The following is a 115343-nucleotide window of genomic DNA, read 5'->3' on the forward strand; positions in this document are numbered from 1 at the left end:
GGTACCTCGACGAACGTCACCACACCGCACACGGGAACTTCGCGGTCGGGATCCCGATCCACATCCCCTCCGACGCACCACCGGCCGAGGTGACCCGCCGCGTACGCGCGGTGACCGGATCGGGCTGGCCGGTGGCGATCCTCGGACTCGCCGAGGTCCGGTCCCGACTCCGCCCCGGCGCGGAGCAGCCCGACACCCACGTGGTCGAGGTCCCCGACCGCGCACGATTGTCGGTCAGCGATCTCGGGCGACTGACCATGTTCGACCACGTCACCTGGAACGCGGGCCGTCGGCCGCCGAGCATCGTGTCCTATGTCGAACCCGACGGCCCCGACGCGATCACGATGCTCGTCACCGAATTGCGTGGTGTTCGCGCGTTCACCGCATCGTTCTGTTCGGACTTCATCGCGCCGGAAGTGGTCACGGCCGCACTGCACCGCATGTGTTCCGATCCGATGTCGCTGCTGAAGGCATCTCGAGACGTCCTGTGACCATCTCGTCCCGACGCGGTCGACTCAGGTGGCCCGCCGCCGTCGCCTGTGTGCTCACGACCGTTCTCCTGCTGTCGGGCTGCACGCGCGACACCTCCACCCCCGACACCGACAGCGCGCTCGGCGACGCCGCCCCCGGAACAGTTCTGCAGTCCGAGAACGCCTCCGACCGTTACCCGACACTCGCCGCGCTGACCGACGGGATCACGGCGATCCGCTACCGCTCGACGGCCGGTACGAGCGACGCCGCGACAGAGGTCTCCGGGGTCGTCTTCGTACCCCGCGGCACCCCGCCCGTGGGCGGCTGGCCACTGGCGTCGATCGCCCACCCCACCACCGGCGTCACCGGGGACTGCGGGCCGTCGGACTTCCCCGGACTGCTGGGCAGCGCGGGCACGGTGGCGACCTTCCTCACCAACGGTTTCGTGGTCGCCTTCACCGACTACGAGGGGCTGGGCGCACCGGGTGCACATCCCTATCTGGAACCGAAGGCGGCTGCACACAACGTGATCGACGTGGTGCGCGCGGCGCGGAACGTCGAGCCGCGTAGCTCGACGCGGTGGGTGACCTACGGGGTGTCCCAGGGTGGGCAGGCGGCGTGGGCGGCGAACGAGCTCTCCGCCGACTACGGCAGCGGACTGCGCCTGCTGGGATCGCTCAGCATCGTCCCGCCCACCGACCTCAGCCCACTGGTCGACGCGATGGAATCCGGGACACTGACCACCAACCAGAAGATCGAACTGCCGCTGGTCCTGACCGGACTGCAGGTGACCCATCCAGAGCTCCGACTCGACGACTACCTGCGGGGCTCGATGCGCAGCGCGTTGAGCGTCTTCCTCACGTGCGCCGGGGATCAGACGGTACTCAAGCAGACCATCGCGAGCCGGTCACCACGGTCGGACGTCGAACCGGTCGACGACGCTGCCGCGCAACGCCTCCGGGGCTGGCTCCGCGATGCGGCCCTGCCCGGTGAACGTGCACCCGCACCCATGTTCGTCGCCTACGGCACCGCCGACGACGTCGTCCTGCCCGCCTGGACCGTCGCCGCGCTGCGACGCGCGTGCGCCCTCGGCGACGTGGTGCAGGTGGTGCCGGCACCGGGACAAGGACACGGCACCCTCGATCTCGGTGCGGTCCCCGCCGAGTGGATCCTCGATCGGTTGGCCGGCCGCGCCGCACCGGATTCGTGTCCGTGACGTGAACTCGTTCCGTGCCGCGGATCGCCGGGATACCGTTTACCGCATGACATCACCTGTTCCCGGCTTCGACGAGGCTCTGCACGGGTTCGTCGACCGAGCGGCCGTTGCATCCGGAGTGGATGTGGACACCTACGTCGCGCGGGCGGTCGCCGACGCGCTCGTCGCCGACGCAACCCGCACCGACGACCCCGAACTCGCGTCGTTGCTCGAGCACATCGACCGCGCCGGTCTGTCCCGGCCGAGCGGTGCGGCCATCCCGGAGGGCTCGGCGACCGACGACCCGGTTCTCAACGACTCCGCGAGGCTGCGCGCCCTGCTGGACACCGGATTGCTCGACGCCGAGCCGGACAAGGCCTACGACCAGATCGTGAAGCTGGTCGCCGAGGCCCTCGCGGTGCCGACGGCCGCGGTCTCGCTCGTCGACAACCGCAGGCAGTTCATCTGCAACGCCATCGGTCTCGACGACGACCTCGCGGCCGCGCGCGAGGTGCCCCTGGAGCAATCGGTGTGCCAGTACACGGTGTCCAGGGGCAGACCGCTCATCGTCGAGGACGCCCGGACCGATCCCGAACTGCGGACGCACCCGTCAGTGGTCGCCGGCGCACTGGTCTCCTACGCGGGCATCCCGCTCGTCGACCACGGCGGCCACGCCGTCGGGACGCTCTGCGTGTGGGACACCGCGCCCCGCCAGTGGAGCACCGGTCACGTGCAGGTCCTGCAGGATCTCGCGGTCATGGTCGGGGACAAGATGTTCGGTCCCCCCGACCAGGGTGGCGCCCCGCGCGGATGACGTCGGCGCGACCGGCCGGGTGGTCGAGATCCACATCGATACATCTGTCCGAAATTGTGAATCTCTACATTTGAAGTGCGATATGTTGAATTCATGTCCAGGTTGGTGATCTGACCCATGGCGGTCCGGGATGTGGAGACGCGCCAAGGACGTCGAACACCACTGGTGGCGGCGCCGACACCCTCGCCGCGGCGTCGGCTGTACGAACGCCTGCGCACCGATCCGTTGCACACCGTCGTCACCGTGGCCCTCGACGCCGTCGCCGCGGTCGTGGCGGTCGCGGTCGCGGTGATCTGGGCGCATCTCGCCGGTGTCGAGGACGTGGCGACGTGGTTGCCGTGGCTGTTCGTACCGCTGGTCATCGTGATCCTCGCGTCGAGGTCGATGTACCGCCGCAGTCTCCGGCGGAACTTCCTCGACGAGCTCGGCCCCCTCCAGACCACGGTCGCGCTCGCCGCGCTGCTGACGTTGCTGGCGATGCTGCTGTTCGGCGATCAACCCCGTCCTGGCGCGGCACTGGTCCGGATCTGGTTGTGCGCAGCGGTGTTGATGCCGGCGGCCCGACTCGGACGCGCCATGGTGCAGAGGTACCTGCGCAAACGCTACAAGTCGGCGGCGGCCACGCTGATCATCGGCAACGGGCGCATCGCCCACCAACTGATGTCCCGGATGGCCGAACTCCCCGAGTACGGTCTGCGGCCGGTCGGGATCATCGACGTGGCACCGCCGCGGTTCGAGATCGTCGGCGCCGACGATGCGGGTTTCGACGACGTGCCGTACCTGGGCAGGCCGGAGGACCTCGCCGAGATCGCGACGGCGGCCGGCGCGGAGGAACTCATCGTCTCGTTCAGCGAGATGTCCGAGGATTCCCTCACCGCGACCGTCCGGGTGGCGCACGACCTCGGGATGCGGGTGTGGGTCGTGCCGCGCGTGTTCGACGCCGTCGGTGCGCGGGCGCGTATCGAACACCTCGGCGGCGTCCCGCTGCTGGTTCTGCCGCAGGTCAATCCGCGGGGTTGGCAGTTCACCGTGAAGCACGGGATGGACCGCGGCCTCACCGGACTCGGGCTGCTGGTGATCTCACCGATCTTCCTCACCCTCGCGCTGCTGGTGAAGCTCAGCTCGCCGGGACCCATCTTCTTCAAGCAGCAGCGCGTCGGCCGCGACGGTCAGGTGTTCGACTGCCTGAAGTTCCGGTCGATGCGGCCCCCGAAGGCGTCCGACGCACAGTTCGAGCTGAAGGAGGGCGCCGCACCCGGCGGCGTCGAGGGGGTCGACCGGCGTACCCGCATCGGGAAGCTCATGCGCGCGACCTCGCTCGACGAACTCCCGCAGCTGCTCAACGTCCTGCGTGGCGACATGAGCCTCGTCGGGCCCCGGCCCGAACGACCGGAGTTCGTCGCGCTGTTCGACATGCAGATCCGGCGGTACGGGGAGCGGCACCGCGTCAAGGCCGGCGTCACCGGATGGGCCCAGGTCCACGGTCTCCGCGGGCAGACCTCGATCGCCGACCGGGCCGAGTGGGACAACTACTACATCGAGAACTGGTCGTTGCTGCTCGACATCAAGATCCTGGCGCTCACCGCGCTGACGGTCCTGCACCGCGCCGAGTGACGGAGTCGGCGACCGTCCGGATCGGGGCGCTCCCACGGGGCAGTTAGTATTGCCTTACTTGAAAACGTGAGGAGTGACCATGCAGGTTCGTTCAGCCATCGCCGGAGTCGCGATCGCGCTCGCCGCCGTCGCGGGTGTCGCGGCGTGCGGAAGCGACGACTCGTCGAGCAGTTCGGCGTCGACCACCGCGGTCGCGGCGTCCGGTTCGGCCGGGCAGTCCACCGAGCAGTCCGCGCCGTCGGATCTGGACACCGCGCAGGCACAGCAGATCGTGCGCACGGTCATCGATCCCGCCACCACCCCGGAGGCCGCGGCCGCCCTGGTCGACTCCACCGACCCGGCCATCGGACAGAAGCTCAACGGCTTCGCCAAGGGCGCGAGCGCAGGCGGCTACACCCCCGACATCTTCACGGTGAGCTCGGTGGCGGCCGACGGCACCGACAAGGCAAAGGCGGCGATCGCCGTCGTGAGCCCGCACACCCCGGCGCCGGTGACCGTCTCGTACGGCTTCTCCAAGGTCGACGGTTCGTGGAAGCTGTCCTCGGACGCGGTGACGTCCCTGCTGGGCATGGCGAGCGGGCCACGCTGACCCACCGGTTCCGGACGCGACCGCGGTCCGGGACCCAACGCGCGGCGGTGCTGTGCGCGGTGCTCGCGACCGCGCTCGTCGCCGGCGCGTGCTCGACCGCCCCGATCGACGTGGGGACGACCACCACGGCGTCGGTGGCCGACGGCCCACGCACCGCCCGCACGGCGTCGGCCGACCCGGTGCCGGTCACCGGCACACCCGCACCCGTGCTCCCGGCGACGGTCCGGACGCACGACGGGCGATCGGTCACGGTCACCGACGTCAGCCGAATCGTGGCCCTCGACCGGTACGGCAGTTACGGCACCGCGGTGTTCGCACTCGGGCTCGGCCGCAACCTCGTCGGACGCGACATCGCGACGAAGTTCCCGGCCGCGGAACCGATCCCGATCGTCACCCGGGGCGGAACCGACGCCAACGTCGAGTCGATCATCGCGCTGCGCCCGACGGTCGTGCTCACCGACGACTCCCTGCCGAACGCGACGACCCTGCAGACACAACTGTCCGCCGCGGGCATCCCGGTGGTCGTGGGTGACGAGAACCGCACCGTCGACGGCACCGACTCGTTGCTGCGGTCCACCGCGGCGGCCCTGGGTGTGCCGGCCGCGGGCGACGCCCTCGTCACACGCACCGATGCCCAGATCGCGCAGGCCCGCAGCCTCGTGCCGAAGAACGTCGACCGACCGCGCATCGCGTTCGTCTACGCGCGGGGCACCGGACTGTTGATCCTGGGCGGTCCGGGATCGGGCGCGGACTCGATGATCGACCTCATCGGCGGACAGGACGCGGGCACCGCCTCGGGCCTCACCGACGCGTTCACGTCGTTGACGTCGGAGGGGTTGATCAAGGCGAAACCCGATGTGCTGCTGATGATGACCGACGGACTGGCCTCCGTCGGCGGCATCGACGGACTGCTGAAGGTCCCCGGCGTCACCGAGACGCCCGCCGGTCGCGATCGCCGGGTCATCGACATGGACGACGGGGAGCTGCTCTCGTTCGGTGCGCGCACCGGTGATGTCGCGGTGGCGCTCGCACGGGCGTTGTACGGCTCACCGTGACAGGACCCCGACTCCGACGCGTCGGTGCCGCGGTCGTCGTGCCGGTCGGTCTCGTGGTGCTGGCGGTCGTCGTCGTGCTCGCCGCGGGCATCGGACAGAACCATGTCCCCGCGGTCGAGGTGTTCGGGTCGCTCATGCATCACCTGCACATCCCGGTGGGGCCCTTGCCCGATCAGGTCGGCGAGGACACGCTGTGGAACGTGCGGATGCCGCGCGTCGTGCTCGCGCTCCTGGTGGGTGCCGCCCTCGGGTGTGCGGGTGCGGTGCTGCAGGGGGTGTTCGCCAACCCGCTCGCCGAACCCGGGATCATCGGCGTCTCCTCCGGTGCCGCCGCGGGCGCCTCCGGGGTGATCCTTCTCGGCGGGCTCGGTGTCGCCGGGTACGCGGTGGCCGGTGGCGCCTTCGCCGGCGGTCTGGTCACCACCGCGATCGTCTACCTGCTGTCGCGATCGGCCGGCCGCACGGAGGTGATCACCCTGGTGCTGACCGGCATCGCGATCAATGCGTTCGCGGGCGGACTCATCGCCTTCTTCACCTTCCGCGCGAGCCCCACCGCGCGCGATCAGATCGTCTTCTGGCAGCTGGGCAGCCTGAACCGGGCGAGCTGGGATCAGGTGTTCCTCGTCGTGGGCTTCGTCGCGGTCGGCATCGTCGCGTCGATGGTGATCGCCCGTCGCATGGACCTGCTCTCACTCGGCGAGTACTCCGCCCGCCACCTCGGTGTCGACGTCGAGGCGCTGCGTCGGGTCGCGGTGGTCATCGTCGCGATCCTCACCGCCGCGGCCGTCGCGTTCTGCGGGATCATCCTGTTCGTCGGACTGGTCGTCCCCCACCTCATGCGGCTGATCGTCGGGCCTGCGCACCGGGTGCTCATCCCGGCGAGTGTGCTCGCCGGAGCCATCGGTCTCGTCCTCGCCGACCTCGCGGCGCGCACGATCGTCGACTACGCCGACCTGCCGATCGGCATGCTCACGAGCCTGGTCGGCGGTCCGGTGTTCCTGATCCTGCTCCGCCGGACCCGCGCCCGTCAGGGTGGTTGGACGTGACGGGCGAGGTGCGTATCGCTGCCGACGGCGTCACCATCAGCCGCGGCGGCGGTGTCGTCGTGCGCGACATCAGCGTCTCGGTGCACGCCGGGGAGCTGCTGTGCCTGGTGGGCCCCAACGGGGCGGGCAAGTCGACGCTGCTGTCCGCGCTGGCCGGGTCGATCGCCGTCGACTCGGGCTCGATTGTCCTGCAACGCGATCCGATCGACGATCTGTCCACGGTCGAGCAGGCTCGTCGGCGCGCGGTCCTCCCCCAGGAGCACGTGGTCAGCGGGTCGTTCAGCTGCCGCGAGGTGGTCCAGATGGCCCGCTATCCGTGGAACCGGACGCCGGCGAACGCCGACGACGAGGACGCGGTCGTCGAGGCGATGGCGCGGTGCGACGTCGCCGAGTTCGCCGACCGGCCCTTCGCGACGCTGTCCGGCGGAGAACGCGCCCGTGTCGCGTTGGCCCGGGTCCTCGCGCAGCGGACCCCGGTGCTGCTGCTCGACGAACCGACCGCGGCGATGGACCCGCACTTCGGTGAGACGGTGATGTCGCTGGTGTCGCAGCGGGTCGCCGAGGGGGCCGCGGTGATCGCGGTGGTCCACGACCTCACGATGGCCGCGGCCTACAGCGACACCGTCGCGGTGCTGCACGACGGGACCATCGCGGCCGTCGGTCCGCCCGCCGACACCCTGACCGACGAGATCCTCAGCGACACCTACGGTCTCCCGATGATCGCGACGACAGTCGACGGCCAACAGGTGATCATGCCCAGGCGCACCAAGCGCTGATACCGCGCAAACGCTCCACTTCTGTCGAGACGCTCCACTTGCAACCGGAGCGTTTCAACACAACCGGAGCGGATCATCATCAACCGCCCCCCACGGTGCAGACGCACCGTCGGCGGCTTTTCATCCCGGGTGCGTAGGCTCGACACGTGAGTGTGCGCGCAGGAATCGTGGTCACCGGAACCGAAGTACTGACCGGACGGGTGGCCGACCAGAACGGTCCGTGGCTGGCCGACCGACTGCTCGAACTGGGTGTGGAGCTCGCGCACATCACCATCTGCGCCGACCGCGAGGCCGACATCGACGCCCAGCTGCGGTTCCTCGCGTCCAACGGCGTCGACCTCATCGTCACCAGCGGCGGCCTGGGGCCGACCGCCGACGACATGACCGTCGCGACCGTGGCGGCGTTCTGCGGACGCGAGCTGGAACTCGACACCGACCTCGAGTCCACCATCACCGACATCGTCGCGCGGTGGGCCCGCAAGCGCGGCAGCGATCCCGACCTCGAGTCGGTGCGCATCGCCACCCGCAAGCAGGCGATGGTGCCGGTCGGCGCCACCTGGATCACCCCCACCGGCACCGCGCCGGGCGTGGTGGTGACCGCTGAGTCGGGGACCCCGACCGTCCTCGTGCTCCCCGGCCCGCCGCGTGAACTGCAGGCCATGTGGCCCGCCGCGGTCGAGACGGCCGGTGTCCAGAAGGCCATCGCCGGACGGACGGAGTACCGCCAGGAGACGATCCGCATGTTCGGGCTCCCCGAGTCCGAACTGGCCGACTCGCTGCGCATCGGCGAGGACACGATCGCCGGGTTCGACGCCCTCGAGATCACCACGTGCCTGCGCAAGGGCGAGGTCGAGATGGTCACCCGCTTCGAACCCGACGGCGCCTCCACCTACGACGCAATCCTCGCGCTGCTCGACGAGCGCCACGGCTCCCAGATCTTCTCCACCGACGGGGCCACCGTCGACGAGCAGGTGGCCGCACTTCTCGCCGGGCGCCGCATCGCGACGGCCGAATCCTGCACCGCCGGAATGATCGCCGCGCGCCTCACCGACCTCGCCGGGTCGTCGGCCTACGTCGCAGGCGGCGTGGTGGCCTACGAGAACGAGGCCAAGATCGGACTGCTCGACGTGGATCCGGCGCTGATCGACACACACGGCGCCGTGTCCGAGCCGGTCGCCGAGGCCATGGCCCGCGGGGCCCTCGCCCGGCTCGGCACCGACATCGCCATCTCGACCAGCGGCATCGCCGGCCCCGGTGGCGGGACGGCCGACAAGCCGGTCGGCACCGTCTGTTTCGGAATCGCCCTCGCCGACGGGTCCGCGCGCGCAACGACTCTCCGTCTGCCCGGCGACCGCTCCGACGTACGCGAACGCTCGACCACCGTCGCCATGCACCTGCTCCGACGGGCGCTGCGCGAGCGCACCGACTGACCGGTCAGGCTCCGACGCTCGCCGACAATTCTCGTACCGACGACTCGGGCCGGTGCAGGAACTCGTGCAGCAGTCCTCCGAACGCGGCGAGGTGCCCCTCGATCTCCGCACCGGTGTACATCGTCGAATTACCGTGCAGGTCAACGACGATCGGCAGTCCGGCGCCGGCCTGATAGAGGTTGATGCGCAGATCGTCGAGGATGCCCGACGACAGGATGTGGTAGCCGACCGTCGCACCGTCGAGCGCCAACGGCTTGTCGAAGAACACCAGGTTCACGATCGGACCGAACGACGTGGCGGTGTCGGCGAGGCCGGCCCGCTCGGCGATGTCGTCGAAGCGATACCGCTGTCTGCGAAGACATCCGGTGAGCTCGAGGGTCACCGCCGCGACAAGATCGCGGCCGGTGTGCGTGAGGACACCGTTCAGCCGGACCGGCAGCATGTTCGCGACCATCCCACCCGCCCGCTTGATCTTCGCCGTGGCCCGACCGGTCACCGGCAGGCTCAGGACTATGTCGTCACGGCCTGCGGTCACCGCCAGGTACGCGGCGAACGCTGCACCGAGCACCGCCGCGCTGGACGCCCCGAACTCGGTCGCCCGCTCGTCGAGCAGGCGTTGGTCGTCGGCGGGCATGACCATGCTGCGCACCTCGTGGTGCGGCGCTAGTCGGCCCGACGACGGGGTCTGCGCCAGGCTGACGCGCTCGGGCAACCCCGAGACCCGCTCGGTCCAGTACTCGGCGTCGGCCACCCGACGGCTGCTGTCGCGATATTTCTCGTCGTCGGCCACCACCTCGGCGACCGTCGCACGCGGCGCCACCTCGTAGGTCTCACCCCTCGTCGACGCGTTGTACCGGTCGACCGCCTCGTGCAGGCACGTCAACGCGGCGAACCCGTCGAAGGCGATGTGGTGGCCCCGCAGGTACCAGAACGTGCGGTCGTCGGCGACGCGCAGGAACGCCGACACCGCCATCTGATCGGTCGTGACGTCCATCAACGCCTCGTGATCGGCCCGCATCCAATCATGAGCGGCAGCAACCGGATCCGACTCATGTCGGACATCGACGGTGTGGACGTCGAACGGCACGCTCGGGTCGATGTACTGCACGGGATGCCCGTCGACGAGCTCGAAGCGCGAGTACGCGGTCTCCAGCACGCGCGCCCCCGCGATGACGCCGGCCCGGAACAGTTCGCGGTCGAACCGGCGGTCGACGTCGGTGATGTCGAGATAGTGCGCGACCACCACCGAGTAGTCGTCCTGCAGATGTTCGGCGTCGAACATGTTCCGCTGCGACGCCGTCAGGCCGAACGTCTCCCGCATACCGTCTCCCCCACCTCAACATCGGTTGTGAACGCAGCGGCAGTCTAACGGCCGCACCCGGTTCACACGTCAGGACCGGTTCAGCCGGCTCTCGATCTCCGGGCCGATGACCCGCAGCGCCTCGGTGTCGGCCATCCCCAGATGATGGGTGTCGACGTCGATCGCGGTGATCGTGCCCGTGACGTGGGGACGCCAACTCGACTGCACCACAGCGGGATCGTCTTTGTCCGCGGTGGCGACGAACAGCAGCATCTCCCCGTCGAACACAGCCGGCCGGTGCGTCGACCCGATCTGCGCGGCAGTGTCGAAGCTGATCATGATGCGGTCCACCTGCTCCGGCGACAGCAGCCCGAGCGCCGCGATCTGCTCACGCACCACGGCCGCGACCGCCCCGGGGTCCGACGCCTCGATCGCGTCGTCGATGTCGAACAGCGAGCGCCAACCGCCGAGCAGGTCGGCCACACCGGTGGACGGATCGTCGACCGGCGCGGTGACGGCGGGCGTGGCCCCCGGGTCGGCGACCGCGGCGTCCATGACACCAAGAAACGCGACCTCGTCACCGCTGCTCTGGATCTCGGTCGCCATCGTCTGCGCGATGTGCCCGCCGATCGACCACCCCAGCAGGTTGTACGGCCCCTGTGGTTGCACCCGACGGATCTCGGCGACGTAGCGCCGGGCGAGTTCGGTGACCGACTCCGCCGACGCATCACCGTCGACAACCGACGGATCCTGCAGACCGTACAGCGGCCGGTCGGCGATGTACGGTGCCAGTCCGCCGTAGAACCAGGCCAGTCCACCCGCCGGGTGCACACAGAACAGCGGCGGTCGCGACCCGGCGGACCGCAACGCGATGAGAACCTCGTCGGTGAGGCCGCGTTCGGTCCCTGTTTCCGACAACCGGGCGGCCAGGCCGCGCGCCGTCGGGTCGACGAACAGCCACGGCAACTCGACCTTCCGCCCCGATCGCTCCCCGATGCGCGCCGCGAGCCGCACCGCGGACAGCGAGGTGCCGCCGAGGTCGAAGAAGCTCTGGGTGGCACCGACCTGCGCCGTGCCGGTCACCTCCGCCATCGCCTCGGCCACCAGGATCTCGAGCTCCCCTTGCGGCGCGACGAGTTCCGGTGCGGCCGGCCCGGATGTCGGGACGGGGAGTCGTCGCCGGTCGACCTTGCCGGTGGACGTCATCGGCATCGTGTCCAGCACGACGATCACCGCGGGCACCATGTGCCGGGGCAATCGGTCGCGCAGCTCGGCGCGCACCCGTGCGGGGTCGGGCGGATCGCCGGCCGGGTTCGCGGCGACAAAACCGATCAACCGCGCATCGCCCTGCGGGCCGGTGACACCCACGACCGCGGACACCGACACGTCCGACCGCGCGCTGAGCGCCGCCTCGATGTCGCCGAGCTCGATGCGCTGGCCGTTGATCTTGACCTGGAAGTCATCTCGACCGCCGAACTCGAGCGCGGGACCGTCGGGGTCACCGACGTCGACCCAGCGGACCAGGTCGCCGGTGCGGTAGAGCACGGACCCGGGCGGGCCGTACGGGTCGGCGACGAACCGCGTCGCCGTGAGATCGGGACGCCGGTGGTACCCGCGGGCGGTGGCGTCGCCGGCCAGGTAGAGCTCACCGAGCACCCCGCGCGGCACCGGGCGCAGACGGTCGTCGAGGACCAGAGCGCGGAACCCGCGGATGGGGCGGCCGACGACAACCCGCCCACCCGACTCGAGGACGGCCGACGTCGAGGTGATGGTCGTCTCGGCGGGGCCGTACCAGTTCGACATCGTCCGGCCGGGAGCCCAGAGCGCAACCAGTTCCGGCGGGCACGCGTCGCCGGCGACACCCAGGTGGCGCAGGGAACGCGCCTGGTCGGGATCGAGGGTGGCCAGCACCGCGGGCGTGATCATGGCGTGGGTGACGGCATGGTCGGTGATGACCTCGGTGAGGTCGTTGCCCGCGAACGCATCCGGCGGGGCCACCACCATCGTCGCGCCGAGCGCGACGGTGCCGATCACCTCGAACATCGACACGTCGAAGCTGAGCTGCGCCAGGTGCAGCACGCGAGCCCGTTCCGGGTCCCCGATCCAGGACTGCCGTTGGTGGTCGACGAAATCGGCCAGACCCCGATGGGTGACCGCGACGGCCTTGGGCTTGCCGGTCGACCCCGACGTGTACATGAGGTAGGCCAGTCCGTCGGGGGTCAGATCGGCGGCGGGAACGGGGGTGTCGGGCTGGTCGGCGCCCAGCGTGCTCGACACGACCCAGTCGGGTCCGATGCCCGCGACGTCGCCGAACGACTCCAGGGTGGTCAGGCCGAGGACCGCCCCGGACTCGGCGAGCATGTGTGCGACGCGTTCGACCGGCAGCGCCGGGTCGACCGGCATCGGTGCCGCACCCGCCTTCCACACCGCCCACAGGGCGATCACCGCGTCCGCCGACCGCGGCATCCCGACGGCCACGACGTCCTCCGGTCCGATGCCGCGCGCGCGCAGCGCCCGGGCAAGACGATCTGTGGCGGAATCGAACTCGCGCCGCGACCAGGTACGGTCACCGTCGATGAGCGCCGGGTGATCGGGGTCCAGCGCGCCCCGTGCGGCCAGGATCGCAGGCAGGGTCGCCGCGGTGACGGGCGCCGGTCCCACCGCGGGTACCAGCGCACGACGGTCCGCGTCGTCGAGGATGTCGATGTCGCCGATCGGTGCCGTGGGGTCGGCGGCCATGCCGTCGAGGACCGTCAGCACGGTGTCGCGGAACCGTTCGATCGTGGCGGGATCGAACAGGGCTGCCGCGTAGACGATCTCACCGGAGATGGTCGGGAACGTCTCGTCGTCCGCGGCCCACTCGGTGAGTGCGAGCGTGAGATCCACCTTGGCGGGCTGTTCGCCGATGTCCACGGGGGTGATCTCGAGACCCTCGATGCCGATCGCCGGGGCACCGGATCCGGTGAGATAGTTCAGGGCGATCTGATAGATCGGGGCGTGCGCGGTGGAACGCGCGGGAGCCAACCGGTCGACGAGCAGCTCGAACGGGATGTCGGCGTGGGCGAACGCACCGGTGTCGGCGCGACGCACCCGTTCCATCAGCGCCAGCGCGGAGTCGCCGGGCCGATGCGCGGTCCGCAGGGCCAGCGTGTTGACGAACATGCCGACCAGGGGCTCGATCTCGCGGCGGCCGCGTCCGGCGATGGCCGCGCCGATCACCACGTCGTCGACCCGGGCCAGCCGGGCGACGGCGGTGGCGAGCGCGGCGTGCACGACCATGAACGGGGTGCTGTTCGCCTGCCGTGCGAACGCGACGACGGCCGCGCTGCGTCGGTGACCGAGCTCGATCGGGATCTGACCACCGGTGGTGTCCATGACGGCCGGTCGCGGCCGATCGGCGGGCAGCTCGATGGAACCGGGGGCCTCGGCCAACGTCGTGGACCAGTACGCGAGTTGCTGCCCCAGAACCGATTCGGGGTCGTCGACGGCACCGAGCACCTCGTGCTGCCACAGGGCGTGGTCGACGAAGGTGATCTCCGGTGCGGGTAGCACGCCCGGTGCGCCGTCGACCGATCCGCGGCGCGCGGTGTACGCCGTCAGCATCTCCCCCGCGAGGATGCCCAACGAGTGCGCGTCTCCGGCGATGTGGTGCACCACCAGGACCAGCAGGTGCTCGGGGATTCCCGGGACGGGTGACGCCGCGAGCCGTGCGCGGATGGGCAGTTCCCGGGTGACGTCGAACCCGGATCCGATGATCGCCATCGCCGCTGCCGCGTCGTCGCCGACGCGCCAGTCGAGTCGTCGACGGGCCGTCTCGGGGTCGAGGACCCGCTGCCCCGGCTCGCCGCCGGCGAGCGGGAACACGGTCCGCAGCGGCTCGTGTCGCAACATCACGTCGTCCAGCGCGCTTCGCAGGGCCGCCTCGTCGAGGTCGCCGACGATGCGCAGCGCGATCGGGATGTTGTAGGCGGTCGAGGTGACGTCGAACTGGTTGAGGAACCAGATGCGGCCCTGCGCGTGGGACAGCGGTATGCGCTCCGGGCGGTCGCGGCGGATGAGCGGGATCTCCGACACCGTCGACTGCGAGACACGCTGCGACAGTTCGCGAACGGTCGGGTGGTCGAAGAGTTCGCGCACCCCGACCTCCACATCGAGGGCCGCACCGATGCGGGCGACGACCCGCATCGCCGACAGCGAGTTGCCACCCAGTTCGAAGAACCCGGTGGTCGTCGACACCCGGTCGACGCCGAGGACGTCGGCGACGATCCCCGCGACGAGGTCCTCGACAGGGGATCGTGGCGATTCGACGACCCCGCCGCCGAGGTGCGTCGGGCCGGTCTCGGGAGCAGGCAGGGCGCGGCGGTCGATCTTGCCCGCCGAGTTGTGGGGGAACTCGTCGAGAACCACCCACATGGTGGGGCGCATGTAGACCGGGAGTCGCTGTGCGACATGGTCTCGGACCCCGTCGAGAGCGGCCGGGTCGAGGACGGCCGGGTCGTGGGTGATCGGGCCGGACAGGTATCCGACAAGGGAGTCACCGGCGGCGGTCGTGACGACGGTGGCCGCGGCAACGGTCACCCCGGGCGCCGCCATGAGCACCGTCTCGATCTCGCCGAGCTCGATGCGCTGTCCGCGCAGCTTGACCTGGAAGTCACCGCGGCCCAGGTACTCCAGCTCGGAATAACGGTTCCACCGGACCAGGTCGCCGGTGCGGTAGAGGCGGGCGCCGCTGCCGCCGGGGTCGGCGACGAAGCGGTCTGCGGTGAGGTCGGGGCGGGAGGCGTATCCGCGGGCCAGCTGCACGCCACCGAGGTAGAGCTCGCCGACGACCCCGACCGGGACCGGGGCCAGCCGTGCGTCGAGCACGCGGGTGATGGTGCCCGCCATCGGCGCACCGATCGCGATGACCGTGTCGTCGTCGGTGACGGTGTGTGCGGTGACCTCGACCGCGGCCTCGGTGGGGCCGTACAGGTTGCGGATGACGGCTGCGGGCACGATCGCGGCCATGGCGTGTGCGGTAGCCGCGGGCAGCGCCTCACCCGAGGCGAGTACGCGCCGCAGCGAGGCGAGTCCGGCGATCTGCTCCTCGGTGAGGAACTCGACGAACAGCGCCATCATCGACGGCACGAAATGGACGGTGGTCACGCGGTGGTCGCGCACGAGGGACGCGATATGGGCGGGGTCGGCGTGCCGGCCGGGCTCGGCCAGCACGAGTCGTGCGCCGGCGATGAACGGGCCGAACAGCTCCCCCACCGACACGTCGAAGGTGATCGGCGTCTTCTGCAGGACGACGTCGTCGCCGTCCAGCCCGTCGAGGGCCTGCATCCACCGCAACCGGTTCGCGATGGCGCGGTGCGAGACCGTCACGCCCTTGGGGCGACCGGTCGACCCGGACGTGAAGATCGTGTACGCGGCGTCGTCGAGCCCGACCGAGCCGACCAGGACGTCGGCGCGCGGCGGCCCGGCCCCGTCGGCGACGGGCGCCGAACAGTCCACGGTCTGGGTGTCGGTCGCGCCGATCTCGGGCATCGGCCATCCCGCGGGGCCGACGAGAACCAGTCCGACGCGGGCGGTGTCGATCATGTACCGGACGCGTTCGGCCGGTGCGTCGACGTCGATCGGGACGTACTGAGCGCCCGCGCGCACGACGGCGTGGACGGCGACCATCATCTCGATCGAGCGGGGCAGACACACGCCGACCGCGTCGCCCGCACCGACACCGCGGGCGATCAGGGTGCGGGCCAGCGAGTCGGTGTACGCCCCGAACTCGCGGTAGCTCAACGTCCGTCCGGCGACGACCACCGCGGCCGCGTCCGGGGTCCGTGCCCGCTGCGCGTCGAGCAGCTCGAGGAGAGTGCTCGGCGGGGCCGCCTCGGCGCCGGACGACATGGCCTCCAACGCCCGACGTTCCGCGGGGTCCAGGATATCGACGTCGCCGACGACGGCCGACGGCGACGAGACGAGCGCGTCGAGAACGCGCAGCAGTCGCTGAGCGATGACGTGGACCGTCGGTTCGTCGAACAGGTCGGTGGCGTAGACGATCTCGGTGGTCCAGGGATCACCCGCCGGCGCGGTCGCGACGGTGAGGGTCAGGTCCAGTCGCGCGGCCACCTCGTCGGTCGGCATCTGCTCGACCCGCAGGGCCGCCGTCTGATCGCGCGCCGCGTCGCCCACCGACTGCTGGTGCTGCTGCATCGACAGCATCACCTGGCTCAGCGGTGCGAACGACTCGGACCGGGTGGGCGCCAGGCGTTCCACCAGATGTTCGAACGGCAGGTCCGCGTGGCCGAACGCGTCCACGTCGACGTCCCGGACACGGGCGAGGAACTCCGACAGCGACATCGCCGGGTCGACGCGGGTGCGCAGCACGAGGGTGTTGACGAACATGCCGACGAGGTCGTCGAGGGCGGCGTGTCCTCGGCCGGCGACCGGGGTGGACACGACGATGTCGTCGCCGCCCGACACCCGCGCGAGCAGCGCGGCCAGGGCAGCGTGCACGACCATGAACTCGGTCGCGCCCTGAGCCCGTGCGACATCGGCGATCCGTGCGGCCGTCTCCGCCGGGATGTCGAACTGCATCCGCGCACCGTGCTGCGACGCCACCGCGGGCCGGGGGCGGTCGGTGGGCAGGGTGATGACGTCGGGGATGCCGTCCAGTCGCGCCGACCAGTGGGCGGCCTGTGCGCTCAGCGTCGACGCCGGGTCGTCGACCGATCCCAGGACACGTTGTTGCCACAGTGCATAGTCGGCGAACTGCACCGGCAACGGGGCGAACTGCGGTGCGACGCCCCGGGCGCGGGCCTCGTAGGCCGTGACGACATCGCCGACGAGCGGGCCGACCGACTCGCCGTCGACCGCGATGTGGTGCAGCGCCAACGCCAGCACGTGGTCGCCGGCGCCGACGGTGACGACCCGTCCGCGGATGGGCAGGTCCGAGGTCACGTCGAATCCACGACGCAGCAGCTCCGCGACAGCGGACTCGTTCTCGGTGACCGACCAGTCGAGCTGCTGCTCGGCGTCGGCGACGCTGCGCACCCGCTGGTACGGGCGTCCGCCCGTCGACGGGTACACGGTGCGCAGGACCTCGTGGCGGCCGAGCACGTCGCCGATCGCGAGTCCCAGCGCCGCGACGTCGAGGTCGCCGACGAGTCGTAGCACCACCGGGATCGTGTAGGCGATCGAGGACGGCTCGAAGCGGTTGAGGAACCAGATCCGTTGCTGCGCATTGGACAGCGGTATGAGTTCCGGCCGCGGTCCGGCGAGCAGCGGGGTGCTCGCCGTCGGTGCGCCGTCCGGTCGGTGACCCCGGACCCGGGTGACGAGACCGCGGACGGTGGGCGCCTCGAACAGGTCGCGGATCGTCACGCGGGTCCCGAGGGCCTCTATGGCGCGGGCGGTGACCCGGGTGGCCGACAGGGAGTTGCCGCCGAGGTCGAAGAAGTCTGCGGTGACGCCGATCTCGGACCGGTCGGTGCCGAGCACGTCGGCCACGATCGCGGCCAGCGTCCGCTCGTCGTCGTCGGCCGGCGGCTCGACGCTCCGGGTGATGTGGGCGGCCTGATCCGGGTCGGGCAGGGCGGCGCGGTCGAGTTTGCCCACCGCGGTGCGCGGCATGGCGCCGAGCGCGGTGATCGAACTCGGCACCATGTAGGCCGGGACGAGGTCGGCGAGGTGGGTGCGTAGCTGGTCCGGGGTGACCGGGTGGGTCGGCTCGACGTATGCGGCGAGGGCGCGTACCGGGTCACCGACACCGACGACGGCGGCGCTGCGCACCGACGGATGGGTCGCAAGAGCCGACTCGATCTCACCGAGTTCGATGCGCTGGCCACGCATCTTGATCTGGAAGTCCGAGCGCCCGGCGTAGACGAGGTCGCCGGTGGCGGTCCGACGGACCAGGTCACCGGTGCGGTACATCCGGGCACCGACCGCCTCGCCCGCGGTCTCGAACGGGCAGGCGACGAAGCGGTCGGCGGTGAGGTCGGATCGACCGTGGTAGCCGCGGGCCAACGCCGCACCGAGGACGTAGAGCTCACCGATCACGCCGACGGGCACCGGGCGCAGTCGGTCGTCGAGGACGACGACATCGGATCCGGGCTGCGGCAGACCCAGCGGGACGACGTCGTCCGGGGCGATTGGCTCCGATGTCAGACACGCCATCGTGGTCTCGGTGGGACCGTAGGAGTCGTAGAACGCCCGGCTCCCGGCCCAGCGCCGCATCTCCGCGTCCGGGACGCCTTCACCGCCGGCGAGCACATGGGTCAGCGACACCGCTGCCGGGTCGGGCAGGGAGGCGAGCACGCTGGTCACGATCGCGGTGTGGGTGACCGCGTTCTCGGTGATCCAGCGGGCGAGTTCGTCGCCGCCGATGATGTCGGGCGGGGTGACCACCAGGGTGCCGCTGCCGACGAACGCACCGAGCACCTCGAGCATCGACACGTCGAAGCCCGGGGAACTGATGCCGAGCCAGCGCGCCGACCCGTCGCTGTGGTGCCGACTCCGCAGGGTGGCGGCCATGCCGGCGATGCCGGTGTGTGTCACCGACACCCCCTTGGGCACCCCGGTCGATCCGGAGGTGAAGATCAGGTAGGCGGCGTTGTGCGCACGCAGCGGACGGGCGCGGTCGGCGTCGGTGAGCGCGGCATCGGACACCTCGCCGCGGTCGATACGCGCCTGCAGGTCACCCAGGGCGGCGGTGTCGACGGTCAGCCAGTTGATGCCGTGGTCGGTGACGGGTGCGTCCGATCCCGAGATACCGACGCGTGCACCGCTGTCGGCGAGGATCCGGCGGATGCGGTCGCTGGGGTGACGCGGGTCGACGGGTGCGTAGGTCGCGCCGGTCTTCGCGATGGCCCACAGCGAGACCTGGACCAGAGCGGTGCGCGGTAGGGCGCTGACGACCACGTCCTCGGGTCCGACACCGCGCGCGACGAGGTCACGCGCCAGGGCGGAGCTCAACGAGTCGAGCTCGGCGAACGTCAGAGCGTGATGGTCGTCGACCACGGCGATCCCGTCCGGACGGCGCGACGCCGCACGGGCGAGGAGGTCCGCGAGCAGAACCGGTTCGACGGCAACGGCATCCGGGTGCGGGATGAGTGCGTCCCGTTCGTCGTCGCCGACGATGTCGATGTCACCGACCGGGATCTCAGGTCGGGCCGTCGCGGCGGCGAGGACGTCGACGAGTCGACCGGCGAACCGCTCGACCGTCGCGGCGTCGAACAGATCGGTCGCGTAGACCACGCTGCCGCGCCACGGACCCGGACCGCCGGTCGCGATCCCGACGGTCAGATCGACCTTCGCGGTGGTCACCTCGGTCTCGACGGGCTCGACGGTCAACCCGTCCACGGTCACCGCGCCCGAGGCGCCCTCGTCGTTCGACACGGTCAGCACGACCTGGGCCAGCGGCGCGAACGCCTCGGATCGGACGACGTCGAGTCGGTCGACGAGCTCCTCGAACGGGACGTCGGCGTTGCCCAGGGCGTCGATGTCGACGCGACGGACCTCGTCGAGCACGTCGACGAAGCGGTCGTGCCCGGACACCCGGGTGCGCAGGACGAGGGTGTTGACGAACATGCCGACGAGGTCGTCGAGTGCGGCGCGTCCGCGACCGGCCACCGCGGTGGAGACGACCACGTCGTCGGTGGTGGCGAGACGCGCGAGCAAGGCGGCGAGCGCGGCGTGCATCAGCATGAAGTCGGTGACGCCGTGCTCACGGGCGACCAGGGTTGCCGCCCGGGCGATCTCGGACGGGATCGTGAACTCGACGCTCGCGCCGTGCGACGACGCGACCGGCGGACGCGGCCGGTCGGTGGGCAGCTCGAGCAGAGCGGGCGCCCCGGCGAGCTGGGTGTCCCAGTACGCGAGCTGTGCGCGCACGGCGGTGGCCGCCCGCGTGTCGGCCCCGTCCGCACCGAGGTCATGCTCGGCCCCGGTGTCGGCGTCGTGACCCAGCGCCCGGTGCTGCCACAGCGCGTAGTCGGCGTACTGCAGCGGCAGCGGTTCCCAGGTCGGCGCGGCACCCGCGGTCCGTGCCCGGTAGGCCGCGAGGAGGTCGCGGGCGATGACCGGGCCGGATTCGCCGTCCGCGGCGATGTGGTGCACGACCAGCACGAGCAGTGCGGTGTCGGTGTCGGTGACCGCGAGTCGACCGCGCAACGGCAGGTCGGTGGTGACGTCGAAACCGACCTCGGTGATCCGCAACGCCTGCTCGGCGTCGGGCACGACGGCCCAGTCGAGTGCTGCGACAGCGTCATCGGCGTCCCGGATGACCTGCCAGACGTCGCCGTCGGGGGTCTGCGGGTAGACGGTCCGCAACGTCTCGTGTCGGGCGACGAGGTCACCGACCGCGGCGGTGAGCGCCGACGTGTCGAGTGGTCCGCGCAGTCGCAGTGCCACCGGGATGGTGTAGACCGGCAGCGAGGTGTCGAACGAGTTGATGAACCACATGCGTCGCTGCGCGTTCGACAACGGGATGCGCTCCGGGCGGGGCCCGGCGGTCGGTGTGTCGAGCTGTACGCGGGCCGCGCCGTCGACACGTATCGCCAACTCCCGCACCGTCGGTGCGGCGAACAGGTCGCGGACGCCGAGGTCGGTCGTGGTGGCCTCGGCGACGCGCGCGGTGACCCGGGTCGCCGAGAGCGAATTGCCGCCGAGGTCGAAGAAGCTGTCGGTGACCGACACCTCCGCCGCACCGAGGACGTCGGCGAACACCTGCGCGATCACGGTCTCGGTCGCCGACACCGGAGCGACGTGGGTGCCGACGACGGGGTCGGGTGCCGGCAGCGCGCGGCGGTCGATCTTGCCCGCGGGACTCAGCGGCATCGCGTCGAGGACCACCCACGCCGTCGGCCGCATGTAGGCGGGCAACGCGCGTGACACCGCGGCCAGGGCGACGTCCGCATCGGGGTCGGGACCGACCAGGTAGGCGACGAGACGGTCGTCCCCACCGGCGGTCGGGATCACCGCGGCGACCGCCTGACTCACCCCCGACACGGCGGTGAGCACGGATTCCACCTCGCCGAGTTCGATGCGTTGGCCGCGGATCTTGGCCTGGAAGTCGTTGCGGCCGAGGTACTCGAGCTCGCCGTGGCGGTTCCATCGGACCCGGTCACCGGTGCGGTACAGGCGGGCGCCCGGTCCGTCGGTCGACGACGCGCGTGGGTGGGCGATGAACCGCTCGGCCGTCAGGTCGGGTCGCGACGCGTAGCCCCGCGCCAACTGCACCCCACCGAGGTACAACTCCCCCACCACGCCCGGCGGGACCGGTCGGAGCCGCTCGTCGAGCACCCACGTGGTGGTGTTCGCGATCGGCCGACCGATCGGGACCTCGACGGCGTCGGCGACGACCTCGTGGTGGGTGACGTCGACCGCGGCCTCGGTCGGCCCGTACAGGTTGTGCAGCTCGGCGGTCGGGACGAGCGTGGTCATCGCGTTCGCGGCGGCGGCCGAGAGGGCCTCACCGGAGGTGAACACCCTTCGTAGAGTTGCCAGGTCGACCTGACGGCCGCCGCGACGCCGCCCGCCCGCCGCCGTCTCGGTGAACACCGACAGCATCGACGGGACGAAGTGCACGGTGCTGACCCGCTCGGCCGCGATCAGCCCGACGAGGTACGCCGGATCGCGGTGTCCGTCCGGACGGGCGATCGCCATCGAGGCGCCGGTCATCAGCGGCCAGAACAGCTCCCACACCGACACGTCGAAGGTCGCCGGCGTCTTCTGCAGCACCACGTCCGACGCGTCGAGCGGGAACCGGGCCTGCATCCACCGCAGGCGGTTCATGATCGCGGCATGCGACACGGTGACGCCCTTGGGACGACCGGTCGAGCCCGACGTGAAGAGCGTGTACGCCGCGTCGTCGGTCCGCAGCGGCGCGAGCCGGTCGGCGTCGGTCACCGCTGCGGTGTCGCCGGTCGGCGGGTGCGTGCAGTCGACGGTCGCGACGTCGCCGGCGTGCTCTGCGAGCGCCGGGGGTGCGTCCCCCCGGCGTGCGAGAACGACTGTGACATCGGCGGATCCGGTCATGTACGCGACCCGCTCGGCCGGGGCGTCGACGTCGATGGGCACGTACCGGCCGCCGGCGGCGACGACGGCGTGCACGGCGACGAGGAGCTCGACGGAACGGTCCATGCAGATGCCGACACCCACGTCGGGGCCGACACCGCGGGCGATCAGCGAGCGGGCCACCGCGGCGACGTGTGCGCCGAACTCGCGGTAGCTGATCCGACGGTCGCCGAACACCAGCGCGGTCGCGGCGGGGGTCGCGTCGATCTGGTGCGACACCGCGTCGGCGAGCGTCTGGGGTTCGAGGCTGTGGGGTTCGAGGGCCCGGGGTTCGAGGGCCACGACCTCGCCGACCGACCACCGTGCGACCGCGGTCCGTTCGCTGTCGGAGGTCAGGTCGATGTCGGCGATCCGACGGTGCGGCTCGGTGACCCCGGCGCGCAGCAGCGCGACGAAGCGGCGGACGACCGTCGCCGCGGTGTCGGCATCGAAGAGGTCGGTGGCGTACACGAGGTGACCGGCCAGACCGGTGAGGGTCCCGTCGGCGTCGCGGGCCGCTCCGAGCCCCAGGGTGAGGTCGAAACGCGCTGCGGGCGTGCCGGGGTCGGCCGGGGTGATGGTGAGCCCCGGCAGGTCCACCGCGGTGTCGGTGCGCTGGTCGAGGGTCAGCATCACCTGGGTGAGCGGCGCGAACGCCTCGGACCGCACGGGCGCGAGGACGTCGACGAGGTGCTCGAACGGCACGTCCGCGGTGGCGAAGGCGTCGAGGTCGCCTGCGCGGGCGAGGTCGACGAGCGCGGCGAAGTCGGCGTCGGGGTCCACCTGCGTCCGCAGCACCAGCGTGTTGACGAACATGCCGATCAGACCGTCGAGTTCGGTGCGACCACGACCGGCGACCGGGGTGCCGATGGCGATGTCGGTGGTCGCCGACAGTCGCGCCAGGACCGCGGCGAGCGCGGCGTGCAGGACCATGAACAGCGTCGCGTCGTGGCGGCGGGCGAGGTCGTCGGCGGCGCGCAGCACGTCGTCGGGGACGACGATGTCGACCATCGCACCGCGCATCGACGCGACCGGAGGACGTGGACGGTCGGTGGGCAGGTCGAGCACGTCGGGCAGGCCCGCGAGACGGGTTCGCCAGGAGTCGATCTGACGGCCCAGTGCGGATGTGGGGTCGTCGACGCCACCCAGGACCTCGCGCTGCCACAGCGTCACATCGGCGTACTGCACGGGCAGAGCCGCCCACCCGGGCTCGGTGTCCGCGGTGCGGGCGGCGTAGGCGGTGAGGAGGTCGCGCACGAGTGGGGCGATCGATTCGCCGTCGGAGGCGATGTGGTGGAGCACCACCACCAGCAGGTGGTCGTCGCCACCGGTCGCGACGACCCCGGCTCGGATCGGCAGCTCGGTGGTGACGTCGAACGGCCGGGCGGGCAACGCCTCGACGCCGCTCTGGACCCACCAGCGACCGTCGTCGACCGCGCCGGGGGCGAGGATCTGCTGCCGCGCGACGCCGTCACGATCCGAGGGGAAGACCGTCCGCAACGTCTCGTGGCGACCGATGACGTCGCGCAGGGCTGCACGCAACGCGTCGATGTCGAGTGTCCCGTGCAGCCGCAACGCGAACGGGATGTTGTAGGCGGGCGTCGTCGGGTCGTAGACGTTGATGAACCACATACGCTGCTGCGCACTCGACAGCGGGACCACGTCGGGCCGCGGGCGGGCGACGAGAGGCGGGAGCACTGCGGTGTCGGCGGTGTCGGCGGCATCGACGCGGGCCGCGAGGGCACGCACGGTCGGCGCGTCGAACAGGTCCCGCAGGCCGACGGCGGCCCCGGTCGCCTCACCGACGCGGGCGACGACTCGGGTGGCCGACAGGGAGTTGCCGCCGATCTCGAAGAAGTTGTCCGACACCGACACCCGCTCGATTCCGAGTACACCGGCGAACACCGCAGCGATCGCGGTCTCCGTCGCCGACGCCGCGGCCACGAAGTCGCCACCGGCGAAGTCCGGGGCGGGCAGGGCCCGTCGATCGATCTTGCCCGCCGCGTTGCGTGGGAAGTCGTCGAGCACCACCCAGGTCGTGGGGTGCATGTAGGCCGGCAACGACCGCGCGAGGTGTGCGGCGACCGCGTCGGTGTCGACGTCACCGGCCAGGTAGCCGATGAGGTGTTCGTCGCCGCTTCCCGACGTGGCGATGGTCGCCGCCGCGAGCACCACCCCCGGTGCCGCGGAGAGCACGGTCTCGATCTCGCCGAGCTCGATGCGTTGACCGCGTAGCTTCACCTGGAAGTCGGAGCGTCCCAGGTACTCCAGTTCGCCGTGGGTGTTCCAGCGCACGAGATCGCCGGTGCGATACAGTCGCGCACCGCTCGCCGGATCCGCGGTGAACGGGTCGGCCACGAAGCGTTCGGCGGTGAGGTCGGCGCGGTCGGCGTAGCCGCGGGCCACCTGGACCCCACCGAGGTACAGCTCGCCGACCACGCCGGGTGGCACCGGACGCAGTCGGGCGTCGAGCACGCGGGTCGCGGTGTTCCACCCGGGGCGGCCGATCGGGACCGACACCTCGCCGGTGACGACGCGGTGGTGCGTCACGTCGACCGCGGCCTCGGTGGGCCCGTACAGGTTGTGCATCTCCGCGTCCGGTACGAGCGCCCGCATCGCGTGCGCGGTGGCGGCGGGCAGCGCCTCGCCGGAGGCGAACACCCGGCGGACCGACGCCATCGACTCGACGGCGTCGGACGCGGGCAGGCCGGCGACGAACGCCGCCATCATCGACGGGACAAAGTGCAGTGTGGTCACCCCCGCGTGGGCGACGACGTCGGCCAACGCACGGGGGTCACGGTGCGCATCGGGGCGGGCGATGACCATCGTCGCGCCGGTGATCAACGGCCAGAACAACTCCCACACCGACACGTCGAACGTCACCGGGGTCTTGAGCAGGACCACGTCCGAGGCGTCGATACCGAACTCGCTCTGCATCCACTGCAGCCGGTTGGCGATCGCCGCGTGCGAGACCGTGACGCCCTTGGGCCGACCGGTCGATCCGGAGGTGAACAGCGTGTACGCGGCGTCGTGGCGACCCCGCGCCCCGTGACGTTCGGATGCGGCGACGGGCGCCACCGCGGCGTCGACCGGCTCGTCGGCGGTGAACGTCAGGACCTCGGCGCCGACGGCGGCGACCCCGGCGGGTGTCGCGTCCGTCGCACAGACCACGAGGGCCGCGCGCGACGTGCTCAGCATGTACCCCACCCGGTCGGCCGGGGCGTCGACGTCGAGCGGGACGTACTGTCCGCCGGCGGCGGCGACGGCGTGCACGGCCACCACCATCTCGATCGACCGTCCGATGGCGACGGCCACGGCCACGTCGGGTCCGACGCCGCGCGCGATGAGCCGCCGCGCGAGGGTCGCGACCCGGGCACCGAACTCGCGGTAGGTGACCACGCGGTCGTCGTACCGCAGTGCGGGCGCGTCCGGCGTGCGTGCGATCTGGGCCTCGGTCCGGGCGGGCACCGACTCGTCGCGGACGGGACCGTCCTCGGTGAGCAGACCGACCGACCACCGGTCCACCCGCGCGGCGACCGCGGGTGACGACAGCGCGAGGTCGGACAGCCGGGTCGTCGGGTGGTGGGCGATCTGCTCGCACAGAGTGACCAGGGCGTCGACGAACACGTCGATCTGGTCGTCGTCGAAGGCCGCGGGCAGGTACTTGACCGTCAGCGCCATCCGATCGCCGTCCGGCACGACGATGAGGCTCAACGGGTAGTGCGTCGCGTCGGCCGAGGTCACGCCCCGGATGTCGAGTCCGGCGGCCCGGGAACCGTCACCGACCGCGGCGGCGTCCACCGGGTAGGACTCGAAGACCACCAGGGTGTCGAAGAGCGCGGATTCCCCGGCCGCCGCGGCGATCTCGGCCAGACCGAGGTGCTGATGGTCGAGAACACGGGCCTTGTCCTGCTGCAGCTGCGCCAGCAGGTCGGCCGCGGTGTGCGCGGGGTCGAGGGTGACCGCGACGGGCAGGGTGTTGATGAACAAGCCGATCATCTGTTCCACCCCCTCGATCTCGGGTGGTCGACCGGACACGGTCTCGCCGAACACGACGGTGTCGCGGCCGGTGATGCGGGACAGGAGGATTGCCCAGACCGCCTGCAGCACCGTCGACGTGGTCGCGCCCGCGGCCCGGCCCGCCGCGGTCAGCGCGCCGACCAGACGTGGGTCGAGGTGCACGCTGCGCCCGCGCGGTGGGTGCGAGACGTCGGGGCGGGCGCCCGCTGCGACGAGGGTCGGGCCGTCGACCGCGGCCAGCGCGGTGCGCCACGCCGAGGTCGCCGCCGCGCTGTCCCGCCGCGAGAGCCAGTCCAGGAACACCGCGAAGTCGGCGCCGTCGGGCGGGGGCGCCATGGCCGTCCCGCCGCTGTGCGCGGCGAGGAGGTCGGCCAGGACGAGCGGCGCGGACCATCCGTCGAGCAGCAGGTGGTGCGCGGTGATGATCAACGACGCCCCGGCCTGCGGTGCGGCCGCCGGATCGGCGGGGTCGGTGATGCGGTGCCGGACCCAGACGAACCGCATCAGTCCGGGCGTCGCGAGGTCGAACCGGTCACCGAGTTCACCGCGGGCGAGGTCGGCGACCCGGTCCACGGCGTCGGCAGGCGAGTGGTCGGCGAGATCGATCTCGCGCCAGTCGGGTTCGACGACGGGGGCGACGACGGTGACGGCGTGTCCGTCGTCGGTGCGCACGAACGACGACCGCAGGACACGGTGACGCGCGAGCAGGGTGCGCGCGGCCGCGTGCATGCCATCCGCGTCGACGTCACCACCGAAGGTGATGGTCGACTGGGTGACGTAGACGTCCGGATCGGCCTCGGCACCGTCGGTGTCACCGTCGCCGACCGAGTCCCGGTGCAGGCGGACGCCACCGGCGAGTTCTGCCTGGAAGAACAGGCCCTCCTGCAGCGGCGTGAGCGGCCAGAGGATCGACCCGGGATGCTCGGCGGTGAGCCGGTCGATCTCGTCCTGCGTCAGTCCGGTCGAGGCCAGATCGGTCTCGCTCGGCCCGGGATCGCCGACCGCGGCGACGTGCGCGACGATCTCGGTCAGCGCAGCGTCCCAGCGCGCCGCGATGGCCGTGACGCCGTCGGGGTCGAGTAAAGCGCTCGGATAGGCGAACTCGGCGTGCAGCACGCGGCCGTTCGGTCCGGGGACCGCGCTCACGGTGACGGTGAGAGCCGCGGTGGCCACCATCGCCCCGGTGATCGACGGCGGCAGGTCCGGCGCATCGGTCACCGGCAGGAGCGCGCCGGTGCCGTCGGTGACCTCGGGCGCGGGGACCTCGGACGCGGCGGCGACGTTGCCGAAGTAGTTGAAGCTCACCGGCGGTAGGGCGTGGTCGCGCAACGGGGAGTCGTGCCGCGCCCGCAGGGGTCCGAACGCGATGCCCCGGTCCGGCATCCGCGCCATGGCGTCCTTCACCGCTTTCACGGTGGTGGTGATCGGACGTCCGGGGCCGGTCGGCACGGCCAGCGGGACGAAGCTGGTGAACCACCCGACGGTGCCGGACAGGTCGGCGCCGGGAGCGATCTGTTCCTCGCGGCCGTGGTTCTCCAGCAAGATCGACACCCGCTCGTCGGACACGACGTCGCCCGAGAGTGCCTGCGCCAGTGCGGCGATCATCGCGGTGTCGGCGCCGGTGCCGTAGGCCTGCGGGATCGCGGTCAGCACCTGCTCACTGATCGCCGCGTCGATGTCGAATCCGACGGTCGTCACGGTGGACTGCCGGTCGCGGGAACGATCGAGCCGCAGACGGTCGATGGCCGCGCCGGTCGTCCCGGCGAGATGCGACAGCCAGAGCGCGGTCTCGTGCTCGCGCGTAGCGAGATCGGCCACGACATCGGCCCAGCGTCGCATCGACGTGCCCGGCGTCGCCAGGGTGATCGTCTCGCCGGCGGCGCGCTGCCATGCGGCGGTGACGAGTCCGGTGATGATCGTCGGCCACGAGACCGCGTCGACGGCGATGTGGTGGATGGCGACGACCAGGCGACCCGGCGCGCCGGGGGTCGCCGACCGGACACCGACCGCGGCGACGAGCCGACCGACCTGCGGATCGAGGCCGGCCAGCGCCTCGGCGTGGGCGGCGCGGATGTCGGTGGCGGTGTCGGGTCCGGTCGCGTCGGCGATGCGGACGAGGACGTCCTGCGCCGTTCCGTCGCCGGCGACGAGGCGCCACTGCCCGTCGGTGAGACGCAGCGAAGCGGTCAGCATCGCGTGGGTGTCGACGACCGCGGCGACCACGGCCCGCAGGTCGTCGGTGGTGAGGTCGGCGGGCAGGGCGAGCACCGCCGACTGGGAGAAGTCGGCGTGGTCGGACGGGGTGTCACTCAGGTCGAGCATCCACCCGATCGAGGGACCGATCGCCACCGGTCCCCGTGCGCCGCCGGGGTGTTCGGCGAGGACGGGGGTGACCTCGCGGGCGGCGGCGAGCGCCCGGACGGTGCGGTGTTCGAAGATCATCCGGGGGGTCAACACGTATCCGGCGGCGCGCAGCAGCGAGGTGAGTCGGATGGACATGATGGAGTCGCCGCCGAGGGTGAAGAACGACTCGGTGACCGACACCCGGTCGACTCCGAGCACCGCGGCGAACACCTCGGCGATCACCCGCTCGTCGGGGGTGCTCGGCGCGACGTATCCGCTCGCGAGGCGCCCGAAGTCGGGCTGCGGCAGTGTCCGGCGGTCGAGTTTGCCCGCGCTGCTGCGCGCGATGTCGTCGACCGGCATCCACAGCGACGGCCACATGTACTCCGGCAGCGCCGATTCGACGGCCGCCCTGACGGTGTCGGTGTCCGTCGCGGAGGGACCTGCGACGTAGGCGACGAGGTGCTGCGCGCCGCCGGGTGCGGTGACCACCGTGGCGGCGGCGTGCACGACGCCGGGCACCGCGGCCATGACCGACTCGATCTCGCCGAGTTCGATGCGCTGTCCGCGCAGCTTGACCTGGAAATCGGTGCGGCCGAGATACTCCAGCTCGCCCGTGGCGTTCCGGCGGACCAGGTCACCGGTCCGGTAGAGGCGGGTGCCGGGCTCGCCGTCGGGGTCGGGGATGAAGCGCTCGGCGGTGAGGTCGGGGCGGGCGGCGTACCCGCGGGCGACCTGGACACCACCGAGGTAGAGCTCGCCCGCGACGCCGCTCGGGACCGGGCGCAGACGGTCGTCGAGCACCCGCGTGGTGGTGTTCCAGATGGGTCGGCCGATCGGCACCACGTCGGAGACGATGTGCAGGTCGGAGTGCGCGACCTCGACGGCGGCCTCGGTCGGTCCGAACAGGTCGTGCAGGCCCGCCCACGGCAGGGCCGTACGCACACCGCGGGCGACGGCCGCCGGCAACGCCTCTCCGGAGGCGAACACGTACCGCAGCGCGGTCAGTCGAGCCAGGTCCGCCGGTGCGACGACGTCGAGGAACACCGACAGCATCGACGGCACGAAGTGCACCGAGGTCACGCGCTCCGCGGCCAGTACGTCGGCGAGATACGCCGGATCGGTGTGCCCCTCCGGGCGGGCGATGTACATCCGCGCACCGGCGAGCACCGGCGCGAACAGCTCGGGCACCGAGACGTCGAAGGTGTACGGCGTCTTGAGGATCACCGTGTCGGTGGCGCCGATCGGGAACGTCGCCAGGCCCCACCGCAACCGGTTCATGACCGAGCGGTGCGAGACCGTGACGCCCTTCGGCCGTCCGGTCGAACCGGAGGTGAACAGGGTGTACGCCGCGTGGTCGGGACGCAGCGGAGCAGTCCGGTCGGCGTCGGTGATCGGCGTCGGGTCCCCGTCGATGCCCGCGCCGGTGTCCGGGCCCACGCCGACGATCAGGGTGCGCACGTCCGCGGATTGCGGTGTGGACGAGTCGTTCTCGTCGACCAGGACGATGCGCACGCCAGCGGTGTCGAGCATGGAGGCGACCCGGTCGGCGGGGGCCTCGGGGTCGATGGGGACGTATTGCCCACCCGCGGCGAGCACCGCGTGGACCGCGACGACCATCTCCACCGACCTCGCCATGCGGACACCGACCGCGGTCTCCGGGCCGACACCGGCGTCGATCAACCGCCGGGCCAGCACCGCGGTATGCGCCGACAGTTCGGCGTAGGTCAGCGACCGGTCCTGCGAGGTGAGGGCCTGCGCGTCGGGCGTCGACACACTCTGCCGGGCCAGGGCGTCGGCGATCGTCTCCTCGGGGAGTCCGACGTCGCCGCCGCGGGCGAGGGTGCGCAGCGCGTCGCGTTCGGCGGCCGACGTCCACTCGATGTCGCCGACGACCGTCGAGCGCACCGACGTCGCGGCGTCCAGGATCCGGACGAGTCGCTCGGCGAAACCGACGACGGTCGACTCGTCGAACAGGTCGGCGGCATAGACGATCTCGCCGTTCCACGCCGCTCCGCGCGGGGTCGTGGCCACGGTGACCGCGAGGTCGAGTCGGGCCGGGGGTGTCCCGGGGTCGAGCAGGTCGATCCGCAGCCCGTCGGTCGCGAGAGTGCCGGTCGCGAGGGTGTCAGGGTCCGAACCGTCCGACATCCCGATGCCGTGCTCGACCGACAACATGACCTGGCTCAGCGGCGCGAACGCCTCGGAGCGGGTGGGCGCCAACCGCTCCACGAGGTACTCGAACGACACGTCGGGGCGGGCGAACGCGTCGAGGTCGACAGCGCGGATGTCGTCGAGCAGTCGGTCGAACGGTCGCCCGGACTCCACGGTCGCGCGCAGCACCACGGTGTTGACGAACATCCCGACCATGGGGTCGAGCGCGGCCTGTCCCCGACCGGCCATCGGGCTGGCGACGGCGATGTCGGTGCTCGACGACAGGCGGGCGAGCATCACCGCGAGAGCCGCGTGAACGACCATGAACTCGGTGGCCCCACGGTCCTGGGCGGTCGCGGAAATGCGGGCGGCGAGATCGGCCGGGAGTTCGAAGCGGATGCGCCCGCCGGTCTGTGTCGCCGTCGCCGGCCGCGGGCGGTCGGTGGGCAGCGACAGCACGTCGGGCAGATCAGCGAGGTGGTCGAGCCAGTACGCGACCTGCCCGCCGAGCACGGACCCCGGATCGTCGGCGGCACCGAGCGTCTCCTGTTGTGCGAGCGCGACATCGGCGAACTGCATCGGCAGCGGGATGAACTCGGGGGCCCGTCCGGCGGTGCGGGCGTGGTGGGCGGTGATCAGATCGGTGATCAGCGGTCGCAGCGATTGCCCGTCCACGGCGATGTGGTGCATCGACAGGGCGAGGACGTGATGGTCCGAGGCCACCGGGATCAGCTGGGCCCGGATCGGCAGGTCGACCGAAAGGTCGAAGCCGGTGGTGACGAACGCCGTCACGTCGTAGTCGTCGGCAGCACCGGGGACGGCCGAGCCGTCCCGCCACACCAGCAGTGACTGCGCCTCGGCGATGGTGTGGATGCGTTGCGTCGCGCGGCCGTTGACCTCCGGGTAGGTCGTCCGCAACACCTCGTGGCGGGCCACCACGTCGTCGATCGCGTCGCGCAACACGCTCGGGTCGAGCGGACCGCGCAGTCGCAGGATCATGGGGATGTTGTAGGCCGCCGACTCGGGTTCGAACCGGTTGAGGAACCAGATCCGCTGCTGTGCCACCGACAGCGGGATGTGCTCGGGGCGAGCGATGGGCGCGGACGGGACGACCACGTCGGCCACGGGTGCGTTCGATCGGATGCGGTGCACCAGGTCTCGTGCGGTGGGTGCCTCGAACAGGTCGCGGACCCCGACCCGGACCCCGAAGGCGTCGGTGGCCCGGGCGGTGACCCGGGTCGCCGACAGCGAGTTGCCGCCCACGGCGAAGAAGTCGTCAGTGGCGCCGACCGTCTCCGGCGCGACCCCGAGCACCTCGGCGATGATCGCGACCGCGGTGCGCTCGTCGTCGTCGGCCGGTGCGATGACGACGTCGTCGACCGCCGCGATCGGTGCGGGGTCGGGAAGTGCGCTGCGGTCGATCTTGCCGACCGTGGTGAGCGGCATGACCGTCAGCACGGTCAATGACGCGGGCACCATGTGCGCGGGGACGACGGCGGCGACGTGCGCACGCACCTGCGCCACGTCCAGCGAATCCGGGTGCGACACCTCGATGTATCCGGCCAGCGACTCGACGGTGGTGTCCCCCACGCCGACGACCACGGCCCGACGCACCTGCGGGTGGCCCATGAGTGCCGACTCGATCTCGCCCAGCTCGATCCGCTGACCGCGCAGTTTGACCTGGAAGTCCGATCGTCCCGCGTAGAAGATGTCGCCGGTTCGGCTGCGACGGACGAGGTCGCCCGTGCGGTACATCCGCGCTCCGACCGGCCCGAACGGTGCAGCCACGAAACGCTCGGCCGACAAGTCCGGACGCCCGTGGTATCCGCGGGCCAGCGACGGTCCGCACAGGTACAGCTCCCCGAGGACACCGACGGGCACGGGCCGCAGCCGCTCGTCGAGGACCACCGCTCCGGTCCCGGCCATGGCCTGTCCCAACGGCACCGGGTCGTCGGGGTGCAGCGGATCCGACGTGATGCAGATGATGGTCGCCTCGGTGGGGCCGTAGGCGTCGTAGAACGACCGGTCACCCGCCCACCGGCGCATCTCGGCGTCGGTGACGGCCTCACCGCCGGCGAGCAGGTGCGTCAACGACACCGCCCCGGGGTGCGGCAGCGACGCTGCGACCGACGGCACCAGAAACGCATGGGTGGCGTTGTTCGCGGTGATCCACTCGGCCAGTTCCGTGCCACCGACGATGTCGGCGGGGGTGACGACCATCGTCGCGCCGACGACGTAGGTGCCGAGCACCTCGAGCATCGCGGCGTCGAAGGCGGGCGAGCTGATGCCCAGCCACCGCGCGGACGCGTCCGAGTGGTGGTGGTCGCGGAGTGTGTACGCAACGCCCGCGAGCCCGGTGTGGGTGACCAGCACGCCCTTCGGGACACCGGTGGAACCCGAGGTGTAGATCATGTAGGCGCCGTTGTGTGCGCGCAGTGGGCGCACGCGGTCGGTGTCGGTGACCGGTTCGGCCGACACCGCGCCGGAGTCGATGCGCGCCCGCATCGCGTCGAGGGCGGTGTCGTCGAGGACCATCGCGTCTATGCCGACGTCCGCGAGCACGGTGATCTCGGGCCCCGCGAAACCGGCACGGGCACCGCTGTCGGTGATGATCCGGCGGACGCGATCGGCCGGGTAGCGCGGATCGACGGGTGCGTACACGGCACCGGATTTCGCGATGGCCCACAACGCCACCTGGACCAGTGCCGAACGTCGCACCGCGCTGACGACCACGTCGTCGGGACCGACGCCGGCCGCGATGAGGTCGCGGGCGAACGCCGAGCTGAGCGTGTCGAGTTCGCGGTAGGTCAGGCTGCGCGATCCGTCGACGACGGCGACGGCGTCGGGGGTCGTGAGCGCAGCGGCGACGAAGAGATCGGCGAGCAGGAGCGGGGGCGGCGCGTCGACGGTGGTCGGGGGCACCAGCGCCGCGATCTCGCCGGTCCCGAGGATCTCGGCGTCGGCGACCGGGGTGTCGGGGCGCGCCACCACGGCGTCGAGCAGACGCACCCACCGGGCCGCGAGGTCGGTCGCCGACGCGGCGTCGAACAGATCGGAGGCGTAGGTGATGGTGCCCCGCCACGGCCCGGGGTCGGTGTCGGTGACGACGCCGATGGTCAGATCGACCTTGGCCGTGGCGATCTCGGCCTCGACGGCCTCGGCGGTCAGCGACTCGCCCAGGTCGAGGAGTCCGCGCCCGGCGTGCTCGGTTCGCTCGGCCACCGTGAAGAGCACCTGGACGAGCGGGGCGAACGCCTCCGACCGCACGACGTCGAGTCGGTCGACGAGCTCCTCGAAGGGGACGTCGGAATGGACGAGCGCGTCGAGATCGGTGCGGCGGACGGTGTCGAGGACGTCGACGAACCGCTCCCCCGGCCGCACCGGCGTGCGCAGGACGACGGTGTTGACGAACATGCCGACGAGATCGTCGAGTTCGGCGCGACCGCGGCCGGCGACCGCCGTTCCGATCACCACGTCGTCGGTCGCGGCGAGGCGGGCGAACAGGACTGCGAGCGCGGCGTGCAGCACCATGAACGTCGTCGCACCGGATTCGCGCGCCACCTCGGCTGCGGCGGAGGCGATGTGGGTCGGGATCTCGAACTCGACCGTCGCACCGCGCATCGTGGCGACGGCGGGTCGCGGCCGGTCGGTCGGGAGCTCGAGAAGCGCCGGGACCCCGGCGAGGTGGGACCGCCAGTGCTCGAATCCGCTGCGCTCTGCCCCGTGGCCGCTCGACGAGTCCTGTTGCCACAGTGCGTAGTCGGCGTACTGCACCGGCAGCGGCGCCCAGTCGGGTGCCGCACCCGCGGTGCGCGCGCGGTAGGCCCACACGAGGTCGCGGGCGAGCACCGGCACCGATTCGCCATCGGCGGCGATGTGGTGGACGGCCATGACGACCAGCGCCTCGTCGCCCTCGACCGCGAGCCGGGTCCGCATCGGCAGATCGGTGGTCAGATCGAAACCGCGCCGCAGCACGGCCAACGCCTCGTCGGGGGTGTCGCTGACGGCCCAGTCCAGGTCCGTCGGCGCGCGCCCGACGTCCCGGATGTGCTGGTGCACGGCACCGTCACGGTCCTGGGGGTAGACGGTGCGCAGGATCTCGTGTCGGGCGACGACGTCGCCGACGGCCGCGCGCAGGGCGTCGACATCGAGGTCGCCGCGCAGGCGCAGCGCGAACGGGATCGTGTACACCGGCGATGACGTGTCGTAGGAGTTGATGAACCACATGCGGCGTTGCGCGTCGGACAGCGGGATCCGTTCCGGCCGTGCCGCGGCGACGACGGGTCGGGAGTCGAGACGGTCGGCCGAGTCCAGCCGGGCGGCGAGCCCACGGACGGTGGCGGCGTCGAAGACCTCCCGCACCCCGACCTCGCGACCCAGGGCGTCCGCGACGCGCGCGGCCACCCGTGTCGCCGACAGCGAGTTGCCGCCCATGTCGAAGAAGTTGTCGGTGACCGACACCCGGTCGACACCGAGGACCGCGGCGAACACGGCCGCGATGATCTCCTCGACCGCACCACTGGCCGGGACGTGATGCGCCGAGCGGAATTCCGGCGCGGGCAGGGCGCGCCGGTCGACCTTGCCGGTCGCGGTCAGCGGCATCGCGTCGAGGGCGATCCACATCGAGGGCCGCATGTAGGCGGGCAGGGTCTCGGTGGCCGCGGCGACGGCGGCCGGGTCGTCGACGTCGGGTGCGCCGGTGACGTAGGCGATCAGTTGGTCGCTGCCGTCCGGTGCGGAGGCGACGGTGACCGTCACCTCGCGGACGCCGGCCACGGTCGCGATCGCGGCCTCGATCTCGCCGAGCTCGATGCGCTGACCGCGCAGCTTCACCTGGAAGTCACTGCGCCCCAGATACTCCAGCTCACCCGCGTCGTTCCACCGGACGCGGTCGCCGGTCCGGTACAGCCGACGACCGGGCTCGCCGGGAACCTCGGGATCGGGGGCGCACGGATCGGCGACGAACCGTTCGGCCGTGAGGTCGGGGCGGGACTCGTACCCGCGGGCCACCTGCACGCCACCGAGGTACAGCTCGCCGATCACCCCGGGCGGAACCGGACGCAGGCGGTCGTCGAGGACGCGGGTGACGGTGTTGGGCACGGGCCGACCGATGGGCACTGTCGTCTCCCCCCCGACGACCTCGTGGTGGGTCACGTCGACCGCGGCCTCCGTGGGGCCGTAGAGGTTGTGCAGCCGCGCCTGCGGGGTCAGTGCGCGCATCGCGTGCGCGGTGCCCGCGGGTAACGCCTCGCCGGAGGCGAAGACCGCGCGCAGGCCGGTCAGGTCGGCGGTCCCGATGGTGGCGACGACGTCGACGAACGCGGCCAGCATCGACGGCACGAAGTGGGCGACGGTCACCCGCTGCTGCTCGATGACCTGCGCGAGGTGGCCGGGGTCGCCGTGCCGGTCGGGTGCGACGATGACCAGTCGCGATCCGGACAGCAACGGCCAGAACAGTTCCCACACCGACACGTCGAAGGTCACCGGTGTCTTCTGCAGCACGGCATCGTCGGCCGAGATCGCGAAACGCTCCTGCATCCACGCGAGCCGGTTGACGATCGCCCGGTGCGAGACCGTCACGCCCTTGGGGCGTCCGGTGGAGCCGGAGGTGAACAACGTGTAGGCCGCGTCGTCGGGGTGCGCCACGGCGAGGCGGGCGTCGTCGAGGGTCGCCGAACCGTCCACCGGTGTCGAGGCGTCGACGGGCAGCACCGCGTACGTCGCACCGGGGGTGAGCGCGATCGTCGACCCGGTCGGGATCAGCATGAGATGGGCCCGCGCGGTGTCGATCATGGAGGCGGCGCGTTCGGCCGGGGCCTCGGTGTCGATCGGCACGTACCGCCCGCCCGCGGCGACGACGGCGTGGATGGCGACCAGCAGCTCCACCGACCGCGGGATGCGCACGGCCACGGCCACGTCCGGGCCGACCCCGAAGGCGGCCAGGGTCCGCGCGAGCGTGGCGACACGGGAGCCGAACTCGGCGTAGGACACCGTGCGATCGCCGAACACCAGCGCCGTCACCTCCGGGGTGGCGGCGACCCGGCGGGCCACGAGCGCGGCGAGGTTCGTGTTCTCGAGCGGGCGGGTGTCGCCGGTGGACCACCGCGCGATCTCGCGGCGTTCGCGCTCGTCGGCGATGTCGATGTCGCCGACGGGTGTTGTCGGCGACGCGACCCCGGCGACGAGGACGTCGACGAGGCGACGGGCCATCCCGTCCACGGTGTCGGCGTCGAACAGGTCGGTGGCGTAGACGATGGAGCCGGTCAGTCCGACCAGGGTGCCGGTGTCGTCGCGGGCGAGGGTCAGCCCCACGGTGAGATCGAACCGGGCGGCGGGGTCACCGGCGTCGACGGGTGTGATGCGCAGTCCGGGGAGGTCGAGTGCACCGCCCGGGCCGTCCGCGGCGTGCTGCTCGACGGTCAGCAGCACCTGCGTGAGGGGGGCGAAGGCCTCGGAGCGGGTGGGGGCCAGCAGGTCGACGAGGTGCTCGAAGGGGACGTCGGCACCGGCGAAGGCGTCGAGGTCGGTGGTGCGGACGAGGTCGAGCAGCTCGGCGAAGGACGCGGCCGGGTCGACCTCGGTGCGCAGCACGAGAGTGTTGACGAACATGCCGATCAGCGGATCGAGTTCGCTCCGGCCACGTCCGGCGACCGGGGTGCCGATCGCGATGTCGCCCGTGGCCGACAGACGTGCGAGGACGGCCGCGAGGGCGGCGTGCACGACCATGAACACGGTGGCGCCGTGTCGGCTCGCGAACGCGTCGATCTCCGCGACGAGGTCGGCGGGGATGTCGATACCGACTCCGGCACCCCGCATCGAGGCGACCGCGGGACGGCGACGGTCGGTCGGCAGCTCGAGGACGTCGGGTAGTCCGGCCAGTCGGGTCCGCCACTGCTCGACCTGCCCGCCGAGCACCGAGGTGGGGTCGTCGATCGAACCGAGGACCCGCTGCTGCCACAGGGTGACGTCGGCGTACTGCACGGACAGCGGTGTCCACGTCGGTGCCACCCCGGCCACGCGCGCCGTGTAGGCGGTCACCAGGTCGGTGGTCAACGGCGCCAACGACTCCCCGTCGCTCGCGATGTGGTGGAGCACCACGACGAGCAGGTGGTCGTCGGGCCCGGTCGCGACGACGCCGGCGCGGATGGGGATGTCCACGGTGACGTCGAACGGGCGGGCGGGCAGATCGCTCACGCCGGTCGTGGTCCACCAGGCGTCCTGGTCGACCGCGGCGGGAGCCAGGATCTGCTGGGCGACAACGCCGTCGGCACCCTGGGTGAACACGGTCCGCAGCGTCTCGTGGCGCACGATGACGTCGAACAGGGCGTCGCGCAGGGCGACGACGTCGAGGGTTCCACGCAGGGTCAGGGCGAACGGGATGTTGTAGGCCGCCGACGACGGGTCGAACCGGTTGATGAACCACATCCGCCGCTGGGCCGGTGACAGTGGGATCGTCGCCGGCCGCGCCCCGGCGACCAACGCCTCGACCACCGTGACGTCGGCGGCGCGTACCCGCTGGGCCAGGGAGCGCACCGAGGACGCGTCGAACAGGTCGCGGACGCCGACCGCGACCGACAGGGCGTCCGACACCCGGGCGACGACCCGCGTCGCCGACAGCGAGTTACCGCCGATGTCGAAGAAGTCGGCCGTGGCCGACACCCGCTCGACCCCGAGGACCTCGGCCATGACCGCACTGATCCGCTCCTCGACGACGCCGACGGGCTCGACGAACTCGGTCCCCGCGACCGCTCCGTCGAACACCGGCTCGGGCAACGCTCGTCGGTCGACCTTGCCCGCGGAGTTCATCGGCATCGCGTCGAGCACCGACCACACGGTCGGACGCATGAAGGCGGGCAGCGACCGCGCCACCGAGGCGGCGACCGTCGGGAGGTCGATGTCGCCGGTCACGTGGGCGACGAGGTGTTCGCCGCCATCGGGTGCGGTCGCGACCGTGACCGCGGCCAGCACCACGCCCGGCGCACCGGCCAGTACCGCCTCGATCTCCCCGAGTTCGATGCGCTGGCCGCGCAGCTTGACCTGGAAGTCGACACGACCGACGTAGTCGATGTCGCCGGCGGAGGTCCAGCGGACGAGGTCTCCGGTGCGGTACAGCCGCGCGCCCGGATCGCCCAGCGGATCGGCGACGAACCGGTCGGCGGTGAGGTCCGGCCGGGACGCGTATCCGCGGGCGACCTGCACTCCGCCGAGGTAGAGCTCGCCGATCACCCCTGGTGGGACCGGCCGCAGGCGCGCGTCGAGGACGCGGGTCACGGTGGCGGCGATCGGGCGTCCGATGGGCACCGTGCTCGCCCCGGCGACGACCTCGTGCCAGGTGACGTCGACGGCGGCCTCGGTGGGGCCGTACAGGTTGTGCAACCGGGCGTCCGGGAGCGCGCGCGTGGTTGTGGCGGCCAGCGCCGGGGTCAGGGTCTCACCGGAGGTGAAGACCTGTCGGACCGACGCGCAGGCGACGGCGAGGTCGGCTCCGTGCACCTCGGTGAACGCCGAGAGCATCGACGGCACGAAGTGCAGGGTGCTGACCCGCTGCGCCGCGATCAGCTCGGCGAGGTAGGCAGGGTCCCGGTGGCCGTCCGGACGGGCAATCACCATCGACGCACCGGTCATCAACGGCCAGAACAACTCCCACACCGACACGTCGAACGTGACCGGGGTCTTGAGCAGCACCACGTCGGAGGTGTCGAGAGCGAACTCCGACTGCATCCAGCGGAGGCGGTTGACGATCGCGGCGTGCGACACGGTGACGCCCTTGGGACGCCCGGTGGAGCCGGAGGTGAACAGCGTGTAGGCCGCGTCGTCGGCCCGCAGCGGCCCGCGCGATCGAGCGGGTGCGGGGGTCCCGATCGGGGTGATGTCGAGGCCACCGGCGGCCGCGGGATCCGCACGGATGACCGCGCGCACCCGCGCGGTGGTCACCATGTGGTCGGTGCGATCGGCCGGGGCGTCGACGTCGAGCGGGACGTACTGTCCGCCGGCCGCAGTGACGGCGTGGATGGCCACGACCATCTCGACCGATCGCGGGACCGACACCGCCACCGCGACATCCGGCCCGACACCGGCCGCGACGAGGCGCTCGGTCAGCGCCTCGACGCGCGCACCGAACTCGCCATAGGTCAGCGACCCGTCGTCGGAGATGAGTGCGGTGGCGTCGGGTGTGCGGTCGATCTGGGCGGCGACCAGGTCGGGCAGCACCGTCGGTGCGTCGGTGTCCGACGGGAGTGCGGGGCCGACCGACCAGGCGGCGATGCGCTCGGCGACGTCGCCGGACACCAGGTCGACCTCGCCCACCGCCGTGGTCGGACGCTCGACGACGGCGCGCAGGATCGCGATCACCGCGTCGGCGAACACGTCGATCTGCGCGTCGTCGAACGCCGACGGCAGGTACTTGAGGGTGAGCTGCAGTCGGTCGCCGACCGGCGCGGCGATGAGGTTCAGCGGGTAATGCGTTGCGTCGGTGGCCGACACGTCGCGGATGGTCGGTCCGTCGGCGTCGCGGGCGGCGGCCTCGAGCGCGGCCGAGTCGATCGGGTACGACTCGTAGACGGTCAGGGTGTCGAACAGCACCGACGCGCCCACCGCCGCGGTGATGTCCCCCAGCCCGACGTACTGGTGGTCGAGGACCGCCGTCTTGCGGCCATGAAGGTCGGCGACGAGCGCGGCGATCGTCTGATCCGGGTCGACGGCGGCCGCGACCGGCAGCGTGTTGATGAACAGACCGATCATCTGTGCGACGCCGTCGATCTCGGGCGGACGGCCCGACACGGTCTCTCCGAACACCACGGTCTGCTGACCGGTGATGCGCGCCAGCAGGATGGCCCAGGCCGCCTGCACCACGGTGCTGGTGGTCACCTCCAGCGTGCGGACGGTGGCCGCGAGTCCGGCGGTGAGATCGGCGTCGAGGAGCACCACGCGATCGCGCGGCGGCGCCTGCGTGGTCGCGACGTGACCGGGGGCGACCAGCGACGGCCCGTCGATCCCGCCGAGAGCCGTACGCCACACCGACAGCGCCGCAGCCTGATCGCGACTCTCCAGCCACTCCAGGTACGTCCCGAAATCCGGCTCGTCGACCGAACGGACCTCCGGCAGCAGGCCGTGCGCCGGCGCCAGCAGTTCGGTCAGCACGATCGGCGCCGACCACCCGTCGAGGATGAGGTGATGCGCCGAGATGATCAGCGACACCAGCGTTTCGCCGTCGGCACCACGGTGGCGGACGTGGACGAACCGGAGCAGCCCCGCCCGACCGAGGTCGAAGCCCGCGGTGCGTTCGTGGTGGGCGATGTCGGTGACACGCGCCGTCGCCGCGGTCGGTTCCTCGGCGGTGAGATCGATGGTGCGCCAGTCGGGGTCGACGTCTGGGGCGATCGCCACCGCGGCGCGTCCGGAGTCGGTGCGCACGAACGCCGAACGCAGCACGCGGTGTCGGGCCAGCAGGGCTCGTGCGGCGGCGTGCATCGACGACGCCGACGGGTCTCCGGTGAAGGTGATCGTCGACTGCGTGACGTAGACGTCGATCTCGTCGCGCCCGGCCCCCAGGCGGGACCCGGCGGCGAGTTCGGCCTGGAAGAACAGGCCCTGCTGCAGCGGGGTCAGCGGCCACAGACGGGCACCGGGACGCTCACGCAGGATCGTGTCGATCTCCGACTGCACCAGCCCGGTGGACGCGAGGTCGGTCTCGCTCGGGCCGGGGTCGGCGATCGCGGTCTGTCGTACGATCTCGGCGAGGCTCTCGCCCCATCGCCGTGCGATGTCGGTGACGTCGTCTGCGGCGAGAACACCGGCTGGATAGGCGAACTCGGCCCGCAACTCGCGTCCCCCGCCGCCGTCGGCCGGGTCGCCGTCGACTGCGCCCACGGTGACGGTCAGCGCCGAGAGCGCCTGCAGACCACCGTGTGTCGACGCCGGCAACGTGGGGGCGTCGGGTGCGGGGGCGAAGGCGGCGAGCGCGACGTCGTCGGCCGGAGCGACGCCGCCCAGGACGCCCAGGTAGTTCAAGCTCACCGGCGGCAGCGGGCGGTCGCGCAGCGGGGAGTCGGGACGCAGGTACCGCAAGGGCCCGAAGGCCACACCGCGGTCGGGCATGCGGGCCAGGGCGTCCTTGACCGTCTTGACGGTCGCGGCGATCGGCGTTCCCACGGGAGTGGCGACGGTGACCGGGACGAAGGCGGTGAACCAGCCGACGGTCTCCGACAGGTCCGCACCGGGTGCGATGTGCTCCTCGCGACCGTGGTTCTCCACCAGGATCGACACCCGATCGTGCGCGTCGTCGGCCAGCGCCGCGGCCAGCGCGGCCAGCAGGGTGGTGTCCACGCGCGTCCCGAAGGCCGTGGGGACCGTGGTCAACACTGCGTCGGCGATCGCCGTCGGGATCACGGTACGCACCGTCTGCACCGTCGACATGCGGTCGCGGGCAGGATCGAGCGAGAACCGGGGCGGATGGTCGGCGTCCGGCGCGGGCAGGTGCGAATCCCACAGCGGCAGTTCGGTGTCGCGGGCGGACAGTTCGTCCAGCACGCCGGCCCAGCGACGGAACGGCGTGCCGGTCGGCGAGACGGCGATCGGCTCTCCCGAGGTGTGCTGCCACCACGCCGAGGCGATCCCGGTGACGATGGTCTGCCACGACACCGCGTCGACGCCGATGTGGTGGGCGGCGACCACGAGGCGTCCGCCACCGGCCGGGGCGCGTACGCCGACGGCGGCGACCAGGCGGCCCGACGCCGGGTCCAGACTCGCCAGGGCGCTCGCGTGCGCGGCGCGTACCCGGGCGTCGAGATCGTCCGTCACGTCTGTGGCCGTCGGGTCGGTGACCGTGGGCCCCGGGCCGGGCGGGTCGTCGATGCGGACGAGGACATCGTCGGGGTCTCCGGCGCCCGCGGTCACGGTCCATTCGCCGTCGACGACTCGCAGGGACGCGGTCAGCATCGGGTGCGCGTTGACGACCGCGATGATCACCGACCGCACGGTGTCGATGTCGGCCTCGTCCGGGAGCGCGAGGACCGTCGACTGCGAGAAGTCGGCGAAGTCGACCGGACCGTCGGCGAGGTCGAGCATCCACGCGACGGCCGGGGTCATGGTCACCGGTCCGACTGCGCCACCGTCGTATTCGTCGAGCGGGGCGTGGCCGTGGGTGCCCGCCACCCGAGCCAGCGCCCGCACCGTGCGTGCGGTGAAGATGTCTCGTGGGGTCACCGTGTACCCGGCCGCCCGGAGCAACGAGGTGAGTCGGATCGACATGATCGAGTCGCCGCCGAGCGCGAAGAACGAGGCCGTCACCGAGACGCGGTCGGTGCCGAGCACGCCGGCGAACACCTCGGCGATCACCCGCTCGTCGTCGGTGGCCGGCTCGACGACCGCCTCGTCGGCACCGGCACCGCGGCCGAAGTCGGGGGCAGGCAGGCCACGCCGGTCGAGTTTGCCCGCCGCACTGAGCGGCACGTCGTCGAGAACCGTCCACACCGTCGGCCGCATGTACTCCGGCAGCGCGGAATCCACCGCGGCGCGGGCGCGGGCGACGAGGGCGTCGGCACCGGTCGCGGCGAGGTCGCCGCCCGAGCGGCCTGCGAGGTAGGCGACGAGATGATCGGTCCCACCCGGTCCGGGCACCACCGTGGCCGCCGCGTGCACGACGCCGTCCGCGCCGGCGAGCACCGCCTCGATCTCGCCGAGTTCGATGCGCTGACCGCGCAGCTTGACCTGGAAGTCGGACCGGCCGAGGTACTCGAGTTCACCGGAGGCGTTGCGCCGCACCAGGTCACCGGTGCGGTACAAACGTGCGCCGACAGGTCCGGTGCCGGCGAACGGACTGGCGACGAACCGCTCCGCGGACAGATCCGGTCTGCCCGCGTAACCCCGCGCGAGCTGGGGGCCACCGAGGTACAGCTCGCCGACCACCCCGGCCGGCACGATCTGCAGACGGGGGTCGAGGACGAGGGTCTGCGTGTTCCACACCGGCCGACCGATCGGCACGGTCTCCCCCACCACCTCGAGCGACTGATGCGCGACCTCGACGGCGGCCTCGGTCGGCCCGAACAGGTCGTGCAGCGCGGCCCAGGGCAGTACCCGGCGCGCGGCCCTCGCCACCGACACCGACAGCGCCTCACCCGAGCAGAACAGGTAGCGCAGGGACGTGAGGCGGGCGAGGCGGACGGGGTCGACGACGTCGAGGAACACCGACAGCATCGACGGGACGAAGTGGACCGAGGTGACGTGTTCCCGTTCGAGCAGGTCGACGAGGTAGTCCGGGTCGGTGTGACCGTCCGGGCGGGCGATGACGAGTCGCGCGCCTGCCGTCAACGGCGCGAACAGCTCCGGCACCGAGACGTCGAAGGTGTACGGGGTCTTGAGGACGACTGCGTCGGAATCGTCGATCGGGAAGGTCGCCAGCCCCCACCGCAGCCGGTTGAGGACCGCGCGGTGCGACACCGTCACACCCTTCGGTCGGCCCGTCGAACCGGAGGTGAACAGCGTGTAGGCCGGATGGTCGGGCCGCAGCGGCGCGGTCCGGTCGGCGTCGACGAGCGGGGCCCCGCGATGGGATCCGGCGGTGATCTCCGCGGTGGCGTCGACGACGACGCGCCGCAGCCCGGTCGTCGCCACCGCCCGCGGTGCCGGCCCCGGACCGGTCAGCACGAGTTGCGCGGCGGCGGTGACGAGCATGTGCTCGGCCCGGTCGGCGGGTGTCCCGGGGTCGATGGGGACGTACTGGCCACCGGCGGCGAGCACCGCGTGCACCGCGATGAGCATCTCGATCGATCGCGGGATGCAGACCGCGACCGCGACCTCGGGCCCGATCCCGGCGTCGACGAGATCGCGCGCGAGGTGCCCGACCCGCGTCCAGAACTCGCCGTGGGTGACGGTCCGTTCGTCGGTCACGAGCGCCACGTGGTCCGGATGGGCCGAGCCGAACGCGTGCGTGGCGTCCGGGAGGGTCGTGAGGGGCAGGTCGACGAGGGCACCGGTCGCCGCCGCGGTCTGCTCGGCGACCGACTCGGGCGGCAGGATCGCGATGTCCCCGATCGCAGGGACCGGCCCGCCCATCCCGTTCTGGGTGCGGGCGAACGCGGCGAGGATGCGGACGAACGCGTCGACGAAGGCCTGCACGGTCGGACGGTCGAAGAGGTCGGCGGCGTAGATCATCACGCCGGTCATGTCCGCATCCGCGGTGAGGCCGTCGGTGACACCGACGGTCAGGTCGAACTTGGCCGCGTCGTCGCCGGGGGCCTCCAGTTCGATCTCGATCTCGCCGATGCGGGCCGCGAGCGGCGCCGCGGCGTCGTAGACGAACAGGACCTGCGCGAGCGGCTCGAAGGACTCCGAGCGCACCGGGTCGACGGCGTCGACCACCCGCTCGAACGGCGCCTCGGCGTGGGCGAAGGCGTCGAGGTCGACCCGACGGGCCTGCGCCATCAGCTCGTCGATCCCCGCGGATGGATCCACCTCGGTGCGCAGCACGAGGGTGTTGACGAACATGCCGATGAGGGAATCGAGTTCGGCCGCACCGCGTCCGGCAACCGGGGTGGCCACGGCGATGTCGTCGGTCGACGACACCCGCGCCAGCAGTACGGCGAGCGCGGCGTGGGTGACCATGAACAGCGACGCGTCGTGCGCCTGGGCGAGTCGGCGCAGAGCGGCCCGGGTGGCTGCGGGCACGGTGAACTCGACGGACCCGCTGCGCATGGTCGGGACGGCGGGACGTGGGTGGTCGAACGGCAGGCGAAGCATGTCCGGCAGGTGTGCGAGATGCGACGTCCAGTGCGCCAGTGCGCGCGACATCTCCGAGTCGGGGTCGGCGGCGTCACCCAGCAGATCCCGTTGCCACAGTGCGTAATCGGCGTACTGCACCCGCGGCGGGATCCATTCCGGCGCCGCACCCGCGACCCGCGCCGCGTAGGCGGTGGCCAGGTCGCGGGCGAGCACGGGGGCGGACTCACCGTCGAAGGCTATGTGGTGCGCGACGATGACCAGCAGGTGGTCGTCGGCGCCGAGCCGGGCCAGGCGGGCCCGGATGGGGAGCTCGACGCCGACGTCGAAGCCCTGGCTGCGGTGGTCGCGGGCCTCGTCGGCCCGGGCGGTGGCCCAGTCGAGCGCCGCGCGCGCGGTCATCGGGTCGAGGATGCGCTGCGCGGGTTCGGAATCGGGGCTCGTCGAGGTGCTCGACGGCGCGGTGGTCTGGGCCGGGTAGATCGTGCGCAGCACCTCGTGGCGTTCGACGACATCGCCGAGGGCGCGGGCCATCGCGTCGGTGTCGAGCGGTCCGCGCAGGCGCACCGTCACCGGGATGTTGTAGCCGGCCGACGAGGTGTCGAACTGGTTGATGAACCACATGCGCCGTTGCGCGAACGACAGCGGGATCGTCTCGGGGCGCGGACGACGACGGAGTTCGGGACGTTCGGCGCCCCGCTCCCGCGTGTCGAGCCGCGCGGCCAGGGCGCGAACCGACGGAGCGTCGAACAGGTCACGCACGCGGACGGTGACACCCAGCGCAGAGCCGACCCGCGCGGTCACGCGGGTGGCCGACAGCGAGTTGCCGCCCAGCTCGAAGTAGTCCTCGGTGACCGACACGCGATCGACCCCGAGTACGTCGGCGAACACGTCGGCGACGATGCGCTCGACGTCGCCGGCCGGCGGGACGTGGTCGCTCCTCCCGGTCGGCGCCGGCTCGATTGCGATGGCGCGCAACGCGGTGCGGTCGAGTTTGCCCGCCGACGTCAGCGGCACCTCGTCGAGCACGGTGATCGACGCGGGGATCATGTGCGCGGGCAGACGATCGGAGAGTCCGGCGCGCAGCGTGCGGGCGTCGAGGGTGTGCCCGGCACGCGGATACACATAGGAGGCCGTCGTCGTCGTGCCGGAGGCCGGGTCGTCGACGCCGAGGGTGGCGGCGAACTCGACGCCGGGCTGATCGCCGAGCGCGATGTCGATCTCGCCGAGTTCGACGCGGAATCCACGGACCTTCAGCTGGAAGTCGGTACGGCCGGCGAACTCGAGTTCCCACGCGTCGCCGGTCGACCGGTCGACGGCACGACGCCACCGCACGAGGTCACCGGTCCGGTACATCCGCTCCCCCGGCGCACCGGACGGGTCGGCGACGAACCGGACCGCGGTCTGACCCGGCGCGGCGAGATAGCCTCTCGCCAAGGAGGGTCCGGAGATGTAGAGCTCACCGGTGACCCCGGCGGGCACGGGGCGCAGACGGTCGTCGAGGACCGCGACACCCACACCGATGATGGGTGCGCCGATCCGGACCGGCCCGTCAGCCACCATCGGTGGCGTCGAGGTACTCCAGATGGTGGTCTCGGAGGGGCCGTAGAGATTGAACATCCGCCGACCGAGGCTCCACCGGCGCACCAACTCGGGCGCGCAGACATTGCCCGCCACGCACACGACCTGCAGGTCGGGCAGGTCGTCGGAGGGCACGGTGGCCAGGGCGGCCGGGGTCACGAAGGCGTGGGTGACCCGCTGCTCGGCGAGTAGGTACGCGAGTTCGTCGCCGCCGTAGATCGATGGCGGCGCGATCACCTGTGTCGAGGCCGACGCGACGGCGAAGAGCACCTCGAAGACCGACGCGTCGAAGCTCGGCGACGCGAACTGCAGCACCCGCGAGGCGGGGGTCACGTCGAAGCGGTCGATGATCTCCGCGACGACGTCGCCGAGTCCGCGATGGGTGACGGCGACGCCCTTGGGCCGACCGGTCGACCCGGACGTGAAGATGACGTACGCGGTGTCGTCGAGACGCGGTTCCCCCCAACCGGTCTCGCCGCGTCCCGCGGTCTCCGGCAGCGCGTCGAGTTCGAACCAGTCGACCGCGCCCGGCAGACCGCTCCGGTCTGACGCGGTGGTCAGTCCGATGCGCAGGTCGGCGTCGGAGATCATCGACGCGACACGCTCGGACGGGGAGGCGGTGTCGATCGGGACGACCGCGGCTCCCGCCGCCGCGATGCCCCAGAACCCGACCATCGCCTCGACGGATCGGCCCACGGCCAGGCCCACGGGGTCGCCGGCCCGTGTCCCGGACGAATGCAGCACCGCGGCCACCGCGTCGGCGCGTGCGGCGAGCTCGGAGTACGTGAGTTCGACGCCGGCTGCGCTGATCGCGATCCCGTCCGGATTCGACGCGACGGCGGCGGCGAAGATCGCAGGCAGGGTTCGCGGGGTGACCTCGACCGGTCCCGTCGCGGTCGTCAGCGCCAGGGACTCCTCGGGCGAGAGGACGTCGATGTCGCCGACCGGGAGGCTCGGGTCGGCTCCGACCGCGGCGATCACCGCGGTCAGGCGACGGGCCAGTTCGGCGATCGTCGACTCGTCGAACAGTGCGGTGGCGTAGGTGAACACCGCCGACAGCGCGCCGTCGTCGACACCGGCGTCGTGCGGGTGGGCCCCCTCGGAGACGGTGAGCTGGAGGTCGAACTTGGTGGTGGTGACCTCGGTGTCGACGCCGGCGACGGTCAGACCGGGCAGCTCGAACCGGACCTGCTGATCGTCGACGAACGCCAGCGCGACCTGGAACAGCGGCGCGTGTGCCGTGGAGCGTTCGGGGTCGAGGTGGTCGACCAGCCGCTCGAAGGTGACCTCGGTGGCGTCGAGTGCGGCGATGTCGGTGGTGCGTACCCGGTTCAGGAGCTCGACGAAGCCCGCGCCCCGGTCGACGGGGGTCCGCAGCACGAGGGTGTTGACGAACATGCCGATCAGGTCGTCGAGTTCGGCCGAGCCGCGCCCGTGGATCGCGGTGCCGATCACGATGTCGTCGGTCGTCCCCGACCGTGCCAGCACCACCGCCAACACCGCGTGGACGGCCATGAACATCGTTGCGCCGCAGTCGTCGGCGACGCGGCGCAGGCCGGCCACGGTGGTCGCGTCGACGACGAACCGGTACTCGGCGCCGGCACTCGAGGCCACCGCGGGTCGGGGCCGGTCGAGCGGGAGGTCGATCAACTCGGGGATGCCGTCGAGCTGCTCGGTCCAGAAGCGCAACTGCTGCGCCGCGAGGGACGTCGGGTCGGAGTCGTCCCCGAGTACCGCGCGCTGCCACAGCGTGTAGTCGGCGTACTGCACCGGGAGCGGCGCGAAGTCCGGTTCCACCCCGTTCCAGCGCGCCCGGTAGGCGGTCATCAGGTCCCGTGCGAGCGGCCCGAACGACCCGCCGTCGCTGATGACGTGGTGGGCGACGACGACGAACACGAACTCCAGATCGGCGACACGGACGAGCCGTGCCCGCAGCGGCGGCGCGACCGCGAGGTCGAACTCGGCGTCGACGATGGCCCGGATCGCCTCCGTCCGCGACGACATGTCGTTGTGGCGCAGATCGATCGGCGGGTCGATGGCCACGTCGGGGTGATGGTCGCCGACCGGCAGCACCACCTGCTCGGGCACCCCGTCGGTCGTCGCGAACCGGGTCCGCAGCACCGCGTGCCGGTCGATGACGTCGCGCAGCGCTCGATCGAGCGCGGCGACGTCGAGGTCTCCGCGGAACCGCAGCACCAGGGGGATGTTGTAGCCAGAGCTGTGCGGATCGAGCTCGGCGAGGAACCAGATGCGGCGCTGCGCATCCGACAGCGGAACCGGGCCGTCGTGGTCGGTGGCGATCAGCGGCGGCCGCTCGATGCGGGTCCGCTGCGCGAGTCGCCCGGCGAGTTCCCGGACGCTGGGGGCCTCGAAGAGGTCGCGGACGGTGACGGCGATGTCGAGGGCATCGGCACTGCGCGCGGCGATCCGCGCGGCGACGAGGGAGTTGCCCCCGAGGTCGAACAGCGAGGTGGTGACCCCGACCCGGTCGGTCTCGAGGACCTCGGCGAACAGATCGGCCAACGCGCGCTCGGCGTCGGTCGCGGCCGGTTCCGCGTCGTCGTGGGTGACCGCCTGCGGCACCGGGAGCGCGTTGCGATCGAGTTTGCCGTTGACGTTCAACGGGAGTCGGTCGAGGACCATGACGACATCGGGGACCATGTAGTCCGGTACCCGCGTCGCCACCGCCGCGCGCACGGCCGCGACATCGAGATCGGCGCCCGCCGTCGATGCGGCGACGACGTAGCCGACGAGTTGTTCGGGCAGATCGCCGCGCTGCCGGATCGCCGCGGCGGCGGACCCGACGCCGTCGGGGGCCAGCAGCGCCGCCTCGACCTCGCCCAGCTCGATCCGGTAGCCGCGGAGTTTGACCTGATCGTCACTGCGACCGAGGAATTCGTAGGAGTCGCCGCGGACCAGGACGACGTCGCCGGTGCGGTACATCCGCTCGCCGGTGTCGGTGAAGGGGTTGGCCACGAACCGGCCTGCGGTGAGGTCGGTGCGCGCGAGGTACCCGCGGACGACCTGGGGCCCTGCGACGTACACCTCACCGGGTACACCGTCGGGGACCGGCCGCAGCCGCGCGTCGAGGACGTGGACCACGCTGCCCGGGATCGCGGTGCCGATGTCGGATGCGGTTGCCGCCCCGGCGAACTCGGCGGTCATCTCGCGCCGGGTCATGTAGACGGTGGTCTCGGTCGGGCCGTACATGTTGTTCAGCTGCGGTCCGGGCTCGCCGTCGACGGCCAGTCGGTCGGCGTGCCACCGACGGACCTGTTCGATGTCGAGGACCTCACCGGCGAAGATCATCCGTCGCACCGAGCGCGCCAAGCGGCCGGCCGCGGGGAGGCGCAGGGCCGCGGCGAGTTGGTAGAAGGCCGACGGCGTCAGGTTGACGATCGTGACCTGTTCACGCTCCAGCGTGACCAGGAAGTCGTCGGGCGAGCGCGTCGTCACATGGTCGAGGACCACCAGTCGCCCACCGGTGGTCAGGGCCGTCCAGATCTCGCCGACCGAGACGTCGAACGCGTAGGACGCGAACATCGACCACACGTCGTCGGCGGAGGCGTCGTAGATGTCGTCGAGCCCCTCGAGCAGGGTGACGGCGGCGTCGTGGGTGACCACCACGCCCTTCGGGGTGCCGGTGGATCCCGAGGTGTACATCACGTAGGCCGGGTGTCGGCCGTCGATCCCGAGCGGGAGGCCCACGTCGGGATCGGGTGCGGCGCTCAGGTCGTCGACGGTCGTCAGCGGCACGCCCAGTCGGTCCCACGACGCGGTCGTCTCGGTGTCGGTGACGATCAGCAGGGGCCCGGCGTCGGTGACGATGCCGTGCAGTCGCGCCAGCGGATGCGACCGGTCCAGCGGTAGGTACGCGGCGCCCGACTTGAGCACCCCGACGAGGGTGACGATCAACTCGGCCGTACGTGGCAGCGCGACGCCGACGAGGGTCTCCGGGCCTGCTCCGGCCGCGACGAGTCCGGCGGCCACGCGGTCCGAGCGCTGGTCGAGATCGCGGTAGGTCAGCGCTGTGCCGTCGACATCGGTGACCGCGGTCCGACCCGGGTACCGGTGGACCGCCGACCGGAAGCGACCCGCCACCGACTCCCAGTCCGACGTCCCGGCGATCTCGTTCGCCGTCGACCGGATGAGGGCGACGGTGGCGGTGGTCGCGGCGGCGACCTCCGCAGGTGCGAGGCCGGTGCGGGGCAACAGACCGGTGACCGCCACCCCGACCCCCGCCTCGGCGTCGATGCCCCGGGGGGTCAACATCGCGACGGTGGCGTCGATCTTGGCGCGGAGGTCGGCGAAGGTGACGGGCTTGCGGGCCCCGGCGAACGCCACCTGGGTGGGGGCGAGCGACGCCGCGAGCGCGACGAGCCGCTGGGTGGACGGACGAGCGCGGTGCCGTGGTGGCGCCTGAGGTGGTTCGGAACCGATCGCGGTCACGCCCGGTCGGCCGTTTCCGGAGCCGTAGCGGCGCCGGCGATCCGGCACGCATTGACCTGCAGTTGCGCCAGCACGGCATCGAGGACCTCGACACCGTCGTCGGCGATCTCGGGAACCACTGCGGTCAGGGCCATGGTGAGAGCACCATACGTGTCGCCGTCGGGCAGCGTCATCATCAGTGCCGTTGCCATCGAATCGATCTCACCGAAGCTGACCTCGACGCCGCCGTACTCGACGGCGGTCGCGTCGGGATCGATCTCGGTGGCCACGGCCACCAGGTGCGCGAGGTCGGCCGGATCGCTGCCTGTACCCGCCGCCGACTCCTCGATGGCGCCGAGCAGAACCGCGGGATCGGTCGGGTGATCGAGCGCGAGGTCGATGTCGCCGACGATGTGGGTGGGATCCGAGGCCACCGTCCGCAGGATCTGTCCGTAGCGGGCGACGATGCGTTCCACCGTCGTCGCGTCGTACAGGTCGGTCGCGAAGATGACCCGGCCCGCCATCGCGCCGCCGTGGTCGGCGCCGCTCGGATCGACCGGGAACAGCATGAACTCGAGGTCGACCTTGGCCGCGACCGACGCGAGCGGTTCCGGGGTGATCCGCAGACCGTCGAGTTCGACGGTCGGGAACACGATGTTCTGGAACGCGAACATCACCTGGAACACCGGGTTGTGCGAGCCGGTCGTCGAGGAGACCACCCGCGAGACGATCTCGTCGAACGCGACGTCGGCGTGGGACATGTCGGCGAGGTCCTCACCGCGCACCCGGTGCAGCAGCGTCTCGAACCCCTCCCCCGACCGCACGCGGGTACGCAGGGCCAGGGTGTTGACGAACATCCCGACCATGTCGTCGAGGGTCTCGTCGTCCCGACCGGCGTACGGCGTCCCGACGACCACGTCGTCGTGTCCCGACAGCCGCGACATCAGCACCGCGAACGCGGCGTGGACGACCATGAACAGGGTGCTGTTGTGTTCACGGGCAATGGATTCCAGCGCGTCGACCACCGGCGCCGCGATCTCGAAATCCACCACGTCGCCGCGCGAACTCGGGGTCGTCGGACGTGGTCGGTCGGTGGGCAGGGCGATGCGGTCGGGCGCCCCGGCCAGGCGACGGGTCCAGTAGGCCAGCTGACGGTCCGCGTGCGTCGTGCCGTCGTCGGCGACGGTGGCGAGCCGCTCGCGCTGCCACACGACCCAGTCCGCATAGTTCAGCGGGAGCGGTCCCCGCGTGGTCCGGTGGCCGGTGAGGTGCGCGGTGTAGCCGTCGACGAGGTCGCGGGCCAGCGGCATCAGCGACGCACCATCCGCGCTGATGTGGTGCACCACGAACACCAGGAGATGGTCGTCGGGTCCGACCCGCACCACCGCGGCCCGGACCGGGATACCGGTGGTGAGGTCGAATCCGCGGTCGGTGACCGCGGCGATGGCGGCGGGGATCTCCTCGGGCGCGGCGGCCGACCGGCGGGCGGTGAGGTCGACCAGCGGGACCACGAAATCGTCGGCCACGGCAGCGGCCGGGCGGATCACCTGTACGGGTTCGCCCCCCAGCAACGGGTAGGTCGTCCGCAGGGTCTCGCGGCGCATCACCAGGTCGGTGATGGCGGCGCGCAGTGCGGGCACGTCGACCGCGCCACTCAGGCGCAGCGCGAGGGAGACGTTGTACGACGACGAGTCGGGGTCGGCGCGGTTGACCAGCCACATGCTGCGCTGCACACCGGAGACCGGGACGACCTCGGAACGGGGACGCACGGTCAGCGGTGGGGTGACGGCACCACGCGGGTCGGCGGTGGTGACCGCACCCACGAGCGTCGCGACGGTCGGGTTCTCCAGCAGTGTCCGCACCGAGATCCGGCGGTCCAGCAGTGTTTCCAGCCGTGCGACCACCTTGGTGGCCGACAACGAGTTGCCGCCCGCGGCGAAGAAGTTCTCGAACACCCCGACCGAGTCGACACCGAGCACCTGGGCGAAGACGCCGGCGACGACCGACTCCAGCTGGCTGCGCGGGGCCACCGAGTCCGGCGATGCGGTCAGCGTCACCGGGGGCAGCGCCGACCGGTCGATCTTGCCGACAGTGGTCAGCGGGAACTCGTCGAGGACGGCGACGGTGCGCGGGACCAGGTACGCGGGCAGTGCGCGGGCGGCGGCGTCGACGACGTGCTGCGGCACCAGGACTCGGCCCGGCGCCGGGGTCACGTAGGCCACGAGCACGTCCTCCCCGCCCGGGGTGGTGGTGGCGACGGTCAGCGCGGCCTCGACGCCGTCGATCGACGTCAGGACGTCGTCGATCTCACCGGGTTCGACGCGTACGCCGCGGATCTTGATCTGGAAGTCGGTGCGGCCGTGGTACAGCAGATCGCCTGCGGCCGTGCGGGTCACACGGTCACCCGATCGATACATCCGCGTCGCCCCGGCGTCGAACGGGTTGGCCACGAACCGAGTGGCGGTGAGACCGGGACGGTCGTGGTAGCCACGGCCCAGCGCCGGGCCGGCCAGGTACAGCTCACCGGCGACCCCGTCGGGGACCGGACGCAACCAGTCGTCGAGGACCAGCGTGGTCATGCCGTCGATCGCGCGGCCGATCGTGACCGGTGGCCCGACCCGCATCGCCGACGTCGTGGTCGCGGTGATCGTGGCCTCGGTGGGGCCGTAGAAGTTGTGCAGGTCGCGCGACGCGCCCGCCCATCGGCCGACGAGCTCCGGCGGGAGCTGCTCACCTGCGCTCGCCACGATCCGCAGGGTCGGGACCTGCGACGGCGCGATGGTCGCCAACGCCGACGGGGTCATCACCGCGTGCGTCACGCCGCGCTCGGCGATGAGCGCGGCGAGTTCGGGTCCGGCGAACACGTCCGGCGGGCTGATGACCAGTTCCGCGCCCGCGCACAGGCCCATGATCATCTCGAACAGCGACACGTCGAAGCTCGGCGACGCGACGTGCAGCACCCGGCAGGTGCGGTCGCAGCTGAGCACCGCGGCCTGCGTCGCGACGAGATCGGCCAGTCCGGCGTGGGTGACCGCGGCGGCCTTGGGGCGCCCGGTCGAGCCCGACGTGAACAGCAGATAGGCGAGGTCGGCGGTGTGCACCGGCCGACGCAGCTCGGACGGGTGGACACGAGATCCACTGTGTCCGGCGAGCCCGAGTTCGAACGACACCTCGTCGATGGCCAGCCACGTCATCGCCCGCCCGTCCGACGGGGGTGTCCCCAGTTCGAAGATGGTGAGCCCGAGCGTGGCCGTGCTGTCGGCGATCAGGGCGGCGCGTCGGGCGTCCGGCTGACGGGGGTCGATGGTGACGAAGGCCGCTCCGGTCTTCGCGACCGCGACGACCGCCATGACCGAGTGGTGCGATCGTCCGATGGAGATCGCGACGATCTGGCCGGGGCCGACGCCTCGCGAGATGAGTTCGCGGGCCAGCTCGTTGGTCCGGGACTCGAACACCGCCCAGGTGATCGACACCGCGCCCGACACCGCGAGGGCGTCCGGGTCGGCCGCCTCGGCGCCCGCCGCCAACAGCTCCGACAGCGTGCGGTGGGGATGCGACACAACCGACGACGTGGCCACGACCGCGGCCCGGTCGTCGAGGAGACCGATACGGCCCACCGGCGCCGACGGTGCGGCGACGACCGCACCCAACACGCGCCGCAGGTGATCGCCGAGCGTCCGGATCGTCGGGCCGTCGAACAGCGCCGTGGCGTAGTTGATCTCGATGGCGTAGCCGCGGGCAGACGTCCGGTCGGCCGGCTCGGTGACCGTGACGGTCAGGTCGTACTTCGCGGCCGGGACCCGTGCGTCGGGTCCGGCGTCGACGTCCGAGCGGATCGCGAGATCCGCCATCGGATCCGACTGCATCGTCAGCGCGACCTGGAACAGCGGGGCGTGCCCGGACGAGCGCTGGGGTGCCAGTGCGTCCACGACCCGCTCGAAGGGCACCTCCGCGTGGGCCATGGCACCGGCGACACCCCGGTGCGAAGCGGTCACGAGGTCGGCGACGGACTGCGCGGGACGGATCCGGGACCGTAGGACGACGGTGTTGACGAACATGCCGACCATGTCGGCGGTCGCCGGGTCGTCGCGACCGGCGATCGCGCTGCCGATGCTGACGTCGTCGGTGCCCGCGAGCCGGCTGAGCACGACGGCCAGGCCGGTGTGCAGGATCGCGAAGGGGGTGACCGCGAGATCGGTGGCCAGACGCCGGATCCCGGCGGACAGATCGGCGTCGAGCGTGGTGTCGAGGTACGCGCCGCGACCGTCGGCGACCTGGGGTCGGGGTCGGTCGGTGGGCAGGGTCAACAGTCCCGGGGCGCCGTCGAGCTCGCGCCGCCAGAACTCGAGCCCGCCGGTCAGCACCGGGGTGGGGTCCGCCAGACCGCCGAGGCGGGCCTGCTGCCGCAACGCCACCTCGGCGAAATCGATGGGCAGTGGGGCGAACTCGGGTGCGAGCCCGGCCCGACGCCGGTCGTAGGCGTGGCGCAGGTCGCCGATCAGCGGGCGTAGCGACTGGCCGTCGGCGGCGATGTGGTGGACGACCAGGACCGCGATCGACTCGGCCGATGTCGCGTCGGAGCCGGACGAGGGCAGCAGGTACGCGCGGAACCCGATCTCGTGTTCGAGGTCGAACCCGGTCCCGACCAGGTCGGCGATGGTCGCCTCGGCGTCTACGGCCGACGCGGACCGCTCGCCGCGCCCCTGGGCGTCGAGAACCCGGGCGTCGAGACCAGGTGCGACGGTGGCCATGTCGAGGACCTGCTGGACCGGTTCACCGTCGACCGACGGGAACACGGTGCGCAGGATCGCGTGCCGTTCGACGACGTCGCGCACCGCCGCGGCGAACGCAATGACGTCGACGTCGATACCGAGGCGGACCGCGCCGGACATGTTGTAGGTCGGTGCGGACGGGTCCATCCGGTTGATGAACCAGAGCCGGGTCTGCGCGTGCGACAACGGGATCGCCGCAGGGCGCGCACGCTGCGGTGTCGCCGCGGCGACCTCGTCCAGCGGGTGGGTACGGGTGGCCAGCTCCCCGATCGACGGACTGTCGAAGACATCGGCCAGGTCGACGGCGAGCCGGTGTTCGGTGCGCGCCACCGACACGAGTCGGGCGGCGATCAGCGAATCGGCGCCGAGGGCGAAGATGTTGTCGCGCATGCCGACCCGCTCGATCTGCAGGAGGTCGCGAACGAGGTCGGCGAGCGCGATCTCGACCGCCGACTCCGCCTCCCGATGCGGGGTGTCGGAGCGCATCACGGGCGCGGGTAACGCGCGGCGGTCCAGCTTGCCCGACCCGGTCACGGGGAGCTCGTCGAGCACGACGATCGCCGCGGGCACCATGTGCGAGGGCAGGCGGCGACGGCAGCGGTCGGCGATCACGTCGACGTCGAGCTCGGCATTGCCGCGTACGTAGGCCACCAGGGTGACGGCGGGACCGAGGTCTGAGCGCGCGAGCACGGCTGCGGCCTCGACACCGGGGACGGTCGTGAGCACCGACTCGATCTCGCCGAGTTCGACGCGACGCCCACGGATCTTGACCTGCAGATCGGTGCGACCCAGGTACTCGATCTCGCCGGTGGCGTTCCAGCGCACCAGGTCACCGGTCCGGTACATCCGCGTGCCGGCGCCGTCGAACGGGTTCGCGACGAACCGGTCGGCGGTGATCCCGGGGGCACCGACGTACCCGGTCGCGAGTTGTCGCCCCGCGAGGTAGAGCTCGCCCGCGACCCCGGTGGGCATCGGGCGCAGAGATGCGTCGAGGACGTAGACCTCGGTCTCGGCGACGGGGCGCCCGATCGGCACGGGGTCGGCGCCCGGCGCGACGCGGTGGGAGGTGACGTCGACCGCCGCCTCGGTCGGGCCGTAGAGGTTGACCAGTTCCGCGGTCGACGACCCCAGCAGCCGCCCGGCGGTGGCCGCACCGAGTGCCTCGCCCGAGGTGAACACCGTGCGCACCGACGCAGGCAGCGACGCCGCTCGGCCGTCGGCCGACACCACGTCGAGATAGACGTCGAGCATGGACGGCACGAAGTGGGCCACGGTCACGCCGCGTTCGGCCATCAGGTCGTGCAGGTGGTCGGGGTCGCGGTGCCCACCCGGGCGGGCGATGACCATGCGCGCCCCGGTGCGCAACGGCCAGAACAACTCCCACACGGACACGTCGAAGGTGGTCGGCGTCTTGTGCAGGACGGCGTCGGCCCCGTCGATCCGGTGGTCGTCCTGCATCCAGTCGAGTCGGTTGAGCACGGCACGGTGTCCGACCTCGACACCCTTGGGCGTGCCGGTGGAACCGGAGGTGAAGATGATGTATGCCGCGCCGCCGGGGGCGATCGTGAGTTCGGTGGCGTCCGACGGGTCGGGAACCGGATGGGCCGGGTCGAATCCGATCGACACCAGGTACGCGTCGTCGACACGCAACCGGGCCGAGACGGTCGCCTCGATCGCGTCGGTGCGTTCGCGGGGGTCGGCCGGGTCGACCGGGACGTAGACCGCTCCGAGGGTGAGCACGGCGTACACCGCCGCGACCTGGGCGACACCACGGTCGAGCGCGACCACGACGCGGTCACCGGGGATCACGCCGTCTCGACGTAGTCGTTGCGCGAGGTCGGTGCGCAGGTCGGCGAATGCGCGGTAGCTCAGCCTGTGCCCGGGCGCGTCGATCGCGACCGCGTCGGGGGTGGCCGCGACCTGCGTCTCGAACCCCGCGAGGAGGTGCTCACCGGGGGTGTCGGCACGCCGGGGTCCGCGTCCCCGGGCGATCAGGGCGGCGTGTTCGGAGTCGAGCAGCACCGACAGGTCGGCGATCGGGGTGTCCGGTGACCCGAGCAGACGGTCGACGAGGAGCAGGAAGCGCTCGAGGTGGGTGTCGAGCTCGGCCTGGTCGTACAGGTTCGGGTTGCCGTGCAGGTCCACGACCAGGCACTCGCCCGGGCTCGCCTGGTAGAGGTTGATCCGCAGATCGTCCAGGGTTCCCGAGGACAGGATGTGGTAGTCGGCCCGGGCCCCGTCGATCTCGATGCGACGGTCGAAGAAGACGAGGTTGACGATCGGGCCGAACGACGCGGCGGTGGCGTCGGCCATGCCCGCGGCCATCCGGATGTCCTCGTAGCGGAACCGCTGGTGCCGCAGGGCGCCGGTCAGTTCGAGTTGCACCTGCGCGATCAACCCACGCCCGGTTGCACCGGCGACACCGTCGATCCGGACCGGCAGCATGTTGGCGACCATGCCGCTGCCGCGTTTCACCCGGGCGCTGGCCCGCCCGGTGACCGGCAGGCTGAGCACGACGTCGTCGACGCCGGTCATCCGCGACAGGTAGGCGGCGAAAGCAGCGGTCAGCAGGGCGGCCGCCGAGGTGTTCCCCGCGGCGGCGGTGGTGTCCACCAGGTCCTGGCGGGTGCGACTGATCCGCGTGCTGGCCATCACGTTGGCCGGTGAGAGGGGTGCGTTGCTCGCCCGCTGCGACAGGGTCGGCCCCTCGGGCAGGTCGGCGACGCGGGCGACCCAGTGCTCGCGGTCGCTCTGGCGTCGGGTGCTCTGCGCGTATCTGTCGTCGTCGGCCGAGATCTCGGCGAGTGATGCCCGGGCGGGTGAGACGTGTTCGGTGCCGGCGAGCATCGCGTTGTAGCGGTGCACAGCCTCGTGCAGGCTGTTGAGCGCGGAGAAGCCGTCGAAGGCGATGTGGTGGCCCCGCAGGTACCAGAAGCAGCGATCGTCGGCGACGCGGATCAGCGCGGAGATCGCGACTCGGTCGGTCTCGAGATCCATCGGACGCCGATGATCGGCGTCCATCCACGCACGGGCGGCCGCGACCGGGTCGGGCTCGGAACGCAGATCGAGGGGTTCCACGCGGAAGTCCACGCTCGGGTCCACCCACTGCATCGGGACGTCGTCGACGACCACGATGCGGGTGAAGGCGGACTCCAGCGACCGTGCGGCGTCGAGCACCGCGGCGCAGAACAGGTCGCGGTCGAGCGGCCGACCCTCGTCACGGATGTCGAGGTAGTGCGCGACGGTGATCGAGTAGTCGGTGTGCAGCCGCTCGGCGAACCACATGCCCCTCTGGGCAGCGGTCAGCGGGATCGGATCGGTCGTCAGACCGGCGACGCGCTCGCCGTCCATCGACCGTCCCCCGTTGCTTGGCGCACCCATGATCTGCTCACCGATTCTCCCGACCCAAAGATCTCGACCCGCTTGAGTTCGTTGCACACCCCCCCGAGCGGGCAACCGGACCGACGCCGTCATCATAGCGACCCCGTCTGTGAAAACCTCCAAGATTCGGACGTTCGGACGACCCGTCCGCGAGGGGTGTCGGGCGGACCAACACGGTCGTTCACCAGGCGAATCATGTTCCGTCACATGCGCAACACACGATGGTGAAACGTCCACCCGGGTTCACATGACATTGGTAGGAAACACAAAGACCCGCCACCGCGAACGGGTGACGGGTCGTTGTGATCTGCGTGATCTGTTCACGCAGCGGTGTCGACTACTTGGCCTTCTCGAGGACCTCGACCAGACGCCAGCGCTTGGTGGCGCTCAGCGGGCGGGTCTCCATCAGGCGAACGCGGTCGCCGATGCCGGCGGTCTCGTTCTCGTCGTGTGCTTTCACCTTCGAGGTGGTGCGGATGATCTTGCCGTACAGCGGGTGGCTCTTGCGATCCTCCAGCTCGACGACAATCGTCTTCTGCATCTTGTCGCTCACGACGTAGCCCACGCGGACCTTGCGCTGCGCGCGCTCCTTGGTGGCGGGTTCTGTCACGTTCACGTCCTTCTCGTCGCTCATGCGTCGTCACCGACCTTGGCATCAGCATCGGGGCCGGCCGAGAGTCCGAGTTCACGTTCACGCAGCACGGTGTAGACGCGTGCGATCTCGCGGCGGACCAACCGCAGCCGGCGGTTGTTGTCGAGCTGTCCGGTAGCCATCTGGAAGCGCAGGTTGAACAGCTCTTCCTTCGACTCGCGGAGACGCTCGAGGAGATCTTCGTCGTTGAGCTCACGGAGCTCGGCGGCAACAATTCCCAGTGCCATCAGAACGTCTCCTCTCGCGTCACGATGCGGGTCTTGATGGGCAGCTTGTGCTGCGCGCGGCGCAGGGCCTCGCGAGCGGTGTGCTCATCGGGGTAGCTCATCTCGAACAGCACGCGACCCGGCTTGACCGGGGCGACCCACCACTCGGGCGAACCCTTACCGGAACCCATGCGGGTCTCGGCGGGCTTCTTCGTCAGCGGGCGGTCGGGGAAGATGTTGATCCACACCTTGCCGCCACGCTTGATGTGCCGGTTGATGGCGATACGAGCGGACTCGATCTGCCGGTTGGTGATGTAGGCACTCTCCAGAGCCTGGATGCCGAAATCACCGAACGTCACCTTGGTGCCGCCCTTGGCCTGCCCCTTGAGACTGGGGTGGTGCTGCTTGCGGTGCTTGACCCGGCGAGGGATCAGCATGGGTCAGCCCTCCTGATTCGCGGTGGGGGTCGCACCTGCGTCGACCGTGGCCGGAGCCTCGGTGACCGGTGCGGCGGAAGCGGTCTCGGCCGCTGCGCGGCCCGCATCAGTGCTGGTCGCGGTGGTTCCCGAGGAACCACTACGACGCGGACGCTGCGGACGCTCACGACGCGGGCGATCGCCGGCCGGAGCCGCGACGGCGGTGAGCTCACGCTTGCCGCCGACGATGTCGCCCTTGTAGATCCAGACCTTCACGCCGATACGGCCGAAGGTGGTCTTCGCCTCGTAGAGGCCATAGTCGATGTCGGCGCGCAGCGTGTGCAGCGGCACCCGACCCTCGCGGTAGAACTCGCTACGGCTCATCTCGGCGCCGCCCAGACGACCGGAGCACTGCACCCGGATCCCCTTGACGTTCGGCTGACGCATGGCCGACTGGATGGCCTTGCGCATCGCACGACGGAACGCCACGCGGTTCGAGAGCTGCTCGGCGACACCCTGTGCCACGAGCTGAGCCTCGGACTCGGCGTTCTTGACCTCGAGGATGTTGAGCTGCACCTGCTTGCCGGTCAGCTTCTCCAGCTCGCCACGGATGCGATCGGCCTCGGCGCCGCGGCGACCGATGACGATGCCCGGACGGGCGGTGTGGATGTCGACGCGAACCCGGTCACGGGTGCGCTCGATCTCCACCTTGGCGATGCCGGCACGCTCGAGGCCGGTGGCCAGGAGCTTACGGATGGCGACATCCTCTTTCACGTAGTCCGCATACTGCTTGTCGGCGTACCACCGCGACTTCCAGTCGGTGGTGATACCCAGACGGAAGCCGTGCGGGTTGATCTTCTGGCCCACTACTGAGCTCCCTTACTGGTCGACTTCTTCGGCGTGCGCGACCGCTTGGGTGCGCCTGCGCCGGTGGCGGTGATGCTCTCCACCACGACCGTGATGTGGCTGGTGCGCTTACGGATCCGGAACGCGCGGCCCTGGGCCCGCGGACGGAAACGCTTCATCGTCGGGCCCTCGTCGGCGAACGCCTGCGAGACGACCAGCGTGCGCCGGTCGAGTCCGAGGTTGTTCTCCGCGTTGGCCGCCGCGCTGGCGACGACCTTGGCAACCGGCTCGCTCGCGGCCTGAGGCGCGAACAGCAGGATGTCGAGGGCCTCGTCCACGCTCTTACCGCGGACCAGGTCGATCACACGACGGGCCTTCATGGGCGTGACGCGAACGAACTTCGCGGTGGCCTTGGCCGTCGGGTTCAGAGTTTCTGCGCTCATCGCCGCTTCGCCTTCCGGTCGTCCTTGATGTGTCCCTTGAAGGTGCGCGTCGGCGCGAACTCACCGAGCTTGTGTCCGACCATCGAGTCCGAGACGAACACCGGAACGTGCTTGCGTCCGTCGTGGACGGCGAACGTGTGTCCGATGAAGTCGGGGATGATCGTCGAGCGACGCGACCAGGTCTTGATGACCTGCTTGGTGCCCTTCTCGTTCTGTACGTCCACCTTCGCAAGGAGGTGGTCGTCGACGAACGGGCCTTTCTTCAGACTGCGTGGCATCTGCTACTCCCTCCTGCTTATCGCTTGTTCTTGCCGGTGCGGCGGCGGCGGACGATCAGCTGATCGCTGGCCTTCTTCTTCGAGCGGGTACGGCCTTCCGGCTGTCCCCACGGGCTGACCGGGTGGCGACCACCGGAGGTCTTGCCCTCGCCACCACCGTGTGGGTGGTCGACCGGGTTCATGACGACACCACGGACGGTCGGGCGCTTGCCCTTCCAGCGCATGCGGCCGGCCTTGCCCCAGTTGATGTTGCTCTGCTCGGCGTTGCCCACCTCGCCGACGGTGGCGCGGCAGCGCACGTCGACACGACGGATCTCACCGGACGGCATACGCAGGGTGGCGTGAGCGCCTTCCTTGCCCAGCAGCTGGATCGACGAGCCGGCACTGCGTGCCATCTTCGCTCCGCCGCCCGGACGCAGTTCCACGGCGTGGATCTGGGTACCGGTCGGGATGTTGCGCAGCGGCAGGTTGTTGCCCGGCTTGATGTCGGCGGTCGCGCCCGACTCCACCACGTCGCCCTGGCCGAGGCCCTTGGGAGCGATGATGTAGCGCTTCTCGCCGTCGAGGTAGTGCAGCAGCGCGATGCGTGCGGTGCGGTTGGGGTCGTACTCGATGTGAGCGACCTTGGCGTTGACGCCGTCCTTGTCGTTGCGACGGAAATCGATCAACCGGTAGGCGCGCTTGTGGCCGCCACCCTTGTGACGAGTGGTGATGCGACCGTGTGCGTTACGACCGCCCCGACCGTGCAGCGGGCGGACGAGCGACTTCTCCGGGTGGTCACGGGTGACCTCGGCGAAGTCGGCGCCACTGGCGCCGCGGCGGCCCGGTGTCGTCGGCTTGTACTTACGAATAGCCATGAGTCTTCTTGTCCTCTACTTCTTCTCGATCCGCCCGGCGTCAGCCGACCGGACCTCCGAAGATCTCGATGGGCTTGCTGTCAGGGCTGAGGGTGACGATGGCGCGCTTGGTGTCCTTGCGCTTTCCGTACCCGGCGCGGGTGCGCTTGCGCTTGCCCTTGCGGTTGGCCGTGTTCACGCTCTCGACCGTGACATCGAAGATCTTCTCGATCGCGATCTTGATCTGCGTCTTGTTCGACTCCGGGTGCACGAAGAACGTGTACACGTTGTCCTCGATGAGTCCGTAGGACTTCTCCGAGATCACCGGGGCGAGGATGATGTCGCGCGGATCTGCCTGGATGACAGTCATTCTCAGGCCTCCTTCTCGTCGGTCTTCAGCGCCCGGGAGACGAACGCGTTGAGGGCCTCGACGGTGAACACGACCTCATCGGAATCGAGCACGTCGTAGGTGTTGAGCTGATCGGGAGTGATCGGCAGGACGTACTCCAGGTTCGCGACGCTCTTCCACGCGGCGACGTCTTCGCGACCGACGACGACGAGGAACTTGCGGCGCTCCGAGATGGCCTCCAGGAAGGCGCGAGCCGCCTTGGTGGACGGAGCCTGTCCGGCCACCAGTTCGGTGATCACGTGGATGCGCTCGTTGCGGGCGCGGTCCGAGAGGGCTCCGCGCAGCGCGGCGGCCTTCATCTTCTTGGGGGTCCGCTGGCTGTAGTCACGCGGCTTCGGGCCGTGCACCACGCCACCACCGGTGAACTGCGGAGCACGGGTCGAGCCCTGACGGGCGCGACCGGTTCCCTTCTGGCGGTACGGCTTCGCGCCGCCACCGCTGACCTCTGCGCGGGTCTTGGCCGAGTGGGTACCCTGCCGAGCCGCGGCTTGCTGTGCGATGACGACCTGGTGCATCAGCGCGATGTTGGCGGGAGCGTCGAAGAGCTCGGCGGGCAGCTCGACGGTGCCGTCGGTCTTCCCGTCCGCGGTCTTGACGTCCAGCGTCAGCTTCGTGGGCGCGTCTGCTGCGCCCTTAGTGGTGTTGACGCTCATGCGCTGACACCGCCTTTCACTGCGTCGCGGACGATCACGATGCCGCCCCTGCGACCCGGGATCGCTCCCTTGATCAGCAGCAGGCCGGCCTCGGCGTCCACCTTGTGCACGGTCAGGTTCTGGGTGGTGACGCGGTCGTTACCCATACGTCCGGCCATCCGCATGCCCTTGAACACGCGACCCGGGGTGGCGCAGCCACCGATGGATCCCGGCGCACGGTGCACGCGGTGCACGCCGTGGCTGGCGCCCAGGCCCTTGAAGCCGTGGCGCTTCATGACGCCCGCGAATCCCTTGCCCTTGGAGGTGCCGGTCACGTCGACGAAGGAACCGTCGGCGAAGATCTCGGCGGTCAGCTCCTGGCCCACGGAGTACTCGGAGATGTCGTTCACGCGGATCTCGGCCAGGTGACGACGCGGCGTGACGCCGGCCTTCGTGTACTGACCGGTGACCGGCTTGGTCACCTTGCGGGGATCGATCGCACCGTAGGCGAGCTGGACGGCGGTGTAGCCGTCGGTCTCCTGCGTACGGATCTGAGTGATCACATTCGGTCCGGCCTTGACGACGGTCACCGGGACAACCCGGTTGTTCTCGTCGAAGACCTGGGTCATCCCGAGCTTCGTGCCCAGGATTCCCTTCACGTTCTTCTGAGTCATATCTGCTTTCCGTCCCTATCCGCGTCTACTGGATGTTGACGTCGACGCTGGCCGGCAGGTCGATGCGCATGAGCGCGTCCACCGTCTTCGGCGTGGGGTCGAGGATGTCGATCAATCGCTTGTGCGTCCGCATCTCGAAGTGCTCACGAGAATCCTTGTACTTGTGCGGTGAACGAATCACGCAGTACACGTTCTTCTCGGTGGGCAGCGGCACCGGGCCGACCACACGTGCCCCGGTACGGGTCACGGTCTCCACGATCTTGCGCGCCGAAGCGTCGATCGCCTCATGGTCATAGGCCTTGAGCCTGATGCGGATCTTTTGTCCCGCCACGCTGTGTCCTCTTCCGTCGGTAACTAGTCGGCAGACGCGCCGCTGGGGAGCGGCTCACAGATGACCACTGCTCCTCATGAGACGGTGATCGACGCTGTTCATCTGTCGTTGTGCGTTCGCCCGCATGACGCGGGCCGGTCGTACTGACTCGGATGCCGGATTCCTCCGACACCCGAGGTCGGGCGTGTCGGGCGCCTGAAGACATATCTGTGCAGACACATCCGTGCGCAGCCGAACATCCGAGATCTTGGCTGTGATCCCTGATCAGGGGGATCGAGGTGGTGCTGGTCGTACAGGTCGATCGCTGTGACGGTTACCGGGCCAGTTCGTCTCCGCTTGACCCGCCGTGGCGATCGCACCTGATCGAGGCCGCGAAAACTCCGCGTTCCCGATCAAGGCAACCCGAACAGTATGCAACAGATCGTCGGCGAGGCCAAATTGCGCCGACAGCGACCCGTGACCGGCCGCCACCTGGGCCGCGACCACCTTCACAGACTCTTCACACCATCTCGGCAGCGCACCGACAAACGGACACTACCGTCGCTGCCATGACCGCACATCCGTCCGCATCGCCCGGGACCCCGTCGTCAGCGCTGCCCTCGGTGTTGGTCGTGGACGACGAACCACTCATCCGCGAGTCCATCGCCGACCGGTTCCGGGCCGAGGGCTTCGACGTCACCACCGCCGACACCGGCCCCGCCGCCGTCGCCACCCACCGAGAGGTCGGCTGCGACGTGGTCATCCTCGACCTGATGCTCCCGGGTATGGACGGGCTCGAGGTGTGCCGACGGATCCAGGCGCACTCCCCCACCCCGGTGCTCATGCTCACCGCCCGATCCGCCGAGACCGACCTCGTCATCGGACTCGGGGTCGGTGCCGACGACTATCTGTCGAAGCCGTTCTCCATGCGCGAGCTGGTCGCCCGGACCAGGGCCCTGCTGCGACGGGCCGAACGGTACGGACCCACCGAGACCGGGCCGACCGGGTCGCCCGAGCCGACGTCGGACGTGCAGACGCTCGGCGACCTGCACATCGACCACTCCGGGCGCCGGGTCGTGGTCGAGGGCGAGTCGGTGCACCTGACCCGTACCGAGTTCGACCTGTTGGTGTCGCTGGCCCGTCATCCGGGCGCGGTGCTCAGTCGTGGGCAGCTGCTCGAGACGGTGTGGCAGTGGCCGGGCGCCGGCGAGACCCGGACCGTCGACTCCCACGTGCGGTCGCTGCGGCGCAAGGTCGGCCACGGCCGGATCCGCACCGTGCACGGCGTCGGGTACGCACTCGAGAGCGATCGGACGTGAGCGTCCGGGAACGGGTCCCGTCCGCACCGGTGCGCCGCCCGCCGCGACGGCTACACTTCCCGCGTCCCCTCGACGCGGTGGCGTCGTTCAAGTTCAAGACCGCCGTGGTGGTCGGTGGCGCGCTGCTCACCTCGAGCGTGTCGTTCTGGATCACCGCGCAACTCGCGTTCCGGTACGCGCTGCTGGTCGCGCTGGTGGTCGCCTTCGTCGTCACGTGGGTGCTCGCGCACGGCATGACCTCGCCGCTGCGGGAGATGACCGGTGCGGTCCGTCGGATGTCCGACGGCGACTACACCACCCGGGTGCGCGCCACGTCGAAGGACGAGATCGGCACCCTGGCCACGGCGTTCAACCAGATGGCCGAGGACCTGGCGCACGAGGACCGGTACCGACGCGAGGTGGTCGGCAACGTCGCCCACGAACTGCGGACACCGGTCGCCGCCCTGCACGCGGTGCTGGAGAACCTGGTCGACGGGGTACGCACCCCCGATCAGGACACCCTGGAGTTGGCATTGACCCAGACCGACCGACTGGGCCGACTGATCACCGACCTGCTCGACCTGTCCCGGGTCGAGGGCGGCGCCGTGCGACTCGACCACGACCCGATCGAGGTGCAGCGCTTCGCGGCCGACGCCGTGGCGCAGTGCCGGCTGCGACTGCGTCAGCACAGCGGACGGGCCACCGACGTCGGTTTCTCCATCGACATCCCGGCCGCGCTGGTCGTCGAGGCCGACGAGGACCGCCTCCATCAGGTGCTGGCCAACCTCCTCGACAACGCGGCCCGGCACTCACCACCCGGTGGCGTGATCCACGTGTTGGCCCACGCCGACGGCGACTCCGTCGTCCTCGAGGTGGCCGACGAGGGGCCCGGCGTGGAACCCGCCGAGCGTCAACGCATCTTCGAACGCTTCACCCGCGGCGGTTCCCGCGACGGTGGCACCGGACTCGGCCTGGCCATCGCGCAGTGGGTCGTCCACCTGCACCGCGGCGAGATCGCCGTGGTCGACGACCCGCGGGGGTGTCGGATCCGGATCCGCCTGCCCGCGAACGTCACTCGCTGACCCCGACCCTCACACGCGCCGATCGGCGCGCTCGGACCGAACCACACCCGTACGACGAGAGGCGATACCCCCATGCCCGAAACACCCTCGATGCCCGGCCTGCCCATCCCGGGGACGGTCTACCCGGCCCCTCCCGAGCCGCCGTTCCCTCCCCTTCCGCCGTTGCCGCCACGGCCGCCGATGTACGACGTGTCGGCGGACCTGCCCCGCGTCGCCCCGGGGCGGGTCTTCGCCGCGGTCGCCGGCACCGCCGTCGCCGCGGCGCTCCTGCTCCCCGCAGGCCTGTCGGGCATCGGGATCGCGGTGACCGGCATCATCGTCCTCATCGCGGTGTTCGTGGGTTCGCCCTACCGCCCGGGGTGGGGCCAGTTGCTCACCGCCGCAGGCATCGTGGCGCTGCTGGCCGTGCCCGGCTGGCGCAGCGCCGAGTGGCTGACCGTCTGGTACGTCCTGCTCGCGGTCGCGGCCACCGGGGTGCTGCTCATCAGTGGACGCACGCTGCGGGACATGGCGTTCGCGGTGGTGGCGCCGATCGTCGTGTCGCTGCGCACGTCGGCCTGGATGACCCGGGCCGCCGGAGTCGCCTACTTGGGCTCGAAGGTGGAGAACCCGCGGGCGGTGCTCGGGGTCGGCGTGGTGACCGTGGTGCTCGTCGTGGTCTTCGGCGCGTTGTTCGCCGGCGCGGACGCCATGTTCGCGACCCTGCTGTCCGCGCTCACCCCGGACGTCGACGACCCCACCGTCACCGCGAACGTCGCGGTGGGTGTCGTGGTCGGCCTGTTCACGGCGGTGGGTTGCTACCTCCGGTACGCCCGGCCGCGCCTGACCGACCACGAGCGGACGGTCGCGGGCGACTCCTGGGCCTGGGCGGTGCCGACCGGCACGGTGCTCGCGTTGTTCGTCGCCTTCCTCGGCACGCAGGCCGGCGCCATGATCGGCGGGCAGGACTACGTGCAGGACACCGCGAACCTGACCTCGGCCGAGTACGCACGATCGGGCTTCTGGCAGTTGTTCGCCGTCACCGCGCTGACGATCCTGGTGGTGTCGGTGGCCTGGCAGCGCGCGGCCCGCACCACCACCCGCGACCGCGTCCTGGTCCGCGGCATACTCGGCGGACTGTGCGTCGCGACGCTGCTCGTGGTGGTCTCCGCGCTGCACCGGATGTACCTGTACATCGACGCCTACGGCGCGACCCGCCTGCGGATCAGCGTGATGGCGGTCGAGTTGAGCCTGGGCGCGATCGTCATCGCCCTGATGGTGGCGGGCGCCGGACTCGGCACCCGACACCTCGCCCGCGTCGTGGGCGGTCTGATCATCGGTGCCGCGCTGGCGTTCGCCGTCTACGACCCGGACGCGCAGATCGCCCGGATCAACGTCGATCGGTACGAGGCGTCGATCGCCCGCGACGAGGCACCCCGGATCGACACCTCGTATCTGTCCGGGTTGTCGCCGGATGCGACCGGTCAGCTGCTCCGACTCCCCACCGAACTGCAGCCGTGCGTGCTGCGGCTCATCGCCGAGACCGCCCGCGAGAAGCGCGGGTGGACCGGGTTCACCGTCGGTCGCGCACAGGCGAAGGCCGACCTGCACGACGTCGAACTCACGAGCGTCGACGCGTGCCCCAGCCCCAACTGACCGACGAGTAAGGTCGTGACCCATGACGGACGAGATCACCACGCTGCCCACCGCACGGACCGAGTCGGTCACCCCGACGTACGCCCTGTGGCGTCGCCTTCCCCAGAACGCGGTGGGCGCGGCGCTGTTCTCGATCGGCATGGTCGCCCGGGTCCCCTACTTCGGCACCATCCTGCCGTCGGTGAAGGAGCTGCGACCCGGGTACTGCGAGGTCACGGCACCGAAGTGGTTCGGGGTGCACAACCACATCGGCACCTTCCACGCGATCGCGGCCTGCAACCTCGCCGAGACCGCGATGGGGATGCTGATGGAGGCCTCGACCCCCACCACGCTGCGCTGGTTGCCCAAGGCCATGACGTCGCAGTACCTCGCCAAGGCGACCACCGGCCTGCGTGCGGTGGCCACCCTGCCCGATCCCATCGACGCCGCCGCGATCGGCGACGGCGCGGAGATCGTCGTCGACATCGCGATCACCGACAAAGCCGGGCTCGAGGTCGTCCACTGTGCGATCACGTGCTGGGTCACGCCGAAGTGAGAACACACCTGTACGAGTCGGTCGAGCGCCGAACAATGAGCGACATCTATTGTCGAATTAATTGCGCAGACGCCTTGCGCGCCATTTCGAATTCATATTAACCTCGGCTAAGTACTTGTTCGGGGCAAATGCGGGGTGGTGAATCGAGGTCGTCGGGTGCCGGCACTGGGAACATCGGGAGTCGTTCCGATCGGCGATCGTGAGGTGCACTACTGCGCCGACGGGCAGGGCCCGGTCACGGTCTTCTTCGAGAGCGGACTCGGCCGTTCACGCAACACGTGGGCGGCCGTACAACCGCAGGTCGCCCGGTTCGCCCGGACGATCACCTATGACCGAGCGGGCCACGGGCGCAGCGACTCTCGCGCCGAGCCCTGCACCCTCGAGGAACTGACCGCCGACCATCTCGCGGTCCGTCGCGCGGTGGTCGACGGCCCGTGCGTCGTGGTCGGACACAGTTACGGCGGGCCGATCGTCCGTGCGGGTGCACTGGTCGAACCCGCCGACGTGTCCGGTGTGGTGCTCGTCGACGAGGTGTCCGAATTGTGCGACCGCCTGGTGTACGGGAACGGGATGATGGGCTCCGGCGCTTTCTATCGTGCGCAGGTCGTCCTGGCCAAACTGCGATTGTTGCCGAGTTTCCTGACGCGTACCCACTACCGAACACTGACGTCGTCGAACCCGGTGGAAGACCCCGATGAATTGATGCGGGAGATCCGCTCCGAGGAGGGCAGCGGTCGCGGCGCACGCACCGCGCTCCGGGAGTGGCAGGGCTTCACCGCGAGCATGCGTCGTTTCCACGCGAGCGGTCCGTGGATCCCCCGGGTACCGATGACCACCATCTCGCCGACGCGCGTGCCCGAGGACAAACGCCACCTCGACTACATCGCCCAGTCGCACGACGAGACGGCCCGACTCGCGTGCGACTGCCGCCACGTCTTCGCCCACACCTCGGGCCACTACATCCAACTGTCCGAGCCCGACACCGTGGTCAACGAGATCCGGGCTCTCGTCGACGCCTCCTGCACCGTCGCCTGATCGCTGCGATACTCGGATCACGTGATGTCGTCTCGGCCAGATCGGGCGAGCACGGACGGCGCGGACCGGGGGCGTGGGATGGCGATCAGAGGCCGTAACCTCGGACTCCTCGCGGCCCTGTCGGCGATCCCCACCGGCCCGTCCCAGGCGAGCGTGCTCGACGGGCTGCGTCGGGTCATCCTCGACGGGGGCGCGACGCCCGGGTCGGCCATCCCGGTCGGCGAGATCGCGACCCTGTTCGGCGTCAGCCCCATCCCGGTGCGCGAGGCACTCAAGACACTCGTGGGCGAGGGACTCGTCGGTCATCAGACCAACAACGGCTACTTCGTCGCGCAGCTCACCGTCGCCGAGCTCCGCGAGATCTACTTCGTCCGAGGCATTCTCGAGCAGGCCGCGCTGACCCGTGCCGTCGAACTGGCCACTCCCGACGATCTGGCGGCCGCGCGCGAGGCCCACCGGGCCCTGCACGCCGCCACCGACGCCGGTGATCTCCGTGCGTACCACCATCAGTCACGTCGTTTCCACCAGGCGCTGATCGAGCCGTGCGGCATGCACCGTCTGGTGCACATGTTCGAGGCGACGTGGAACATCACCGAACCGTTCCAGCTCATGCGCGCCGCGACTCCGGAGATGCAGACGCGTCTGCACGCCGACCACGAGTCGATGATCGACGCCGTGGCCGCCCGTGACGTGGACGCACTCATCGCGGCCTCGCGCGAGCACCACTCACGCCTCGAGACGATGATCATCGACACCGCAGCACAATTGAACGTCGCCGACGAATCCTGACCGCCCGGATCCAGCGGACGGCGAGAATATACTTTCGCGGTAACGCAGCAGAAATAACCCGGTCCTAGCCTAGGCTCACTCGAACACCAGGAGAGCCCATGACCGAAACGATCACCACCGGCGATGCCGTCGCGGAACCGACCCACGCGAGCGCGGCCGGGGAGAGCGTCATCAAGCTCGGCTATCACCAGAACCTGACCAACTCCGACCTCGCGCCGCTGAAGAAGCAGAGCTGGACGTCGTACAACATCTTCGCGTTCTGGATGTCCGACGTGCACAGTGTCGGCGGCTACGTGTTCGCGGGAAGCCTGTTCGCACTGGGTATCTCGGCCTGGCAGGTGCTCATCGCCCTGCTGGTCGGCATCTTCATGGTCTATTTCCTGTGCAACCTCGTCGCACGCCCGTCGCAGCAGGCAGGCGTCCCCTACCCGGTGACGACACGGGTGGCGTTCGGCGTCCGCGGCGCCAACCTCCCCGCCATCCTGCGCGGCCTGATCGCGGTGGCCTGGTACGGGATCCAGACCTACCTCGCCTCCGTCGCGTTCGGTCTGTTGGCGATCAAGTTCTGGCCCTCCATCGCGAAGTTCGACTCCGTGGACGACTACGGCTTCCTCGGGTTGTCGCTGCTCGGGTGGGGCGGTTTCATCCTGATGTGGGTGCTGCAGGCCATCGTCTTCTGGAACGGCATGGAGACGATCCGCAAGTTCATCGACTTCTGCGGTCCCGCGGTCTACGTCGTCATGGTCATCCTCGCCGGGTACCTGATCTACAAGGCCGGCTGGAGCAACGTCCACTTCGACCTGTCGGCCGGTCCGAACAAGACCGGATGGGCCTCGTTCACCGCCCTGCTGAGCGCCATCGCCCTGGTCGTCTCGTATTTCTCGGGACCGATGCTCAACTTCGGCGACTTCTCCCGCTACGGCAAGTCGTTCTCCGCGGTGAAGAAGGGCAACTTCCTCGGCCTGCCGGTGAACTTCCTGTTCTTCTCGATCCTGGTGGTGTGCACGGTCTCCGCGGGCGCCACGGTGATCGGTCGCGACGCCGACGGCAACATCATCACCGACCCGGTGCACATCGTCGACCGCATCGACAACACCACCGCGGCGGTCCTCGGCGTGCTCACCTTCGCCATCGCGACCATCGGCATCAACATCGTCGCCAACTTCGTCTCCCCCGCGTTCGACTTCTCCAACGTGGCCCCGACCAAGATCACCTGGCGCATGGGCGGCATGATCGCCGCCGTAGGGTCGGTGCTGATCACCCCGTGGAACCTCTTCAACAACCCGTCGGCGATCCACTACACACTCGACACGCTCGGCGCGGTGATCGGACCGCTGTTCGGCGTGCTCATCGCGGACTTCTACCTCGTCAAGAAGAAGAAGATCGTCGTCGACGACCTGTTCAGCATGTCGCCCACCGCGACCTACTGGTTCCGCAAGGGCGTCAACCCGGTGGCCGTGATCGCCACCGTCGTCGCCGCGATCGCGGGCATCCTCATCGTCGTCGAGGGCACCACCTACATGGCCAGCTACACCTGGTTCGTCGGAGCCGGTCTCGGTTTCGCGATCTACTGGCTGGGCATGCGGTTCCTGCCGCCGACGTTCATCTACGAGAACCCACCCACCGTCGAGGCGACCGAGAAGGTCGTCGCCTGACACGACAGACTGGCGTCATGCGTATCTGCATCATCAACCCGAACACCACCTCCGCCATGACCGACCTCATGGCGGAGGTGGCACGTTCGGCGGCCGGTCCCGACACCGACATCGTGGCGGTGACCTCGTCGATGGGGCCCGCCTCCATCGAGAGCCATTACGACGAGGCGATGTCGGTACCCGGACTGCTGGCCGCGATCGTCGCCGACCGGGCGTCGGAACACCCGTCCGACGCGTACCTCATCGCCTGTTTCGGCGATCCCGGCCTCGACGCGGCACGCGAGATCGCCGGGGCTCCGGTCCTCGGCATCGCCCAGGCGGCCATGCATCTCGCGGCCCTGTCCGGCGGCGGGTTCTCGGTCGTGACCACTCTGGGGCGCACCATCGGGCGCGCCGAGGAGCTGACCCATCGATACGGGGTGGCCGGCCTCTGCCGCGGACTGCACGCCTGCGAGATCCCGGTGCTCGAACTGGAGTCGAACCCGGACACCGAGGTCATCCTCACCGACGCCTGCGCACGGGCGTTGACCGGCGACGGCTCGGAGTCGGTCGTGCTCGGCTGCGGCGGGATGGCCGATCTGGCCGCGCGCATCTCGGACAAGATCGGCGCCCCGGTCATCGACGGGGTCGCCGCCGGCGTCCGTTTGCTGCAGGCGCTCGTGCCGGTCGGCGGGTTCCCCGGCCCGGCCAGCGGCGAGTTCTCCCGCCCGCCGGCCAAGGAGTACACCGGCCTGCTCAGCGGGTTCGCCCTGCGCTGATCGCCGCTCCGCGTTCACCGCCGAGGTCTCGAATCGGCATCCATCCGGTCGCGATCGGATGCGTGACCCGAACGCGTCACGGCACCTCATGGCACGCTTCGCTACCCTCGCGAAGGTCGTGTGCTGTTACTGGAGGTGTTGATGAGGCCCGTGAGGTTTCGTTTCGGGTGTTCCGTCGTCGCGGTGATCGCTGCGCTGCTCCTACCGGCGGCGGTGCTGTCCTCCCCCGCATCCGCCGCACCCGCCCCCGTCGCACCCGCACCGACCTCCCCGTCGGACCCGGCCGTTCTCGCCGGCGCCAACGACTGGTCGTGCCGTCCGTCGGCCGCCCATCCCCGGCCGGTCGTGCTGGTCCACGGCACGTGGTCGACGATGACCGACACCTGGAAGGTGCTCGCCCCGGCCCTGAAGAAGGAGGGCTGGTGCGTGTTCGCCCTCGACTACGGCAAGCGTGAGCCGAACAGCCTGGAGAACCTGCTGAACCTCGCGGGCGGCGACGCCATCGCGCAGTCGGCAGGCACCCTGGCGCGGTTCGTCACGAGGGTGCGCACCACGACACGGGCGGCTCAGGTCGACATCGTCGGACACTCACAGGGCGCGCTCGTCGCACGGCAGTACCTGAAGTTCAACGGCGGTACCGATGCCAAGGACCCGTCGCGCAACGCCGTGCACACCCTGGTCAGCCTCGCGGGCACCAACCACGGGACGACGTTCAACTTCAACCAGCTGATCGGACTGGCCGGGCAGGCGCTCGGCATCCCGGTGGTGACGCTCGCCGCGACCGCGGTCGGGCCGTCCTACATCGAGCAGATGATCGGGTCGCCGTTCCTGCGTCGGCTCAACGACGGCGGCGACACCCGTCCGGGGGTCGAATACGTCGCGGTCGGGTCGCGGGGCGACAACGTCGTCACCCCGACCGACAGCACCTTCCTCACCGCGGGACCGGGCGCGAAGGTCCGCAACGTCTGGGTGCAGGACGGATGCCCGGCCCTGCTCGTCGACCACATGACGATCACCTCGGCACCGCGCGCGAACTGGATCGTCCTCGACGCACTCGACCCGGCTTACGGTCGGACACACAAGGCGCCCTGCGCCTGAGACCGGTCGGCCCGCCCACTCGGCGTCCGTAACCGCCCACTCGACGGGTCAGTCGGCGCGGCTGTCGGCGATCGACTGCAGCGCCACCAGCCAGTGCTGGAACAACTCGTCGAGGTCCTCGTAGTCGATGGCGTCATCGAGGTAGGTGACCAGCGCGCGCACCATCAGTCCGTCGGGCCCTGTGGTCGACAGTGACTGGATGTCGATCTCGGCCTGTGCGGGCATCCGGTTGCCGCGCGCCAACATCTCCGGGTCGTCGATGTCGACGAGCTCGGGTCCGCGCACGTCCGGGAACCACGGCGTCTGCTCGACCTCCGAGCCCACCTCCGCGCCGGGGATGGTGCCGACGTAGTTGAAGACCACCTGCGGCTCGGCGAACCGGCTCAGCTCGGCGCGACCGACCGGGTCGAGGTAGCGCAGCACGCCGTAGCCCACGCCGCGATCGGGGTGGGCGGCCATGGCCGCGCGGGTGCGCGAGACGACGTCGCGCGCCACGTCGCCTCGGAGCACCAGGTCGGCGGTGTCCACACCGCTCAGGTCGATGTGCGTCGGGTACATCGAGGTGAACCACCCAACCGCACGGGACAGGTCGGCGCCCTCGACGAGCGCCTCCTGGCGGCCGTGGCCCTCCAGCGTCAGCAGCGCCCCGGGGACGTCGAGCCCGCGATCGCTGCGCCATCCGACCATCGCGGCAGCGAGTCCGGCCACCAGCAGGTCGGCCAGCGTGGTCTCGGCGTCGACGGTCGCCGCCAACGGGGCGATGAGGTCGGACCCGATCACGAACTCGGTCCGGGCCAGGCGGTCGATGCGGTCGGTGCTCAGATCCAGGCGTCGGGTCCCGAGCGGCGGATCCTCGACATCGAGCGTCGTCGTCCAGTGCTCGAGCTCATCGCGACGGCTCTCCGCCCGGGCCGCGAGTCCCCGGCTCCAGCTGATCCACGACGTGCCCGCGTCGGGCAGGACCGGTTCGGTTCCGGCCGACACCTGGGTGCCCGCGACCGCGAGGTCGGCGGTCAGGGTCTGCCACGAGACCGCGTCGACGACGAGGTGGTGCAGGACCACGACGAGGCGACCCAGCACCGAACGCTCTGCTGCGTCCGCCGGCGGGACCAGCCACACCAGGCGGATCATGTCGCCGACCGCGGGGTCGAGCAGGTCGACCGCGTCGGCAACCGCGCCGCGCAGCACCGCGGTGTACCCCGGCAGATCCGGGGCCTCGTCGGTGCCCAGCTCGATCCGGGTGATCAGGGTGCTCGGATCCACCGTGCCCGGTGCGGCGACCTCGAGGGTGTGGGCGTCGGTGTCGAGCCGCGACCGCAGCGCGTCGTGGCGATCGATGACGCTGCGCATCACCTCGACGATGTCGGACTCGTCCGCGTCCGCGGGCACGGTGATCGCCATCGGCATCACGAACCGCCGGTGGTCGCCGCCACGTTCGAGCATCTTCTCGATGACCGGCGTCAGCGGTGCCGATCCCTCGTGGACCTCGGGGCCCGCGTGCAGGACGGCACGGCTGTCGGCGGTCTGGGCCAGCGCGGCGATCGTCCGCTGCTCCAGCACGTCTCGCGCGGTGAAGGTGAGTCCGGCGGCACGGGCACGGGTGACGAGCTGCATCGCCCCGATGCTGTCGCCGCCCAATTCGAAGAACGAGTCGTCGGCGCCGGCCTGGGTACCGACCACCTCGCCGACGATGCGGCACAGCAGTTCCTCGCTCGGGGTGGCCGGGGCGCGCATCTGGGCGCGGTCGAGGGTCGGCACCGGCAGCTCGCGCCGGGCGATCTTGCCCGAGCGACTGCGGGGGAACTCGTCGAGCAGCACGACGACGTCGGGGACCATGTACGCCGGCAAAACGCGGCCGGCGTGTTCGCGGACGGCGAGCGGATCGACGTCGACGCCGGACCGGCCGGTGATGTAGCCGATGATCCGGGCGCGGCCCTCGGCGGTGTCGGTGATGACCGCCGCCTGCGCGACCGACTCGTGGGCGGCGAGCGCGGCCTCGATCTCCTCGAGCTCGATGCGCAGACCGCGCACCTTGACCTGGAAGTCCGATCGTCCGACGTACTCCAACGACCCGTCGACGAGTCGGCGCACCAGGTCACCGGTGCGGTACATGACCGCGCCCGCCGGACCGAACGTGCTGGGCACGAAACGCTCCGCGGTGAGATCAGGACGTCCGAGATAGCCACGCGCCAACTGGGTCCCGCCGAGGTACAGCTCGCCGACGGCACCGGTGACGACCGGACGCAGCCAGTGGTCGAGGACCCAGCCGCTGGTGTTCCACACCGGTTTACCGATCGGGACCGCGTCGGAGGCCGCGCGGTTCGCCGCGGGCAGGACGGCCGACTGGCCGTCGGTCTCCGAGCTGTGGACCACGCCGTTGGAGGCGACGTAGGAGGTGGCGTCGACGGTGACCTCGGTGGGCCCGTACAGGTTGACCACCTGTGCGCCACCGACCGACGAGACCGCCTGCGCCAGTGACCGCGGCAGCGCCTCGCCACCACTGAACACCAGGCGCAGCGACGAGACCGCCTGTGGTGCCGCGGCTTCGGCGAACACCGCGAGAACCGACGGGACGAACTGCGCGACGGTCACCCGATGCCGTTCGACCAGCGTCACCAGTTCCACCGGGTCACGGTGGGCCTGCGGTCCGGCGACCACGGTGCGGGCACCGACCAGCGCGGGCGCGAACATCTCCCACACCGAGGCGTCGAACGTGAACGGCGTCTTGAGCAGGACTACGTCGTCACCGCCGATCTCGTATTCGGCGGCGAGCCAACGCAACTGGTTGATCAGGGCGCGCTGGGTGATCTGCACACCCTTGGGTCGTCCGGTCGACCCCGAGGTGTACAAGACGTACGCCAGCGACGCGGGCCGGACCGTCCCGACCAGCTCGGTCGGGCGCAGCGCCGTGTCCGCCGTCGACTGCAGGTCCGGCGAGGAGGCGTCGAAACATGCCACCGTGGGATCGATCCCACGGATCCGGCTCAGCTGCGCGGCGTCGGTGACGATGCACGCGAGGTCGGCGTCGGCGATGACGGTGGCCAGACGGTCGTCGGGTGCGTCGACGTCGAGCGGCAGGTAAGCGCCGCCGGCCTTGAGGATCCCGTAGACCGCGGCCACCTGCTCGAGCGAGCGCGACATCGCCACACCGACGATGCTGTCGGGTCCGACCCCACGGGCGGCGAGCGCACGCGCCCGGCGGTTGGTCAGCGCGTCGAACTCGGCGAACGTCAGTTCCCGCTCGCCGTCGGAGTAGGCGACCGCGTCCGGGGTCAGCGCGGCCTGCGCCGAGAACACGTCCATGACCCCTGCGTCGGCGATCTCGCGACGGGTCGCATTCCAATCGTCGAGCTGCGCCGCGGTCTCGGCCTCGTCGAGCAGGTCGAGATCACCGACCGAGCCCGTGCTCGCCGCCGCGAAGGCCTCCAGAACCCGCTGCATGCGTGCGGCGAGAACGGCGGCACGCTCGTCCGGGATCAGCACCGGCACGTACTTGAGGTTGACCGTCAGACCGGGATCGGACTGCGCGAGAACGGTGACCGGGTAATGGGAGGCGTCGTTGATGGCGACGCCGCGGACCGACATCCCGTCGATGGAGGTCTGCGCCTCGAGCGTCGACCGGTCCACCGGGTAGGACTCGAAGACCGTCAGGCTGTCGAAGAGCTGCGGGAGTCCGGTGGCGCGCTGCACCGCGGGCAGGCCCACGTGGTGGGCGTCGAGCAACCCGGCCTGCTCGGACTGCACGCGCTCGAGGAAGCTCACGACCGACTCGCGCTCGTCGAGACGCACCCGCACCGCGATGGTGTTGATGAACAGGCCGAGAATGCTCTCCACGCCGTCGATCTCGGGCGGGCGGCCCGACACCGTGGCACCGAAGACCACGTCGTCGCTGCCCAGCGAGCGGGCGAGGACGAGACCCCACGCCGCCTGCACCATCGTGTTCAGGGTCAGGCCGCGATCGCGCGACAGGTCGGCGAGCCCCTCGGTCGTGTGGGAATCGAGCTCGATCGCCATCTCCACCGGGACACCGATGTCGGTCAGATCGGCCGGAATCCGTTCCACCAGCATCGTGGGTGACTCGAGGCCGTCGAGGGCACGCTGCCAGGCCGCCACCGCCGCATCGGCGTCCCGACGGGCGAGCCAGGCCAGGAAGTCCCGGTAGGAGCGGGCGCGAGGCAGATGAGAGTCGTCGCCGCGGGTCGCGTACAGGACGAACAGCTGCTGGATCAGCAGCGGTCCCGACCACCCGTCGAGCAGGATGTGGTGGTTCGTGACCGACATGCGGTGCCGATCGGGTCCGACCCGCAGCAGCAGCACCCGCATCAGCGGCGGGGCCGACATGTCGAAGTGGGCGGTGCGGTGCGCACGCAGCATCCCGTCGACGACCGCGTCACGGTCGGGCTCGTCGGTGAGATCGACGAACTGCCACGGCACCTCGACCGATTTCGCGATGACCTGGACGGCGGTGCCGTCGGCGGTGTGGCCGAAGCCGGCCCGCAGGTTCTCGTTGCGCGCCACGAGCGCGGTGAAGGCGGTCCGCATCCGCTCCTGGTCCACCGGGCCGTCGAGCTCGAAGACCAGCTGTGCGGTGTAGATGTCGGTCGCCTGCTCGGCCAACGCGGCGTGGAACAGCATGCCGCTCTGCAGCGGCGACAGCGACCAGATGTCGTCCACCCCAACGGCTCCGGCCTCGAGGACGTCGATGGCGGCCTGGTCGACCGCGACCAGCGGAACGTCCGACGGGGTCAGGCCGCCGGCGTCACCACTGCGGTCGTGCACGGCCAACGCCGCGGCGGCCTCGACCCACAGGTCGGCGAGCTCGGTGACCTCGTCGCGGTCGAGGATTCCCGAGGCGAACGCGAAGGACGCGGACACCTCCGGCCCGCGTGCGGTGTCGGTGGTGATGGCGTTGATGGTCAGGACCTGCGGCACGACCATGTCGTCGTCGAGGGCGCCACCGAGTTCGCCACCGTCGGAGGCGGTCTGCCATCCGAACGCGGCCTGCGCCTCGTCGACGTCGGCGGCACCTGCCACCCGTCCGAGGTAGTTGAACCCGATCTGCGCCTCGCCGAGGCCGGCGAGGCGTCCGGCCGCGGTCGGGTTGCGGTGGCGGAGCAGCCCGAACCCGATGCCGTTCTCCGGCACGGTCAGCAACTGTTCCTTGACGGCCTTGAACGCCGCACCCGCAGCCGGTCCGCCGGCGAACGCGTCGGCGTCGTCGACGCCGGTGAGGTCGAGACGGATCGGGTACAGCGACGTGAACCAACCGACGGTGCGCGACAGGTCGGCTCCGCCCACCGCGGACTCCTCGCGGCCGTGGCCCTCGAGGTCGAGCAGGAGCGAGGAGACCGTCTCGCCGCGACGGATCCGCCAGCGCCGCACCGCGAGTGCCAGCGCGGCCAGCAGCGCGTCGTTGACACCGCCGCGGTAGGTCGAAGTGATGCCGGTCAGGATCGACGTGCCCACGTCGACCGGCAGCGACACGGTGAGGCGCTCGATCGTCGACGCGACGTCGACGTCCGGATCGACGCGACGTCGACCCAGCACGGGATCCGGCCCGTCCAGGACGCGCACCCAGTGGTCGAGTTCGGACGAGTGCCGCACGGCCGCGTCGGTCAACGCGTGCGCCCAGGCACGCAGCGAGGTTCCGACGGGCTCGAGGACCTGATCGGGATCGATCGGTCCATCCGCCGATCCGGTCGCCTCCGACTCCGTCAACTCAGTGGTCTTCGACCAGGCAACGGCGAGGTCGGGCAACAGGATCCGCCACGACACACCGTCGACCACCAGGTGGTGCGCGACGACGTAGAGGCGTCCGGTGGCGCCGGCCGGTGCACTCGCGGACGGGTCGAACCAGACCATCTCGATGACCCGACCCTGCGAGGGGTCGAGGCGGTCGTTGGCGGCGTCGGTCTCGCGGGCCACCATCGCGACGAACTCGTCGGAGCCCGGTGCGGAATCGAACTCGACACGGGTCAGCACCGATGCCGCCGCTACCGATCCCCGCGGGGAGATCAGCAGGTGCGCAGGTGAATCCGTCGCTTCGACGAGTGTCGAGCGCAGCGCGTCGTGACGGTCGAGCAGGACCGCGACCGCGTCGAGCAGACGCTGGTGGCCGGGATCGGCGGGCAACGTCAGGAACGCGGCCTGGGAGAACACCCGGTAGTGCCTGCGGGTGTCGACCAGCCAGTCCATGATCGGCGTGAGTGGCACCTCACCGACACCGCCGCCGGGCAGTTCGTCGATGACGGTGATCACGGCGTCGGCCTCGAACCGCGCGACCTCGGCGAGTTCGGCCACCGTGCGACGGTCGAACACGTCGCGCGGGGTGAACACGATGCCGCGGGCGCGGGCGCGGGACACGAGCTGGATGGACACGATGCTGTCGCCGCCGAGGGCGAAGAACGAATCGTCGATCGAGACCCGCTCGGCGCCGAGGGTCTCGGCGAACAGCCCGGTCAGGGCCTCCTGCATCGGCGAGACCGGCGCACGGTAGGACTCGACGTCGGAGCCGAGAACCGGTGCGGGCAGCGCCTTCAGGTCGACCTTGCCCGCCGGGGTCAGCGGGACCGCGTCGAGGACGGTGATCGACGAGGGGACCATGTGGCCGGGTAGCCGGGATCCGAGGAGCGAGGTGACGTCGTTGACCGACACCGTGCGCCCGGCGGCCGGGAACACGTACGACGCCAGCATGGTCTGACCCGAGGTCGGGTGCGGCAGACCGACGGTCAGACCGAAGTCGACGTCGGGGTGTGCGGCGAGGACGGCGTCGATCTCACCGAGTTCGATGCGGAAGCCGCGGACCTTGACCTGGTGATCGGACCGGCCGCCGAATTCGAGTTCCCACCCGGTGCCGTCGGGGGTGCGCTTCCAGCGCACGACATCACCGGTGCGGTACATGCGCTCACCGGGCGCGCCGTAGGGGTCGGCGACGAAACGGTCGGCGGTCAGGGCGCTGCGGTTGAGATATCCGCGGGCGATGGCGGGCCCGGAGAGGTACAGCTCGCCCGCGACGCCCGGCGGGACCGGCCGCAGACGAGAGTCGGCGACCAACGCGTTCATCCCGGTGATCGGGCCGCCGATGCGGACCGGCTCACCCGGGACCAGGGCATCGCTGCACGAGCCCCAGATCGTGGTCTCGGACGGGCCGTACAGGTTGAACATCTGTCGTCCCGGAGCCCAGCGGCGCACGAGGTCGGGAGGACAGACGTCGCCACCCACGCAGACGACGGCGAGGGCGTCGAGCCCCGCGGTCGGCACCGTGGTGAGTGCGGCCGGCGTCACGAACGCGACCGTGACACGGTGCTCGTGCAGCTGACGCGCGAGGTCGTCGCCTCCGAAGACACTCGTCGGGACGATGACCTGGGTGGAGGCGGCCGCGACCGCGAGCACGGCCTCGAACACCGACGCGTCGAAGCTCGGGGACGCGAAGTGCAGGACGCGTGAGTCCGGGGTGAGGCCGAATCGCTCGACCGCCTCATGGGCGACCCCGGTGAGACCGCGATGCGGCACCGCGACGCCCTTGGGTCGGCCGGTCGACCCCGAGGTGAAGATGACGTAGGCCAGGTCGTCGAGGTCGGGCTCCGCGGGTGCCACCAGCGTCGACGGCTCGAGCGGAACCTCCTCGATCGGGATCCAGCGAGCCCGGGCGGGCAGAGCGGACACGGTCTCACCGAGAGCGAGGCCGAGCGTCACACCCGAGTCGCTCACCATGTGTTCGATGCGGTCGGCCGGGTAGTTCGGATCGATCGGCAACACGGCCGCACCGGCTCGCACGATGCCCCAGAACCCGACGATCGACTCGATCGACCGACCGATGGCCAGCGCGACCGGTTCACCGACGCGGGATCCGGACGCGCGCAACATCTCCGCGACCGCATCGGCGCGGGCGGCGAGCTCGGCGTAGGTCAGCACGGCCTCGCCACACACCACCGCGTCCGCGGCCGGATCGACTGCGACGGCGTCGGCGAAGATCGCGCCGAAGGTCCGTGGCGCGACGGCCGCCGCACCGTGCACCGGTGACAGTTCGGCCCGCTCGGCCTCACCGAGCAGCTCGATGTCGCCGACGCGGACATCCGGGTCGGCCGCGACCGACCGCATGATGGCGATCAGACGATCGGCGAACGCCGCGATGGTCGACGCGTCGAACAGTGCGGTGGAGTAGGTGAACAGGGCGAGCATGTCCCCGGCGCCACCGACGGCGTCGGCGAGGGTCAGCTGCAGATCGAACTTCGTCGTCCAGGTCGAGCTCTCCATGCCCGAGACCCGCAGGCCGGGCAACTCGAGTTCGGCGGTCTCGTTGTTCTGGAACGCCAGGACCACCTGGAACAGTGGCGAATACGAGGTCTCCCGATCGGGCGCGAGTTCCTCGACGAGCCGCTCGAACGGGATCTCGGTGTGGGTGAACGCGGCGACGTCGGTGTCGCGGGCGGTGCGCAGCAGTTCGGTGAACGGCTGGTTTGGGCTGACCTTCGTCCGCAGCACCAGGGTGTTGACGAACATACCGATCAGGTCGTCGATCTCCTCGGCACCGCGGCCGGCGATGGCGGTACCCACGGCGACGTCGTCGGTGGTGCTCGACCGCGCGAGCAGCACCGCGAGGATCGCGTGGAACGTCATGAACATGGTGGCGCCGTTGGCGTTCGACACGCGCTGGAGGGCGTCGCGCAGCTCCCGGTCGACGGTGAACTCGTGGCTCGCACCCGCCATCGACTGCACCGGCGGCCGCGGACGGTCGAACGGCAGGTCGATCGCGTCGGGCAATCCGGCGAGCTGCTCGGTCCAGTAGGCGAGCTGGGAATTGACCAGCGAGTCCGGATCCGACGCCTCGCCCAGGACCTCGCGCTGCCACAGCGCGTAGTCGGCGTACTGCACCGGCAGCGGGGTCCACGTCGGGACCTCGCCGGCGGCGCGGGCGGTGTAGGCCACCATCACGTCGCGGGCGAGCGGGGCGATCGACGAACCGTCGCCGCTGATGTGGTGGATGACGACCACGAGGACGTGTTCGGTCGCCGACAGCTCGAGCACCGAGATCCGCACCGGGACCGCGGTGGCCACGTCGAACCCACCGAGGACGAGCCCGGCCAGCGCGCGCTGCACCTCGTCGTCACCGGAGACGGTGCGCAGGGCCATGGCCGTGCCCTCGGCGAGCGGGTCGTCGGCGTCGAGGATGACCTGGCTCGGACCGCGCATCGCCGGGGTCGTGTCGTCGGGGTAGTAGGTGCGCAGGACCTCGTGGCGGTCGACGACGTCGGCGACCGCGGCGCGCAGGGCGTCGAGATCGAGGTCGCCGGACAGTCGGATGACCGCGGGGATATTGTACGCCGGTGAGGCCGTGTCGAACTGGTTGATGAACCACATGCGGGCCTGCGCCGGTGACAGCGGCAGACGGTCCGGTCGGGCACCGGCGACCAGCGGCGGTCGGGCGCGGCGTTCGTCGCCACGCTCGGCCAGCGCGGCCAGGCCGGCAACGGTGGGTTCGGTGAACAGGTCGCGGACCGAGAGTTCGGTCCCCAGGGCGGCGTTGACGCGCGAGATGACCCGTGTCGCCGACAGCGAGTTGCCGCCGACGGCGAAGAAGCTGTCGGTGGTCCCCACCCGATCGACACCGACCATGTCGGCGAACACGGCGGCGACGATCTCCTCGACCGGTCCGCGCGGCGCCAGGTAACCGTCGGCCCCGCCGAACACCGGCTCCGGCAACGCCTTCCGGTCGAGCTTGCCGTTGATGTTGAGCGGGAACTCCTCGACCACCATCACGACCGCGGGAACCATGTACGCGGGCAGCTCGTGACCCGCCTCCTCCAGCAGTGCCTGCTGGTCCAGGGTCACCCCCGCAGCGGGCAACAGGTACGCGACCAGCTGCTCGCCGGCGTGGTCGTCGCTGTGGACGGTGACCACGGCGGTGTCGACCTGCGCCGAGGACGCCAGGACGCGCTCGATCTCCTCCAGCTCGATCCGCAGTCCGCGGATCTTGACCTGGAAATCGGTGCGGCCCATGTACGCCAGGGTCGGTGCGCCGGTCTCGTCGGTCGTCCACTTCGCGACGTCACCGGTGCGGTACATCCGCTCCCCCGGCGCGCCGAAGGGGTTGGCGACGAAGCGTTCCGAGCTGAGGTCGTAGCGGCCGTGGTAGCCGCGGGCCAGCTGCACACCGGCGAGGTAGAGCTCGCCGTTGACACCGTCGGGCACGAGCTGCAGACGGGAGTCGAGCACATAGACCTGGCTGTTCCACTGCGGGCGGCCGATCGGGACGACGGTCTGCGCGCTCGACGCCACCAGCTGGTGGGTGATGCTGACCGCGGCCTCGGTCGGTCCGTACAGGTTGTGCAGCGCGACGTCGCCGACGCGGTCGTCGGACCGGGTGACGTCGCGGAAGCGTCCGACCACCTCGGGGGTCAGTGCCTCACCGATCGCGAGGACCTGTCGCACCGAGGCGAGCTGTCCGCTCGTCGCCTCCTGCACGAACGCGGCCAACAGCGACGGCACGAACACCGCGGTGGTGACGCCGGTGTCGCGGATCAGGTTCGCGAGGTAGGTCTGGTCGCGGTGGCCCTGCGGGCTGGCGATGACCAGTCGGGCTCCGGCGATCAGGGCCCACCAGTACTCCCACACCGAGACGTCGAACGTCGACGGGGTGCGCAGCAGCAGGGCGTCGTCGCGTCCGATGCGCAGCGCGGTCTGGATCCAGTTGAGCTGGTTGACGATCGCCGAGTTCGGCACCGGCACGCCCTTGGGGCGTCCCGTCGAGCCGGACGTGTACATGAGGTAGGCGGTGTTGTACGGGTGCAGCGGTGCCCGTCGCTGCTCGTCACCGATGACCGTCGTCGGCTGCTCCGACAGGTCGAGGGTCGCGAGGTCGATGCTCGGCACGGTGTGCGCGATCGCCTCGGGCCGCAACGCGGAGTACAGCACCACGACCGGCTGGGCGCTGTCGAGGATGTAGCCCACGCGGTCGACCGGGTGGTCGGGGTCGATCGGCAGGTACGCGCCACCGGCCATCGACACCGCGTACATCGAGACGATGAGGTCCACCGAGCGGTACATCGCCAGTCCGACGATGCTCTCCGGACCGACACCGAGGTCGATCAGGTGGTGTGCGAGCTGCCGAACCCGTTGTGCCACCTCGGCGTAGGTGAGTGTGGCGCCGTCGCCGGTGTCGAACGCGACGGCCTGCGGGTCGGTGTCGAGCGAGCTGTCGAGGAACCCGGCGAGCGTCCCGGGCGCCAGGGCGACACCGGTGTTGTTGCGGTCGGAGAGCAGCACCGTGCGCTGCGTCGGGGTGAGGACCTCGAGGTCGCCGACCGGCGCGGTCGGATCGGCCAGCACGCCGTCGATCAGCGAGAGCAGGTTGTCCACGATCGACGACACCGTCGACTCGTCGAACAGGTCCTGCGCGTAGGTGAACACCGCCTCGACCCCGGCGGGTTCGCCGGCGTCGTCGTATCGGTCGACCAGGATCAGCTGGAGGTCGAACTGCGCCACCAGTTCCGGCAGTTCCACCGGCTCGATCCGCAGTCCGGCCAGTTCGAGGTCGGCGTGCTCGATGTTCTGGAACGACAGTCCGACCTGAAAGATCGGGTGCCGAGCGGTCGAGCGGACCGGGTTGAGCACCTCGACGAGTCGCTCGAACGGCACGTCGGAGTGCGAGAACGCCTCGGCGTCGCGATCCCGTACGCGCGTGAGCAGTTCGAGGAATCCCTGCGCGGGGTCGACGTCGGCGCGCAGCGCGAGGGTGTTGATGAACATGCCCACGACGCCGTCGAGTTCCCGCTCGTGCCGCCCGGCGATGGGCGATCCGACGGTGACGTCGCGGTTCCCGCTCAGCCGTGAGAGCAGCAGGGCGTAGACGGCGTGGAACGCCATGAACGTACTGGCACGCTGCGACCGCGCGAGGTCGGCGAGCCCACGGTGACGGGCGGCGTCGATGTCGAAGCGGTGCTGGTGCCCGCGCAGCGACTGCACCGGCGGACGCGGGTGGTCGGTGGGCAACTCGAGCTGATCGGGGATGCCCGCCAACTCGTTCCGCCAGAACTCGATCTGCTCGAACAGGACGCTGGTCGGGTCGGACTCGTCACCGAGCAGCTCACGCTGCCAGATCGCGTAGTCGGCGTACTGCACGGGCATCGGCCGGAACAGGGCGCGCTCACCGTGCACCCGCGCGGCGTAGGCCACCGCGAGGTCGGCGACGAACGGCGCCATCGACTGACCGTCGGCCACGACGTGGTGCACCACGAGCGCCAGCACGTGCTCGGTCGGACCGAGCTCGATCAGACGGATGCGCAACGGCACCGCGGCCGTGACATCGAAACTGCGGCCGAGGAATTCCCCCACGAGCGCGGGCGCCTCGGCGGGGGTGGACGCGACGATCTCGAGCTCCGGGATCGCCTGGTCGGCGGGCAGGATCACCTGGTGCGGACCGGACGGCGAGTCCGGGTACACCGTGCGCAGCGACTCGTGCCGCTCGATGACGTCGCCGATCGCCGCACGCAGCGCCGCGATCTCGAGGTCGCCGGTCAGGGTGACCGCGGCCGGGATGTTGTAGGCCGCCGAGTCGGGGTCGAAGCGGTTGAGGAACCACATGCGGGTCTGCGCCAGCGACAACGGGATCTGCGCCGGACGCGGACGTGCGACGAGGCGCGGTCGCGGGGTGGTGGCCACGCCGTCGCCCGAGAGTCGTTGCGCGAGTTCGGCGACCGACGGTGCGGCGAACAGTTCGCGGACCGGTACCTTGCGGCCGATCTCCGAGCCCACCCGGCTCGCGACGCGGGTGGCCGACAGCGAGTTGCCGCCCAGATCGAAGAAGTCGTCGTCGATGCCGACCGCCGTGACCCCGAGGACCTCGGCGTACACCGCGGCGATGGTGATCTCCAGCGCGCTGCGCGGCGCGCGGTAGACGCGTTCGGCGACCACGAACTCCGGTGCGGGCAGGGCGCGGCGGTCGAGCTTGCCGACCGGCGTCAGTGGGATCTCGTCGAGAACGGTGACGACCGACGGGACCATGTGGCCCGGCAACTGGTCGGCCACCGAGGTGCGCAGGGCCTCGACGTCGAGGGTCCGGCCGGGCTTGGCGAGGACGTAGGCGACCAGCGCGGTGTCACCGTCGGGGCCGGGCAGGCCCATGGTGACGGCGAAGTCGACGTCGCCGGAGGCCACGAGCGCGCGGTCGACCTCACCGAGCTCGACGCGGAATCCGCGCACCTTGACCTGGAAGTCGCTGCGGCCCACGTACTCCAGCGAGTTCGCGGCCACCATCGGGTCGAGGCTGCGGCGGACCAGGTCGCCGGTGCGGTACATGCGCTCGCCGGGGGCACCGAACGGGTCGGGGACGAAACGTTCGGCGGTGATCTGCGGGCGACCGTGGTAGCCGCGGGCCACACCCGGTCCCGCGAGGTAGAGGTCGCCGACCATGCCGCGCGGCACCAGCCGCAACCGGGAGTCGAGGATCCGCGCCGACACCCCGCGCAGCGGGGCACCGATGGTGACGCGATCACCGTCGCTCAACGCAGGGGTGATCGTCACGATGACCGTCGCCTCGGTGGGGCCGTAGGCGTTGCGCAGCCGTCCGGACCACCGCGCGGTGAGCTCGGGCGGACACACGTCGCCACCGACGACGACCGAGCGGACCGAGTCGAGGCCCGCCGGGTCGACGGTCATGAGAGCGGTCGGGGTCATGACGACGTTGGTGACGCGCTGCTCGACGATCAGGTCGGCGAGCTCGGACCCACCGAAGGTGTCCTGCGGTGCCACGATGACCGCTGCGCCCGCGGTGAACCCGGCGAGCAACTCACCGACCGAGGTGTCGAAGCTCGGCGACGCGACGTGCAGGAAGCGCGAGGTCGCGGTGACGTCGTAGTGCTCACGCACGTCGGTGGCGAGGTTGGCCAGACCGCGGTGGGTGACCACGACGGCCTTGGGCTTGCCGGTCGAGCCGGACGTGTAGATCAGGTACGCGGCCTGATCGAGGTGGATCGGCGAGCGGCGGTCGGTGTCGGTGACGGGGTCACTGGACAGATCGTCGGTGAGCATGGCGAGCTCGTCGATGTCGTGCCAGCCGAGCTGCGCCGGGAGATCGGCGAGATCACCGGGGGCGGTGAGTCCGAAGATCGCCCGCGAGTCGGTGAGCATGTCGCTGATGCGCTCGTTCGGGTACTCCGGGTTGATCGGCAGGTAGGCCGCACCGGTCTTGGCGATGGCCCAGATGCCCAGGACCGACTCCATCGACCGCCGGACGCCCAGGGCGACGACGGTCTCCGGTCCGGCGCCCAGCTCGATCAGCCTGCGCGCCATCCGGTTCGTGACCCGGTCGACCTCGGTGTAGGTGAAGTCGCGGCCGGCGAACACGACCGCCGTGCCGATCGGGTTGGTCACGACGCCCGTGGTCAGCAGGTCGGGCAGCGATCGTGGTGCGACGGTGGCGGGCCCGTTCGCCCCGAGCAGTTCGGCGCGCTCGGCGCCGCTGAGGATGTCGACGCTGTTGACCGCCGCGCCGGGGTCGTCGGCGATGGCGCCGAGGATGCGCAGGAAGCGATCGGCGAAGCTGCGCACCGTCTTCTCGTCGAAGAGGTCGGTGGCGTAGGTGAACGAGGCGGGTGCGGGTGCGTCCGGGGCGACGTTGTCGCCGATGGACAGCTGGAGGTCGAACTTGGCCACCTCGAACTCGGCCTCGAGTGCGCGCACCCGCAGGTCGGCGAGTTCGAGGTCGGGGGCCTCGTTGTTGTCGAACGACAGCGCGACCTGGAACAGCGGGTGGTGTGCGGTCGAGCGGGGGACGTCGAGCACCTCGACGAGTCGCTCGAACGGGACGTCGCCGTGGGCCATCGCGTCGACGTCGGCCACGCGGACGGTGGAGAACAGCTCGGTGAAGCTGGCCTCGGGGTCGATCTCGGTCCGCAGCACGACGGTGTTGACGAACATGCCGACGAGGTCGTCGAGCGCCTCCTCGCCGCGACCGGCGATCGGGGTGCCGACGGCGATGTCGGTCGAGCCGGACAGACGCTCCAGCAGCACCGCGAGCGCGGTGTGCAACACCATGAACAGGCTGACGTCGTGGGTACGGGCCACCGCGGCCAGGCGAGTACGCAGACCGGCGTCGATGGTGAAGCGGGCGATGTCGCCGCGCAGCGACTGCACCGCGGGCCGCGGCCGGTCGGTGGGCAGGTCGATCGACTCCGGCAGCTGCGCGAGCGTTGCGTGCCAGTAGGCGATCTGCTGTGCGGCGATCGAGTCCGGATCGGACTCCTCGCCGAGGAGGGCGAGCTGCCACAACGAGAAGTCGGCGTACTGCACGGCCAGCGGGGACTGCTGCGGTTCGTGTCCGGACCGGCGCGCGTCGTAGGCGACGACGAGGTCGCGGAACAACGGCGCCATCGACGAACCGTCGGCGGCGATGTGGTGGATGACCAACATCAGGACGTGTTCGCCGGTGTCGTCGGCGTCGCGACCCACCTGCATCAGGGTGATCCGCGCCGGGAACCCGGTGGTCACGTCGAACCCGGCCACCGCGGCCTTGCGGACCTCGTCGACGACGTCGTCGGGACGGACGACGACCTCGCGGTAGAGGTCGGTCAGCGCCTCGTCGGCGTCGTGGACGACCTGGTGCGGGCCGTCGGCGGAATCGGGGTAGATCGTGCGCAGCGACTCGTGCCTGCGTGCGACATCGGCGATCGCCGCGCGCAACGCCTCGACGTCGAGGGATCCGGTCAGGCGCAACGGCAGCGGCAGGTTGTAGGCCGGTGAACTGGTGTCGAACTGGTTGATGAACCACATGCGCGCCTGGGCGGGCGACAGCGGGATGTGCTCGGGGCGCGGTCCGGCGACGAGACGGGGGCGAGAGGGCCCGTCCTCCCTGGCGGCGAGCAGCTGTGCGAGTTCGGCCACCGACGGGTGGTCGAACACGTCGCGCACGCTGACGTCCACGCCCAGCGCGGCGGCCACGCGGGCGGCCACCCGGGTGGCGCCCAGTGAGGTGCCGCCGATGTCGAAGAAGGAGTCGGTCGCGCCCACCCGGTCGCTCTTGGCGATCTCGGCGAACACGGCCGCGACAGCGCGTTCGGCCTCGGTGCTCGGCTCGACGTATTCGGTTGCCTCGGAGGCGAAGTCGGGCGTCGGCAGGGCACGGCGGTCGAGTTTGCCGTTCGACGTCAACGGCAACTCGGCCAGCACCATGGTCGCAGCCGGGACCATGTAGGCGGGCAGCCGCGAACGCAGGTGGGCCTCGATGTCGGACACCTGCGGGCTCGCCCCGGGTGTCGCGACGACGTAGCCGACGAGCTGCTGATCGCCCGCGGCGTCGACGACCGTCACGACGGCGTCGGACACGTCGTCGAGGTCGGTCAGCGCGGTCTCGATCTCGGACAGTTCGATGCGCAGGCCGCGCAGCTTCACCTGGAAGTCCGACCGCCCGATGTACTCCAGCTCGCCGTCCGCACGACGCCGCACGAGGTCGCCGGTGCGGTACATCCGCTCCCCCGTGGTCGAGGTGACGTCGGCGACGAACCGATCGGCGGTCAGGTCGGGGCGACCCACGTAGGCGCGGGCCAGCTGCACACCGGTGAGGTACAGCTCGCCGGCGACGGTCGGCGGCACCGGACGCAGTCGCTCGTCGAGGACGTGCAGGCCGGTGTTCGACACGGCGCGTCCGATCGGCACCGTGTCGGTGTCGGCGGCGACGTAGCGGTGATAGGTGACGTCGACGGCGGCCTCGGTCGGGCCGTAGAGGTTGTGCAGTTCGACGTCGGCGAGCGCGGTCAGGCGTGCGGCCACCGATGGTGGCAGCGCCTCACCGCTGGCGAACACCCGGCGCAACGACGTCAGGCTCGACGCGGTCGCCGTGGCGACGAACACCGACAGCATCGACGGCACGAAATGCAGTGTGGTGACGCCGGTCCGGTCGATCAGGTCCGACAGGTACGCCGGGTCCCGGTGCCCGTCGGGGACGGCGATCGACAGCTGCGCGCCGACCTGCAGGGGCCAGAAGAACTCCCACACCGACACGTCGAAGGTGGCGGGCGTCTTCTGCATGACGACGTCGGTGGCGTCCATCGGGTACTCCGCCTGCATCCACAGCAGCCGGTTGACGATGGCGCGGTGGGTGACGGCGACGCCCTTGGGCCGGCCGGTCGATCCCGAGGTGTAGATGACGTAGGCGGTGTTGTCCGCCCGCAGCGGCGCACGGCGGTCGGCGTCGGTGATCTGCGCGTCGGACTGCCCCGAGAGGTCGAGGGTGTCGATCCTCAGGACGTCGCGCGGTGACCCGTCGTCGTGGGCAGGCGGGGTGAACGCGTCGCGCGTGGTGCTGACGATCAGCGCCGGGCGGGCGCTGTCGAGCACGTAGGCGATGCGATCGGCCGGGTGATCGAGATCGATGGGCACGTACGCACCACCGGCCTCGACGACGGCGTACATGCCGACGAGCAGGTCGATCGAGCGGCGCATGGCGAGCGCGACGTGTGTGTCCGGTCCGACGCCGAGCGAGATCATGTGGCGGGCCAGGCGGTTCACGCGCTCGGCGAAGGCGCCGTAGGTGACGCGCTCGTCGGAGAAGACCAATGCAGTGGCGTCCGGGGCGCGACGGACCTGCTCGTCGAACATGACGGCGAGGGTCAGGTCCTCGGTGGCGGGGGCCTCACCGGATTCGGCGATGACCGCGGCGAGCATGCCGGAGAAGCGTTCGGCGAACGCGCCGCCGGAGGCGTCGTCGAGAAGGCCGGGCAGCAGTGTCGACAGGGCGACGGTGACCGCGGCTTCCGGGCCGATGCCCACGGCGGCCAGGGTGGTCTGCAGTTCGCGCGACTTCGCCTGCAGCGCTGCGTAGGTGACGTCCACCCCGCCGTGCGAGAGCGCGATGCCGTCGCCGTTGATCCGGGCCGCGGTGGCCAGCAACTCGTCGAGCGAGGTGCCCTCGAGTCCGACGGGTCCCGAGCCGGTGTTCGCCCGGTCGCCCTCGTCGGATTCCTCGAGCGACGACCACTCGGCCTCGGTGAGGATGTCGATGTCACCGACGACGGCGTCGGGGTCGTCGGAGACGGCGGTCAGGATCGCGACGAAGCGCTCCGCCATCCCCGCCACCGTGGACTCGTCGAAGATGTCCTGCGCGTAGTCGAGGCTGGCGTTGATGCCGCGTCCACGACCGTCGGCGCCGAATGTCTCCGAGACCGTCAGTCCCACATCGGACTTGGCGAACCGGATGGGCCAGTCGAGCTGACTGACCGACATCCCCGGCAGCTGCACCACCGGGATGTCGATGTTCTGCATCGTCAGGTTGGCCTGCACCAGCGGCGCGTACTTGCGGGTGCGCACCGGCGCGAGGACCTCGACGACCTGCTCGAGTGGGAGGTCGGCGTTGTTGAACGCGGCGAGGTCGGCGTCCTTGGTCGCGGCGAGCGCCTCGCGGAACGTCTGCGAGCCGGCGATCCGGGTCCGCATCACCAGCGTGTTGACGAACATCCCGACGAGGCCGTCGACCGCGGAGGCGGTGCGGCCCGCGGTCGGTGTCCCCACCGCGACGTCGGACGTGCCGGCCAGGCGCGAGAGCAGGGTGGCGAACGCGGTGTGGATGACCATGAACATCGTGGTCTCGGCGTCGGTGGCCAGCGCGTGCAGTCGTTCCTGCAGCGACGCCGGGATGTCGAACGCGACCTCGCCGCCGGCGATCGACCGCTTGTCGGTGCGCGGGCGGTCGGTGGGGATGGCCAACAGCTCGGGCATGCCCGCGAGGTGTTCGCGCCAGAAAGCGATCTGCTGGGCGGCCAACGACTCCGGGTCGTCCGGCGACCCCATCACCGTCTGCTGCCACACCGAGAAGTCGGCGTACTGCACGGCCAGCGGACGGAACCGCGGCTCCTCCCTCAGCACGCGCGCGCTGTAGGCGGTCATCAGGTCGGTGGCCAACGGCACCAACGACGAACCGTCCGCGGCGATGTGGTGGATGACCAACAGCAGGGCGTGGTCATCGGGCGCGAGCTCGAACAGCCGCGCGCGCAACGGCGGTCGCGCCGTCACGTCGAAACCGTCGGCGGCCAGATCCATACAGATCGCGTGCAGCTCCGACTCCGACGACACCGTCGTGCGTTCCAGCGTCACGGTGAACTCGTCGAGGGAGAGGACCTTCTGGTACGGCCCCTCGAGCGAGTCCGGGTAGACGGTCCGCAGGATCTCCTGACGCGCGACGACGTCGGTCAACGCGGTGGTGAGGGCGGCGACGTCGACCGTTCCGCGCAGTCGCAGGCCGAGCGGGATGTTGTAGTCGGCGTCATCGGGGTTGAGCCGGTTGAAGAACCACATCCGCTGCTGCGCCAACGACAGCGGGATGCGCTCGGGGCGCGGGCCCGCGGTCAGCGGCTGCACCGACATCTGACCGAGCTCGGGTGACTGCTCGATGGCGGCGGCGAGGTCGGCGACCGTCGGCGTCTCGAACAGCATCCGCACGCCGAGCCGGACCCCGAGGGTCTCGCCGATGCGCGCGATGACGCGGGTCGCCGCCAGGGAGTTGCCCCCGAGGTCGAAGAACGAGTCGTCGGCGCCGACACGCTCGAGGTCGAGCACCTCGGCGTAGGCACCGGCGATGGCGCGTTCGAGCGGCGTCGCGGGTTCGCGCTCGCTGACCGCGACGGCGAGGAACTCCGGTGCGGGCAGGGCGCGGCGATCGAGTTTGCCCGTCGGGGTCAGCGGGACCTCGTCGATGAACATCACCGAGCTCGGGACCATGTGCTGCGGGAGGAATCCCGCCGCGTAGGTGGTGAGGTCGCGGGCGTCGACCGACGAACCCGCGACGAGGAGCACGAAGCTCGCGAGTGCGGTGTCGCCCCCGGGACCGGTGACCCCGAGCGTCGCCGAGAACTCCACGGCCGGATGGCCGCTGAGCACCGAGTCGATCTCGTCGAGTTCGATGCGGAAGCCGCGCACCTTCACCTGATGATCGGAGCGCCCCATGTAGGCGACCTCGAGCGACGAGGTCCCGTCCTCGTGGCCGACGCGCGTCCACCGCACGATGTCGCCAGTGCGGTACATGCGTTCGCCGGGCAGGTACGGGTTGGCGACGAACCGCTCGGCGGTCAGGCCGGGACGGTCGTGGTAGGCCCGCGACACCCCGGGTCCGCTGATGTACAGCTCGCCGGGCACCCCGATCGGGACCGGGCGCAGCCGGACGTCGAGCACGAGCGCCTCGACGCCGGTGATCGGTCCGCCGATCGTCATCGGGACACCCGGGACCAACGGGCGCCCGATGTTGGTCATGATCGTGGTCTCGGTGGGTCCGTAGCCGTTGTAGAGGTTGCGGCCCGGGGCCCAGCGCGCCACCAGATCGACCGGCACGGTCTCACCGCCGACCGCGACCTCGGCGAAGTCGGGCAGGCCCTCGGGGTCCACCGATGCCAGTGCGGCCGGGGTGATGAACGCGTGCGTGACGCGTTCGCGGGCGAGGAGGTCGTGGAGTTCCTCGCCGCCGTAGACGGTGGGTTCGACGATGATCATCGTCGAACCGGCGCCGGTCGCCAGCAGCAGCTCGAGCACCGAGGCGTCGAAGCTGGGCGAGGCGAAGTGCAGTGTGCGCGAATCGGACGTCAGGCCGTAGCGCTGCACCACCTCGGACGCGTACGCGGCGAGACCGCCGTGGGTGACCTCCACGCCCTTGGGCTTGCCGGTGGTTCCCGAGGTGTAGATGATGTACGCGCAGTTCGTGATCCGCTCGCCGCGGACGCGCTCGTCCGGGGAGATCGGTGCGGCGCTGTGGCGTGCCATGACCGGGTCGTCGATGGACAACCACTCGACGGTGTCCGGCAGGCCCGCGCGATCGCGACCGACGGAGATCGCCAGTCGGGCACCGGAATCGGCGAGCATGTGTGCGACGCGGTCGGCCGGGTACTTCGGGTCCACCGGGACGAACGCCGCACCGCTGCGGGTCACGCCCCAGACGCCGAGCACCGACTCGATGCCGCGGGTCATACCCAGCGCCACCACGTCCTCGGTACCGATGCCGCGGGCGATCAGCTCGCGCGCGATCCGGTTCGAGCGCTGGTCGAGTTCGCGGTAGGACATCGACCGGTCACCGCACACCAGCGCGATGCCGTCCGGATTGAGGCGGACGGCCTCGTCGAGGATGTCGGAGAGCAACATCGGCTGCGGGGCCGCCGGGCCGCGGACCGGGATGAGATCGCGCGTCTCGTCGTCGGCCAGGATGTCGATGTCGCCCACCGGGTTCGACACGTCGGTGGTGAATCCGTCGAGCATGCGGGTGAGACGGTCCCCCAGCGCCCGTGCCGTTCCGGCGTCGAAGATGTCGGTGGCGTACCCGACGAAGCCGGTCACGCCGGCGGGCGCGCCGTCGGTGTCGAAGGACTCGCTGAGGTCGAAGGTCAGGTCGAACTTGCTGTACTCGGTGTCCACCGCGCCGAGCTGCACGCGCAGCCCGTCGAAGTCGAACGCGGTCTCCGAGGCGGCGTTGACACCGATCACGACCTGGAAGATCGGGGTGTGCGACGCGGTGCGGGTCGGCGAGAGCGCGTCGACGACCTGCTCGAACGGGACGTCGCTGTGGGTGAAGGCGTCGAGGTCGGTGCGACGGACGGCCATCAGCAGCTCGGCGACGGTCATCGACGGTTCGACCGTGGTGCGCAGGGCCAGGGTGTTGACGAACATGCCGACCAGAGCGTCGAGTTCGGCACTGCCGCGACCACCGATCGGTGCGCCGATGACGATGTCGGTGCCGGTGTCGTGACGCGCCATGACCGCGGCCAGCGCGGCGTGGAAGATCATGAACCGCGACACCCCGGTGGCGTTCGCGGTCGCCGCGATGCGCCGGTGCAGTTCCGGGGTCAGGCTGAACACGTGGGTCGCGCCGATGCCGCTGCGGGTCTGGCCGCGCGGACGGTCGGTCGGGATGCCGATGATCTCGGGGGCGTCGGCCAGGGCGGTGCGCCAGTGCTCGAGCTGGCGGGCCGCCGGGGACGCCGGATCGGATCCGTCGCCGAAGGTGGCCGCCTGCCACACGGCGAAGTCGGTGTAGTGCGCGGTGAGCGGTGTCCAGTCCGGGCGGGTGCCCGCGACCCTGGCGCCGTAGGCCGCCAGCAGATCGGCCGACAGCGGCTGCATCGACAGCCCGTCGGCGGCGATGTGGTGGATGACGAAGACCAGCATGTGCACCGGCGGTTCGTCGGTGGCGTCCTCGTCGAGTCGCCACAGCGCGGTGCGCACCGGCACCGTCGTCGTGACGTCGAAGCCCGGACCGGCGAACTGCCGCAGGCGATCCACGACGTCGTCGCGGTCGATCGAGTCGACCCGCACCGGGGGCAGCGCGTCCATGATCGGGACCACGGACTGCTCGGGCCCGTCGGGACCGGACGGGTAGATGGTGCGCAGCACACGCTGTCGGTCGACGAGGTCGACGAGCGCGGCGCTCAGGGCGTCGATGTCGAGTTCGCCGGTGAAGACGAAGGTCAACGGGATGTTGTAGGCGCCCGACGTCGGGTCGTAGGTGTTGATGAACCACAGCCGTTGCTGGGCCAGCGACAGCGGGATCGGCGCGACGACCGGTTCGGACGGCACGGCGAAGCGCGGCACGACCGCGGTGGCCTCCGAGGACCCGTCGCGGCGTGCGCTGATCAACGACGCCAGCTCGCGAACGGTCTGCGCCTCGAAGAGGTCACGGATGCCGACCTGCGTACCGAGCGCGTCGACGATGCGTGACGACAGTTGCGCCGCCATCAGCGAGTTGCCGCCCATCTCGAAGAACGAGCGGGTGGTGCTCACACGGTCGAGACCGAGCAGGTCGCCGAACAGACCGGCGACGATCTCCTCGATCGGGCTCTCGGGCGCGACGAACTCGTCGTCGGAGACCTCGAGGTCGGCCGACGGGCGGGGCAGGGCCGCCCGGTCGAGCTTGCCGTTGACGGTCAGCGGGAACTCGTCGAGGACGACCACGACGTCGGGGACCATGTACGAGGTCAGGAACTCGCCTGCGGCGGTGCGTGTTCCGGACGGGGTGACGTCGGCGCCTGCCGCACGCACGACGTAGGCCACCAGCCGGTCGCCGCCACCGGACGGCAGGGTCTCGACCATCGCGACGGCCGCGGCCACACCGGGTGAGCGCAGCAGCGCCGACTCGACCTCACCGAGTTCGATGCGGAAGCCGCGCAACTGGACCTGGGTGTCGCTGCGACCGATGTACTCGACGTCGCCGCGCGAGTTCACCCGGGCGACGTCCCCGGTGCGATAGAGCCGCCGACCGGTGCCCGCGGGGTCCGCGACGAAACGGTGCGAGGTCAGAGGGAGCTGACCGAGGTAGCCGCGCGAGAGCTGGGTGCCCGCGACATAGACGTCGCCGGGGACACCACGGGGGACGGCGCGCAGACGCGAGTCGAGGATCCGGAGTTCGAGACCGTCGATGGGGTCACCGATCACCGAACCGCCCGCCGACGCGGCGAACGCGCGGTCGAGCTTGATCCTGGTGACGTGCACGGTGGTCTCGGTGATGCCGTACATGTTGACCAGCACCGGCGACGAGTCGTCGTGCCGCTCGTACCACTTGCCGAGCTGGCCGAGGTCGAGCGCCTCGCCGCCGAAGATGATGTAGCGCAACGACAGGTCGTCGGCCGTCCCGCCGGTGCCCGCGGCGACGCGGCGATCCTCCTCGGAGAGTTGGTAGAACGCCGACGGGGTCTGGTTGAGCACGGTCACGCCCTCGCGGACCAGCAACTCCCGGAACGCGCTCGGGGTGCGCGAGGTGGCGAAGTCGACGACGACGAGGGCACCGCCGTACAGCAGCGGTCCCCACAGTTCCCACACCGAGAAGTCGAACGCGTACGAGTGGAACATCGTCCAGACGTCGGACTCGCCGAATCCGAAGTACGAGTCGGTGTTGTCGAACAGCGCGACGACGGACTCGTGGGTGACCACGACGCCCTTGGGTCGCCCGGTCGACCCGGACGTGTAGATGACATAGGCGGCGTTGGACGCGCGCAGCGGTCCTTCGCGATCGGCATCGGCGACCGGCGACGCGTCCGCGGCGGCGAGTTCCCGTGCGAGCGTTGACGATCCGAGGGTGAGGACGGTGGGCAGCGCGTCGGGCAGCGAGGCGCGCAACGCCTCGGTGGTCAGGACCACCGACGGAGACGCGTTGTCGACCACGTAGGTCAGGCGGTCACGCGGGTGGGTGACGTCGAGCGGCAGGTAGGCGCCGCCGGCCTTCATGGTGGCCAGCAGGGCGACGACGAGGTCCACCGTCTTGTCCAGCGCGATGGCCACGAGCCGGTCCGGGCCCACCCCACGGTCGATCAACACCCGGGCGAGGCGGTTTGCCCTGCCGTCGAGCTCGGCGTAGGTCAGCGTGACGTCACCGTCGGTGGTCGCACGGTTGCCCGGGGTGCGGGCCACCTGCTCGTCGAACCGCGACACGAGGGTCACCGCGGCCGGCGGGGTACCGGACAGACCGGGCACGAATCCCACGGTTCGCCAGGCCTTGTCGACCGCGGAGTCCAGCAGGGTGCCGACCTCGGCCGGTGGCGCCACGGCGATCATCGGGATGAGGCCGGTCAGGGCGATGGTCAGGATCGCGTCGGCGTTCATCCCCCGCTCGGTGAGCGGTCCGCTGATCAGGGCCAGGCGTTCGTCGAGGTCGCGGTAGGACACCGCGGTGCCGTCGTAGGCGATGGCGTCGGCATCCGGGGTGATCGCGGCGGCCGCGGCCACCAGGGCCGGCATGTCGTCGACCGTGGGTACGCGCGCGTCGAGATCGTCGGTGTCGCCCGGGGCCGCGGCGACCGAGGGGACCCCGGTCATGTCGAGGTCGGCGACGGGCAGAGACGGCGTCGTGGCGGCGGCTCCGAGCAGCGCCACGTAGCGATCGCCGATGTCGGCGACCGAGATCTCGTCGAACAGGTCGGTGGCGTAGCTGATCTGGCCGGTGAGGCCGACCACCGCACCGTCGTCGGAGAACACCTCGTCGAGGTTGACCGACAGATCGAACTGGGCGGTCGCCGTACGCATCTCGGAGAAGATCTCGACATCGACGTCACCCAGCGCCACGTGTGCGCGCTCGTTGTTCTGGTAGGCGAGCACCACCTGGAAGAACGGCGAGTAGGCGTTGGTGCGTCGGCGTCCGAGCGCACCGACGAGCTCCTCGAACGGCACGTCACTGTTGTCGAACGCGGTCAGGTCGGTGTCGCGCACCGAGGCGAGCAGGTCGGCGAACGACGCGTCCGGGTCGACGTCGGTGCGCAGGACCACGGTGTTGACGAAGACACCAACGAGGTCGGCCAGTCGGGGATCGGTCCGACCGACGATCGGTGTGCCGATGGTGATGTCGCGGCTGCCGGAGTACCGGCCCAGCAACACCGCGAGCGCGGCGTGGGCGACCATGAACACCGACACCGAGTGCTCGCGGGCGACCGCGTCGATGCGCGCGTAGGTCGCGTCGTCGATGCGGAACGTGACGACGCCACCGTCGGTGGTGCGCTGCGGCGGGCGGGGGCGGTCGGTGGGCAGCTCGAGCAGCTCCGGGGCATCGGCGAGGGTGCTGCGCCAGTGCTCGATCTGTCCGGCGATCACCGAGGTCGGATCGGTCGGGACGCCGAGGTGGCCGCGCTGCCATGCCGCGTAGTCGACGTACTGCACCGGCAGCGGCTCGAAGTCCGGTGTCACACCGCGTGATCGGGCCTCGTAGGAGACGACGAGATCGCGGGCCAGCGGCGCGAGCGAGGCGCCGTCACCGCTGATGTGGTGGATGATCACCGCGAGCACGACGTCGTCGGGGGCGATCTCGAACAGTCCGGCACGCACCGGGATCGACGTGGTGACGTCGAAACCCTGCGACGCGAACCCGATGACCGCGTCCGTCATCTCCGACTCGGTCACCGCGACCGCGGTGACGTCGACATCGACGTCGTCGATCTCCAGCACGCGTTGGTACTGCGTGCCGTCGGCCGTCGGGAAGATCGTGCGCAGCGTCTGCTGGCGGAGGACCACATCGCGCAGCGCCGACCGGAGGGCCTCGACGTCGAGGGCGCCGCGCATGCGCACGACCAGCGGGATGTTGTAGGCGGGCGAGGTGGGGTCGAAGCGGTTGAGCAGCCACATCTGCTGCTGTGCCAACGACAGGACCGGCCGTTCACCTGCGAGCCCCGGGCGCAGAGCGTCGGTCGACGGCGCGGGCATCGCGACCCCGGAGGCGCCGTCGATGCGCGCGGCCAGACCGGCGACGGTCGGGTGGTCGAAGATGTCGCGCACCGGGACCCGGGTGCCGACCGCGGAGGTCAGTCGGGCCGCGACCTTGGTGGCGACGAGCGAGTTGCCGCCGAGGTCGAACATCGAGGCGTCGGCGCCGACGGTGGCCAGTCCGAGAGCATCGGCGAAGACGTCGGCCACCAGCTGCTCGGTCGGGGTCTGCGGCGAACGCCCCTCTCCGGCCAGAGAACTCAGGTCGGGGGCGGGCAGGGCGGCGCGGTCGAACTTGCCCGAGCGTGTCAGCGGGATCTCGTCGAGGAACACGACCACCGACGGGACCATGTGCGACGGGACCCGGGTGCCTGCGAACTCGCGGATCGCGGCGGAATCGGTGTGCCCGGGCGCCACGACGTAGGACACCAACGCGGTGCCACCCGAGGGCATCGGCGCGCCGACGGTGCTGGCGAACGTGACATCCGGGTGGGCGGTCAGCGCGGCGTCGACCTCGCCGAGTTCGATGCGGAAGCCGCGGACCTTGACCTGGAAGTCGCGGCGTCCGACATAGAAGATCTCGAGGTGGTCGCCGACCGGGACCCACCGGACGACGTCACCGGTGCGGTACATCCGATCGCCGGACGCCCCATGGGGATTCGCGACGAAGCGATCCGCGGTCAGGCCGGGGCGCGCGTGGTAGCCGCGCGCCGTCGCCGCACCGCTCAGGTAGAGCTCACCGTCGACACCGACGGGTACCGGCTGTAGACGACGGTCGAGCACGAGCGACGTCAGGCCGCGGACCGGCGAACCGATCGTGATGGTCTCACCGGGCGCCATCGGACCGGCGATGTCGGCGAAACAGGTTGCCTCGGTGGGGCCGTAGCCGTTGAACATCGCACGGCCGGGAGCCCAGCGCTCGACCAGTTCGGGCGGGCACGCCTCGCCGCCGACGATCACGGTCGCGAAGGCGTCGAGCCCGGTGGGGTCGACCGACGCGAGCGCCGCGGGGGTGACGAAGCCGTGGGTCACCGCGTTCCCGGCGAGCAGGTCGTGGAGGTCGTCCCCGCCGTAGACCTCGGTCGGCGCGATGACCATCGTCGAGCCGTGCGCCAGCGCGAGCAGCACCTCGAGGACCGACGCGTCGAAGCTCGGCGACGCGAAGTGCAGTGTCCGCGAATCGGGGGCCAGGCCGAACCGATCGGACTGCTCGACCATCAGGCGGGCGAGACCGCCGTGGGTCACCGCGACGCCCTTGGGGACCCCGGTCGTGCCCGAGGTGTAGATCATGTACGCGAGGTTCGAGACGCGTACCGGCGCGCAACGATCGGCGTCGGTCACCGAGGAGGTGGGCTGCTCGGCGAGTGCTCCGGCGCACTCGTCGGAGTCGATCTCCCACCAGTCGACGGTCGATGGTCGCGCCTCGCGCCACCGCGCGGTCGACAGACCGAACACCGCGCCCGAGTCGACGAGCATGTGCTCGATCCGGTCGATCGGATACCGCATGTCCACCGGCAGGTAGGCGGCACCGGTCTTGGCCACGGCCCAGAGACCGACCATGAAGTCGACCGACCGTCCCATGCCGAGCGCGACGATCTGCTCCGGGCCGATGCCGCGGGAGATGAGCGCACGAGCGAGCGCGTTCGATCGGGAGTCGAGGTCGGCGTAGGTGATCGACGCATCAGGTGCGACGACCGCGTCCCGGGTGCCGCCGAGACCGGCGGCCCGGGTCAGCAGCTCGGGTAGCGGCGTCACCGGCGGGAGCTCGACCGACCCGGTGCGGTCCTGGTGCAGCAGCAGCGAACGCTCGTCGGCGTCGAGGATGTCGAGGTCGAGGACGCATGCGGAGGGATCGGCGGCGATCTGCGTGAGCACACGGACGAAGGCGCGCAGGATGCCCTGCGCGCGGTCGGCGTCCACGGCGTGCGGCAGGTACTTCGCCGAGAGCCGCAGGGCCGGATCGGTGATCGCGATGACGGTCAGCGGGTAGTGCGTCGCGTCGACGACGTCGGCGTCGGTGACCCGCATCCCGTCGACACTGCTGGCCGCGGCCAGTGCGTCCCGGTCGAGCGGGTAGGACTCGTAGACCATCATCGTGTCGAACAGCGAGTCGACGTCGGTGGTGGCCACGATGTCGGCGAGGCCGACGGTGTGGTGGTCGAGCAGCTCGGCCTGTTCGTGGGAGACCCGCTTGAACAGTCCGGCCAGGTCGTCGCCGTCGTGCATGGTGATGCGCACCGGCAGCGTGTTGATGAACAACCCGACCATGGTCTCGATGCCGGGGACCTCGGGGGGACGGCCGGAGACGGTGGTGCCGAACACGACGTCGTCGCGACCGACCAACCGCGACAACACGATCGCCCATCCGGCCTGCAGGACGGTGTTGAGGGTGATGCCGGCGTCGCGGACGTAGTCGGTGAGCCGCGCCATCACGTCGTCGTCGACGGTCACCTCGACGACACCGGGGACGGTGTCGGTCGGGTCGTCGGCACCGCCCGGGGCGACGAGCGTGGGCTCGTCGATCCCCGCGAGCGCCGATCCCCACACCTGCACCGAGCGCTCGGTGTCCTGCTCGGCCGACCACGACAGGTAGTTGCGGTAGGCCGGCGGCGACGGGAGCTGGTCCCCGACCCCTCCGGCGGCGTAGATCGCGAACAGGTCGCCGATGTAGAGCGGCATCGACCACCCGTCCATCAGGATGTGGTGGTTGGTCAGCACGAAGCGGAAACGGCCGTCGCCGGTGTCCAGCAGCAGGAACCGGACGAGCGGCGGTGTGCCCATGTCGAATCGGGTGAGGCGGTCGCGTCGGGTGAGGCGATCGATCTCGGCGTGCGTCTCGGCGGGATCGAGCCCGCTGAGGTCGTGCTGGTCCCACGCGGCGGTGGCGCCGGTGGTGACGACCTGCAGCGGCGAGCCGCTCTCGGTGACCGCGAACGCCGCGCGCAGGTTCGGGTGACGCGCGATCAGGGCGTCGGCACTGGCGTGCAGACGGTCGACGTCGACGACGCCGGTGAGGTCGAGCACGATCTGCGCGGTGTACAGGTCGACCGACCCGGTCGACAGTTCGGCGTGGAACAGCAGTCCCTGCTGCAGCGGCGTCAGCGGCCACGCGTCGACCATCGCGGCGAAACGGCTTTCGAGGGTGTCGATGTCGGCCTGGGTGACCGCCACCAGGTCGAGGTCCGACGGGGTGAACCCACCCGCGGTCGGGGTGGCCGCATGCCGGGCGATCGACTCCAACGAGCGCTGCCACAGGTCGACGAACTCGTCGATCGCGTCGTCGCCGATGGCGCCGGCCGGGTAGTCGATGGTCGCCGACAGCTGCGGGCCGGTGGCCGACTCGGTGACCATCGCGTTGATGTCGATGACGGCCCGCACCGGGACGTCCGGTCCGCGCAGACCCGCGAGTGCGTTGTCCCCGTCCGGGATCCAGGCGCCGGAGGCGTCCGTGCCGGTGAGCCGGCCGAGGTAGTTGAAGCTGATCGACGGGTCGCCGTGACCCGCGAGCGCCTCTCTGCCCTCGGGGTTGAGGTAGCGCAGCAGCCCGTATCCGACGCCGCGGCGCGGAACGGCTGCCAGCTCTTCCTTGACCGTCTTGACCAGTGCCCCGGCCGCGGGACCGCCGGCGAGTGCGTCGTCGATGTCGCAGGATCCGGTGTCCAGGCGCACAGGGTAGACGGTGGTGAACCATCCGACGGTGCGCGAGAGATCGGCACCCGGGAGCAGTTCCTCCTCGCGGCCGTGCGCCTCGAGCGAGACCACAACCGCGTCCCCCGATCCGCCGTGTCGGCTGCGCCAGTGTCGGCTCGCCAGGGCCAGCGCCGCGAGCAGCCCGTCGTTGACCCCGCCGTGGAAGGCCTGCGGCACGCGGGTCAGCAGGGTCTCGGTCAGCTCCGACGACAGCGTCAGCTCGCGGTGGCGCAGCGTCGAGACGGTGTCGCGGGCGGGGTCGATGGTCAGCGGTGAGTCCGCGACACCCGCGAGGACCGACCGCCAGTGGTCGAGTTCGTCGCCGATGTCGGCGTGGGCCGCGAGTTCGGCGAGGCCGTGGGCCCACCGACGCATGGACGTGCCCTGGGCGGGCAGCGCGACCGGCTGCCCCTGCTCGGCCTGCGACCACGCGACGGCGAGGTCGGGCAACAGGATTCGCCACGACACCCCGTCGACGGCGAGGTGGTGGATGACCAGCAGCAGCCGGTGCGCGGTGTGCGCGGTCCAGTCGCCGCCGACGACGACCGCACCGATGATGTGCCCGGTGGACGGGTCGAGGCGCTCGGTGACGGCGTGGGCGGCCTCGCGGACCGCGTCGTCGAACGCGGCGGTGCCCGGCTCCGCCGGGAGGGTGAGGTGCTCGATCGTCGGGCCGGTGGCCTCGGAGACCTCGGCGACGACATGGTCGAGTGAACCGTCCGGACGCGTCACCAGCGACGACCGCAGGATGTCGTGCTGCGCGATCACGCCGTTCAGGGTGGCCGCCAACACCGCGTCGTCGAACGGTTCGGGAAGCGGCACCACGATCGACTGCGCCCACGGCCCGATTGCGGCGGGGTACTCGGCCATCCAGTTGATCACCGGGGTGGTGGGCAGCTCGCCGACACCGCCGCCGGGCAGCTCGGCCAGCACCGTCGTCGAGCCCTCGGCGCGCGCGACCGCGGCGAGCTCACCGATCGTCTTCTGCTCGAACACCTCTCGTGAGGTGAAGTGCACCCCGGCCGCGCGGGCCCGCGAGACCAACTGGATCGACATGATGCTGTCGCCGCCGAGCCCGAAGAACGAGTCGTCGAGGCCGACGTCGCCGCGCCCGACGATCTCCTCGACCAGACCCACGAGCGTGCGCTCGGTATCGGTGGTCGGCGCGCGGAAGGCCACTGCGTGGGCGGTGAAATCCGGCTCCGGCAGCGCCTTTCGGTCCACCTTGCCGCTGGGGCCGAGGGGCATCGCGTCGAGCGCGACGACGGCGTCGGGCACCATGTACGCGGGCAGGCGGGACCGCACGGCGCCGATCACCGCGGCGGTGTCGATCTCGTGGTCGGCGGTGGCGACGGCGTAGGCGACGAGGCGCTGGCCCTGCGGGCTCTCGTGGACCGTCACGACGGTCTCGCGGACCGCGGGGTCGGCCAGGACGGCCGCCTCGATCTCACCGAGTTCGATGCGCAGGCCGCGGACCTTCACCTGGAAGTCGCTGCGCCCCACGTACTCCAGCTCGCCGTCCGGGCTCCACCGGACGAGGTCACCGGTGCGGTACATCCGCTCCGACGCCCCGCCGAGGGCGGACGCCACGAATCGCGTCGAGGTCTGCGCGACGTCGGCCAGATAGCCGCGTGCGAGTTGGACGCCGCCGAGGTACAGCTCGCCCACCGCTCCGACGACCACCGGTGTCAGGGCACGGTCGAGCACCCACACACCGGTGTTCCAGACCGGCCGACCGATCGGCACCGACACCACGTCGTCGGCGACGTACTCGTGGAACGTGACGTCGACAGCGGCCTCGGTCGGACCGTAGAGGTTGTGCACCTCGACGTCGGCGAGCGCGGCCATCCGCGACGCGATCAGCGGGGTCAGGGCCTCGCCGCTGGCGAACACCCGGCGCAGGGTCCCGAGTTCCGCCGCACCGACCGACTCGACGAACAGCGCCAACATCGACGGCACGAAGTGCAGCGTCGTGACCGACCGCGCGGCGATGAGCTCGGCCAGGTACTCCGGGTCGCGGTGGCCGTCGGGGACGGCGATCGCGACCGACGCGCCGACCTGCAGGGCCCAGAAGAGCTCCCACACCGACACGTCGAAGGTGACCGGCGTCTTGTGCATGACCACGTCGGCAGGCTGCAGCGGGTACTCCCCCTGCATCCAGCGCAGACGGTTGACGATCGAACGGTGGCTGACCGCAACGCCTTTGGGACGTCCGGTCGACCCCGAGGTGAAGATGACGTAGGCCGTGTGGTCCGGCCGCAGCGGCGCCACGCGATCGGCGTCGGTCAGCGGCGTGGTCGGCGAGGTGTCCTCGATCGAGTCCACCGAGACCGGCGTCGGCGCGTCCGGGACGCCGTCGGGCACCACGAACGCGTCGGCGTCGGTGGTCAGGATCGCGACCGGTGTCGACGTGGTGAGAACCGCGACGATGCGGTCGTCGGGGCTGTCGAGGTCGAGCGGGACATACGCGCCGCCCGCCTCGACGACGGCGTGGACACCGACCAGCAGCTCGAACGACCGGCGCATGGCGATGGCCACGTGGGTGTCCGGCCCGACCCCCAGCGACACGAGGTGGCGGGCGAGGCGCGCCACGCGGTCGGAGAACTCCCGATAGGTGAGTTCGGCGTCGCCGGAGTACAGGGCCGGCGCGTCCGGTGTGGCCTCGGCCTGCGCGTGCCAGATCTCCGGCAGCGTGAGCGCGTCACCGATGTCGTGGGCGGTGTCGTTCCATTCCCGCGTGATCGTGTCGATCTCGGTCGCCGACCCCAGGCGCACCGAGTCGACCGGCGCGGTCCGGTCGGCCTCGAGCAGCCGCGCGAGGAAGTCGACGAAGCGGTCGAGGTGACGGTGCAGGTCGGTGTCGGTGTACGACCGCGGGTTGGCCTCGAGGTCGATCCGCAGACGCTCACCCTCGGCGCCGGGGTAGATGTTGACCGCGAGGTCCTCGACGGGACCGGTGGTCAGTACGTGCGTCTGGCCCTTGATGTCGCCGAACGTGAGACCCGACTGGAACATCATCAGGTTGATCGACGGCCCGAACAGACCGCGCTCACCGGTGCCCTGACCGATGTCGCGACGCATGTCCTCGTGCCGGTACAGCTGACGTCGCAGCGCGCCGGTGAGCGCGGTCTGCACGTCGGAGATCAATCCGCCGACGGTCGCGGTCGCCGGGACCGCGAGACGCATCGGGACGATGTTGGAGACCATGCCGGCGGCGTTGCGCAGTTTCGCGGTGTTGCGTGCCGACACCGGGAGGCTGAGGACGACGTCGTCGGTGTCGGCCATCCGGGACATGTAGACGGCGAAGGCGGCGATGACGGCCGGGGCGGAGCTGCCCGACGACTCGCGGGACGCCGCGTCGAGGAGATCGCCGACCTGCTCGGACACCTCCACCGACGCGATCCGGGAGAACTCACCGGGCGGTTCGCGCCGCGTCGCCAGCGACACGGCCCCGGGCAGCCCCTCGTTGCGTTCGGCCCAGTAGTCGCGGTCCTTGGCGAAACGGGGCGACTCGCGGTAGACGCGCTCACCCTCGGTGAGCTCGGCGAGGTGCGCACCCTTCCACGCCTCGGGCTCGTCACCCGCGACGATGGCCGTATAGGCCCGCGCGACGAAGCTCAGCATGGCCATCGCGCCGAAACCGTCCATGACGATGTGGTGCGCGCGCCAGTACCAGAGGTGGTGATCGGGGCCCAGGCGGAGCAGCGCGGTGATCGTGAGGCGGTCGGTGATGACGTCGATGGGCCGGCTGTAGTCGGCGCGCATCCACTCCAGGGCGGCGGCGCGCGGATCAGGGGCGTCGGAGAAGTCGACCTCGTCGATCGCGTCGTCGGCGGCGGAGTCGATGTACTGCAGGGGGACGTCGTCGGTCTCGACGAGACGGAGGAAGCCCGAACCGCCCGCGCGACCGCCGGCGTTGGACGCGGCAGTCAGCGCCGCGAGATCCACCGGACCGTTCAGTTCGACGTATTCGGCGATGTTGATGGGAATGCTGCCCAGCGCCTGCTGGGCGAACCAGATACCACGCTGTGCCGCCGAGAGCGGAAACGCTTCGGCGGGCACTACTGCTGGTGCATCGGAGCGGCCAGCAACCAAGTTCTCTTGCTCCAATCCCGAACCAAATGCTCGCCTGTCCCCGAAACAATGATCGCATGGACGTTTATGTCCGTACGCCAGGACATGATGATTTCATTCTGCGCTTCGAATAGGCGATCAACACGCCTATAAGTCAGCAGATGCCTCTGGTCCTAGACAATCATTGCTCATCGGAAGCGCCGGTATCACTATCAGCAAAACGACTGCCAACGTTACACGAGCGACGACGGGACGGCACTGAGTGGAGCGGGAGACAGACTGGCCGTCTGCACACCGACGGCCGGTCCGGGTCAGGCGTCGGAGAGCCTGCTGGCGATACCGCGCAGGTCGATCTCGCTGGTTCGCATGGCGACACCGCGAGCCGGGCCCGTGGTGCCGGCGTCGAGATCACTGAGATCGGACAGCACGCGGGCGAACGTCCCGTCGACGACGGAGGCGACGGTGGCCGGGTTCCGCTCGGCGGAGAGGGCGGGCATCCCGGCGAAGATCGCGGCCACGACGGCGGCGCGATCGTCCATCTGCTGGCTGCGGGTCACCGGGACCATCAGCTCGATGGCGGCGGCCAGATCCCGGTAGCTCATGCTCCGGTAGTGGTAGCGGATGACCACGCGCTCCGGCGTGGTCTCGGCCAGACGGCCGACCGCGGTCACCAGATCATTGGTCGTGTCGTTGCCGACATTCGATGCGCTCATGGTCGTTCCCCCCGACCGAACTGCTGCAAATGACATATCTCACCCCTAATGTTGGTGACACCATACGTGCTGATGGCAAGACTATGCGACCACGTGGTCTCCGTGGGTTGACATTTTGTTACGCAATACAACGGTGACCTGCGCCACATCGGACGCCGAACGGCCCGTGAACTGCGGGTTCGACGAAAAATCCCATGTAACCAATGTTTCACAGCTTGGTGATCTGTGCCACATCCGTGTCGCGATCGCGTCTGGGGCGTGATCTGCGGGCCCACCTGGGGTGAACAACAGACACCGCAGCCGGGCACATTGCGTGCCCGGCTGCGGTGGGATGTCTGTGGTGCGAGGAGCTACTGCTTGGCGTCGGCCTCCATGGCGTCGATCAGGCTCTGCGGCCTCAGATCGGTCCAGTGCTCGTTGACGTAATCGAGGCACTCCGACCGAGACGCCTCGCCGAAGACCTTGTTCCAGCCCGCCGGGATGTCGGCGAACGTCGGCCACAGCGAGTGCTGATTCTCGTCGTTGACCAGCACGAAGAACCGGCCGTCCTCATCATCGAATGGGTTGCTCATCTGATGTTGTCCCTCCTTGAACTGGTCATGCGTGCCGACGAGCGGTTCACGCCTGGCGGGATCCCGCGACCGCCATCGTCGCCTGGATCCGGACCGACGACAGAGTAGTCGCAAGGCCGGACGCACCCGAGGCCGCGAGGCCGGGGACGGTCATCATCAGCGCGACGGTCAGTGCGGAGTCGTCGATCGACTCACCGCCGGACATCGCCATCGACGCGCAGGTCGCGCGCTGGGCCAGCTCGCCCAGGGTCAGGCTGACGTCGGGCATGCACACGGCGGGCACCGAGGGCGCGACCCGCGCCGCGGCGGCGACGAGTTCGGCGAGTGTGCGATTCTCCGGCACGGGTTCACCGGACTGACCGGGATTGCCCGAACGACGACCCGATCCACGCTGCGTGCGGAGCTGCATTGCCACGACGCCCTCCTGACTTGGTAAGAAACCGTCGAATCGAGAAACTCTCCCGGATACGAACCCGGTCTGACGAATGATCGATTGTCTGGTTCAGGGAAAATACTAACCGTTCTCTCAACACCGATAAGAAAATGGCGGGTATTCACTTCACTGGACTACCTATCGTCGCGGCGGGCCGTGGTGTTACCGCCGGATTGCTGCGCTAGGTTCGAGGGGTGATCCGGGCTCATGGCGCGTGACACGCGTCGAGTCGGCGGAGCCGGACACCGACCACCCGAGGGACAGGACGGAAATGCAAGCCAGGCGGGCTGAACAGAGTGCCGTGGTCGCGGAGGGACTGGTCAAGCGCTTCGGCGAGTTCACGGCCGTCGACGGGGTCAGCTTCACCGTCGAGACGGGCACGGTCCTGGGCCTGCTGGGTCCCAACGGCGCAGGCAAGACGACCACGGTCAACATGCTCGCGACCCTGCTCCTGCCCGACGCCGGGACCGCGCGCATCGCCGGCCACGACGTCGTCTCCGAACGCGCCGAGGTGCGCCGGTCGATCATGCTGACCGGTCAGTTCGCCGCTCTCGACGAATCACTCACCGGACACGAGAACCTCGTCCTGTTCGGTCGACTCATGGGCCTGGACAAGAAAGCCGCGCGGGCGCGCGCCGAGGAATTGCTCGAGGCCTTCAATCTCACCGAGGCCGCCAAGCGCCGCGTCGGCAAGTTCTCCGGCGGCATGCGCCGTCGCATCGACATCGCCTGCGGACTCGTCGTCCGACCCGAGGTGGTCTTCCTCGACGAGCCGACCACCGGCCTGGACCCGCGCAGCAGGCAGGACGTCTGGAACATCGTCACGTCACTGCGCGATCTGGGCATCACCACCCTGCTGACGACGCAGTATCTCGAGGAGGCCGATCTCCTCAGCGACAACATCGTCGTCATCGACAAGGGCAAGGTCATCGCCGAGGGCACCGCCGACGACCTCAAGGACCGCGTCAGCGGCACCTTCTGCGAGATCGTGCCGAGCTACCCCGACGACGTCGTCAAGATCACCGAGCTGCTGGCCGACCTGGCGCCGGCGGACCAGATCCGCACCAACGCCGCCGGGACCTCACTGACCGTCCCCGCCACACGCGGTACAAACACCCTCGTCGAGATCGTGCGCCGCCTCGACGACGCCCAGATCGCCCTGACCGACGTCGGCCTGCGCCGCCCGTCGCTCGACGACGTCTTCCTCAAGCTGACCGAGGCGCCACCGGTGCCGGGTGCCGCGCGGTGACCACCACGGCCGACCGTCCGCTGGTGATCGGCGGGCTCACCAAGCCCGAGATCAGCACCCTCGGACAGATTCTCGCGCTGACCGAACGGTCGCTGCGCGGGATGATGCGTCAGGGCGAGTTCGTGCTCGGCATCGTCGCTCCGGTGATGCTGACCATCTGCTTCTACGTCCCGCTGCGCAGCATCTTCGACTCGTTCCCCGGCGTGAACTACGCCCAGTTCCTGATGCCGGTCATCTTGCTGCAGTCGGTGGGGTTCGTCGCGACCTCGGCGGCGATGCGCGCCGCGGCCGACGGCAGCGCGGGCATCACCGACCGTCTGCGCAGCATGCCGGTCAACGCGGTCATCCCGATGCTGGCGCGTCTCGTCGCGAACGCGATCCTGCTCGTCATCTCGCTGATCTGGGCGGTCATCTCGGGCCTCGTCATCGGATGGCGCCCCGAACACGGCCCCGGCTACCTGTTCGGGTTCCTGCTCGTGGCCTTCGTCGTCGGCCTGTTGCTCGCGCTGGGCGCCGACGCGATCGGTGTGGTGTCGTCGAACCCCGAGGCCACCAGCCAGGCACTGGCCCTCCCCCAGCTCATCCTCGGCATGCTCTCGACCGGATTCGTCCCCGAGACCTCGTTCCCGGAGTGGATCCGCCCCTTCGCCCGTAACCAGCCCATCTCGCAGTTCACCGAACTGATGCGCGGCTTCGACGCAGGCAAGGTCACCTGGGACATCGCCACCGCACCGCTCATCTGGGCGGGCAGCATCGCCGTCCTCGCCGTCGGCGGCGGGGTGTACATCATCGTCACGGGCGCACGCCGATGAACTGGGAGATCACCGGGCAGCCGTCCGACGACCGCGACGCCCCGACCACACGCATTCCGCGGCGGCCACGGCACCGGTCGCCGAACGAGTCCGGCAGCGACCACTGGTGGCGCTCCGAGCGCCCCGCGGCCCCGCGCCGCTCGGTCGACCCCGACGACGCCGTGACCCGGCGGACCGAGGTCCCACCGTCGCGTCAGGTCCTGTTCCCCGGCACCGGGTCGATCCGTGCGGTCGTCGGACCGTGGACCGTGCTGGCACCCGAGTCCTCGACGGACTGGTCGACCGAGCGGATCTCGTCGTCGTCGAAGGACTCCCCCGACGAGCCGGCCACCACCCGACTCACGCCGCTGGCGCACACCATGACCAAGGACCCCGTCGAGCGCGGCGAGACCCCGGCGCCCGCGACCACACGGACCGCGGACCGGTCGATGGTCACCCGATTCCCCGTCGCCGAACAGACCGGCGAGCGTGGACTGCGGGCGTATCTCCTGCACACGAGCATCCTCACCGGACGCCAGGTGCTGGTGGTGCTGCGCGACCGCGTCACCCTGTTGCAGACGCTGCTCTTCCCCGCGCTGAGCATGATCATGTTCAAGGTCGTCCTCGGCGACGCCATCGGTCAGGCGACCGGGCAGAACAGCGCGTTCGGCACGGTCCCGCTCGTGGTCCTCGTGGGCGCGATGTTCGGCTCCCTCGCCGGCGGTGTGCGCCTCACGAGTGAACGCAAGACCGGCCTGTTGACCCGGCTCTACGTGTTGCCGGTGCACCGCGGCGCCGACCTGAGCGCCCGGATCATCGCCGAGTTGATGCGCATCCTGCTCGGCACGGTGATCCTGATGCTGTTCGGCATGTTCATCGGTTGGCGGTTCAACCAGGGGTTCATCCCCGCGGTCGGCATCTTCGTCGTCGCACTGCTCTACGGCGCCGCGTTCTTCAGCATCGTCCTCGCGCTGGCGCTGTCGGCGTCGAACATCCCGCTCGTGCCGATCATGTCGCTGGTGTCGAGCCTGTTCATGTTCTTCAACTCCGGTTTCTCCCCGGTCAGCGCGTATCCCGGTGTGCTGCAGCCGATCGTCGCCAACCAACCGATGACCTGTGCCATCGACACGATGCGCGCCCTGGCCATCGGCGGACCGGTCGCCGACAGTCTGACCAAGACCCTGATCTGGGCGATCGGCGCACTGTTGCTGTTCACCTACCCGGCGCTGCGCGGCTACCGCCGTGCCGCGAGTTCGGCCGGCTGAGCGCAGCCCTGCACCCCCTGCACGACCTCTGCGCCCCGCCGATGTGATGCGAACGCACGATTGACCGGCGCGCCCGGACCTCGCGATCATCGAGATCCGATGCGCCGACATCGATCGGTGGGGTGATCAGGGGGGACTGCATCCATGTCTGACATGAGCGATCAGCGACCACGCACGCTGTCGGTGGTGATACCGGCGTTCAACGAGGCCGACGCGATCGGCACGTGCCTTCAGGCGCTGCTGTCCCAGTCGCCGCCACCCACCGAGATCATCGTCGTGGACAACAACTCCTCCGACGACACCGCGCGGGCCGCTGCGGCATTCGGCGGGCCGCAGTCGGTGGTCCGGGTCGTGACCGAAACCCGTCAGGGCGTGCAGCACGCCCGGGATCGGGGCGTCGCCGAGGCGACCGGCGACCTCATCGCACGTATCGACGCCGACACCTACGCGTCGGCCGGATGGGTGGCTGCGATCCACCGGTTCTTCGCGGTGGCACCCGACCACATCGGTGGCGGCTACGGGATGATGACCATGCACGATCTGCCGTTCCAGAAGCCCTTCGCGGCGATGCAGCGTCGGCTGACGGCTCGGGTGCGTTCGAAACTGCACGCGGGGTCGGTGACCGTGGTCGGCGAGGCGATCGGCGGGAACTGCGTGATGCGCGCCCAGGTCTGGCGGGAGGTGGCGGGCAAGACCAGCCGGCGCGGCGACATCATGGAGGACGCCGACCTGTCGCTGACCATCCGCGGGGCCGGGTGGCAGTTCGCGTTGATCCCCGACATGACCGCCCAGACCTCCGGCCGCCGTCTCGCGTCGAGTCCCCGTAACTACTGGCGCTACACCGCCTACAGCCCGCGCACCTACGCCATGCACGGCCGACGTCGGGCCGCGGTGTTCGCCGCCATCGGGATCCAATTCGCCCGCGCCGCCCACCTCCTGATCTGGGCCGTGCTGCTGTGGTGGGACCTCGACGAGAAACGTTTTCGGGGCCGACCCGCGGGGCTGCGCAAGGGAGATCGCGAACTTCCGTCGGGTCTGCGGACGGACTGACCTCAGGCGACCGCGTCGATTCACCCCGACCGCGCCGACGTCCGGGAGTAC

40 protein-coding genes (1 of these 40 cut by a window edge) are annotated in these 115343 nt (G+C 70.6%); 22 read left to right on the forward strand and 18 right to left on the reverse strand.

All coding sequences use genetic code 11. The features are described 5' to 3' along the window. From LX13_RS17245 to LX13_RS17285, 9 genes are all read left to right on the forward strand, one after another. A protein-coding gene (locus tag LX13_RS17245; RefSeq protein WP_253662501.1) for a hypothetical protein crosses the window boundary here: on the forward strand, positions 1-491 show its 3' portion. It extends 787 nt beyond the left edge of the window; only the last 491 of its 1278 coding nucleotides appear in the window; its start codon lies beyond the left edge, outside the window; its stop codon occupies positions 489-491. 50 nt (positions 492-541) lie between these two features. After that, positions 542-1687, forward strand: coding sequence for a lipase family protein (locus tag LX13_RS17250; protein WP_253662502.1), 1146 nt, complete (start codon positions 542-544; stop codon positions 1685-1687). A 46-nt stretch (positions 1688-1733) separates the two neighbouring features. Further along, on the forward strand, positions 1734-2480 hold the full coding sequence (locus LX13_RS17255; RefSeq protein WP_253662503.1) for a GAF domain-containing protein: 747 nt from the start codon (positions 1734-1736) through the stop codon (positions 2478-2480). Between the two features lie 117 nt (positions 2481-2597). Continuing rightward, positions 2598-4094 (forward strand): sugar transferase, encoded by a 1497-nt coding sequence (locus LX13_RS17260; protein ID WP_253662504.1) that lies wholly within the window; start codon positions 2598-2600, stop codon positions 4092-4094. Between the two features lie 79 nt (positions 4095-4173). Beyond that, the gene (locus tag LX13_RS17265; RefSeq protein ID WP_253662505.1) at positions 4174-4683 is read left to right on the forward strand and encodes an MTB12 C-terminal domain-containing protein; all 510 of its coding nucleotides are present in this window, start codon (positions 4174-4176) and stop codon (positions 4681-4683) included. Between the two features lie 50 nt (positions 4684-4733). Continuing rightward, the gene (locus LX13_RS17270; RefSeq protein WP_372499953.1) at positions 4734-5738 is read left to right on the forward strand and encodes a heme/hemin ABC transporter substrate-binding protein; all 1005 of its coding nucleotides are present in this window, start codon (positions 4734-4736) and stop codon (positions 5736-5738) included. After that, complete coding sequence (locus LX13_RS17275; RefSeq protein ID WP_253662506.1) at positions 5735-6784, forward strand: FecCD family ABC transporter permease; 1050 nt, start codon at positions 5735-5737, stop codon at positions 6782-6784. Before LX13_RS17270 ends, LX13_RS17275 begins: the two co-directional genes overlap by 4 nt. Next, a complete protein-coding gene (locus tag LX13_RS17280; RefSeq protein ID WP_253662507.1) occupies positions 6781-7560 on the forward strand; it encodes a heme ABC transporter ATP-binding protein in 780 nt (259 codons plus the stop codon). The genes LX13_RS17275 and LX13_RS17280 overlap by 4 nt, the downstream gene beginning before the upstream one ends. A gap of 146 nt (positions 7561-7706) precedes the next feature. Continuing rightward, positions 7707-8990: a competence/damage-inducible protein A gene (locus LX13_RS17285; protein ID WP_253662508.1), complete on the forward strand. Its 1284-nt coding sequence runs from the start codon at positions 7707-7709 to the stop codon at positions 8988-8990. Positions 8991-8994: 4 nt separating this feature from the next. Here the strand turns inward: LX13_RS17285 and LX13_RS17290 are convergent, their stop codons facing one another. The 14 genes from LX13_RS17290 to rpsJ form a co-directional block, all read right to left on the reverse strand. Continuing rightward, on the reverse strand, positions 8995-10311 hold the full coding sequence (locus tag LX13_RS17290; RefSeq protein WP_253662509.1) for a condensation domain-containing protein: 1317 nt from the start codon (positions 10309-10311) through the stop codon (positions 8995-8997). Positions 10312-10380: 69 nt separating this feature from the next. After that, on the reverse strand, positions 10381-51636 hold the full coding sequence (locus LX13_RS17295) for a non-ribosomal peptide synthase/polyketide synthase (RefSeq protein ID WP_253662510.1): 41256 nt from the start codon (positions 51634-51636) through the stop codon (positions 10381-10383). After that, positions 51585-59720 (reverse strand): non-ribosomal peptide synthetase, encoded by an 8136-nt coding sequence (locus tag LX13_RS17300; protein ID WP_253662511.1) that lies wholly within the window; start codon positions 59718-59720, stop codon positions 51585-51587. Before LX13_RS17300 ends, LX13_RS17295 begins: the two co-directional genes overlap by 52 nt. A gap of 337 nt (positions 59721-60057) precedes the next feature. Further along, positions 60058-60354, reverse strand: coding sequence for a 30S ribosomal protein S17 (rpsQ, locus tag LX13_RS17305; RefSeq protein WP_253662512.1), 297 nt, complete (start codon positions 60352-60354; stop codon positions 60058-60060). Continuing rightward, the gene (rpmC, locus tag LX13_RS17310; RefSeq protein ID WP_301301292.1) at positions 60351-60599 is read right to left on the reverse strand and encodes a 50S ribosomal protein L29; all 249 of its coding nucleotides are present in this window, start codon (positions 60597-60599) and stop codon (positions 60351-60353) included. The genes rpsQ and rpmC overlap by 4 nt, the downstream gene beginning before the upstream one ends. Further along, the gene (rplP, locus tag LX13_RS17315) at positions 60599-61015 is read right to left on the reverse strand and encodes a 50S ribosomal protein L16 (protein ID WP_188489374.1); all 417 of its coding nucleotides are present in this window, start codon (positions 61013-61015) and stop codon (positions 60599-60601) included. Before rplP ends, rpmC begins: the two co-directional genes overlap by 1 nt. A gap of 3 nt (positions 61016-61018) precedes the next feature. After that, positions 61019-61861 (reverse strand): 30S ribosomal protein S3, encoded by an 843-nt coding sequence (gene rpsC / locus LX13_RS17320; protein WP_188489372.1) that lies wholly within the window; start codon positions 61859-61861, stop codon positions 61019-61021. After that, positions 61861-62283, reverse strand: a complete 423-nt coding sequence (gene rplV / locus LX13_RS17325; RefSeq protein ID WP_253662513.1) for a 50S ribosomal protein L22 — start codon at positions 62281-62283, stop codon at positions 61861-61863. Before rplV ends, rpsC begins: the two co-directional genes overlap by 1 nt. Further along, complete coding sequence (gene rpsS / locus LX13_RS17330; RefSeq protein WP_003940820.1) at positions 62280-62561, reverse strand: 30S ribosomal protein S19; 282 nt, start codon at positions 62559-62561, stop codon at positions 62280-62282. Before rpsS ends, rplV begins: the two co-directional genes overlap by 4 nt. 17 nt (positions 62562-62578) lie before the next feature. Continuing rightward, on the reverse strand, positions 62579-63418 hold the full coding sequence (gene rplB / locus LX13_RS17335; protein ID WP_253662514.1) for a 50S ribosomal protein L2: 840 nt from the start codon (positions 63416-63418) through the stop codon (positions 62579-62581). 40 nt (positions 63419-63458) lie between these two features. Next, positions 63459-63767 (reverse strand): 50S ribosomal protein L23, encoded by a 309-nt coding sequence (gene rplW, locus LX13_RS17340; protein ID WP_188489365.1) that lies wholly within the window; start codon positions 63765-63767, stop codon positions 63459-63461. Positions 63768-63769: 2 nt separating this feature from the next. Then, positions 63770-64459 carry a 50S ribosomal protein L4 gene (gene rplD, locus LX13_RS17345; protein WP_253662515.1) on the reverse strand — a complete coding sequence of 230 codons (690 nt, stop codon included), beginning with the start codon at positions 64457-64459 and terminating at the stop codon, positions 63770-63772. Next, on the reverse strand, positions 64456-65112 hold the full coding sequence (gene rplC / locus LX13_RS17350) for a 50S ribosomal protein L3 (RefSeq protein WP_253662516.1): 657 nt from the start codon (positions 65110-65112) through the stop codon (positions 64456-64458). The genes rplD and rplC overlap by 4 nt, the downstream gene beginning before the upstream one ends. A 25-nt stretch (positions 65113-65137) precedes the next feature. After that, complete coding sequence (gene rpsJ, locus LX13_RS17355; protein ID WP_003938093.1) at positions 65138-65443, reverse strand: 30S ribosomal protein S10; 306 nt, start codon at positions 65441-65443, stop codon at positions 65138-65140. 548 nt (positions 65444-65991) lie between these two features. Here rpsJ and LX13_RS17360 point away from each other — a divergent pair. The 9 genes from LX13_RS17360 to LX13_RS17400 all read left to right on the forward strand — a co-directional run bounded on the left by LX13_RS17360 (position 65992) and on the right by LX13_RS17400 (position 75307). Further along, positions 65992-66741 carry a response regulator transcription factor gene (locus LX13_RS17360; protein ID WP_253662517.1) on the forward strand — a complete coding sequence of 250 codons (750 nt, stop codon included), beginning with the start codon at positions 65992-65994 and terminating at the stop codon, positions 66739-66741. A gap of 29 nt (positions 66742-66770) precedes the next feature. Beyond that, a complete protein-coding gene (locus tag LX13_RS17365) occupies positions 66771-67802 on the forward strand; it encodes a HAMP domain-containing sensor histidine kinase (protein ID WP_253662812.1) in 1032 nt (343 codons plus the stop codon). A gap of 72 nt (positions 67803-67874) precedes the next feature. After that, entirely contained in the window at positions 67875-69437 is a 1563-nt protein-coding gene (locus LX13_RS17370) for a DUF4153 domain-containing protein (RefSeq protein ID WP_253662518.1), read from the forward strand. 22 nt (positions 69438-69459) lie between these two features. Continuing rightward, the gene (locus tag LX13_RS17375) at positions 69460-69972 is read left to right on the forward strand and encodes a hotdog fold domain-containing protein (protein ID WP_253662519.1); all 513 of its coding nucleotides are present in this window, start codon (positions 69460-69462) and stop codon (positions 69970-69972) included. Positions 69973-70128: 156 nt separating this feature from the next. Beyond that, on the forward strand, positions 70129-71007 hold the full coding sequence (locus tag LX13_RS17380) for an alpha/beta fold hydrolase (RefSeq protein WP_253662520.1): 879 nt from the start codon (positions 70129-70131) through the stop codon (positions 71005-71007). 78 nt (positions 71008-71085) lie between these two features. Beyond that, complete coding sequence (locus LX13_RS17385; RefSeq protein ID WP_253662521.1) at positions 71086-71796, forward strand: GntR family transcriptional regulator; 711 nt, start codon at positions 71086-71088, stop codon at positions 71794-71796. Between the two features lie 98 nt (positions 71797-71894). Then, complete coding sequence (locus LX13_RS17390) at positions 71895-73451, forward strand: NCS1 family nucleobase:cation symporter-1 (protein WP_253662522.1); 1557 nt, start codon at positions 71895-71897, stop codon at positions 73449-73451. A gap of 17 nt (positions 73452-73468) precedes the next feature. Next, positions 73469-74209 (forward strand): aspartate/glutamate racemase family protein, encoded by a 741-nt coding sequence (locus LX13_RS17395; protein WP_253662523.1) that lies wholly within the window; start codon positions 73469-73471, stop codon positions 74207-74209. 150 nt (positions 74210-74359) lie between these two features. Next, positions 74360-75307: an esterase/lipase family protein gene (locus LX13_RS17400; RefSeq protein WP_253662524.1), complete on the forward strand. Its 948-nt coding sequence runs from the start codon at positions 74360-74362 to the stop codon at positions 75305-75307. A 48-nt stretch (positions 75308-75355) separates the two neighbouring features. On the opposite strand, the gene LX13_RS17405 is transcribed toward LX13_RS17400, so the two are convergent. The 4 genes from LX13_RS17405 to LX13_RS17420 all read right to left on the reverse strand — a co-directional run bounded on the left by LX13_RS17405 (position 75356) and on the right by LX13_RS17420 (position 110919). Then, positions 75356-109207, reverse strand: a complete 33852-nt coding sequence (locus LX13_RS17405; protein ID WP_253662525.1) for a non-ribosomal peptide synthase/polyketide synthase — start codon at positions 109205-109207, stop codon at positions 75356-75358. 323 nt (positions 109208-109530) lie between these two features. After that, positions 109531-109932, reverse strand: a complete 402-nt coding sequence (locus LX13_RS17410; RefSeq protein WP_253662526.1) for a hypothetical protein — start codon at positions 109930-109932, stop codon at positions 109531-109533. Between the two features lie 350 nt (positions 109933-110282). Continuing rightward, complete coding sequence (locus LX13_RS17415) at positions 110283-110504, reverse strand: MbtH family protein (protein ID WP_188489341.1); 222 nt, start codon at positions 110502-110504, stop codon at positions 110283-110285. A 46-nt stretch (positions 110505-110550) separates the two neighbouring features. Beyond that, positions 110551-110919: a hypothetical protein gene (locus tag LX13_RS17420; RefSeq protein ID WP_253662527.1), complete on the reverse strand. Its 369-nt coding sequence runs from the start codon at positions 110917-110919 to the stop codon at positions 110551-110553. Between the two features lie 289 nt (positions 110920-111208). On the opposite strand from LX13_RS17420, the gene LX13_RS17425 reads away from it, so the two are divergent. The 4 genes from LX13_RS17425 to LX13_RS17440 all read left to right on the forward strand — a co-directional run bounded on the left by LX13_RS17425 (position 111209) and on the right by LX13_RS17440 (position 115292). Further along, the gene (locus LX13_RS17425) at positions 111209-112186 is read left to right on the forward strand and encodes an ATP-binding cassette domain-containing protein (RefSeq protein ID WP_253662528.1); all 978 of its coding nucleotides are present in this window, start codon (positions 111209-111211) and stop codon (positions 112184-112186) included. Next, positions 112183-112998 (forward strand): ABC transporter permease, encoded by an 816-nt coding sequence (locus LX13_RS17430; protein ID WP_253662529.1) that lies wholly within the window; start codon positions 112183-112185, stop codon positions 112996-112998. The genes LX13_RS17425 and LX13_RS17430 overlap by 4 nt, the downstream gene beginning before the upstream one ends. A gap of 428 nt (positions 112999-113426) precedes the next feature. Next, on the forward strand, positions 113427-114242 hold the full coding sequence (locus tag LX13_RS17435; RefSeq protein WP_372499954.1) for an ABC transporter permease: 816 nt from the start codon (positions 113427-113429) through the stop codon (positions 114240-114242). A 144-nt stretch (positions 114243-114386) separates the two neighbouring features. Next, complete coding sequence (locus LX13_RS17440) at positions 114387-115292, forward strand: glycosyltransferase family 2 protein (protein WP_253662530.1); 906 nt, start codon at positions 114387-114389, stop codon at positions 115290-115292. The last annotated feature ends 51 nt before the right edge of the window (positions 115293-115343 follow it).

Source organism: Williamsia maris (genome assembly GCF_024171815.1).
Lineage (GTDB): Bacteria > Actinomycetota > Actinomycetes > Mycobacteriales > Mycobacteriaceae > Williamsia_A > Williamsia_A maris.

Excerpts from the sequence above, each read along its gene's own strand:
- LX13_RS17255 (WP_253662503.1), top strand. The coding sequence starts at position 1,734 with ATGACATCACCTGTTCCCGGCTTCGACGAGGCTCTGCACGGGTTCGTC.
- LX13_RS17260 (WP_253662504.1), top strand. The coding sequence starts at position 2,598 with ATGGCGGTCCGGGATGTGGAGACGCGCCAAGGACGTCGAACACCACTG.
- LX13_RS17265 (WP_253662505.1), top strand. The coding sequence starts at position 4,174 with ATGCAGGTTCGTTCAGCCATCGCCGGAGTCGCGATCGCGCTCGCCGCC.
- LX13_RS17290 (WP_253662509.1), bottom strand. The coding sequence starts at position 10,311 with ATGCGGGAGACGTTCGGCCTGACGGCGTCGCAGCGGAACATGTTCGAC.
- LX13_RS17300 (WP_253662511.1), bottom strand. The coding sequence starts at position 59,720 with ATGGGTGCGCCAAGCAACGGGGGACGGTCGATGGACGGCGAGCGCGTC.
- rpsQ (WP_253662512.1), bottom strand. The coding sequence starts at position 60,354 with ATGAGCGACGAGAAGGACGTGAACGTGACAGAACCCGCCACCAAGGAG.
- rpmC (WP_301301292.1), bottom strand. The coding sequence starts at position 60,599 with ATGGCACTGGGAATTGTTGCCGCCGAGCTCCGTGAGCTCAACGACGAA.
- rplP (WP_188489374.1), bottom strand. The coding sequence starts at position 61,015 with ATGCTGATCCCTCGCCGGGTCAAGCACCGCAAGCAGCACCACCCCAGT.
- rplV (WP_253662513.1), bottom strand. The coding sequence starts at position 62,283 with ATGAGCGCAGAAACTCTGAACCCGACGGCCAAGGCCACCGCGAAGTTC.
- rpsS (WP_003940820.1), bottom strand. The coding sequence starts at position 62,561 with ATGCCACGCAGTCTGAAGAAAGGCCCGTTCGTCGACGACCACCTCCTT.
- rplB (WP_253662514.1), bottom strand. The coding sequence starts at position 63,418 with ATGGCTATTCGTAAGTACAAGCCGACGACACCGGGCCGCCGCGGCGCC.
- rplW (WP_188489365.1), bottom strand. The coding sequence starts at position 63,767 with ATGACTGTCATCCAGGCAGATCCGCGCGACATCATCCTCGCCCCGGTG.
- rplD (WP_253662515.1), bottom strand. The coding sequence starts at position 64,459 with ATGAGCGTCAACACCACTAAGGGCGCAGCAGACGCGCCCACGAAGCTG.
- rplC (WP_253662516.1), bottom strand. The coding sequence starts at position 65,112 with ATGACTCAGAAGAACGTGAAGGGAATCCTGGGCACGAAGCTCGGGATG.
- LX13_RS17360 (WP_253662517.1), top strand. The coding sequence starts at position 65,992 with ATGACCGCACATCCGTCCGCATCGCCCGGGACCCCGTCGTCAGCGCTG.
- LX13_RS17370 (WP_253662518.1), top strand. The coding sequence starts at position 67,875 with ATGCCCGAAACACCCTCGATGCCCGGCCTGCCCATCCCGGGGACGGTC.
- LX13_RS17375 (WP_253662519.1), top strand. The coding sequence starts at position 69,460 with ATGACGGACGAGATCACCACGCTGCCCACCGCACGGACCGAGTCGGTC.
- LX13_RS17385 (WP_253662521.1), top strand. The coding sequence starts at position 71,086 with ATGGCGATCAGAGGCCGTAACCTCGGACTCCTCGCGGCCCTGTCGGCG.
- LX13_RS17390 (WP_253662522.1), top strand. The coding sequence starts at position 71,895 with ATGACCGAAACGATCACCACCGGCGATGCCGTCGCGGAACCGACCCAC.
- LX13_RS17395 (WP_253662523.1), top strand. The coding sequence starts at position 73,469 with ATGCGTATCTGCATCATCAACCCGAACACCACCTCCGCCATGACCGAC.
- LX13_RS17410 (WP_253662526.1), bottom strand. The coding sequence starts at position 109,932 with ATGAGCGCATCGAATGTCGGCAACGACACGACCAATGATCTGGTGACC.
- LX13_RS17415 (WP_188489341.1), bottom strand. The coding sequence starts at position 110,504 with ATGAGCAACCCATTCGATGATGAGGACGGCCGGTTCTTCGTGCTGGTC.
- LX13_RS17425 (WP_253662528.1), top strand. The coding sequence starts at position 111,209 with ATGCAAGCCAGGCGGGCTGAACAGAGTGCCGTGGTCGCGGAGGGACTG.
- LX13_RS17435 (WP_372499954.1), top strand. The coding sequence starts at position 113,427 with ATGGTCACCCGATTCCCCGTCGCCGAACAGACCGGCGAGCGTGGACTG.
- LX13_RS17440 (WP_253662530.1), top strand. The coding sequence starts at position 114,387 with ATGTCTGACATGAGCGATCAGCGACCACGCACGCTGTCGGTGGTGATA.